The 88,367-nt window shown below is 72.8% G+C and carries 78 protein-coding genes and 1 pseudogene; 50 read left to right on the plus strand and 29 right to left on the minus strand.

The window, feature by feature from the left end; genetic code table 11:
- Positions 1-746: 746 nt before the first annotated feature.
- Both KBY19_RS14485 and KBY19_RS14490 read left to right on the plus strand, forming a co-directional pair.
- On the plus strand, positions 747-4,226 hold the full coding sequence (locus KBY19_RS14485) for a DNA polymerase III subunit alpha (RefSeq protein ID WP_210965913.1): 3,480 nt from the start codon (positions 747-749) through the stop codon (positions 4,224-4,226).
- The gene (locus KBY19_RS14490; protein ID WP_180289585.1) at positions 4,223-5,227 is read left to right on the plus strand and encodes a helix-hairpin-helix domain-containing protein; all 1,005 of its coding nucleotides are present in this window, start codon (positions 4,223-4,225) and stop codon (positions 5,225-5,227) included. The genes KBY19_RS14485 and KBY19_RS14490 overlap by 4 nt, the downstream gene beginning before the upstream one ends.
- A 222-nt stretch (positions 5,228-5,449) precedes the next feature.
- On the opposite strand, the pseudogene KBY19_RS14495 reads toward KBY19_RS14490, so the two are convergent.
- Positions 5,450-7,664 (minus strand): annotated as a pseudogene (locus KBY19_RS14495) (heavy metal translocating P-type ATPase); the annotation flags it as partial.
- A 353-nt stretch (positions 7,665-8,017) separates the two neighbouring features.
- On the opposite strand from KBY19_RS14495, the gene KBY19_RS14500 reads away from it, so the two are divergent.
- Positions 8,018-8,923: a triacylglycerol lipase gene (locus tag KBY19_RS14500; RefSeq protein WP_180289584.1), complete on the plus strand. Its 906-nt coding sequence runs from the start codon at positions 8,018-8,020 to the stop codon at positions 8,921-8,923.
- Between the two features lie 22 nt (positions 8,924-8,945).
- Here the strand turns inward: KBY19_RS14500 and KBY19_RS14505 are convergent, their stop codons facing one another.
- Together KBY19_RS14505 and KBY19_RS14510 are read right to left on the minus strand one after the other, a co-directional pair.
- Positions 8,946-9,593: a pyridoxamine 5'-phosphate oxidase family protein gene (locus tag KBY19_RS14505; RefSeq protein ID WP_099879199.1), complete on the minus strand. Its 648-nt coding sequence runs from the start codon at positions 9,591-9,593 to the stop codon at positions 8,946-8,948.
- 93 nt (positions 9,594-9,686) lie between these two features.
- Positions 9,687-10,691, minus strand: a complete 1,005-nt coding sequence (locus KBY19_RS14510; RefSeq protein ID WP_210965914.1) for a lytic polysaccharide monooxygenase — start codon at positions 10,689-10,691, stop codon at positions 9,687-9,689.
- 416 nt (positions 10,692-11,107) lie between these two features.
- Here KBY19_RS14510 and KBY19_RS14515 point away from each other — a divergent pair, with 416 nt between their 5' ends.
- Complete coding sequence (locus KBY19_RS14515) at positions 11,108-12,304, plus strand: MarP family serine protease (protein WP_099886364.1); 1,197 nt, start codon at positions 11,108-11,110, stop codon at positions 12,302-12,304.
- Between the two features lie 39 nt (positions 12,305-12,343).
- On the opposite strand, the gene KBY19_RS14520 is transcribed toward KBY19_RS14515, so the two are convergent.
- On the minus strand, positions 12,344-13,276 hold the full coding sequence (locus KBY19_RS14520) for a GNAT family N-acetyltransferase (protein WP_099879195.1): 933 nt from the start codon (positions 13,274-13,276) through the stop codon (positions 12,344-12,346).
- 94 nt (positions 13,277-13,370) lie between these two features.
- Here KBY19_RS14520 and KBY19_RS14525 point away from each other — a divergent pair, with 94 nt between their 5' ends.
- Positions 13,371-13,763 carry a GntR family transcriptional regulator gene (locus KBY19_RS14525; protein WP_307842596.1) on the plus strand — a complete coding sequence of 131 codons (393 nt, stop codon included), beginning with the start codon at positions 13,371-13,373 and terminating at the stop codon, positions 13,761-13,763.
- A gap of 91 nt (positions 13,764-13,854) precedes the next feature.
- On the opposite strand, the gene KBY19_RS14530 is transcribed toward KBY19_RS14525, so the two are convergent.
- A complete protein-coding gene (locus KBY19_RS14530; protein WP_210965915.1) occupies positions 13,855-14,481 on the minus strand; it encodes a hypothetical protein in 627 nt (208 codons plus the stop codon).
- A 173-nt stretch (positions 14,482-14,654) separates the two neighbouring features.
- The gene (locus tag KBY19_RS14535) at positions 14,655-15,869 is read right to left on the minus strand and encodes a DUF5925 domain-containing protein (RefSeq protein ID WP_099879191.1); all 1,215 of its coding nucleotides are present in this window, start codon (positions 15,867-15,869) and stop codon (positions 14,655-14,657) included.
- 296 nt (positions 15,870-16,165) lie between these two features.
- Here KBY19_RS14535 and KBY19_RS14540 point away from each other — a divergent pair, with 296 nt between their 5' ends.
- A complete protein-coding gene (locus KBY19_RS14540) occupies positions 16,166-16,432 on the plus strand; it encodes a hypothetical protein (protein ID WP_099879189.1) in 267 nt (88 codons plus the stop codon).
- Between the two features lie 183 nt (positions 16,433-16,615).
- Here the strand turns inward: KBY19_RS14540 and KBY19_RS14545 are convergent, their stop codons facing one another.
- Both KBY19_RS14545 and hmgA read right to left on the minus strand, forming a co-directional pair.
- Positions 16,616-17,377, minus strand: coding sequence for a GntR family transcriptional regulator (locus tag KBY19_RS14545; RefSeq protein WP_099879187.1), 762 nt, complete (start codon positions 17,375-17,377; stop codon positions 16,616-16,618).
- A 90-nt stretch (positions 17,378-17,467) separates the two neighbouring features.
- Positions 17,468-18,865 (minus strand): homogentisate 1,2-dioxygenase, encoded by a 1,398-nt coding sequence (gene hmgA, locus KBY19_RS14550; protein WP_210965938.1) that lies wholly within the window; start codon positions 18,863-18,865, stop codon positions 17,468-17,470.
- Between the two features lie 233 nt (positions 18,866-19,098).
- Between hmgA and KBY19_RS14555 the strand changes: the two genes are divergently transcribed.
- The 3 genes from KBY19_RS14555 to KBY19_RS14565 all read left to right on the plus strand — a co-directional run bounded on the left by KBY19_RS14555 (position 19,099) and on the right by KBY19_RS14565 (position 22,454).
- Positions 19,099-20,568, plus strand: a complete 1,470-nt coding sequence (locus tag KBY19_RS14555) for an aldehyde dehydrogenase family protein (RefSeq protein WP_099879185.1) — start codon at positions 19,099-19,101, stop codon at positions 20,566-20,568.
- Between the two features lie 79 nt (positions 20,569-20,647).
- Positions 20,648-21,733: a zinc-binding dehydrogenase gene (locus tag KBY19_RS14560; RefSeq protein ID WP_099879183.1), complete on the plus strand. Its 1,086-nt coding sequence runs from the start codon at positions 20,648-20,650 to the stop codon at positions 21,731-21,733.
- Positions 21,734-21,818: 85 nt separating this feature from the next.
- Positions 21,819-22,454 (plus strand): TetR/AcrR family transcriptional regulator, encoded by a 636-nt coding sequence (locus tag KBY19_RS14565; RefSeq protein ID WP_099879181.1) that lies wholly within the window; start codon positions 21,819-21,821, stop codon positions 22,452-22,454.
- Here KBY19_RS14565 and KBY19_RS14570 read toward each other — a convergent pair.
- On the minus strand, positions 22,435-22,899 hold the full coding sequence (locus KBY19_RS14570) for a MaoC family dehydratase (RefSeq protein WP_099879179.1): 465 nt from the start codon (positions 22,897-22,899) through the stop codon (positions 22,435-22,437). The two genes, KBY19_RS14565 and KBY19_RS14570, sit on opposite strands and share 20 nt — an antisense overlap.
- Before the next feature lie 251 nt (positions 22,900-23,150).
- The gene (locus tag KBY19_RS14575; RefSeq protein ID WP_210965916.1) at positions 23,151-23,732 is read right to left on the minus strand and encodes a hypothetical protein; all 582 of its coding nucleotides are present in this window, start codon (positions 23,730-23,732) and stop codon (positions 23,151-23,153) included.
- Between the two features lie 476 nt (positions 23,733-24,208).
- Here KBY19_RS14575 and KBY19_RS14580 point away from each other — a divergent pair, with 476 nt between their 5' ends.
- The 4 genes from KBY19_RS14580 (at position 24,209) to KBY19_RS14595 (ending at position 28,660) form a co-directional block, all read left to right on the plus strand.
- Positions 24,209-25,048 (plus strand): SDR family oxidoreductase, encoded by an 840-nt coding sequence (locus tag KBY19_RS14580; protein ID WP_210965917.1) that lies wholly within the window; start codon positions 24,209-24,211, stop codon positions 25,046-25,048.
- Positions 25,045-26,703, plus strand: a complete 1,659-nt coding sequence (locus tag KBY19_RS14585) for an AMP-binding protein (RefSeq protein WP_210965918.1) — start codon at positions 25,045-25,047, stop codon at positions 26,701-26,703. The genes KBY19_RS14580 and KBY19_RS14585 overlap by 4 nt, the downstream gene beginning before the upstream one ends.
- A gap of 69 nt (positions 26,704-26,772) precedes the next feature.
- A complete protein-coding gene (locus KBY19_RS14590) occupies positions 26,773-27,423 on the plus strand; it encodes a TetR/AcrR family transcriptional regulator (protein ID WP_247690985.1) in 651 nt (216 codons plus the stop codon).
- Between the two features lie 268 nt (positions 27,424-27,691).
- Positions 27,692-28,660, plus strand: coding sequence for an NADPH:quinone oxidoreductase family protein (locus tag KBY19_RS14595; protein WP_099879171.1), 969 nt, complete (start codon positions 27,692-27,694; stop codon positions 28,658-28,660).
- A 30-nt stretch (positions 28,661-28,690) separates the two neighbouring features.
- Here the strand turns inward: KBY19_RS14595 and KBY19_RS14600 are convergent, their stop codons facing one another.
- Positions 28,691-30,385, minus strand: a complete 1,695-nt coding sequence (locus KBY19_RS14600) for an FAD-binding dehydrogenase (RefSeq protein WP_210965919.1) — start codon at positions 30,383-30,385, stop codon at positions 28,691-28,693.
- 116 nt (positions 30,386-30,501) lie between these two features.
- On the opposite strand from KBY19_RS14600, the gene KBY19_RS14605 reads away from it, so the two are divergent.
- The 4 genes from KBY19_RS14605 (at position 30,502) to KBY19_RS14620 (ending at position 32,355) form a co-directional block, all read left to right on the plus strand.
- Positions 30,502-31,026 carry an NUDIX domain-containing protein gene (locus KBY19_RS14605; RefSeq protein ID WP_099879167.1) on the plus strand — a complete coding sequence of 175 codons (525 nt, stop codon included), beginning with the start codon at positions 30,502-30,504 and terminating at the stop codon, positions 31,024-31,026.
- A 68-nt stretch (positions 31,027-31,094) separates the two neighbouring features.
- Positions 31,095-31,493: a YidH family protein gene (locus KBY19_RS14610; protein ID WP_099879165.1), complete on the plus strand. Its 399-nt coding sequence runs from the start codon at positions 31,095-31,097 to the stop codon at positions 31,491-31,493.
- Positions 31,490-31,831, plus strand: coding sequence for a DUF202 domain-containing protein (locus KBY19_RS14615; protein ID WP_099879163.1), 342 nt, complete (start codon positions 31,490-31,492; stop codon positions 31,829-31,831). The genes KBY19_RS14610 and KBY19_RS14615 overlap by 4 nt, the downstream gene beginning before the upstream one ends.
- Positions 31,832-31,869: 38 nt before the next feature.
- Positions 31,870-32,355: a gluconokinase gene (locus KBY19_RS14620; RefSeq protein WP_210965939.1), complete on the plus strand. Its 486-nt coding sequence runs from the start codon at positions 31,870-31,872 to the stop codon at positions 32,353-32,355.
- Between the two features lie 27 nt (positions 32,356-32,382).
- Here KBY19_RS14620 and KBY19_RS14625 read toward each other — a convergent pair whose 3' ends face one another.
- On the minus strand, positions 32,383-32,532 hold the full coding sequence (locus tag KBY19_RS14625) for a hypothetical protein (RefSeq protein WP_180289583.1): 150 nt from the start codon (positions 32,530-32,532) through the stop codon (positions 32,383-32,385).
- 245 nt (positions 32,533-32,777) lie between these two features.
- On the opposite strand from KBY19_RS14625, the gene KBY19_RS14630 reads away from it, so the two are divergent.
- Both KBY19_RS14630 and KBY19_RS14635 read left to right on the plus strand, forming a co-directional pair.
- Entirely contained in the window at positions 32,778-33,800 is a 1,023-nt protein-coding gene (locus KBY19_RS14630; RefSeq protein WP_185016434.1) for a phosphotransferase family protein, read from the plus strand.
- A gap of 7 nt (positions 33,801-33,807) precedes the next feature.
- Positions 33,808-35,079, plus strand: a complete 1,272-nt coding sequence (locus KBY19_RS14635; protein WP_210965920.1) for an acyl-CoA dehydrogenase family protein — start codon at positions 33,808-33,810, stop codon at positions 35,077-35,079.
- Between the two features lie 91 nt (positions 35,080-35,170).
- On the opposite strand, the gene KBY19_RS14640 is transcribed toward KBY19_RS14635, so the two are convergent.
- The 4 genes from KBY19_RS14640 to KBY19_RS14655 all read right to left on the minus strand — a co-directional run bounded on the left by KBY19_RS14640 (position 35,171) and on the right by KBY19_RS14655 (position 41,661).
- Complete coding sequence (locus tag KBY19_RS14640; protein ID WP_185016432.1) at positions 35,171-37,540, minus strand: glycoside hydrolase family 65 protein; 2,370 nt, start codon at positions 37,538-37,540, stop codon at positions 35,171-35,173.
- Complete coding sequence (locus KBY19_RS14645) at positions 37,537-38,343, minus strand: HAD family phosphatase (protein ID WP_210965921.1); 807 nt, start codon at positions 38,341-38,343, stop codon at positions 37,537-37,539. The genes KBY19_RS14640 and KBY19_RS14645 overlap by 4 nt, the downstream gene beginning before the upstream one ends.
- A 75-nt stretch (positions 38,344-38,418) precedes the next feature.
- Positions 38,419-40,227 (minus strand): GAF domain-containing sensor histidine kinase, encoded by a 1,809-nt coding sequence (locus KBY19_RS14650; protein ID WP_180289582.1) that lies wholly within the window; start codon positions 40,225-40,227, stop codon positions 38,419-38,421.
- 57 nt (positions 40,228-40,284) lie between these two features.
- A complete protein-coding gene (locus tag KBY19_RS14655) occupies positions 40,285-41,661 on the minus strand; it encodes an MFS transporter (RefSeq protein WP_210965922.1) in 1,377 nt (458 codons plus the stop codon).
- 97 nt (positions 41,662-41,758) lie between these two features.
- On the opposite strand from KBY19_RS14655, the gene KBY19_RS14660 reads away from it, so the two are divergent.
- Entirely contained in the window at positions 41,759-42,469 is a 711-nt protein-coding gene (locus tag KBY19_RS14660; RefSeq protein ID WP_099879152.1) for a response regulator transcription factor, read from the plus strand.
- A gap of 44 nt (positions 42,470-42,513) precedes the next feature.
- Here the strand turns inward: KBY19_RS14660 and KBY19_RS14665 are convergent, their stop codons facing one another.
- A complete protein-coding gene (locus KBY19_RS14665; protein ID WP_185016430.1) occupies positions 42,514-42,891 on the minus strand; it encodes an RNA-binding S4 domain-containing protein in 378 nt (125 codons plus the stop codon).
- A 104-nt stretch (positions 42,892-42,995) separates the two neighbouring features.
- Between KBY19_RS14665 and KBY19_RS14670 the strand changes: the two genes are divergently transcribed.
- Positions 42,996-44,831, plus strand: a complete 1,836-nt coding sequence (locus KBY19_RS14670; protein WP_210965923.1) for a PP2C family protein-serine/threonine phosphatase — start codon at positions 42,996-42,998, stop codon at positions 44,829-44,831.
- Between the two features lie 47 nt (positions 44,832-44,878).
- Here the strand turns inward: KBY19_RS14670 and gvpO are convergent, their stop codons facing one another.
- Both gvpO and KBY19_RS14680 read right to left on the minus strand, forming a co-directional pair.
- A complete protein-coding gene (gvpO, locus tag KBY19_RS14675; RefSeq protein ID WP_099879148.1) occupies positions 44,879-45,172 on the minus strand; it encodes a gas vesicle protein GvpO in 294 nt (97 codons plus the stop codon).
- Between the two features lie 122 nt (positions 45,173-45,294).
- Entirely contained in the window at positions 45,295-45,465 is a 171-nt protein-coding gene (locus tag KBY19_RS14680; protein WP_180289580.1) for a hypothetical protein, read from the minus strand.
- 111 nt (positions 45,466-45,576) lie between these two features.
- Between KBY19_RS14680 and KBY19_RS14685 the strand changes: the two genes are divergently transcribed.
- The 12 genes from KBY19_RS14685 to KBY19_RS14740 all read left to right on the plus strand — a co-directional run bounded on the left by KBY19_RS14685 (position 45,577) and on the right by KBY19_RS14740 (position 52,552).
- A complete protein-coding gene (locus tag KBY19_RS14685; protein WP_185016428.1) occupies positions 45,577-46,032 on the plus strand; it encodes a hemerythrin domain-containing protein in 456 nt (151 codons plus the stop codon).
- Between the two features lie 260 nt (positions 46,033-46,292).
- Positions 46,293-46,703: a gas vesicle structural protein GvpA gene (locus KBY19_RS14690; RefSeq protein WP_099879143.1), complete on the plus strand. Its 411-nt coding sequence runs from the start codon at positions 46,293-46,295 to the stop codon at positions 46,701-46,703.
- A complete protein-coding gene (locus tag KBY19_RS14695; RefSeq protein ID WP_210965924.1) occupies positions 46,700-47,473 on the plus strand; it encodes a GvpL/GvpF family gas vesicle protein in 774 nt (257 codons plus the stop codon). The genes KBY19_RS14690 and KBY19_RS14695 overlap by 4 nt, the downstream gene beginning before the upstream one ends.
- Positions 47,474-47,499: 26 nt before the next feature.
- On the plus strand, positions 47,500-47,736 hold the full coding sequence (locus KBY19_RS14700) for a gas vesicle protein GvpG (protein WP_099879139.1): 237 nt from the start codon (positions 47,500-47,502) through the stop codon (positions 47,734-47,736).
- On the plus strand, positions 47,733-48,428 hold the full coding sequence (locus KBY19_RS14705) for a DNA primase (RefSeq protein ID WP_210965925.1): 696 nt from the start codon (positions 47,733-47,735) through the stop codon (positions 48,426-48,428). Before KBY19_RS14700 ends, KBY19_RS14705 begins: the two co-directional genes overlap by 4 nt.
- Positions 48,421-49,482 carry an SRPBCC family protein gene (locus KBY19_RS14710; RefSeq protein ID WP_210965926.1) on the plus strand — a complete coding sequence of 354 codons (1,062 nt, stop codon included), beginning with the start codon at positions 48,421-48,423 and terminating at the stop codon, positions 49,480-49,482. The genes KBY19_RS14705 and KBY19_RS14710 overlap by 8 nt, the downstream gene beginning before the upstream one ends.
- 8 nt (positions 49,483-49,490) lie before the next feature.
- Positions 49,491-49,832, plus strand: coding sequence for a gas vesicle protein (locus KBY19_RS14715; protein WP_099886358.1), 342 nt, complete (start codon positions 49,491-49,493; stop codon positions 49,830-49,832).
- Entirely contained in the window at positions 49,822-50,616 is a 795-nt protein-coding gene (locus KBY19_RS14720; RefSeq protein WP_185016425.1) for a GvpL/GvpF family gas vesicle protein, read from the plus strand. Before KBY19_RS14715 ends, KBY19_RS14720 begins: the two co-directional genes overlap by 11 nt.
- A 25-nt stretch (positions 50,617-50,641) precedes the next feature.
- Positions 50,642-50,851 carry a gas vesicle protein gene (locus tag KBY19_RS14725; protein ID WP_209213400.1) on the plus strand — a complete coding sequence of 70 codons (210 nt, stop codon included), beginning with the start codon at positions 50,642-50,644 and terminating at the stop codon, positions 50,849-50,851.
- Positions 50,848-51,225: a gas vesicle protein K gene (locus tag KBY19_RS14730; RefSeq protein ID WP_307843514.1), complete on the plus strand. Its 378-nt coding sequence runs from the start codon at positions 50,848-50,850 to the stop codon at positions 51,223-51,225. Before KBY19_RS14725 ends, KBY19_RS14730 begins: the two co-directional genes overlap by 4 nt.
- Positions 51,226-51,253: 28 nt before the next feature.
- Complete coding sequence (locus tag KBY19_RS14735) at positions 51,254-51,973, plus strand: MgtC/SapB family protein (RefSeq protein ID WP_099879129.1); 720 nt, start codon at positions 51,254-51,256, stop codon at positions 51,971-51,973.
- A 204-nt stretch (positions 51,974-52,177) separates the two neighbouring features.
- Positions 52,178-52,552, plus strand: coding sequence for a DUF6479 family protein (locus KBY19_RS14740; protein WP_099879127.1), 375 nt, complete (start codon positions 52,178-52,180; stop codon positions 52,550-52,552).
- Positions 52,553-52,687: 135 nt separating this feature from the next.
- Here the strand turns inward: KBY19_RS14740 and KBY19_RS14745 are convergent, their stop codons facing one another.
- Positions 52,688-53,248: a TetR/AcrR family transcriptional regulator gene (locus KBY19_RS14745; RefSeq protein ID WP_210965927.1), complete on the minus strand. Its 561-nt coding sequence runs from the start codon at positions 53,246-53,248 to the stop codon at positions 52,688-52,690.
- A 168-nt stretch (positions 53,249-53,416) separates the two neighbouring features.
- On the opposite strand from KBY19_RS14745, the gene KBY19_RS14750 reads away from it, so the two are divergent.
- Positions 53,417-54,997: an MFS transporter gene (locus KBY19_RS14750; protein WP_099879122.1), complete on the plus strand. Its 1,581-nt coding sequence runs from the start codon at positions 53,417-53,419 to the stop codon at positions 54,995-54,997.
- 127 nt (positions 54,998-55,124) lie between these two features.
- Positions 55,125-56,237: a M23 family metallopeptidase gene (locus KBY19_RS14755; RefSeq protein ID WP_221505936.1), complete on the plus strand. Its 1,113-nt coding sequence runs from the start codon at positions 55,125-55,127 to the stop codon at positions 56,235-56,237.
- Between the two features lie 135 nt (positions 56,238-56,372).
- On the opposite strand, the gene KBY19_RS14760 is transcribed toward KBY19_RS14755, so the two are convergent.
- Positions 56,373-57,398 (minus strand): LacI family DNA-binding transcriptional regulator, encoded by a 1,026-nt coding sequence (locus tag KBY19_RS14760; protein ID WP_099879120.1) that lies wholly within the window; start codon positions 57,396-57,398, stop codon positions 56,373-56,375.
- A gap of 213 nt (positions 57,399-57,611) precedes the next feature.
- Here KBY19_RS14760 and KBY19_RS14765 point away from each other — a divergent pair, with 213 nt between their 5' ends.
- Positions 57,612-60,257, plus strand: coding sequence for a PA14 domain-containing protein (locus KBY19_RS14765; protein WP_210965928.1), 2,646 nt, complete (start codon positions 57,612-57,614; stop codon positions 60,255-60,257).
- 243 nt (positions 60,258-60,500) lie between these two features.
- Here the strand turns inward: KBY19_RS14765 and KBY19_RS14770 are convergent, their stop codons facing one another.
- Complete coding sequence (locus tag KBY19_RS14770) at positions 60,501-61,145, minus strand: lytic transglycosylase domain-containing protein (RefSeq protein ID WP_180289579.1); 645 nt, start codon at positions 61,143-61,145, stop codon at positions 60,501-60,503.
- Between the two features lie 180 nt (positions 61,146-61,325).
- Here KBY19_RS14770 and KBY19_RS14775 point away from each other — a divergent pair, with 180 nt between their 5' ends.
- The 6 genes from KBY19_RS14775 to KBY19_RS14800 all read left to right on the plus strand — a co-directional run bounded on the left by KBY19_RS14775 (position 61,326) and on the right by KBY19_RS14800 (position 72,739).
- Positions 61,326-63,653 carry a TOMM precursor leader peptide-binding protein gene (locus KBY19_RS14775; RefSeq protein WP_210965929.1) on the plus strand — a complete coding sequence of 776 codons (2,328 nt, stop codon included), beginning with the start codon at positions 61,326-61,328 and terminating at the stop codon, positions 63,651-63,653.
- Positions 63,650-65,641 carry a TOMM precursor leader peptide-binding protein gene (locus tag KBY19_RS14780; protein WP_210965930.1) on the plus strand — a complete coding sequence of 664 codons (1,992 nt, stop codon included), beginning with the start codon at positions 63,650-63,652 and terminating at the stop codon, positions 65,639-65,641. The genes KBY19_RS14775 and KBY19_RS14780 overlap by 4 nt, the downstream gene beginning before the upstream one ends.
- A gap of 71 nt (positions 65,642-65,712) precedes the next feature.
- Positions 65,713-67,434 (plus strand): SagB family peptide dehydrogenase, encoded by a 1,722-nt coding sequence (locus KBY19_RS14785; protein WP_307843515.1) that lies wholly within the window; start codon positions 65,713-65,715, stop codon positions 67,432-67,434.
- The gene (locus KBY19_RS14790; protein ID WP_210965931.1) at positions 67,431-70,211 is read left to right on the plus strand and encodes a lantibiotic dehydratase; all 2,781 of its coding nucleotides are present in this window, start codon (positions 67,431-67,433) and stop codon (positions 70,209-70,211) included. The genes KBY19_RS14785 and KBY19_RS14790 overlap by 4 nt, the downstream gene beginning before the upstream one ends.
- Positions 70,208-71,335 carry a lantibiotic dehydratase C-terminal domain-containing protein gene (locus KBY19_RS14795; RefSeq protein ID WP_180289578.1) on the plus strand — a complete coding sequence of 376 codons (1,128 nt, stop codon included), beginning with the start codon at positions 70,208-70,210 and terminating at the stop codon, positions 71,333-71,335. Before KBY19_RS14790 ends, KBY19_RS14795 begins: the two co-directional genes overlap by 4 nt.
- 357 nt (positions 71,336-71,692) lie before the next feature.
- Positions 71,693-72,739: a methyltransferase gene (locus tag KBY19_RS14800; RefSeq protein WP_210965932.1), complete on the plus strand. Its 1,047-nt coding sequence runs from the start codon at positions 71,693-71,695 to the stop codon at positions 72,737-72,739.
- Positions 72,740-72,767: 28 nt separating this feature from the next.
- Here the strand turns inward: KBY19_RS14800 and KBY19_RS14805 are convergent, their stop codons facing one another.
- The 7 genes from KBY19_RS14805 to KBY19_RS14835 all read right to left on the minus strand — a co-directional run bounded on the left by KBY19_RS14805 (position 72,768) and on the right by KBY19_RS14835 (position 79,648).
- Complete coding sequence (locus KBY19_RS14805) at positions 72,768-73,550, minus strand: SDR family NAD(P)-dependent oxidoreductase (protein WP_099879112.1); 783 nt, start codon at positions 73,548-73,550, stop codon at positions 72,768-72,770.
- On the minus strand, positions 73,547-75,151 hold the full coding sequence (locus KBY19_RS14810; protein WP_210965933.1) for a SulP family inorganic anion transporter: 1,605 nt from the start codon (positions 75,149-75,151) through the stop codon (positions 73,547-73,549). The genes KBY19_RS14805 and KBY19_RS14810 overlap by 4 nt, the downstream gene beginning before the upstream one ends.
- An 11-nt stretch (positions 75,152-75,162) precedes the next feature.
- Positions 75,163-75,783 (minus strand): carbonic anhydrase, encoded by a 621-nt coding sequence (locus tag KBY19_RS14815; RefSeq protein WP_099879108.1) that lies wholly within the window; start codon positions 75,781-75,783, stop codon positions 75,163-75,165.
- 133 nt (positions 75,784-75,916) lie between these two features.
- Positions 75,917-76,294: a hypothetical protein gene (locus KBY19_RS14820; RefSeq protein ID WP_099879106.1), complete on the minus strand. Its 378-nt coding sequence runs from the start codon at positions 76,292-76,294 to the stop codon at positions 75,917-75,919.
- A gap of 222 nt (positions 76,295-76,516) precedes the next feature.
- Positions 76,517-77,344 (minus strand): carbohydrate ABC transporter permease, encoded by an 828-nt coding sequence (locus tag KBY19_RS14825; RefSeq protein ID WP_210965934.1) that lies wholly within the window; start codon positions 77,342-77,344, stop codon positions 76,517-76,519.
- A gap of 31 nt (positions 77,345-77,375) precedes the next feature.
- Positions 77,376-78,314, minus strand: coding sequence for a carbohydrate ABC transporter permease (locus KBY19_RS14830; protein WP_210965935.1), 939 nt, complete (start codon positions 78,312-78,314; stop codon positions 77,376-77,378).
- The gene (locus KBY19_RS14835) at positions 78,311-79,648 is read right to left on the minus strand and encodes an ABC transporter substrate-binding protein (RefSeq protein ID WP_210965936.1); all 1,338 of its coding nucleotides are present in this window, start codon (positions 79,646-79,648) and stop codon (positions 78,311-78,313) included. Before KBY19_RS14835 ends, KBY19_RS14830 begins: the two co-directional genes overlap by 4 nt.
- Before the next feature lie 236 nt (positions 79,649-79,884).
- Here KBY19_RS14835 and KBY19_RS14840 point away from each other — a divergent pair, with 236 nt between their 5' ends.
- The 8 genes from KBY19_RS14840 to KBY19_RS14875 form a co-directional block, all read left to right on the plus strand.
- Entirely contained in the window at positions 79,885-80,244 is a 360-nt protein-coding gene (locus tag KBY19_RS14840; RefSeq protein WP_185019326.1) for a PRC-barrel domain-containing protein, read from the plus strand.
- 15 nt (positions 80,245-80,259) lie between these two features.
- A complete protein-coding gene (locus KBY19_RS14845; RefSeq protein WP_180289576.1) occupies positions 80,260-80,430 on the plus strand; it encodes a hypothetical protein in 171 nt (56 codons plus the stop codon).
- A gap of 155 nt (positions 80,431-80,585) precedes the next feature.
- On the plus strand, positions 80,586-81,983 hold the full coding sequence (locus KBY19_RS14850) for an extracellular solute-binding protein (RefSeq protein WP_185016415.1): 1,398 nt from the start codon (positions 80,586-80,588) through the stop codon (positions 81,981-81,983).
- Positions 81,958-82,980, plus strand: a complete 1,023-nt coding sequence (locus KBY19_RS14855) for a carbohydrate ABC transporter permease (RefSeq protein ID WP_210956616.1) — start codon at positions 81,958-81,960, stop codon at positions 82,978-82,980. The genes KBY19_RS14850 and KBY19_RS14855 overlap by 26 nt, the downstream gene beginning before the upstream one ends.
- The gene (locus KBY19_RS14860) at positions 82,977-83,813 is read left to right on the plus strand and encodes a carbohydrate ABC transporter permease (RefSeq protein WP_099879096.1); all 837 of its coding nucleotides are present in this window, start codon (positions 82,977-82,979) and stop codon (positions 83,811-83,813) included. The genes KBY19_RS14855 and KBY19_RS14860 overlap by 4 nt, the downstream gene beginning before the upstream one ends.
- On the plus strand, positions 83,813-84,985 hold the full coding sequence (locus KBY19_RS14865) for an ABC transporter ATP-binding protein (RefSeq protein ID WP_210965937.1): 1,173 nt from the start codon (positions 83,813-83,815) through the stop codon (positions 84,983-84,985). Before KBY19_RS14860 ends, KBY19_RS14865 begins: the two co-directional genes overlap by 1 nt.
- A complete protein-coding gene (locus tag KBY19_RS14870; protein ID WP_307842600.1) occupies positions 84,982-86,199 on the plus strand; it encodes a CehA/McbA family metallohydrolase in 1,218 nt (405 codons plus the stop codon). The genes KBY19_RS14865 and KBY19_RS14870 overlap by 4 nt, the downstream gene beginning before the upstream one ends.
- Positions 86,200-86,313: 114 nt before the next feature.
- Positions 86,314-88,367, plus strand: a 2,054-nt coding sequence (locus KBY19_RS14875) for an alpha-mannosidase (RefSeq protein WP_247690986.1), incomplete at its 3' end; no start/stop codon positions are given.

The raw sequence follows: 88,367 nt of genomic DNA on the forward strand, positions 1-88,367 counted from the left end.
TGGTGTTGGGGGCTCTGCCCCCAAACCCCCGGTCCTCGCCGGACAGGCGTAGGGCGGGCTCCGCCCCCCTACACCCCCCGCTAGGTGGGCTCCGCCCCCCTAGGACCCCCCTGCCGCACCTTTCCACTCCACTGACGTACGTGAAGTCCCCCATCGACTTGAGGTCCATGGACCCGCCGGTGGCGACCCTGCGGGAGCGTCGCTGGTGCGACTCCTCCCGCGAAGGAGACACCGGCAACGCAATTGCGGCTCCCTCCCGCCCGGTGTTGCCGGTAACGCCGGTGCGGGCGGAGTGGCACCAACACTCGACCCGCAGGGTCGTCACCGGCCGGATTGGGGGCAGCAACAGGCAAGCGGATTCCATGTATGTCGATGGCTTGCCTGGTTGCGGCAGGGGGGTTCTAGGGGGGCGAAGCCCACCTGGCGGGGGGCGTTGGGGGGCGGAGCCCCCCGACACGACCCCTCGGCGGCAGCCGAAAACGCAAGGGGGCGTGCCCCCACAACGCAGGGGCGGCGCACCCCGCGGAGCGAGGGCGTGCCCCCACAAGCGGCGGCGCACCCCGCGGAGCGAGGGCGTGCCCCCACAACGCAGGGGCGGCGACAGGTGGAGGGGGTCAGGGGGGTGCCCCGTGAGGGGGCACTCTGGTGGGGGCAGTATTCGAATAAAGTTTCGAGGGCTGGTTTATTGTGGTGGCTCAGCATGGAGAGGGGGGACCGAAGCAGAAGGTGAGGTGGCGGTAAGGGCGATGCCAGACTTCACACATCTGCACGTGGCCTCGGGCTTCTCCATGAGATACGGCGCCTCCCACCCCGAAACCCTCGCCGAGCGCGCCGCCGCGCGAGGCCTGGCGGCGGTCTCCCTCACCGACCGGGACACCCTCGCGGGTGCCGTCCGTTTCACGAAGGCGTGTGCCCGCAACGGAGTGCGCCCGGTGTACGGGGTCGAGCTCGCGGTCGAACAGTCGGCGGAGCGGAGTGGCGCGCGGGCCGGAGGGCGACGTCGCACACCGGTCAGAGGCGGGAGCTTTGTCGATGAATCGGCCCAGAGAGCCGTCTTCCTCGCCCGGGACGGCGCCCATGGCTGGGCGGAGCTGTGCCGGATGATCACCGCGGCGCACGCCGATGTGCAGGGCACCCATGGCAAGCCCCTCCTTCCCTGGGCGGCGCTGCGCGGTGAAGCCGTGACCGTGTTGCTGGGCGCCGACTCCGATGTCGGCCGGGCCCTTGCCGCGGGGCGCCCCGACCGTGCCGCGGCCCTCCTCGCCGGGTGGCGGGAGATCTACGGTGACGCGCTCCGGCTCGCCGTCACCGCCTCCGGGCCGCTGCGGGAGGCGGCCAGGGCGCTGGGGCTGGCGGCAGAGGAAGGGGTCAAGCCGGTGCTGACCAACGCCGTGCGCTACGCCGATCCGGCCGCACCCGGCGACGAGGTGAACGTCGCCGATGTACTGGATGCCGCCCGCCGCCTCGTCCCCGTCGACCCGCGCAAGGGTCTCGACAGCGGTGAGCGCTGGCTGAAGGGGCCGGGGGAGATGGCGGAGGCGGCGGAGCGGATCGCCGAGGCCGCCGGATACCGGCACAACACCGCACACCGTCTGCTCGCCCTCACCGAGGAGACCGCGTGGGCCTGCCGGGTCGATCCGGAGGAGGACCTGGGGCTGGGACGGGTGCACTTTCCCGAGTCCCGGCTGGCCGGGACCGGCGACCGTACGGCGGTGCGCGCCCTGCGCTCGCGCTGCGCCACCGCGATGGTCACCAAGCGCTACGACAAGGAGTCGCGGCGCTGGCGGCGGCTGGACGACGAGCTGGCCGTCATCGAGGGACTCGGTTACTCCTCGTATTTCCTGACCGTGGCGCGGATCGTCGAGGACGTGCGGGAGAGGGGGATCCGGGTCACCGCGCGGGGGTCGGGCGCCGGGTCCTTCGTCAATCATCTGCTGGATATCGCACATGCCGATCCGGTCGAGCACGGGCTGCTGATGGAGCGGTTCCTCTCGCCGCGCCGGACCGAGCTGCCGGATATCGACATCGACGTGGAGTCGGCCCGCCGGCTGGAGGTCTACCGCGCCATTTTCGAACGCTTCGGCGAGGAGCGGGTGGCCACCGTCGCCATGCCCGAGACCTATCGGGTACGGCACGCCATTCGCGATGTGGGTGCTGCCCTGGCGCTGGACCCGGCCGAGACCGACCGGCTCGCCAAGGCGTTCCCGCACATCAGGGCGCGGGACGCGCGCGCAGCGCTGGCCGAGTTGCCGGAGTTGGAGAAGCTGCGGCAGGAGGGGGCGCCGGCGGAGCACGGGGAGCGGTTCTGGGAGCTGGTCGAGGCGCTGGACGGGCTGCCGCGCGGGGTGGCCATGCACCCGTGCGGGGTGCTGCTCTCGGACTCGTCGCTGCGGACCCGTACGCCCGTCGTACCCACCAGCGGTGAGGGCTTCGCGATGGCGCAGTTCGACAAGGACGACGTGGAGGACCTCGGGCTGCTCAAGCTGGATGTGCTGGGCGTACGGCTCCAGTCGGCGATGGCGCACGCGGTCGCCGAGGTGGAGCGGGCGACGGGGGAGCGGATCGAGCTGGATGCCGTTCCGGAGGGCGACCGGGCCACCTATGAGCTGATCCGCGCGTCCGAGACGCTGGGCTGTTTCCAGATCGAGTCGCCGGGCCAGCGCGAGCTGATCGGGCGGCTCCAGCCGGAGACCTTCCATGATCTGGTGGTCGACATCTCCCTCTTCCGGCCCGGTCCGGTCGGTGCCGACATGGTCCACCCCTTCATCGAGGCCCGGCACGGGCGGCGCCGTATCCGTCATCCGCACCCGGCGCTGGAGGAGCCGTTGGCCGAGACGTACGGGGTGGCGATCTTCCATGAGCAGGTGATCCGGATTCTCTCCCGGCTGACCGGCTGCGACCGGGGCCGGGCCGACGAGGTGCGGCGGGTGCTCAAGGACGACGAGCAGCGGCCGGGCGCGAAGCTGTGGTTCGAACGGGCGGCCGCGCGGCAGGGGTTCGCGCCGGAGGTGGTCGCACACGCCTGGGAGATCGTGGAGTCCTTCGGTTCGTACGGGTTCTGCAAGGCGCACGCGGTGGCGTTCGCCGTGCCGACCTACCAGTCGGCGTGGCTGAAGGCGCATCGGCCTGCTGCTTTCTATGCCGGGCTGCTGGAGCACGATCCGGGTATGTATCCCAAGCGGCTGCTGCTGGCGGACGCGCGGCGGCGCGGGGTGCCGGTGCTGCCGCTGGATGTGAACCGGTCCGCGGTCGCTTATCGGATCGAACTGGAGTCCGATTCCGGGATGTGGGGGCTGCGCCTCGCGCTCGCCGAGGTGCAGGGCATCAGCGAGGCCGACGCCGCCCGGATCGAGGCCGGGCAGCCCTACGACTCGCTCAGCGACTTCTGGCGCCGGGCCCGCCCCTCCCGGCCCGTGGCCGAACGCCTCGCCCAGGTCGGCGCGCTGGACGCCTTCGCGCCCGGCGGCAACCGCCGTGATCTGCTGCTGCACATCGCCGAACTGCACCGTGCCCAGCGCGCGGCCGGGGCGCGCGAGGGGCAGCTGGCGCTGGGGGAGAGCCCCGGTTCGCCGGGCGGGGCCCCGCAGCAGGCCGACCCCGCCCAGCTGCCCGACCTGGACAGCGGCGAACGCCTGAGTGCCGAACTCGAGGTCCTCGGCATGGACACCTCCCGCCACCTGATGGCCGACCATGTCGCCTTCCTGCGGGAGCTGGGCGCGCACTCGGCCCGCTCCCTGCGCTCGGCCCGGCACGGTGAGACGGTGCTGATCGCGGGTGCCAAGGCCGCCACCCAGACCCCGCCGCTCGCCTCGGGCAAGCGGGTCGTCTTCACCACCCTGGACGACGGCACCGGCCTGTCCGACCTCGCCTTCTTCGAGGACTCGCACGCGGCCTGCGCCCACACCGTCTTCCACTCCTGGCTGCTGCTGGTGCGCGGCGTCGTCCAGCGGCGCGGCCCGCGCAGCCTCACCGTCGTCGGCTCCGCCGCCTGGGATCTGGCCGAACTGGTCGAACTGCGCCGCGAGGGTGGTCTGGAGGCGGTCACCGCGCGGCTGGGGGAGGAGCCGGCGGAGGGCGGGGGAGATCCCGGACCCGGCCGCACCATCGAGGTCGCCCCCGGCTACGAGATGCACCCGTGGGCCGACCTCCGCCCCGCCGGTGAGACGGCGAGCTCCGCCAAGGCGCTCCGCAAGATGTGGCACTCCAGCATGGGGAGCGCGGGATGAACGGCGGACCGGAGCACCACGCACCGGGTGAACCGCATGTGCTCTATGTGCACTTCGGCGCGTCCGAACGCTACGACGCCCTCCTCGCCCTGCTCACCGACATCACCCCCCTCGTCCAGGCTCTCCCGCCGGACGCGGCGCTCGCCGATGTCCGGGGCGCGCTGCGGTACTTCGGGCGGGACGCCGCCGAACTGGCGCGGCTCGTGAGGCTGCGCGCCCTCGCCCTGTACGGCGCCGACTGCACCGTCGGCGTCGCCGCCAGTCCGCTGCTCGCCCGGATGGCGGCGCAGGCGGGGGAGCCGGGACAGGTACGCGAGATACGCCCCGAGGAGGCCGCCGACTTCCTCGACCGCAGACCGGTGGCCGCGCTGCACGGGGTCGGCCCGGCGACAGCGCGGACGCTGTGCGCGTACGGACTCGACAGCGTCGGCCGGCTCGCCGCCGCACCGCCCGCCACCCTCCAGCGCATCCTCGGCGCCGCGGCGGGCCGACGGCTGCACGAGCGGGCCCGGGGCATCGACCCCACCCCCGTCACTCCGACGGCACCGCCGCGCTCGGCGAGCGCGGAGCACCGCTTCGAGCGGGACGAACTGGATGCCGCACGGCGCCGCGGCGTACTGCTCACCCTCGCCGACGAGCTGGGGTTCCGGCTGCGTGCCGAGGCGCAGGTGACGCGGGCCTTGACGCTCACCGTCCGCTACGCCGACCGTTCGGCCACCACCCGTACCCGGGCGCTGGCCGAACCCACGGCGCACACTCCCGCGTTGGCCGCCGCGGCCTACGCGTTGCATGACGCGCTGGCCCTCCAGCGGGCCCGGGTACGGGGGGTCGCCCTGCGTGCGGAGGAGTTGACCGCTGCCGAGCTGGCCGCGCGGCAGCTCTCGATCGACGGGAGGGAGGAGAAGGCCCGCCGCGCCGAGGCGGCCGCCGATCGCGCCCGCCGCCGCTTCGGTGCTTACGCGGCCCGCCCGGCCGGCTCGGACCCGCCGAGGGCCGCCTGAGGGGGGTGCCCCTGCCCGTCGTCCGCGGGCTGCGGGCGCGTCGTGGCTTGTCGCGCAGTTCCCCGCGCCCCTGACGGGGCGCGGGGAACTGCGCTGCGAAGCTTGGGCAGTCTGCTCCCCCAAGCTCTTCGAGCAGGGGGCACCCCCAGGGGCACCTCCCGGCCGGAGGCTGGGGGAGCAGGGTGGGCAAGCGCAGCCCCCGCGCCGCGGAGTAATTGCGTCCGCGGCGCGGAACCGCCGCAGCCGCAGGCTGTTGCCGACGACGAACACCGAGGAGAACGCCATGGCCGCACCCGCGATCATCGGGTTGAGCAGGCCCGCCGCGGCGAGCGGCAGCGCGGCGACGTTGTAGGCGAAGGCCCAGAAGAGGTTGCTCCTGATGGTGCCCAGGGTCCGGCGGGAGAGCCGGATCGCGTCGGCGGCCGACCGCAGATCCCCCCGTACCAGGGTGAGGTCGCCGGCCTCGATGGCCGCATCGGTGCCGGTGCCCATCGCCAGGCCCAGATCGGCCTGGGCGAGCGCGGCCGCGTCGTTGACACCGTCACCGACCATGGCGACCGAACGACCCTCGTCCTGCAGCCGCTTGACCACGCCGACCTTCTCCTCGGGCAGCACCTCGGCGATCACGTCCTGGGCGGGGATGCCGACCTCGGCGGCCACCGACTCGGCGACGGCACGGTTGTCGCCGGTGAGCAGCATCGGCGTCAGGCCCAGCCCGCGCAGCCGCCGGATGGCCTCGGCGCTGCTGGGCTTGACCGCGTCGGCGACCTCGAGGACGGCGCGGGCCGCACCGTCCCAGGCGACCGCGATGGCCGTACGTCCGGCCCGCTCGGCCTCCTCCTTGGCGGCTGCCAGCGGTTCGGGCAGCTCCAGCGCCCAGTCCATGAGCAGCTTCTCGCGCCCGACCAGCACCGCGTGGCCCTCGACGACGCCCTGGACGCCGAGCCCGGGGACGTTGGCGAAGTCCTCGGGGACGGGCAGTGTGCCGTACTCCCGCTCGGCTCCCTTGGCCACGGCCTGCGCGATGGGGTGCTCGGAGGCGTTCTCCAGGGCGCCCGCCAGCCGCAGGGCCTCCTGCTGGGTGGTCCCCTCCGCCACATGCGTGGCCAGCAGTGTCATCTCGCCGGTGGTCACGGTGCCGGTCTTGTCCAGGACGACGGTGTCGGCCCTGCGGGTGGTCTCCAGCACCTCCGGGCCCTTGATCAGGATGCCGAGCTGGGCGCCGCGTCCGGTGCCGACCATCAGCGCGGTCGGGGTGGCCAGGCCCAGGGCGCAGGGGCAGGCGATGATCAGGACGGCGACGGCGGCGGTGAAGGCCGCCGTCATTCCGGCGCCGCTGACGAGCCAGAAACCGAGGGTGGCCAGCGCGAGGACGAGCACCACCGGGACGAAGACGGCCGAGATGCGGTCCGCGAGCCGCTGCGCTGCCGCCTTGCCGTTCTGTGCGTCCTCGACCAGCTTGGCCATCCGCGCCAGCTGGGTGTCGGAGCCGACCCGGGTCGCCTCGACCACCAGCCGGCCGCCCGCGTTGAGCGTGGCGCCGGTGACGCTGTCGCCGGCGGCGACCTCGACGGGCACGGACTCGCCGGTGAGCATCGAGGCGTCCACGGCGGAGCTGCCCTCGACCACGGTGCCGTCCGTCGCGATCTTCTCGCCGGGGCGGACGACGAAGCGGTCACCGACGGCCAGCTCCTCGGTGCGGATCAGCACCTCGCGCCCGTCCCGCAGGACGGTCACCTCCTTGGCACCCAGCTCCAGCCCTGAGCGCCGCGCCCGCCTTCCGCTTGGAGCGGGCCTCGAAGTACCGCCCGGCGAGGATGAAGGCGGTGACGCCGGCGGCGGCCTCCAGATAGATGTTCCCCGCGCCGTCGCTCCGCTCGATCGACAGCTCGAAGGGGTGCGTCATCCCGGGCATGCCCGCGGTGCCGAAGAACAGCGCCCACAGGGACCAGAGCATCGCGGCCGAGGTGCCGAGCGAGATGAGGGTGTCCATGGTGGCCGCGCCGTGCCGTGCGTTCGTCCACGCGGCGCGGTGGAAGGGCCAGGCGCCCCAGACCACGACGGGCGCGGCGAGGGTGAGGGACAGCCACTGCCAGTACTCGAACTGAAGGGCTGGGATCATCGCCATCGCGATGACCGGCACCGCGAGGATCACGGAGCCGATCAGCCGCTCACGCAGGGTGCGCAGCTCGTCGCCCCTGTCGCTGTCGTCGGTGGCGCCCGGCCCGCCTTCTCCCGGCTCCGGTCCGGTGCGCCGGGGCTCGGGCGGGGTGGCCGTGTAGCCGGTGGCCTCGACGGTGGCGATCAGGTCGGCGACCTGGACGCCCTCGTCCATGTTGACCTTGGCCTTCTCCGTCGCGTAATTGACGCTGGCTGTGACACCGGCCATCCGGTTGAGCTTCTTCTCGACGCGGGCGGCGCAGGAGGCGCAGGTCATGCCGCCGATCGCCAGCTCGACCTCGGTGCCGGGGGCCGGGCGTGCGGTGTCCGTCGTGCTCTCGGTGCTCTCGTGCGTCGCGGTCATCGTCTCTCCTCGGCGGTGCCCGGTGGAGTTCCGGGTCACAAGTGTCTCCGCACTACTGTGTCATACCCGCCAGGGGTATCGGTAGCGCCGAGGTCATGTATACCCCCTCGGGGTATCTGATGCAAGGCTTCCGGCGATGGGTCGACCGCCTGGAGGTCCTGGAATTTGTTGTGCGCGACCACTGGTCAGCGACCTTACTCGCGCGTAAGTTGACGGCGATTCAACAGCTCCGCTCCCCCCATCCCTCACCCCACGAGGAGCCGGACATGAAGCTGAAGCCGTCAGCGCTGGCACCGCGACGCCTACGCAGATCAGCGGCCACGACCGCGGCCATGGCGGTCGCGGTGGTGGCACTGCCCGCCGCCACCGTCACCGCTCCCGCCGACGCCGCCTCCCCGGACACGGCGGCGACCAGCCGGACGACCGGTGGCTGGAACGACTACTCCTGCAAGCCCTCGGCCGCGCACCCCCGCCCCGTCGTCCTGGTCCACGGCACCTTCGGCAATTCCGTGGACAACTGGCTGGGGCTCGCCCCCTACCTGGTCGAACGCGGCTACTGCGTCTTCTCCCTGGACTACGGGCAGCTGCCGGGCAAGCCCTTCTTCCACGGCCTGGGCCCGATCGAGGACTCCGCGAAGCAGCTGGCCGCCTACGTCGACAAGGTGCTCGCCGCCACCGGCACCGGGAAGGTCGACATCGTCGGCCACTCGCAGGGCGGCATGATGCCCCGCCAGTACCTCAAGTTCCTGGGCGGCGCCCCCAAGGTGAACGCGCTCATCGGCATCGCCCCCAGCAACCACGGCACCACGCTCAGTGGTCTGGCGCGGCTCGCCGACCAGTTCCCGCCCATCGGCGACGTGGTCGACGAGATAGGCCCGGCGCTGCTCCAGCAGAAGGAGGGCTCGGACTTCCTCGAGAAACTCAACGCGGGCGGCGACACGGTGCCCGGCGTCGAGTACACCGTGATCGCCACCAGGTACGACCAGGTCGTCACGCCCTACAAGACGCAGTTCCTCGACGGCCCGAACGTGAAGAACGTGACGCTCCAGGACCTGTGCCCGCTCAACATCTCCGAGCACCTGGCCGTCGCGCTCGCCGACCGGATGGCGTGGCACGAGACGGCGAACGCGCTCGATCCGGCCCACGCCACCCCCACCACCTGCCTGTCCTGAGGCAGGGCCGGCCGCCGGGGTCTCAGCCCTCGGTGTAGATCTTCTCGCCGTACTTCGGTCCGTAGTACTCCTCCAGGAACTCCAGGGAGTCCCCGGGCCGGTCGAGGGCCTTGGCCAGCCGGGCGCGGTTCGGCAGCGCGTCCGGCTGCCAGGTCTCCGGCTGCCAGGTGCCCGAGCGCAAGAACGCCTTGGAGCAGTGGTGGAAGACCTCGTCGATCTCCACCACCAGCGCCAGCTTCGGGCGGTTGCGCCGCGCCACCATCTCGTCGAGGAACGGCGCCTCCCGCACGATCCGGGCCCGCCCGTTGATCCGGAGGGTGTCGCCGCGGCCAGGCAGGAAGAAGATGAGGCCGACATGCGGGTTGGACAGGATGTTGCGCAGCCCGTCGATGCGCTTGTTGCCCGGCCGGTCGGGAAGCGCGATCGTGCGCTCGTCCAGCACCTTGGTGAACCCGGGCGGATCACCCTTGGGGGAGACGTCGCAGCTTCCGTCGGCCGCCGAGGTGGCGACGAGGCAGAACGGTGAGTGCGCCAGCCAGTCCCGGTCCAGCTGGTGCAGTGCGGTGCGGGTCTTGGTCACCGCGTGGGAGACCGGCTCCCCGATCAGGGCGCGCAGCTCCTCCTCGCTGGTGACCTCCACCATCGCTTCTGTCGTCCGCTGTCCCGTCATGAACGCTCCGCCCCTCGGTCGCTGTGCCGGCAACGAGCGTACGGCGCCGTTCTCCCCGTCGCGACGGGGAGAACGGCGCCGGCCCTGCACCCGTCAGCCGCGGGACCTGGCGGCCCGGCGGCGGGCGGTGGCGAAGAGCACCCCGGCACCGGCCGCGAGGACGGCGGCGCCGCCGATGGCGAGCGGGGCCGTGCTGTCGTCGCCGCCGGTCTCGGCGAGGTCCGCCTTCTCGGCCCCGCCGTTGGGCTCGGGCGCGTTGGGCTCCGAGCTCGTGGCCGGGTCGTCTCCCTCGGCGGCGTCGTGCGTCGTGGTGCCGTGGCCCGCGTGGTTCCCCGCGCCGTGCTGGTCGCCGCCGTGGCCGCCGTGGTCCACGGTCGACTTGTCCATGCCCGCCTCGATCTGCTTCTCGTCGGGGGTCTTGGGCTCGCTCGCGGCCGCCGGGCTGCCCTTGCCGCCGAAGGTCACGTCCGAGCAGGTGTAGAACGCCTCCGGGCTGTCCGAGCGCTGCCAGATGCTGTAGATCAGATGGCGCCCCGACTTCTTCGGCACGGTGCCGTCGATGACGTAGCTGCCGTCCCTCAGCGTCGGGTCGGTCGCCTTGGCGAACGGCTCGGACTCCAGGTCGGACCACTTGAGCGGCTTGGCCGGGTCGTAGCCGTCCTTGGTGATGTACAGCTCGAAGGTGCCCTTGTGCGGTGCCGTGGCCTTGTACTCGAAGGTGTGCTCGCCCGGCTTCATCGCCGTGGCCGGCCAGTCGGCGCGGGGCAGGTCCAGCCCCTTGTACTTGTCGCGGCCCGCGCTGCACAGCTTCCCGTCCGGGATGATCTGCCGGTGCTTGCCCGCCGCGTCGGGAATGTTGACCTCGTTCCAGTCGTAGAACGCCTGCGTCCCACTGGCGGCGACCGCGGCCTTGCACGCCGCCGACTTCGGGCTCTCGGGTCCCTCGGCGAAACAGGTGGAGACCCGGCTGACGGGGTCCTCCATGGAACCGTGCGCGGCGGCGGGGGCGGCCGTCGCCAGGGTGAGCGCGAGCGGGACGACGCCCAGTGCGACGAATCCTGCGGCCTGGCGTCCTGCGGCCGGCAGGCGAACGGTCATATGAATCGGCTCCTTGTCACGGGGACGTGGTGCCACGCGCACGTGGCAGGTGGGGGGTCCGGGACGGGAGCGGGCGGCACCGCCTCCCCGCGGCCCACCGGCGAACCCGCCCCGGCGACCAGCACGTTAGCCACGCCGAGGGCCGAAAGACGCGCGTCACCGCCTTCTCCGGCGATCTTTAGGACTCGCTTAAGGCGCCTCTAAGCACCCGAACAGACACGGCGGGCCGGAACCCCGCCCCGCCGGGCCTTCCGGCAGCGCGGGTCGTAGCGACGGTGCGGGTGCGATCCCGCACAGGGGGAACCGCGAGCTGGAGTTGTGCGTTTTCCTCCCTGAACGCCCCGCCTGGCCGTGGCCGCGCGCAGCGGAGAAGGCGACGGACGCGGCGGCGATGAGCACGAAGGGAGGGAGTGGCCGTGAATCTGCTGGATCTGCTCCTGATCTTCGCAGCGCTCGCCTACGCCGGCTCGGGATTCCGCAGGGGACTGGTCGCGGGGCTCATCTCGCTGGCCGGTTTCGTCGGGGGCGCGATCCTCGGCGTCTGGCTGCTGCCCTTCGTCCTCGACCTCTCCGAGCGGGGGACGACCACCGCCACCGTCCTGGCCCTGCTGACCGTGCTGGCGCCCGCGCTCGCCGGGCACGCGCTGGCCTCGCAGTTCGCCTGGCGGATACGCCACGCGCTCAGCCGCACCCCCGCCCGCTGGGTGGACGGAGTGGGCGGCGCCCTCGTCAACGTCGTCGCCGTGCTCGTCGTCGGCTGGGTGGCGGGCAGCGCGCTTGCCGCCTCCCCCTCGCCGGCGCTCAACCAGGCCATAAGGGGCTCCTCCCTGTTGGAGGGCGTGCACGAGCGGATGCCCAGCAGCGCGGCGACCTGGTTCAACCGGGCCACGGGCGCGCTGACCACGGCGGGCTTCCCACCGGTCTTCAACCCGTTCGAGCAGGAGCCCGGCGCCTCGGTGCCCCAGCCGTCCGGCGACGCCGTCACCAGGGCGGCGACGGCCGCTGCCCAGCGCAGCACCGTCAAGGTCGAGGGCGTCGCCGACGTGGACGGCGGCCGGCAGGGGCAGGAGGGCAGCGGCTTCGTCTACGCCCGCGGCCATGTGATGACCAACGCGCACGTCGTCGCCGGGGTCGAGGCGCCGACCGTCCGCGTCGGCGGCGTCGGGCGGCCGTACGAGGCGCAGGTCGTCCTCTTCGACGCCGAGAAGGACATCGCCGTCCTCAATGTGCCGGACCTCGACGCGCCCGCGCTCCGCTTCGCCGGCGACGCCACCCGCGGCGACCAGGCCGTGGTCGCCGGTTACCCGGAGAACGGCGGCCTCGACCTGCGGGCGGCAGCCGTGGCCGCCCGCACCCCGGCGCGCGGCCAGGACATCTACGGGGGCGCGCTGACCACCCGCGACATCTACGCGATACGTTCCCAGGTGCGGCCGGGCAACTCCGGCGGCCCCCTGTTGACGCCCGGCGGGCGGGTGTACGGGGTCGTCTTCGCCCGCTCCACCACGGACGCCGGAACCGGCTACGCGCTCACCGCCGACCAGGTGCGGGATGCCGCGCGGCAGGCCGCGGACTCCACCACAGCGGTCGACACCGGGGACCGCTCGGCCCTGTGAGACCGGGCAGCCGCCGCCCGCCCGACGGTTTGCGGCCCCTCACAGCGGTTTGACGCAGCGCCACTCCGTGGCGACCTCCGTGTAGCCCAGGCGCTGGTTGACGGCCAGCATGGGCGCGTTGGCCGCGTCGTTGCCGGTGAAGGCGTGGGCGTATCCCGCGGCGCGGGCCCGGCGCAGGGCGGCCAGTTTGGCCAGCCGGGCCAGCCCCCGGCCGCGGAAGGCGCGCCGGGTGCCCGTCATCCCCGACCAGTAGCGGTCCACCCCGTCGGTCTGCGCCACGCTGTACGCCGCGACCTGCCCGTCCACCAGGGCCACGCTGCTCAGTTCGGCGTCCCAGTCGGGCCGTCGCCAGTTGTGCCGCAGCCACACCTCGTACGGGGTGCGGCCCACCCACAGGTCGCCCGGCTCGTCGGCGGCGCACTCGGTGTCCGCCTCGTGCAGCGGCCGCAGCGCGTCGCCGAACTCGGCGACCCTGCGCAGGGTGACGCCCCTGGGCAGCGGATCGGGCAGCTCGGGCAGGGCGGCGCGGCGCAGATCGAGTCCGAGGAAGCGGGCTCGCCGGGAGCGGGTGTAGCCGTGACGCGCGGCGAAGCGTGCGGCGCGCCCCTCGTCGGCCACCCAGCTGTGCACCCGCCGCACCCCGAGTGCCGCCAGATACGCCTCACCAGCGGCCACCAGCGCCGATCCCACGCCCCGGCCGGCCGCGCCCGGCACCACGGCCGTGTGCAGAAAGCCCTGCGGCGGCTCGGTGCCCCCGGCGACCAGTCCCGTGTCGGCGCAGCCCGCGACCGTGCCGTCCGGCCGCTCCGCGACCAGCCGGCGCAGCCGTTGGCCGGCGGACGCGTGCGCCACCTCCCAGCAGAGGGTCCCCGCGGTGCAGACGAGATAGGGAATCGTCGCGCGGCGGACCCCGGCGACGGACTCGGCGTCCCGCGGATCGTCGGTGCGGAAGGCGCGGACCGTGAGCGTCATGCCCCGGAGGCTATGCCGTGACCCGGCGTGCCGCCTCCCGTTTCCCCGTGGTGGGGGAGAATCGGCCCGTAACCCCTCGCTCTTCGGAGGATTCGTGCCGCGGAACCCATCGAACGCCCTGCGCATCACCCTCGACGCCGAGGCGCCGGAGGCGCCCTACGAGCAGGTGCGGGCGCGTATCGCCGCGCTGGCCCGTGGCGGCGAGCTGCCCACGGGCTACAAACTCCCGACCGTGCGGGGCCTGGCGGAGGAGCTGGGGCTGGCGGCGAACACGGTCGCCAAGGCGTACCGCGCGCTGGAGGCCGACGGCGTCATCGAGACCCGGGGCCGCAACGGGACCTTCGTCGCCGCGACGGGCGGTGTCACCGAGCGTGAACTGGCCGAGGCCGCCCAGAACTTCGCGGCCCGTGCCCGGCGGCTCGGCGCCGACCAGGACGCGGCGCTGGCCGCCGCCCGGGAGGCGCTACGCGCGCAGTACGGCGCGTAGCGCCTCCCGGGCCGGGCCGTCGGGGCCGCGCGGGCGGTTGCGGGCGCCGGTCCGGGCGGACGGGGCTTCCATGAGCCGGCGGGCGGTCGTCTCAGAGGCGGGCCGCCGCCTTGGTGGTCGTGGTGCGGAAGGCCGCGACCGGGGCGTGCTCCAGTGTGCCCATCTCCGCCCAGCGGACCACGGTGACCTTGGCTCCCTTGCGGATCACCGCGAACATGTTCACCCCGTGCTCCGACTCGGGCGGCGCGGTGTGGACTCCGTAGATGTGGGCGCTGTCCCCCACGTCGACCGTGCCGTAGTCGTCCCACGACGCCGAGCTTCCGGGGTGGTCCCGCAGCCAGTCGGCCGCGCAGTTCGCCACGCGCTGCTCCAGCTCGGCCGCGAGCTCGCCGGCCGCCTTCGCCGACGCCGCCTTGACGCCGACCTGTGAGGCGTGGGTGTCGTAGTCGGTGCCGAAGAGCCGGTGGTAGGTGCCGGCGGTGTTCGGGACGGCTCCGTCCACGCAGAAGGGCTCCGGGTCCGGCAGGCCCTTGGTGACCGGGCCCTCGTACCACGGTGAGCTCGCGTGCGGGGGCAGGTCGTCGGCGGTCAGGAAGCCCGGCGCCGTGGTGCGGGGCGACGCCGGGGCCGCGGTGGCGGTGGACGCCGCGGCCATGAGCAGCGCGGTGGCCGCGACGGCGGTGGTGGTGGCCGCGCCGACGATGGAACGAGTGCGCATGGGTGGGTCCTCCCCCTGGACGAGGTGTTGTGGGGGGAGACCGTCGAGCGCACACGATGGTTGTCCGGAACGGGTCCTGCCGGTTGCCGCCGCCACCGGGCAGGACCCGCCGCCTCGTCACGGACCCGCTGCCCGTCACGGAGCCCAGGCCCGCCGCGGGGGCTCGGCGCCGGTCACAGATACAGGCCCGAGCCCTCTCGTTCCTGGTGGGGGACGCCTGTCGGGCGCTTGCCCTTCTTGAGGGCGTACAGCTCGGCCAGCGTGGCGCCGTCCCGGCCGATGCCCTCGTCGGTGCCGAGCCAGCCGACCGCCTCCTCGCGGCTGAGCGAACCCACCTCGATCCTGGCCAGGCACCGCCCCGGCCGGACCACCGCCGGGTGCAGCCGCTCCAGATCCTCGTTCGTGGTGACGCCCACCAGCACGTTGCGACCCTGGCCGAGCAGCCCGTCGGTGAGGTTCAGCAGCCGGGAGAGCGCCTGGCCCGCCGCGTACTTGGCCTCGCCGCGGATCAGTTCGTCGCAGTCCTCCAGGAGCAGCAGCCGCCAGCGTCCGGCCTCCGGATCGGAGTCGTCCGAGCCGATGGCGATGTCCATCAGATAGCCGATGTTGTTGAACAGGTGCTCGGGGTCGAGGACGCAGTCGACCTGGCACCAGTCGCTCCACGAGCGGGCGAGCGTGCGCAGCGCCGAGGTCTTGCCGGTGCCCGGCGGGCCGTGCAGCAGCAGGAGGCGGCCGGAGATCTCGTCCGGGGTGACCTTCATCAGGTCGTCCATGGCGGTGGCCACCCGCGCCGTGTAGTTCTGCCGCACATCGGCCCACGACCCGGCGCTGATGGTGCGGGAGGTGCGGCGCGGGCCGCGCATGGGGGAGTGGTACCAGAACCCCATGGACACCTGGTCGTCCTGGGGCTCGGGTTCGTCCTCCGCGCCGTCCACGGCCTGCTTCAGCCGCGCTTCGGCCAGCTCGTCGGTGACCGCCGTGACCGTCACCTCGGCGCCGCGGTTCCAGCGGGAGACCCGTACCGTCCAGCCTTCTCCCTCGGCCAGGACCGAGCCGGAGTTGTCGTCCTTGGCCTCGCGCAGCACCTGCGCGCCCGGCGGCAGCAGGGTGCGACCCTTCTTGACGCGGTCGACGGTGTGGCTGCGCGAGTACGGCTGTTCCCCCAGGGTGAAACGGCCCAGGAAGAGGGCGTCGATGATGTCGCTGGTGGAGTCGCTGTCGTCGATCTGCAGCCGGGAGACCAGTGCCTGCTCGGGTGCGGTCGGAGCCTGGGAGGCGGCCGGCGCCTCGCTCCGGGCGGGGCTCGGGGCAGGGGTGGTCGGGGGCGTCGTCGAGGTCTCGGAAGCCAGGGCCGCACTCCTGTCGTCGGGTCGGCGGTCGGTACACATGACCGCCATGTTCCGGCATGATGGCCACACTCGCACGCGGGTTTCGCGGCGCGCCACCCGCGCACCGAAAGGTGACGTCCGCCCCCTGTGTGCGCCGGTCGGCTTCCGAACTCCGACTGATGTGTCCGTATTTATGGGGTTTCCCGGGGTGCCCAGCAGGTGCCGGGACGGCGTACCGTGTTCCTCAACAGCCTTGTGGGGCAGGTGAATGCTGTGGCCGGGATACACGCATGTCGTAGTCGGGAGATAGGGTTACTCTGCCCGGGCCGGGTGCCCTCGTACGGGTGGGGAGTGACATGGAACAGATAACAGTCGGCAGCAGGGCGCGCGTGCCCGCGATCAAATGCGGTACCGGCGCGACGAGTTCGCGCCTCGACCGGCACCTCTCCGTGCTCGCAGGTCCCGCCGTCCCACAGGGCGAGACGGAGGACGCGACGACGCTGATGCGTGAGATCACGCAGCGCGACGCGGTGCGGAGCCGGGCGAGCAACCGCGGTGCGCGGGTCTCGCTCTTCGCCCCGCTGCGCAAGCTGCGCCGGACGCTCTTCGGCGGGCGCGGCTGAAGGCGGCCGCCGGACTGTTCCTTCGCGGAATCCCCGCGGAATCTGCGGATCTCCGCGGACGGTCCCGGCGGCCGTTCTCCCTCCCGCTCCGCCGTCCCCGCTCCACCGTCCGCGGCCCGCACCCGTCGCGGACCTCGCGTCTCGTCCTCCCTGTGGCCGCCCCGGCTCCCGGCCCGGTTCAGCTCAGTCCGTCACGTTCTCCAGCGTGACGGAGAAGGCGAAGCGATCGCCCCGGTAGTGGATGCGCACCACGTCCACCACCCGCCCCTCCCCGTCGTAGGTCACCCCCGTGTAGTGCAGGATCGGGCTCAGCAGCGGCACCTCAAGCAGGCGGGCCGTCTCCGGATCGGCCAGCCGGGCCTCCACCGTGTCCGTGATCCTGCTGATGCGCACCCCCACCCCGTCGCGCAGCACCTTCGTCATGGGCCAGCCGCGGCGCAGGTCCGCCGGGTCGATGTGTTCGGCCACGTCCTGGCGGATGAGGTTGAGTGCCCAGTTGGTCGGCTCGCCGCTCTCCCGTTCGCAGCGCAGCCTGCGGTAGGCCATCGCCTCGGACTGGCCCGGGAAGTGCTCGGCCAGATCGGCGGGGACCGGCTCCGGGCCGTGCCCCAGCAGTGTGGTGGGCTCCCCGGACTGCTGGGCCACGATCGTGTCCACCGAGCCCAGCAGCCGCACCGGCCGGGAGCGGCGTACGTCCGGCTCGATGAAGGTGCCGCGCCGCCGGTGGCGGCTGATCAGCCCCTCCGTCTCCAGCTCCTTGAGGGCCTGGCGCATGGTCAGCACGCTGACCCCGTAGTGCCCGGCCAACTGGTCCTCGGGTGGCAGCCGGTCCGGCGCCTGTGGCGGGCGGCCCAGTATGGAGGCGCGGAGCGACTGCGAGACCTGGTACCAGAGCGGCAGTTTCCGGTTCAGCTCGACGGAATCCGGGGTGAACAGCGGCGACATGAGGGGTGCCTCCACGGGTGCGGTCGGCCCCTTGGCGGCCGGTCCCGGCCGGGCGGGCCCGGGTCCGGACCGCCGGGGGACGTCAGGACGTCAGGTGGCCGGGAAGTGGCGCTCAAGACCCTGCCACACCGCGTCGTAGTCCGGTTGCAGCTGGCCGGCACCGGCCGCCTGCGCGGTGAGCGAGACGGGCCAGCGGGTCTCGAACATGAAGGCCAGCCCGTCGTCGATCTTCTGCGGCTTCAGCTCGGCGGCCGAGGCCCGCTCGAAGGTCTCCCGGTCCGGGCCGTGCGCCGACATCATGTTGTGCAGCGAGCCGCCGCCGGGAACGAAGCCCTCCGCCTTGGCGTCGTAGGCGCCCTCGACGAGCCCCATGTACTCGCTCATCACGTTCCGGTGGAAGTACGGCGGGCGGAAGGTGTCCTCGCCCACCAGCCAGCGGGGCGCGAAGACCACGAAGTCGACGCCGGCCAGGCCGGGGGTGTCCGACGGCGAGGTCAGCACGGTGAAGATCGAGGGGTCGGGGTGGTCGTAGCTGATGCTGCCCAGCACATTGAAGCGCCGCAGGTCGTAGACGTACGGCAGATGGTTGCCGTGCCAGGCGACGACATCCAGCGGCGAGTGGTCGTAGACGGCCGCCCACAGGTTGCCGCAGAACTTGTTGACCACCTCGACCGGGCCCTCCACGTCCTCGTAGGCGGCCGTGGGCGCCAGGAAGTCCCGGGCGTTGGCCAGCCCGTTGGCTCCGATCGGACCGAGGTCGGGCAGGGTGAAGGGGCGGCCGTAGTTCTCGCAGACGTAGCCGCGCGCGCTCTCATCGAGCAGCTCGACGCGGAAGCGCACCCCGCGCGGAATCAATGCCACATGGCCCGGCTCGGCGCGCAGCAGGCCGAACTCGGTACGCAGCAGCAGCCCGCCGTGCTCGGGGACGATCAGCAGTTCACCGTCGGCGTCGCTGAAGACCCGCTCGGTCATCGAGGCGTTGGCGGCGTACAGGTGCACCGCCATACCGCTGCGCTGCCGTGCGTCTCCGTTGCCGCCCAGCGTCCACAGGCCCGCCAGGAAGTCGGTGCCCTGGGGGTGCCCCCTGCTCGAAGAGCTCGGGGGAGGGACGGGCAGTGGGCCCCAGCGCAGCCGGTTCGGGTCGGGGACCGTCTCGTCGAAGGGCGCGCTGCGCAGCGCACCGTTGTCGGTGCGGGTGAAGCGGGGGTGAGCTGCCGAGGGGCGGATGCGGTAGAGCCACGAGCGGCGGTTGTGCGCCCGGGGCTCGGTGAACGCGCTGCCGCTCAGCTGCTCCGCGTACAGCCCCAGCGGGGCGCGCTGGGGCGAGTTGCGACCGAGGGGGAGTGCGCCCGGTTCGGCCTCGCTGCTGTGCTCGTTGCCGAATCCGGACAGGTACGTCAGGCGCGCGGCCGTCTTGCGTGTCTGCTCCGGTGTCCGGCCGGTGGACGTGCTGGTCGTGCTGGTGGTGCTGTCGGTGCCCTGGCCCATCGCCAACTCCCGCCGCATCATGGATTCCTGTGTATGACCATAGGAATAACGGGGGGCTCCGTCAACGCACCACGCTCCGGGGCGGGTGCGCCGCGCATCGCTCCGGGGCGGAGTGCGCCGCGCATCCGGGGCCCCATGCGTCACACGCGCTGCACCGCGGTCGGCCGTGCGGTGATCCAGGGCACTCCGACGCCGTGCTGACACCTAGCTGACTCGACAGTAGGTTTGCTCCCATGAAGGCACACGACGGCATGTACATCGACGGCTCCTGGCGCCCCGCCGCGGGTACCGGGACGATCGAGGTCACCAACCCCGCCGACGGAACCCTGCTGGCCACCGTCCCCGCGGGCGGGCCCGAGGACATCGACGCGGCCGTGCGCGCCGCCCGCGCCGCGCTGCCCGGCTGGGCCGCCACCCCGCCCGCCGAACGCGCCGCGCGCCTCGGCGCACTCCAGCAGATCCTGGTGGACCGGCGCGAGGAGATCGCCGAGACCGTCACCGCCGAGCTCGGCTCGCCGCTCACCTTCTCGCGGAAGGTGCACGCCGCCGTACCGATCGCGGTCTGCGCGAGCTACGCCGAGCTCGCGGCCGAGTACGCCTTCGAGGAGAAGACGGGCAACTCGCGGGTGCTGCGGGAGCCGGTCGGCGTCGTCGGTGCCATCACGCCGTGGAACTACCCGCTGCACCAGATCGTCGCCAAGGCCGCACCGGCCCTGGCCGCCGGCTGCACCATGGTGCTCAAACCGGCCGAGGACACCCCGCTGGTGGGCCAGCTGTTCGCGGAGGCCGTGCACGAGGCGGGTGTACCCGCCGGTGTCTTCAACCTCGTCACCGGCCTCGGCCCGGTCGCCGGGCAGGCGCTGGCCGAACACGACGGGGTCGACCTGCTCTCCTTCACCGGCTCCACCGCCGTCGGCCGCCGCATCGGCGCGCTCGCGGTCTCCGGTGTCAAGCGCGTCGCGCTCGAACTCGGCGGCAAGTCGGCCAACGTCATCCTGCCCGGCGCCGACCTGAAGAAGGCCGTCAAGGTCGGTGTCGCCAACGTGATGGCCAACTCCGGCCAGACGTGCAGCGCCTGGACCCGGATGCTGGTGGATGCCGAGCGCTACGAGGAGGCCGTACGGCTCGCCGCCGAGGCCGCCGCCAAGTACGTCGCCGGGGTCCCGGCCTCCGGCCGGGAGGTGCCCCCGGACGAGTCCGCCCGCGTCATCGGCCCCGTCGTCAACGCCAAGCAGCGCGAGCGCGTCACCGGCTACATCAGGCGCGGCCAGGAGGAGGGTGCCCGGCTCGTGGTGGGCGGCGCGGAGCCTCCCTCGGGCTCTTCGGGCGGCGGGGAACCCCAGGGCCCGGAGCGCGGCCACTATGTGCAGCCCACCGTCTTCGCCGACGTCACCCCGGAGATGACGATTGCGCAGGAGGAGATCTTCGGACCCGTGCTGTGCATCCTCAAGTACGAGGACACCGAGGACGCGCTGCGCATCGCCAACGACACCGACTACGGCCTCGCGGGCGCCGTGTGGTCCGAGAACGAGGAGGAGGCCGTCGCCTTCGCCCGCCGTATGGAGACCGGGCAGGTCGACATCAACGGCGGCCGGTTCAACCCCCTCGCGCCCTTCGGCGGCTACAAGCAGTCGGGCATCGGACGGGAGTTGGGGGTCCACGGCCTGGAGGAGTATCTGCAGACCAAGTCCCTCCAGTTCTGACCGCCCCGCCGTCCACCCCGTCCCCACATCCCCTGCCGCCCGAGGCCGTCCCCGCCCCGCACCGTCCCTTGGAGCTCCCATGGTTCGCGCCGCTGTACTGCCCGCTGTCTCGGCACCGCTTCAGGTCACCTCGATAGCGCTGCCGGACCCCGGCCCCGGGCAGGTGCGGGTGCGGCTCGCCGCCGCCGGGGTCTGCCACTCCGACCTCTCCCTCGCCAACGGCACCCTGCGCCAGCCCGTGCCGGCCGTCCTCGGGCACGAGGGCGCGGGCACCGTCGTCGCGGTGGGGGACGATGTGCTGGATGTCGCACCGGGCGACCGCGTGGTGCTCAACTGGGCGCCGAGCTGCGGCGAGTGTCACTTCTGCGCCCAGCTGTCCGAGCCGTGGCTGTGCGTCCGCGCCAACGAGGCCACCACCACCCCGTACGCGAGCACCCGCAGCGGTGACGGCCTCTACCCCGGGCTGAGCGTCGCCGCCTTCGCCGAGGAGACGGTCGTCCCCCGGCGCGCGGTCCTGCCGCTGCCCCACGGGGTGCCGCTGGAGGACGCGGCGTTGCTGGGCTGCGCCATGCTCACCGGATACGGCGCGGTGCACCACAGCGCCCGGGTGCGGGTGGGGGAGTCGGTCGCGGTGTACGGCGTGGGCGGGGTCGGCCTGGCCACCCTGCAGTCGGCGCGGCTGGCGGGTGCCGGACAGATCATCGCGGTGGATGTCTCCACGGAGAAGGAGGAGATGGCGCGGGCCGCCGGGGCGACGGACTTCGTCGTCGCCGGTGAGAAGACCGCCAAGGCCGTACGGGGGCTGACGGAGGGCGGTTTCGGCGTGGACGTGGCCATCGAGTGCGTGGGCCGCGCGGCGACCGTCCGGGCGGCCTGGGACTCCACCCGGCGCGGTGGGCGCACCACCGTCGTCGGTATCGGCGGCAAGGACGAACAGGTCTCGTTCTCCGCGTTGGAGATCTTCCACTTCGCCCGGGAACTGCGGGGGTGCGTCTACGGGGACTCCGACCCCGCCCGGGATGTTCCGGTGCTGGCCCAGCATGTGCGGGACGGGCGGCTGGAACTCGGGTCGCTGGTGACCGAGCGGGTGGGGCTGGAGGGCGTCGGCGCCGCCTTCGACGCCATGCGGGCCGGGCGCGGTGGCCGCACCCTGGTGGTGTTCTAGGCCCTCGGCGGCGGAGCGGCGCCCCGGCGCGAACGGGGGCGGGGCGGAGGCTAAGCAGCCGCTCAGCGCACAGTAGGCTGGCCGGATGACGACGGGTGAGATCGACGAATCGTTTGGCGGCGTCACCCCGGACGCCGCCCGCCGCCTTCTCCTGGGCGCCGTCCAGGCATTCGCCCAGCGGGGTTTCCACGCCACCACCACCCGCGACATCGCCGGTCGTGCGGGGATGAGCCCGGCGGCGCTCTACATCCACTACAAGACCAAGGAAGAGCTGCTCTTCCACATCAGCAGGGTCGGCCACGAGCGCTCCGTCGCGGTGCTGGAGGAGGCCGTCGAGGGCGCGGCCGACAGCGCGGAGCGCCTCGCCCACGCCGTCCGCGCTTTCGTACGCTGGCACGCGGAGCACCACACGACCGCGCGCGTCGTCCAGTACGAGCTCGCCGCGCTGGGGGAGGAGCACCACGCGCAGATCGTGGTGCTGCGCCGCCGCAGCGAGGAGATCCTGCGCCAGGTCCTCGAAGACGGCGTGCGAGCAGGCGAGTTCGACATCCCGGACATCCGTGGTACGGCACTGGCGGTGATGTCGCTGTGTATCGACGTCGCCCGCTGGTTCAGCCCGCAGGGCCGCAGGACGCCGGACGAGATCGGCGAGCTGTACGCCGATCTCGCCCTGCGGATGGCCGGCCACCGGGCCGCCGGGGTCACCAGTAGTAGCGGCTGAGGCTCTCCGCCACGCACACCGGCTTGTCGCCGCCCTCGCGTTCCACGGTCACCTGCGCGGCGACCTGCATCCCGCCGTCGGGGGTCTCGCTGACGTCGGTCAGGGTCGCCCGGCCCCGCAGCCGGGAGCCGACGGGCACGGGAGCGGGAAAGCGCACCTTGTTGGTGCCGTAGTTGACGCCCATCTTCACGCCCTCGACCCGCATGATCTGCGGGACCAGTGCGGGCAGCAGCGAGAGCGTCAGATAGCCGTGCGCGATGGTGCTGCCGAAGGGCCCCTCGGCGGCGCGCTCCGCGTCCACATGGATCCACTGGTGGTCGTCCGTGGCATCGGCGAACAGGTCGATCCGCTTCTGGTCCACCTCCAGCCAGTCGCTGGTGCCCAGCTCCTGACCGACCGCGTCCCGCAGTTCGTCGGCCGAGGTGAAGACCCGGGGTTCCGCCATGGAAACAACCTCCCACGCAGCTGTGTCACGGAGCAGATGCCGCAGATACCGAAAGACGAGCACCGAATAAGCGGTTGCTCAGCATCTGTCACGTCAGCATGCCAGCCGCGCCGGGCAGGGCGCCACCCCGAGCCGTACCCGCACTGGCACCTGAGCCGCACCCGGCACCCCGCATCTCACGCCGGTCCCGCCTGCCTCCCGGCCCTGCGCCGGAGTTCTGGCGGCCCGGTGTCAGCCCTGGGGCGGCGGTGTCAGCCCTGGGAGGGCAGCGGGCTGCTGAATCCCAGCCGGGAGCCGGTGGTCTGGCGGTGCGGGCTGCGACTCTCGCGGCGACCGGCGCCGTCGGTACGGATCTCCGTCCGAACGCCCCGGTCGATCCGCAGGCCACGGCGTTGCGAAGGCGTGTCGAACAGGTCGTCCGTCATGGCGATCATGCGGCGCAGCACCTCGGCCAGCCGGGGGGTCGGCGGCTGGGTGGGATCGCACCGCATCAGCGATCGGCCGCCCCACGTTCTGCGGTGCCACTCGTCGAGCGCGGTGGGCTGTCTGATGCCCTTGCGCTTCTCCTGCTTGCGGCGGGCCGCGACTTCGGACTCGTAGGCGAGCCAGACCGCGCGGGCCTCCTCCAACTCCTCCAGCGCCGCGACGAGCAGTGCGGGGTCCGGTTCCCGGTCGTCGGGATGGAACCCGGCGTTCGCGCACAGGTGTTGCCAGGTGGCGCGGTGGCCGTAGGGGGCGAACCGCTCCAGGCACTTGCGCAGCGCCTGCCGCCGCTGGGACGGGTCTCTGTCTGGATCACGGACTTGTCGGGCGAGCGCTCTGAAACCGGCCAATCATCCCACCTCCGGCGGAGAGGACCCGTGTCGTCGGGGATGTGACGTACGACCCCGCTCTTCGGATCCGTCTCCGGCGATGCTTTTTCGCGCGGAGAGCGCGCACTTGCTTCGGCGTGGCGGATTACCCCGGATGTGGCCCTCTATTCCTGTAAGGGTCGGTTTCTCGCCTCAGCGGGCGCAGCCGCTTCCGGGACTGTCCACCTGTCACGCATACGCGACGCCGCGCGCCGCACACAGCAGGAGAACGAGCCTCGCCCCGTCGGCGTTCCCGCACCCGCGCCGGGAGGGGTTCCCAAGGCCCCGGGGTCGCCCCCGGGATCCTTCGGGCACCCCTTCCGTAACGACATACCGACTGGTTAGTCTGCTCGACGGGTGCGGGACCCGGCGCGGCCCTTCCGCCGCTTTGCCGGGCCACCGCCCGCACCCCGACGGGGCCGCAGGAGCACAAGCCCGGAGAGTGGGAGGCGCAGCCGATGGAGTCCTTGCGCGACAGTGCCGTCGTCGTCACCGGAGCCGGTGGTGGCATAGGAGCGGCCCTCGCCCGCAGATTCGCCGCCGAGGGCGCGCGGGTCGTCGTCAACGACCTGGACCCCGGCCGGGCCCGCGCGGTCGCGGACGAGATCGGAGGCATCGCCGTCCCCGGTGACGCCGCCACCGCCGTGGCGCCCGCCCGGGAGGCGCTGGGCGGCACCGTCGACACGTTCTGCGCCAACGCGGGACTCGGCACCGAGGGCGGCCCCGAGACACCGGACGCCCGGTGGAACGCGGCCTGGGACCTCAACGTCATGGCACACGTACGCGCCGCACGTGAACTGCTGCCCGACTGGCTGGAACGCGGCAGGGGCCGCTTCGTGTCCACCGTTTCGGCGGCCGGGCTGCTGACCATGGTCGGCTCGGCGCCCTACAGCGTCACCAAGCACGCGGCACTCGCCTTCGCCGAGTGGCTGTCGGTCACCTACCGGCACCGCGGGGTGGACGTCCACGCCATCTGCCCCGAGGGGGTGCGCACCGACATGCTGGAGGCCACCGGCACGGCAGGCGATGTCGTCCTGCGGCCGGGCGCCATCGCGCCCGAAGCCGTCGCGGACGCGCTGTTCGCCGCGCTCGCCGAGGGGCGTTTCCTCGTGCTGCCGCACGTCACCACCCAGGGCCACTACACCGCACGCGCCACCGGCACCGACAACTGGCTGAGCGCCATGAATCACCTCCAGCAGAAGATCGAACGCCGCGCGGGCGACGGGCAAGCGGGCGACGGGGCACAGCACGGCACGCGGAAGGACCCGGCCGACGCGCGGGAGGGGGAGCCGGCATGACCCCGGCGGCTGCCACCCGGTACGAGGACAAGCCCTGGCTCGCCCAGCTCACCGAGGCCCAACGCGCCCCCGTCACGCCCCCCGAGACGGTGCTGCACGCCTTTCGCGCCGCCGCCCGTGAGGTGCCGGACCGCACCGCGCTCGGCTACTTCGACGGCAGGCTCAGCTACGCCGAGACCGACGTGCTCTCCGACGCCGTCGCGGCGCACCTCGCCGAGCGAGGCCTGCGCAAGGGGGACCGGCTCGCCCTCATGCTGCAGAACAGCCCGCACTACGTGCTCGCGCTGCTCGGTGCGTGGAAGGCCGGCGCCACCGTCGTGCCCGTCAACCCGATGTACAAGGAGCGCGAGGTCGCGCACGTGCTCCAGGACGCGGAAGTCGCCGCGCTGGTGTGCGCCGACCGCGCCTGGCACCGGCTGCGCGCCACCGCGGACGACAGCGGCGTGCACACCGTACTGACGGCGTGTGAGCTCGATCTGCAGACCCGCGACGACGCCCGCGTGTTCGACTTCGGGCGGTGTGCGCCCACAGCCGGGGCGCAGGACCTGCTCGCCGTGGCGCGCAGCGGCGCGCCGGCGCCCGCCGGGCGCGAACCGGCCGGTGACGACATCGCCCTCATCAGCTACACCTCCGGTACCAGCGGCGCCCCCAAGGGCGCCATGAACACCCACGCCAACCTCGCCTACAACGCGGAGCGGCAGCGTGTCGGCCACGACCTTCCGGAGGGCTCCTGCATCTTCGCGCTGGCGCCGCTCTTCCACATCACCGGGATGGTCGTGCAGCTGTGCGGCTGCATCGTCAACAAGGGCACTCTCGCGCTGGCCTACCGCTTCGAGGCCGGAGTGGTGCTCGACGCCTTTGCGGAGCACCGGCCCGCCTACACCGTCGGCCCCTCCACCGCGTTCATGGCGCTGGCCGCCCACCCGCACGTCACCCGCGAGCACTTCGCCTCCTTCCAGCACATCTCCTCCGGCGGCGCACCGCTGCCGCCCGCGCTGGTGGAGAAGTTCCGCGCCGCTTTCGGCCCCTACATCGGCAACGGCTACGGGCTCACCGAGTGCTCGGCCCCGTGCGCCTCGGTACCACCCGGGAAACAGGCGCCGGTCGACCCGGAGTCCGGCACCCTCGCGGTGGGCGTGCCCGGTCCCGAGACGGTCGTGCGCGTCCTGGACGAGGCGGGGGAACCGGTGCCCTTCGGACAGCACGGCGAGATCGCCGTACGCGGCCCGCAGGTCGTCCCCGGCTACTGGCGGCGGCCCGCGGAGACGGCCGCGGGCATGCCCGGCGGTGAACTGCGCACCGGCGACGTCGGGTTCATGGACGAGGACGGCTGGCTGTACGTCGTCGACCGCAAGAAGGACATGATCAACGCCTCCGGGTTCAAGGTCTGGCCCCGCGAGGTCGAGGACGTGCTCTACGCGCACCCCGCCGTCCGCGAGGCGGCCGTGGTCGGGGTCCCGCACGAGTACCGGGGCGAGACCGTCAAGGCGTACGTCAGCCTCCGCGACGGCGCCGAGACCGCCCCCGAGGAGCTGAGCGCCTACTGCAAGGAGCGGCTGGCCGCCTACAAATACCCCCGTGAGGTGGAGATCCTGCGCGAGCTGCCCAAGACCACCAGTGGGAAGATCCTGCGGCGGGAACTGCGTTCCCGGTAGACGAGCGAGGACCGAGCCGGCCGCGGGGGCACCGGTCGGTGAACGATGAGCGAGAGGCAGGTGGCGGCCATGGCGACCAGGGCCGGTGCGGGACGTCAGGCGCGTGGGGGCGAGGCGGGGGCGGCGGGTCCCGACGGCCGCGACGACGGCCCCGCCCCCGTACCGCGGCGGCTGCTGGCGGCGGCCACCCGCCTGTTCGCCGAACAGGGCTACGACCGCACCTCCGTGCAGGAGATCGTGGAGGCGGCAGGCGTCACCAAGGGCGCTCTCTACCACTACTTCGGCTCCAAGGACGATCTGCTGCACGAGATCTACGGCCGTCTGCTGCGGCTGCAGCAAGAACGCCTCGACCTGCTCGCCGAGCGCGAGGCACCGGTCGAGGAGCGGCTGCGGCAGGCCGCAGCGGACGTCGTCGTCACCACCATCGAGAACCTCGACGACGCCATGATCTTCTTCCGCTCCATGCACCAGCTCTCGCCCGAGAAGCAGAAGCAGGTGCGCGCGGAGCGGCGCCGCTACCACGAGAGGTTCCGCGCCCTGATCGAGGAGGGGCGGCGTGCGGGGGTGTTCAGCGATGCCACGCCCGCCGATCTCGTCGTGGACTACCACTTCGGCTCCGTGCACCACCTCAGCAGCTGGTACCGTCCCGGCGGCCGGCTCAGCCCCCAGCAGGTCGCCGACCATCTGGCCGACCTGCTGCTGCGAGCGCTCAGGCCGTGAGGCCGCCCGATTCTGGGACGGTGCCGCTGCCGGTCCTTCGCAGGCTGCGGGTGCGCGGTGGACGCTCGCGCAGTTCCCCGCGCCCTTTACGGGTCGCGTGCCCCCTTGCGCCATACCGCGGGCGGCGCGGGGGCGGAGCCCGGCACCCTTCCCGCCGCGACTGGGGGTACCTCCCGGCCGAAGGCTGGGGGAGAGCAACGACAACAGCGAGAGTCCGGCGGAAAGAACGACAAGCTCAACCACGACGTTCGGCAGAAAGGACACCCCCGTGCAGGCATGGCGCGTCCACACCAACGGCGAACCGCGTGACGTGATGCGGCTGGAGGAGATACCCGAGCCCGAGCCCGGCCCCGGCCAGCTGCTGGTACGGGTACGGGCCGGCAACGTCAACTACCCGGACGCCCTGCTGTGCCGGGGCGAGTACCAGGTCCGTCCTCCGCTGCCGTTCACCCCCGGTGTGGAACTGTGCGGGGAGATCGTCGGCGGCCCCCGGGCGGGGGAGCGGGTGCTGGGACAGCCCGTCCTGCCCTGCGGCGCGTTCGGCGAGTCGGCCGTCATCAGCGAGGAGAGCGCCCGGCCGGCCCCCGAGGCGCTGGACGACGCGGAGGCCGCCGCGCTGCACATCGGCTACCAGACCGGATGGTTCGGCCTCCACCGGCGCGCCCGCCTGCAGAAGGACGAGACGCTGCTGGTGCACGCCGCGGCGGGCGGCGTCGGAAGCGCCGCCGTCCAGCTGGGCAAGGCCGCCGGGGCGCGGGTGCTGGGCGTCGTCGGCGGGGAGGCGAAGGCCGAGGCCGCCCGCGAGCTGGGCTGCGATGTCGTCATCGACCGGCGGAAGGACGATGTCGTCGCCGCCGTGAAGGAGGCCACCGGAGGCAAGGGCGCCGACGTGGTGTACGACCCGGTGGGCGGTGACGCCTACGCCGCGTCGGCCAAGTGCGTCGCCTTCGAGGGGCGCATCGTGGTGGTGGGCTTCGCCAGCGGCGCGGTGCCCACGCCCGGGCTCAACCACGCCCTGGTGAAGAACTACGCGATCCTCGGTCTGCACTGGGGGCTGTACGCGCAGCGGGACCCCTCCGCCGTGGACCGCTGCCACGAGGAGCTGACCCGGCTCGCCGCCGAGGGCACCGTCAAGCCGCTGGTGAGCGACCGGGTGCCCCTTGCGGGGGCCGCGGACGCCGTCCAGCGGGTCTTCGACGGAGTGACCACGGGGCGCGTGGTGGTGACGGTCGCCTGACGGGCCCGGCGCGGGTGGCCGGCCGAGGTGTCAGCCGACCGCCCGTGCGGCGGCGCGTCCCGCCGTACGCCCCGAGAAGAGGCAGCCGCCGAGGAAGGTGCCCTCCAGCGAGCGGTAGCCGTGCACGCCACCGCCCCCGAAGCCGGCTGCCTCACCCGCCGCGTAGAGACCGGGGACCGGCTCTCCCCTGCCGGAGCCGGTCCCGGAACCCGGGGAGGACTCCCCGCCGTTCGCCAGCACACGGGAGGACAGATCGGTCTCCAGACCGCCCAGCGTCTTGCGGGTGAGGATGTTGAGGCGGACGGCGATCAGCGGGCCGGCGGACGGGTCGAGCAGGCGGTGCGGGGGCGCCACCCGGATGAGCCGGTCGCCCAGATAGCGCCGGGCGCCGTGGATCGCGGTGATCTGCAGGTCCTTGGTGAAGGGGTTGCGGATCTCGCGGTCCCTGGCGGCGATCTCCCGTCGCAGTGCGTCGGCCTCGATCAGTTTCTCCCCGGTCAGTTCGTTCATCCTGCGGGCCAGCGCGGCGGGGTCGCGTTCGATCATGAAGTCGACGCCGTTTTCCATGAAGGCCTGCACCGGTCCCGGTGCGCCTGCGCGTGCCCGGCCGAGGACATCGCGGACGGAACGTCCGGTCAGATCGGGGTTCTGCTCGGATCCGGAGAGGGTGAACTCCTTCTCGATGATCTTCTGGCTCAGTACGAACCAGGTGTAGCCGTGACCGGTGCGCATGATGTGGTCGAGGGTGCCCAGGGTGTCGAAGCCGGGGAAGAGCGGGACCGGCAGCCGCTGCCCGGTGGCGTCGAGCCACAGGGAGGAGGGGCCGGGCAGGATGCGGATGCCGTGCCGGGCCCAGATGGGGTTCCAGTTCTCGATGCCCTCGGTGTAGTGCCACATCCGGTCGCGGTTGACGATGCTGCCGCCCGCCCGCTCCGTGATGCCCAGCATCAGCCCGTCCACATGCGCCGGCACCCCGGACAGCAGCTTCTCTGGCGGAGTGCCCAGCCGCTCGGGCCAGTTGGCGCGCACCAGGTCGTGGTTGCCGCCGATGCCGCCGGAGGTGACGATCACCGCCTGGGCGCGCAGTTCGAAGCTGTCGGCCACCTCCCGGCTGCTGGCCGTACCGCGCTGCGCGTCGCTGGGCACCAGCACCTCACCGGTCACGGTGTCCAGTGATCCTGCGGTACGCGACAGCCCGGTGACACGGTGTCGGAAGCGCAGTTCGACCAGGCCCCGCGCCACCCCGGCGCGTACCCGGCGCTCGAACGGTTCGACGAGCCCGGGACCGGTGCCCCAGGTGATGTGGAAGCGGGGCACCGAGTTGCCGTGGCCGCCCGCGTCGTAGCCGCCGCGCTCGGCCCAGCCGACGACCGGGAAGAGCTTCAGTCCCATGGAGCGCAGCCAGGCCCGCTTCTCACCGGCGGCGAAGTCCACGTACGCCTCGGCCCAGCGGCGCGGCCAGTGGTCCTCCGGCCGGTCGAATCCGGCCGTGCCGAGCCAGTCCTGCCAGGCCAGCTCGCGGCTGTCCTTGATGCGCAGCCGGCGCTGCTCGGGGGAGTCGACGAAGAAGAGGCCGCCGAAGGACCAGTGGGCCTGGCCGCCGAGGGACTGTTCGGGCTCCTGGTCGAGGAGGATGACGCGGCGCCCGGCGTCGGCGAGTTCGGCCGTCGCGGCGAGGCCCGCGAGCCCGGCTCCGACCACGATCACATCGGCGTCGTACGCCATGCTCCCACCCTTTCGTACACCTGCACCGAGGTCTGGTGACCGGAGAGTAACCTTCGGCCCCGCCGACGGACACCCCCTGGAGCGGTCCGGCCCGGCCGTGCTGCTTGGATGGGTGTATGACGCAGCAGGGACGCTCGGCCGACGAGCTGCTGGACATCGTGGACGACCAGGACCGCGTCGTGGGGCAGCGGCTGCGCGGCGAGGTCTACGCGGAGCGGCTGCGGCACCGCAGCACCTCCATCCGGGTACGGGACGCGGCGGGCCGGATCTTCGTGCACCGCCGTACCCCCACCAAGCTGATCTTCCCCGGGATGTACGACGTGGTGGTGGGCGGTGTCGTGGGTGCGGGCGAGGACTACGACACCGCGGCGCTGCGGGAGGCCGAGGAGGAGCTGGGGGTCAGCGGACTGCCGCAGCCCGAGCGGCGGCTGAAGTTCCTCTTCGAGACGCCCGAGTTCTCATGGTTCCTCCAGGTGTACGAGGTGGTGTGCACACTGCCCGTCAAGCCGCAGCCCGAAGAGGTCGAGTGGTGGGACTTCCTGCCCGAGGACGAGCTGGAGCGGCGGCTGGCCGGCTGGGCGGCGGCGGGTCACGTCGTTCCGGACGGACTGGAGTGCCACCGCCGTCTCACGGCGCTGTAACGGGCCGGTGCGGCCGGTGCCGATGTCCCCGGGGGGAAGAGCCGCAGGTCACCACGTACGGTTGACTCATGCTTGACCGGATCCGGGTGACTGTTCGGCTGTGGTTCGCCCCCCAGCGGCTCAGGGAGGAGGGCACCACGCCCGACTACCGCTTCTCGCTCGCCAACGAGCGCACCTTCCTCGCCTGGATCCGCACCGCGCTGGCCCTGGTCGCCGGCGGGATCGCGGTCGACCAGTTCCTCACCGACCTGCGCTGGGGCGTGCGGACGGGTATCGCCATCGTGCTGCTGGCCGGCGCGGTGCTGTGCGCCTTCCGCGCCGTCAACCACTGGGTGCGCTGCGAACGCGCCATGCGGCGCGGTGAGGATCTGCCCGCCTCGCGCTTCCCGGTGGTGCTGGCGAGCGGCACGGCGTTCGCGGCGCTGCTGGTGATCGCCGTCGTGGTGCTCGGCCTGGCGGGCCGGTGACCGGCGGGCCGACGCCGGGCGCGCCGAGCGCGGCCGAACCGCCCCGCGATCCGGGCGCACAGCCGGAGCGGACCTGGTTGGCCTGGCGCCGTACGACGCTCACCTGCGCCGTCTCCGTGGCGCTGACGGCGCGGGTGGCGCTGGAGGACCCGTCGAGCATCGCCGTCGTGGCCGCCTGCCTCGGCGCGCTGGCCTGGGTGGCTCTGCTGCTGACCGCCCATCGGCGGATCGGCGGGCTGGCCCGGTCCCGGCCCGGGACGATGGGGGCGGCCGAGACCATGGGAACCCTGGTCTGCGTACTGGTTCTCGTCGGTGTGGGAGGGATGATGCTGCTGTGAACAGCCAGGAGGGTGTGCGGGCGCCGCTCGTCGTCGTGATGGGGGTGTCCGGGTCCGGCAAGAGCACCGTCGGCGAGTGGCTGGCCCAGGTGCTCGACCTGCCGTTCGCCGACGCCGACGACTTCCATCCCGAGCGGAACATCGAGAAGATGTCGGCCGGGATCCCGCTGGACGACGCGGACCGGGCGCCGTGGCTGGAGGCGATGGCCGACTGGCTGGGCAGCCGGACCGGCAGCGGGGCCGTACTGGTCTGCTCGGCGCTCAAGCGCCGCTACCGCGACCAGCTCCGGCAGGCGTCCGAGCGGCTGTTCTTCGTCCATCTGGACGGCTCCTACGAGCTGATCGCCGAACGGCTGGCCGGGCGCAGCGGCCACTTCATGCCGCCGAGCCTGCTGCGTTCGCAGTTCGAGGCGCTGGAGCCGCTGGGCCGGGACGAGGGAGGGGTCACCGTCTCGGTCGCGGGCTCGCCGGACGAGACCCGCGCCGCGGTGCGCAGCGCGCTGACGCGCGCGGGGGTGTGCTGAGAGGGAGCCGAAGCCGCACCGGCCGGGTCAGGCGAGCGCGACGGCGGTCAGGATCAGTACGCCGACCGCGAGGACGACGATCAGGGCGAGGCCGGAGGGGTTGCGGTGGTTGAGGACGTAGCCGTTCCTGGAACGCTCGTCGCGTACGAACAGCGGCTCGTTGTCACCCATGGGCATGCCCCGAGGCTAGGGCGCGACCCGTGTGCCTGTCATGGGACTTCGGGCGGAAAGCGGTGCATCGCACACCGAGCCGGATGCCAACGGGTCAATACCGGACCGAGGGTGCGGCGGGCGAAACAGGCGGCGAAAGGGAAGCGCGGCCGTCGGCGCGGCGAAAGCCGGGGGCGGCGGAAACTGGGGGTGGACTCCATACCGACTAGTCGGCATGATCGGTTGTGACCGATGCCGAAGGAGCGCCCACGATGAGCGAACAGAACCCGCCCGGTCTCGATCTCGCCCGGCTTGCCGCGCATCTGGAGCGGGAGTGTCCGGGACTGATACGAGGGCCGCTGAGCGGTGAAGTCGTCCAGGGCGGCCGCTCGAACCTGACGTACCGGGTCACGGACGGGACCGGCCGGTGGGTGGTGCGGCGCCCCCCGCTGGGGCACGTACTGGCCACCGCGCACGACATGTCCCGCGAGCACCGCGTCGTCAGCGCCCTGCGCAGCACCGCCGTACCGGTGCCGAAGACCCTGCTGCTGTGCGAGGACCCGGAGGTGATCGGGGCGCCGTTCTATGTGATGGAGCACGTCGACGGCACCCCGTACCGCACCGCCGACCAGCTGGCACCGCTCGGCGCCGAGCGCACCCGCGAGGTCGTACTGGCACTGCCCGAGACGCTGGTGGCGCTGCACGCCGTCGACCCGGAGGCGGTGGGGCTGACCGGCTTCGGACGCCCCGAGGGTTTCCTGGAGCGCCAGTTGCGGCGCTGGAACAAGCAGCTGGAGGCCTCCCGCAGCCGCGAGCTGCCCGGCATCGACGAGCTGCGCACGGCGCTCGGCGGGACGCTGCCCGACTCACCGCGGCCCACCGTCGTGCACGGTGACTTCCGCCTCGACAACGTGCTGGTGGACGCCGACGACAAGGTGGCCGCGGTGCTCGACTGGGAGATGTCCACCCTCGGCGACCCGCTGACCGACCTGGGGCTGCTGGCGATGTACAGCGAGCGCCAGGACGTGCCCGACTCGCCGGTCAGCACCACCAGCGGGGCGCCCGGCCACCCCGAGGCGGCCGAACTGATCGAGCGCTATGCCGCGCTGTCCGGCCGCGATGTGTCCCGGATCAACTGGTACACGGCGTTCGCCTACTTCAAGCTCGCCGTGATCCTGGAGGGCATCCACTACCGCTTCACGCTCGGCCAGACCGTCGGCGCGGGCTTCGACCGGATCGGCGAGCTCGTACCGGTCTTCATCGACAACGGACTCACCACTTTGCGGAAGGGCTGAGCAGCAGATGGACTTCGCATACGACGCGCGCACCGAGGAACTGCGCGAGCGGCTGCTCGCGTTCATGGACGAGCATGTGTACCCGGCCGAGCAGATCGCCGAGGAGCAGCGCGCGGCCCAGGACTCGCCCTGGGCCACGGTGCCGGTGCAGGAGGAACTCAAGGCCACGGCGCGGAAGCTGGGGCTGTGGAACCTCTTCTTCGTGGATCAGCACAGCTTCGTGGATCAGCACAGCTTCGTGGATCAGCACGGCCTGTCAGGCGAGGAGTACGGCGCCGGGCTGACCAATCTGCAGTACGCACCGCTGGCGGAGATCACCGGGCGCAGCCCGCAGCTCGCGCCGACCGCGCTCAACTGCGCGGCCCCCGACACCGGGAACATGGAGCTGCTGGCCCAGTTCGGCTCGTCCGAACAGCGCGAGCGGTGGCTGCGGCCCCTGCTGGCGGGCGAGATCCGCTCGGCCTTCGCGATGACCGAGCCGGATGTGGCCTCTTCGGACGCCACCAACATCGGCACCCGCATCCGGCGGGACGGCGACTCCTACGTCATCACCGGCCGCAAGTGGTACATCTCCGGCGCCATGCATCCGGACTGCTCGGTCTTCATCGTGATGGGCAAGACCGACCCGGACGGCGAGGACGTGCGCCGTCAGCAGTCCATGGTGCTGGTCCCGCGCGACACCCCCGGCGTCGAGGTGCGCCGCGCGATGTCCGTCTACGGCTACGAGGACCACTACCACGGCGGCCACGCCGAGGTCGTCTTCCACGAGGTGCGCGTACCGGTCACCAACCTGGTCGGCAAGGAGGGCGGCGGATTCGCCATCGCCCAGGCCCGGCTCGGCCCGGGCCGTATCCACCACTGCATGCGGCTGATCGGGATGGCCGAGCGGGCCATCGAGCTGATGTGCCGCCGGGCGCTGGACCGTACGGCCTTCGGAAAGCCGCTGGCCCGGCAGGGCGTGGTGCACGAGTGGATCGCCGACGCACGGGTCCAGGTCGAGCAGTTGCGGCTGCTGGTGCTCAAGACGGCGTGGCTGATGGACACCGTCGGCAACCGGGGCGCGCACACCGAGATCCAGGCCATCAAGATCGCGACCCCGCGCGCGGTGGTGCGGATCATCGACGACGCCGTGCAATTGCACGGCGCCGGAGGGGTCTCGCAGGACTTCCCCCTCGCCCATCTGTGGGCGTCGGCGCGGACGCTGCGGCTGGCCGACGGGCCCGACGAGGTGCACCAGCGCTCCCTGGCCCGCCGCGAGTTGAAGCGGTACAGCGGGTAGCGGGCCGGGCGTCCAGGGGCGCGGGCACGACGCGATCGGCCGCGACGCAGCCCGCAGCCCGCGGCCGGTGGTCAGGGGCAGGGCCGGGGCGCTACTCCGGCGTTCCGAGACTGCCCCGCCGCCGGGCCGGGCGGCGGCCCGGCGGCGGGGACGGTTCGGGCCGGGGCGGCGGGCGGCGTACCGGACGGCTCTGCGGCGCCCCGGCCGTGAGCGTGAACGGCGCCCCGCAGTGGCACAGTTCCAGCGGCTCGCCCTCCAACAGCGTGTAGGTGGCCGTCGTCCTGCCGATCTCCACCCGCAGCCGCCGCCCCAGGGTCTGCACCGTGAAGGCCAGCCGGCTCAGCTGTTCGGGCAGCAGGGGCGAGAAGTCCAGCCCGCCGTGGCGCAGCCGCATCCCGCCGAACCCGGCGACCAGCGCGATCCAGGCGCCCGCCAGCGAGGCGATGTGCAGCCCGTCCCGGGTGTTGCTCTCCAGGTCCGCCAGGTCCATCAGCGCGGCCTCGCCCACATAGTCGTAGGCGAGCCGCAGATGACCCACCTCGGCGGCCATCACGGCCTGACAGCAGGCGGACAGCGATGAGTCGCGGACGGTCATCTGCTCGTAGTAGTCGAAGGCGCGCGCCTTCTGCTCGGCGTCGAAGGCGTCGCCGCGCTTGTACAGGGCCAGCGCCAGGTCCGCCTGCTTGATGACCTGCTTGCGGTACAGGTCGAAGTAGGGGAAGTGCAGCATCAGCGGGTACTGGTCGGGTTCCGTGGCGGCGAAGTCCCACATCTGGTGCCCGGTGAAGCCGGCCGACTGCTCGTGGACCTGCAGCGTCTCGTTGAAGGGTACGGCCACCGCGTCCGCCGCGTCGCGCCAGCCGGCCGCCTCCTCGTCGTCCACCCCCAGCGCGGTCGCCTCCTCGGGGTACTGCTCCACGGCCTCGGCGGCGGCCCGCAGGTTCTGCTGGGCCATCAGATTGGTGTAGAGGTTGTCGTCCGCGACGGCGCTGTACTCGTCCGGCCCGGTGACCCCGTCGAAGTGGAAGGTGCCGTGGTGGTCGTGGTGGCCCAGCGAGTGCCACAGCCGGGCCGTCTCGACCAGGATCTCCACCGCCGTCTCCCGTTCGAACTCCAGATCGCCGGTGGCCGCGACATACCGGGTCACGGCGTCCGCGATGTCCGCGTTGACGTGGAAGGCGGCGGTACCGGCCGGCCAGTAGGCGGAACACTCCGAGCCGTCGATCGTCCGCCAGGGGAAGGTCGCCCCCCGCAGCCCGAGCTGGCGGGCCCTGGCGCGCGCGGCGGGCAGCGTCTCCTGCCGCCAGCGCAGCGCCTCGGCGACCGAGTCGGGTGAGGTGTAGGTCAGCACCGGCAGCACGAACTGCTCGCTGTCCCAGAAGGAGTGCCCGTCGTAACCGGAACCGGTCAGGCCCTTGGAGGGGATGGCGCGCTTCTCGGCCCGCGCGCCCGCCTGCAGGACGTGGAAGAGCGCGAAGCGCACCGCCTGCTGGATCTCCGCGTCGCCGTCCACCTCCACATCGGCGCGCGACCAGAAGTGGTCCAGATACTCCCGCTGCTGCTCCACCAGCCCTTGCCAGCCCTTGCTGCGGGCACCGGCCAGGGCGGCGTCGACCTGGTCGCGTACGGCGGGCAGCGAGCGGACGCCGGACCAGCCGTAGGAGACCAGCTTCTCCACCCGCAGCGGTTCGCCGGGCCGCAGCTCGGCGGTGACGGTCAGCCGGGCGACGTTCTCCCCGCTCTCGCAGGCGGTGCTGGTCGAGGCCGGACCGTGCACGGTGTGGTCGGCCGCAGCGCCGACCCGCAGCCCGCTGCGATCGGTGCAGTGCACCAGGCGCAGCCGCATGTCCTGGGCGAAGTTCTCCTCCGGCAGCAGTACGTCCTGGAGCGCGGCGGCGACCCGCGGGTCCTGGCCGCCCTTCTGCGGCAGCTGTTCGTTGGCGACCAGCTCCGACTGCACGACGACCCGGACGTCGGAGTCGAGCGGTTCCACCTCGTAGGCGACGGCGGCGATGGCGCGCTGGCTGAAGGAGACCAGCCGGGTGGAGGTCACCCGTACGGTGCAGCCGGCCGGGGAACTCCACTCGCAGACCCGGCGCAGCAGCCCGGTGCGCAGATCCAGCACCCGTTCGTGGGAGCGCAGCTTGCCGTAGCGGACGTCGAACGGCTCGTCGTCCACCAGCAGCCGCATGATCTTGCCGTTGGTGACGTTGATGACGGTCTGGCCGGACTCGGGGTAGCCGTAGCCCGCCTCCGCGTACGGCAGGGGGTGCAGCTCGTGCACCCCGTTGAGATAGGTGCCGGGCAGCCCGTGCGGCTCCCCTTCGTCGAGGTTGCCGCGCCAGCCGATGTGCCCGTTGGAGAGGGCGAAGACGGACTCGCTCTGCGGCAGCACATCGAGGTTGAGCGCGCTCTCCCGCAGCGACCAGGGCTGGACGGCGTAGGACGAGTTGCTGATCACGGGCGTTCCTTCCCCGGTCGGCGCCGGCGGGTGGGGTCCTGATCCTGCTGCGGCCGGTGCGGGTCCTGCGGGCCCTGCAGCTCCCGCAGGTCCCGCACGACGGTGTCGGCGCCGTGTGCGCGCAGGGCGTCGGCCTGTCCGGTGCGGTCGACCCCCACGACGTAGCGGAAGTCGCCGGCGCGGCCGGCCTCCATCCCGGCCAGTGCGTCCTCGAAGACGGCCGACTCGCCCGCGGTCACGCCCAGATCCTCGGCGGCGGCGAGAAAGGTGTCGGGGCGCGGCTTGCCGGGCAGTCGGCGCTCCTTGGCCACGACGCCGTCGATCCGGACGTCGAAGAGGTCCTCGATGCCGACCGAGACCAGGATGTCGCGGCAGTTGGCACTGGAGGAGACCACGGCCGTCCGCAGTCCCCCGGCCCGTACCGCGTGCAGATACCGCAGCGAGCCGTCGTACGCCTCGACGCCGTCCTTGCGGATCTTCTCCAGCAGCAGCTCGTTCTTGCGGTTGCCCAGTCCGTTGACCGTCTCCCGGCCGGGCGGGTCCTCGGCGGTGCCCTCCGGCAGCTGGATACCGCGTGCGGCGAGGAAGGTGCGCACTCCGTCGGCGCGCGGGCGCCCGTCCACATACGCGTCGTACTCCGCCACCGGGTCGAAGGGGCGGAAGCCGGGGCCGTCCCGCTCGCGCAGATAGGCGTCGAACATCTCCTTCCAGGCGGCGGCGTGCACGACGGCCGTCTTGGTGAGCACACCGTCGAGATCGAACAGACATGCGCGGATGCTGCCCGGCAGACCGAGGTTCGTCATGCGTGCCGGGTCCCCTCGCCGTCCGGTCGGCATGCCTGCCGGGGAGCTTTGCCGCCCGGCTGGACGCCTGCCGGCTCAGTCGCCCTCGCGGCGGAGCGGAACCCTCCAGGCGATACGGGTGCCCGGGCCCGCCCCTGACCCCGGGTCGGTGCCGGGCCCCTGGGCCACGGTCAGCGTTCCGCCGAGCTGCTCGGCCCGGGAGCGCATATTGGCGAGCCCCCCGGTGTGTGTGCTCCCGGCGCGGTCCCCGACGCCCACGCCGTCGTCGGTGACGGTCAGGGCGATGACCGCGCCGACCTGCAGATCCACATCCACCCGGTGGGCCCGCGCGTGCCGCACGACGTTGCTCAGCGCCTCCGCCAGCACCGCGCTCACCTGCTCGGCCGCCTCCGGCGGCACATCCGTGTCGACGGGCCCCTCCATCCGCAGGGAAGGCAGGAAGCCGAGCCGGTCGGCCGCGTCGCTGACGGCCTTGGCCACCGTCCGGCGCAGGCTGGTGCCCGGCTCGGCACCCTCACCGGAGGTGCGCAGCGCGAAGATGGTGGAACGGATGATCTTGATGGTCTCGTCGAGGTCGTCCACCGCGCGGTTCACCCGCTCCGCGGCCTCGGGCCGGTCGATGAGCCGTCCCGCGCTCTGCAGCGTCATCCCGGTGGCGAACAGCCGCTGGATGGCCAGATCGTGCAGGTCGCGGGCGATACGGTCGCGCTCGTGCAGCAGGGTGAGCTGCTCCGACTCGGCGCGGTGCTGCGCCATCTCCAGCGCCAGGGCGGCCTGCGCGGCGAAGTCCTTGAGCAGCTCCACCTCCGTCTCGTCGAACGGTGGACGCCCCTTGAGCCGGCTCAGCCGCAGCGCGCCGGGTGCGTCCTGCTGCGCCAGCAGCGGTACGGCGACGACGGGACCGTGCTCGACCTCCCCGTCCGGAAAGGCGTGCGTACGCGGATCGTTGCCGATGTCCGCCGTCACCGCCGACTCCCCGGTGCGGGCCGCCAGCCCGGACAGGGTGTCGTCGTAGGGCACGACCACGCCCGTCTGCTCCTCGGCGAGGTCGCCGACCGCCACCACGACCCGCAGGGCGTCCGCGACGCCCTCGGTGTCCGGCAGCAGCACGCACGAGGTGTCCGACTGCGCCACCTCCAGCGCCCGCTGTGCGATCAGCCGCAGCACCTCGTTCGAGGTCGCGCCGCTCAGCAGCAGCCGGCTGATCTCGCCCAGCGCCTCCAGCCACTGCTCGCGGCGCCGGCTCTCCGCGTACAGCCTGGCGTTGTCGACTGCGATCCCGGCGGCGACGGCGAGGGTGGTGACGACCGCCTCGTCGTCGGCGTCGAAGTCGGCGCCACCGCGCTTCTGTGCCAGATAGAGGTTGCCGAAGACCTCGTCCCGCACCCGCACGGGCACGCCCAGGAAGGTGCGCATCGGCGGATGGTGCGCGGGGAAGCCGTGGCTGGCCGGGTGCGCGCTCAGATCCGTGAGCCGTAACGGCCGCGGGTCGCGGATCAGTTCGCCGAGCACCCCGTGCCCCGAGGGCAGCGGGCCGATGCGTGCGGCCTGCTCCGGCGAGACGCCCACCGGCAGGAAGGTCGACAGCCGCTGCCCTTCCCCGATGACACCCAGCGCGCCGTACTCCGCGTTGGTCAGCGCCAGCGCCGCCTCCACGATGCGGCGCAGCACCTGGGACAGGTCCAGTTCGCGCCCGACGCTGAGCACGGCTTCCAGAAGGCTGTGCATCCGGTCCTGGGTGAGCCGTGCGGCATCCAGCCGCGTCTGAAGCTCGTCCAGCAGCTCGTCCAGCCGGAAGTGGGGCAGCTCCTCGCGGTACTCCACCCGGTCGTTGCCCCGCCCCCGCTCCGGACGGTGCTGCCCCGCTCTGGCAGCCTCCGACATGCGCACCTCCGTACGCCGTACGACAGCCGGGCCCCCGCGCGAACCCGGAACGGCAGTCTACGGCCGAACGGACGCCAGGTCGCCGGTCGATTCCGGCTCGACCTCGCCGTTCGTGCCGCCTGGTGCGGTGTTCGTACGCCCCTCGCCCGGTGGGGCGTGCCCGCCGGGCGGAGTGTGCCCGCCCGGGTGCCGGGGCGCCTTCCGCCGGTCCATCTCACGCCACTCCGGTCGCAGCCCGGTCAGGTTCGTGGTGAGGAAGTACGCGGCACCGCCGGCCAGCAGCACGGGCACCAGCCCGAACGCGGCGACCCCCGCACCGGCGAGGAGCCCGCCGAGGGGGATGCCGGACCAGGCCAGCGAGTCCCCGAGCGCGTTGACCCTGCCCCGCAACTCGCCGGGCACGCGCTCGAAGTTGAGGGCGCCCAGTATCGGGTTGAGGAAGCCCGCTCCGAAACCGCCGAGCGCGAAGACGCCCAGCACCGCCCACAGCGGTACGTCCACGGCCAGGATCAAGAACCGGGGTGCGCCCGCCAGCAGGAACCCGGCGAAGAAGACGGGGCGGCGGCGCATCCGGTGCCCGATCGCGGCGGCCACCAGGCTCCCGGCGACCGCCGCGATCCCCAGCGCGCTGTTCGCCAGCCCGATCGCTCCGGGGCCGTTGCCGGACTCCCGTGCCCAGACGGGCAGCAGCAGGGTGGCGAAGGCGGCATCCAGCAGATTGGTGACGGCGACCATGGCGATCACCGTCAACAGCAGCGGGTCACCGCGCAGGAAGCGGAAGCCCGCGCCGAGCCGGCGCCAGTAGCCCTCGGACGCGGGACGGGCGCTGCCGTCCGGGTCGTCCCGGATGCTGCCGCGGCGGCGCGGCAGCAGAACCACGATCACGGCCGAACCCGAGGCGAAGCAGCACGCGATGGCGAACAGCGCGGTCTGCGCGCCGAGCAGCGCCACCACCGCGCCACCGGCCGCAGGGCCGACGGTCGAGGCGAGCCGCTCGGTCACCCCCGCCAGCCCGGCGGCCCGCTCCAGCGGCACCCGGGCGCGCTCCGCGGCCTCCGGGACCATGATCTCTTTCGACAGGTCGCCGGGTCCCCGGGCCGCCCCGATCACCGCGACGAGCAGGAGCAGCAGCCAGAACGAGAGCACGTCCACGAGGTGCAGCAGGCCCACGGCGGTCACCGCGAGGGCACTGAGCACATCGGTGATCCATGAGACGGTACGCGGACCGACCCGGTCGACCAGCGGACCGGTGAACGCCTTGACCAGTACGTACGGCGCCATCTCGCACAGCGCCACCAGCCCGGTCCTGGCGGTGCTGCCGGTGGTGACCAGGACGAACCAGGGGAGCGCGATGGCCGAGATGCGGGTGCCGGTCAACGACACGGCCATCGCCGCGAGCACACCCGCCAGCGGCCGTCGGCTCCGCTCGGTCATACCGGAACCCTAGACCGCGCGGGTTCGGGCGGGACGAACGGCCCCTACTCATCCAGCCGCCCATGCCCCAGGCTTGAGGGCGTCCCGAGGAGGTCCAGTGCCGGGTTCCGACAGCCCGGGCGGCACAGCCGCCCACCCCGCCGCGCCTGTGCGCGTCTTCCTGCTCGACGATCACGAGGTGGTACGCAGAGGGCTGCGCGACCTGCTGGAAGCCGAATCCGATCTGGAGGTCGTCGGGGAGGCGGGCGACGCGGAGGAGGCGCTCACCCGCGTGCCCGCGGTACGCCCCCATGTCGCGGTGCTGGATGTACGGCTGGGCGGCGCCGAGCAGCACAGTGACCACGCGGGCATCGAGGTCTGCCGCGAACTGCGGGCCATGATGCCTGAACTGGTGTGTTTGATCCTCACGTCCTTCGACGACGACGAGGCGCTGATGGACGCGGTCATGGCGGGCGCGGCGGGCTATGTGCTCAAGCAGATCAAGGGCGCCGATCTGGTCAGCGCCATCCGGACGGTGGCGGCCGGCACCTCGCTGCTCGACCCCGGGGCGAGCGCGCGCGTCATGGCGCGCGTCCGGGCCCGGGAGCACCGTACGGCCCCGCCGGAGCTGGCCCGGCTCACCCCGCGCGAGCGGGAGGTGCTCGCGCTGATCGGGGAGGGGCTGACCAACCGGCAGATCGGTGAGCGGCTGTTCCTGGCGGAGAAGACCGTGAAGAACCGGATCTCCACCATCCTCGCCAAGCTCGGCGTGGGCCGCCGCGTCCAGGCCGCCGTCATCGCCGAGCGGCTGCGCGAGAGCGGCGGCTGAGCGGGCCGGGCGCCGTCGGGGGGGCGCCGTCGGGTGGGGGTCGTTCAGCGCTCTCCGCGGAGGCGCTCCAGTTCGCGGCGGTCCCGTTTGGTGGGGCGTCCGGCCCCCCGCTCACGGCGCGCGACGACGGGGACCTCCACCGGGGACGGCGGCGGCGGACTGTTGTCCTGGTAACACTCGACGGCGACCGGAGCGCCCACCCGCTTCTTGATCAGCCGCTTGACGATCACGATGCGCTCGCGCCCCGCCTGCCGCACCCGCACCTCATCCCCCACCCGGAGGGCGTGCGCCGCCTTCACCCGCTCGCCGTTGACCTTGACGTGCCCACCGCGGGCCGCGGTCGCCGCCTGGGAGCGGGTCTTCGCCAGCCGTACGGACCAGATCCAGCTGTCGACCCGTACCGACCCCTCGTCTGCCGTCATGCTTCCGAGCCTAGGGGAGCGCGGCCCGGCCGGGGACCCGCTCGGTGCCACGAGCGGCCCCGTCGCCCGGCGAAGAAGCCCCACGGGGCGGACAATGCCGACATATGGATGCCTCGCCTGTGGACCCCGCGGACGGCGCCGCCACACGCGCATCTCAGAGCGCGCTGCAAGAGCTCAACCGGGTGGCGCTGCGCACCATCGCGTGCGCCCGGCACCGTGCGCGCGTCCGGATCGCCGAGGCGGGCCCCGCCCACCCCGGCTGCTCCCCGCGCTCCGGGCACCGGCCGGACCCGGCCGACCGGCCGACGTCCGGGCCGTTCGCCTACGACGGCGCCGAAGCCCCGCCGCCCAGCGACGTGGCGGTACTGCCCGGCCTGCCGTCCTGGCTGCCCGCCGTGCTGGGTGTGCTGCGGGGCAGCTCGACGGTGCTGCGCCCGCTGTACGCCGCGGACGGCACCGTCCAGGACTTCATCGTCGTCGGGGCCAACCACTTCGAGCTGAGCGGTGTGGAGCGCGGCTCCTACGACTTCCTCGGCAAGCCGCTGTCCGAGACCCGGCCGGGGATCCGCACCAGCGGGATGTACGACGTCTACCGCGCCGCGCTGGATTGCGGCACGCCCGTCTCCAGCGACACCATCGACTACGTCGACGTCATCGACGGCGTCCTCCAGCGTGCCCGGCTGCGCGGCACCGTCGCGCTGCTGCCGGACGAGGGGCTGCTGCTGACGAACTGGGAACCGGTCGGCGAGGCCAGGCTCACCCGCCGCATCCAGGAGGGCGGCCGGCTCGGCTGGGCGGAGTGGGACCTGGTCAGCGGCAGGATGCGCTGGTCGCAGGGGCTGCGCGAACTGCTGGGCCTCACGGCACCGCCACCCGAGCAGGTGACACCGGAGGGGTACTCCGAGCTGGAGCGCACGGCCCGGTCGGTGACCTCGGCCAGGGACGTCGCCGCCGACCTGTTCACCGTGGGGCGGAAGATCGAGCCGGCCGAGGTGCCGGCGTTCGTCGCCGATCTGCGCACCCTGCTGGCCGGCGGCGATGTGCCCGAACACGAGCTGACCGTCCATGTCGACGGCCGGCGGCGGCGGATCCGCTGGTTCGGCGAGGCGCAGCCGGAGGGCGCCGAGGTACCGGAGTCCCTGCTGTTCGCCGCGCGGGACATCACCGGGCAGGAGGAGCAGCTGGGGCGGGCGCTGTCCGAGGCCGAGCGGCTGCGCCAGGAGGCGGCGGCCGAGCGCCGCGTCTCCGAGACCTTCCGCAGGGCGCTCACCCCGCCGCTGGGCGTGCTCACCCCCTCGTGGCTGTCCGTGAGCGCCGCCTATGTCCCTTCCGACTCGGGCGTCGGCGGTGACTGGTACAAGTGCCGCGAGCTGCCCGACGGACGGGTGCTGCTGGCGGTCGGCGACGCCTCGGGGCACGGGGTGGACGCGGCCAGCCGGGCGGTGCAGCAGCGCTCCGCGCTGGCCGGGCTCGCCTACACCGACGAGAACGCGGCCGAGCTGACGACGGCGCTGGGCGAGGTCGTCTACTACGGCGGCCTGGAGACCACCGCGACCTGCGTGGTGGGGCACCTGCACACCGACACCCGGGTCTTCCACTGGGCCAGCGCGGGGCACCCGGCGCCGGTCCTGGTGCGGGACGGCGTGGCGCGACTGGTGGAGGCCGAGCACGGACTGATGCTGGGCGTCACCCCGGAGGCGGCCTATCCGATCAACCACACCCAGCTGCAGGCGGGTGATCTGCTCCTGTGCTACACGGACGGGGTCATCGAACGCCGTGGTATGGACCTCGACGAGGGGGTCGCCGCTCTGCTGGCAGCCGTGCGGGAGTGCGCGGGGCGCAACGACACGGCCCAGGCGGCCACCGAGTGCCTGGTCTCCACGCTGCTGGGCCACGAGGCGGAGGACGATGCCACGCTCCTCACGCTGTATGTGACCTGACCTGACCTGACTGTGCCTCTTCGGCGGTGGAGCTTCTTCGACGGTGCTCAGCGGGGGTCCGCCCTGCCGCGTTCGTAGCGGCGGAGCCTGCGATAGCCGGTCAGCTCGCCGTCCGCGTCCAGCGTCATCTCGTACGAGCCGAGCATGCTGACGCTGTCCGGGATCCTGCGCAGCTCGACGACTTCGACGTGCAGCGTCCAGCTTCCGTCGTCACCTCTGACGACGGAGGAGACCGTCTCGGCCTCCAGGCCGGTCAGCTCCTCGATGGCCTCGCGTGCCGAGCGCAGGACCTGTGCGGTGCCGGGGCCCTTGGCTTCCACGTCCGACTGCTTGTCACTCATGCGCGGTCCTCCTCCCTCCCCGTCCGTGCCGGGGGAGCGTCGGTGGACCGGGCGGGTGCCCGCTGTGCGGCGGAGTGAACCGGACGGAGCCGGGTACGGGTGGGGGACCGGCGCCCGGCCGGTCAGTCCTCGCCGCGGAAGATGTGCGACTCCGGGTCCCGGTCGCCGGCCGGAGCATGCGGCCCGTAGCCCATCGGACCGTCCGGGCGGAGCACCGTCCGGGGAGTGTTGGCCGCCGGGCGGCCGGAGTCCCCGGCGCTCTCGTCACGGGTGCTGGTCTTGTTCTGCTGCACGTGGGATCACCTCCGTAGTCACCTACGGAGGCGAGTCCCCACACTCCCAGGGGCGAAACGGTGACCGGGGCGTAGCGGTCACCGTGTCCGAAACCGGACCAAGGAGGGGCGATGGCACACCGCCCGGACGTACTCGAACTGCTCGCGGACGATCACGCCGAGGCCGAGCGTCTCGTCGCGGCCTACGAGGCGACCCGCGACCCGGAGCGCCGCGCCGCCCTCGCCGAGCAGCTGCTGGCCGGGCTGGAGCGGCACGCCCTCGCGGAAGGCCACACACTGCACCCCGTCGTCCGCCGGCTGCTGCCCGACGGGGAGCAGCGCGTCGCCGCGGCCCGGCAGCGCTGGGAGGCGGCGGCGGTGACCGTCCGGGAGCTCAGGGCCGCCGAGCCGGGCTCACCCGCCGTCGAGCACCGGATGAGCGTGCTGCTCGACCAGGTGCGCGAGCACGCCGCGAGCCAGGAGGGCGAGGTCTTCGCACCGCTGCGGGAACGGCTGAGCAACCGGGAGCTGCGCGAGCTCGGTGCCGCCGCCTCCCGCTGGCTGCTGGGCGGCTCCGGGGGCGAGTAGCCCGCCGGGATCGTTCTTTCTTCTTCTGCCGCCTTTTCTGCTTCCCTTTTGTCGCATATGCCCGACAAGTTGCTCTTCCGGGTCGGCGGGAAGCGGAGCGCGGGGTTTGACCCTTGGCCCAAGGGCTACCCGTCCGGCGCCGCGGTACGACCGCGGGAACGAGGCGCCCCCGTTCCGCGAACTCTCCGTGCAAGCACGGGAGTTGCCCGTGAAATCCAAGCCTGAGAACGGCGCCAGAGAAGCGAAGGAGGCTCTGCCTCATGACTGTCGCTCCGGCACAACAGCAAGGCGGCGGAACCGGCAATCTCTACGACGTACTGGAACTCGTCCTCGACCGCGGACTGGTGATCGACGCGTTCGTGCGGGTGTCCCTCGTCGGTATCGAGATTCTCAAGATCGACGTCCGGGTCGTGGTCGCCAGTGTGGACACGTATCTGAAGTTCGCCGAGGCCTGCAACCGCCTCGACCTGGAGTCGGGCCGCAACAAGAGCCCCGGCCTGCCCGACGTGGTGGGGCAGGTCACCGAGTCCGGGGCCCAGGGAAAGACCAAGGGTGCGCTCAGCGGCGCGGCGCAGACCGTCTCGGACGCGTTCCAGCAGGCGCGCGACGAGTCCCAGGAGGGCGGCACGCGGCGGCGCACCACCACCCGCAAGAAGGAGGAGCGGGAGTGAGCACCTACGTCTACGGCATCACCCGGTCCCCGGCCCCGCACCTGCGCGAAGGACTGACCGGCGTGGGCGACCCGCCCCGCCCGGTGCGGATCCTCCAGCGGGACGGCCTGGTGGCACTGGTCAGCGACGCGCCCGAGGACCTGCGGCCCAAGCGCCGGGAGCTCCTCGCCCACCAGCAGGTCCTCGCGGAGGTGAACGCCGAGCGGGTGGTACTGCCCATGCGCTTCGGCAGCCTCTCGGAGGACGACGGCACGGTCGGCGAGGTGCTCGTGGAGCGGGCCGAACACTTCCTCGAACGCCTCGACACGCTCGAAGGCAAGGTCGAGTACAACATCAAGGCCAGCCACGACCAGGAGGCCGTGCTGCACGTCGTGATGGCACAGCAGCCCGAACTGCGGGCGGAGAGCGAGGCCAACCGCGCCGCGGGCGGCGGCAGCTACGAACAGAAGCTGGCGCTTGGCGAGAAGGTCGCCCGCGCCGTGCAGGCCCGGGAGCCCGTCGACGCGGCACTGCTGCGCCACGCGGTGGAGCCGCTGGCCGCCGAGGTGAGCGAGGGCCCGCAGAGCGCGGGCTGGCTGACGAACCTCTCCGTCCTCGTCGCCCGGGAAGCGGCCGACGAGCTGCTCTCCGCCGTCGAGGAGCTGGGGACCTCCGCACCGCAGCTGGATCTGAAGGTGAATGGTCCGCTGCCGCCCTACAGCTTCGTCGAGAAGACCGACGCGTCGGCCGACGCGACGGCCGGCGCCCGGGCCGCACCGGCGGCCGGCTGACGGGCCGGTGGAGCCGGGAGGCCGACATGGGGCTGATCAGCGAACTACTGCTGCTGCCCGCTGCCCCGGTGCGCGGCACCGCCTGGGTGCTGCGGCAGGTGCAGGCCGAGGCGGAGCGGCAGTACCGCGACCCCGCCACCGTCCAGCGCGAGCTCGCGGAGGCGGAGCGGCAGTTGCTCGCCGGCGAGATCGACGAAGACGAGTTCGACCGCCGCGAGGACGAGCTCCTCGCGCGGTTGGAGGACAGGAACCCATGGACATGAACAGCAGACTGACGATGGCACTGGCCGCCGGCGGGGGATATCTCCTCGGCCGGACGAAGAAGGCGAAGTTCGCCCTTGGCGTCGCCACGGTGGTGATGGGCAAGAAGATGCCACTGAGCCCACGAGCCGTCGCGCGTACGGCCACGGAACAGCTTGCCAGGAATCCGCAGTTCAAGGAGTTGGGCGAGCAGCTGCGCTCCGACTTGCGGGGTGCGGGCAGGGCAGCGACCGGCGCCCTGGTCAACCGCCAGGTCAACGCGCTGGCCGACCGGCTGCACGAGCGCACCTTGGACGTACGCGACCGGCTCGACGGCGTCGGCGCATCCGTCGAGGACACGGCGCGCGGCGCCGCTTCCACCGCGAAGGACACCACCGAGAGCGTGGCCGAGACGGCGGACGACCAGGACGAGTCCGGTGAGCAGGGTTCCCGCGCCTCCGGCGGTGCGCAGCGTGGCTCCCGCCCCGCGCGTCGGGCCAACGACGCCGCGAAGAAGCCGGCAGCCAAGCGCCCTGCCAAGAAGCAGCAGGCGGGCCGGGCGCCGGCGAAGAAGACCGCGTCGTCCTCGGCCAGGGCCTCAGGGGCCCCGGACCGCTCCCGGACGGCCAAGCGGACCGGCACCAAGTCCACCGCGAAGTCCTCCGCCACGGGTGCGAAGGGCAGTGGTGCGAAGGGAGGTCGGACCCGTGGCTGACACGCGGACGCAGAACGGCGGTGGCAAGCCGCTGGGCGGTCTCGACCCCGAGGCCACGGACCGGCTCAAGTCGGCGGCCCAGGAGTTCGCCCTGGCCGAGGGCGAGAAGCTGCTCGCCGGAGTGGGCCGCAAGCTCGGGCAGGCCACGAGCAGGCTCAACGACGTGGCCGAGGGGAAAAGCCCCGGCTTCGGCAGGTTGGCGCTGGACAGCGGCCGGAAGATCGTCGAGGGCAAGGGCCCCGTGCGCACCGCCGTGGAGGTCGGCGCCGGACGTCTGAAGGAGAAGGCGGGCGAGGGCATCAAGGGGCTGCTGGGCGCTGGAGACGGCAAACGCAAGGGGAGCGGCGGCCAGAAGCCGGTCGTCATCCTGGAGTACGTGGATGTGGGCGTGCCCGTCAGAACCGCCTACGACCAGTGGACACAGTTGCAGGACTTCAGCTCCTTCACCAAGGGCGTGCGGGATGTCACGGTGGCCGACGACACCACCTCCGACTGGAAGGCGAAGATCTTCTGGTCCGATCGGAGCTGGCAGGCGACCACCACCGAGCAGATCCCCGACCAGCGCATAGCCTGGACGTCCGAGGGGGCCAAGGGCAGTACCAAGGGCGTGGTGACGTTCCATGAGCTCACCGGGAACCTCACCCGCGTCGTGCTGCTGATCGAGTACTACCCCAAGGGCCTGTTCGAGAAGACCGGCAACGTCTGGCGCGCCCAGGGCCGCAGGGCCCGGCTCGACCTCAAGCACTACGCCCGGCACATCTCCATGAAGGGCGAGGCGGACGAGGGCTGGCGCGGCGAGATACGCGACGGCGAGGTCGTCGTCACCCACGAGGACGCGGTCGCCGAAGAGGAGCGCCGCGCCGAGGACGCGTACGAGGACGAGGACCGGACCGGGACCGAGGCGGACGTCGGGGAAGCCGATGACGCCGATGACGCCGAGGAACCAGAACAGTTCGAGGACTCCGAACAGGACGCTTACGAGGAGCCCGCCGACCGGGACGAGGCGGAGGAGGAGTTCGAGGAGGAGGACGCCTCGGCGGGTGAGCGCCGGTGAGTACGCCGATGCCCAGCGGCGGCAGGCTGCCCGAGCGCTACGACGGCGGCAGCAGCGCCAACCTCGCCGACATCCTCGAACGGGTTCTCGACAAGGGCGTGGTGATCGCGGGCGACATCCGCATCAACCTGCTCGACATCGAGCTGCTGACCATCAAGCTCCGGTTGATCGTCGCCTCCGTCGACAAGGCCAAGGAGATGGGCATCGACTGGTGGGAGACCGATCCCGCGCTCAGCTCCAACGCCCGGCGGACCGAACTGTCCGAGGAGAACGAGCGGCTGCGCCAACGCGTCGCCGAACTGGAGCAGCGGAATCCGGAACGCCTGGAGGGAGAGCGCCATGAACGGTGAACTGCGGTACGTCTACGCGGTGACCGCGCCCCTCGAGGCCCCGTTGCCCGACGACGTACGGGGCGTGAACGGCTCCGTCCCGTACGTCGTCGACCAGGCGGGACTGCAGGCGGTGGTCAGCAAGGTCCCCGAGGAGGAGTTCGCGCAGGAGCCGCTGCACGCCCGGCTGGAGGACCTCGGTTGGCTGGAGCAGACGGCCCGCGCCCACCAGGCGGTGGTCGACGCGCTCACCGCGCTCACCTGCCCGCTTCCGCTGCGCCTGGCGACCGTCTACCGGGACGACGACGGGGTCCGGCGTGCCCTGGCGGAGGGCAGCCAGGAGTTCCTGGCCACCCTCGACAGGCTGGCGGGCCGCGTCGAGTGGGGCGTGAAGGTCTACGCGCAGCGGGCGCCCGAACCGGCCCCGGCAGCGGCACCGGCCCCGACCAGCGGGCGGGAGTTCCTGCGCCGGCGCAGGCAGGAGGTCACCTCGCGGGAGAACGCGCTGCGGGAGGCCGAGGAACTGGGCCGTGCGCTGCACGCGGCGCTCACGGCGCAGGCCGAGGACGTACGGGTGTATCCCGCGCAGAATCCGCAGCTGTCCCAGGTGGCCGGGCAGAACCTGCTCAACGCGGCCTATCTGGTGCCCCGCGAGCGGGCGGAGGAGTTCGTGGGCCGTGTGGAGCAGCTGGGCGCACACGACCCGGCCGTCCGGGTCGAGCTGACCGGCCCGTGGGCGCCGTACTCGTTCGCCGCGTCGGACGCGCCCGACCAGCGGGAGGGTGTCCATGACAGCGCCGTCTGATGGGCCGCACGCTCCGCGCGGGCCGGTGGCTGTCGACTCCGAGCAGCCGCTGGCCCGGCGGCAGGTCGCCCTGGTCGACCTGCTGGACCGGCTGCTGGGCACCGGGGCGGTCCTCACCGGGTCGCTCACCTTGGGGATCGCCGACGTGGACCTGGTGCGGATCGACCTGCGGGCCCTGATCAGCTCGGTCAACGCACGCGTCCCCTCGCCCTGGGAGGGAGGGCAGCCACTGTGACCCGAGTATCCGAGACCGCACCCGGGGCCCGAGCGTCCGACCCGGGGGCGCCCGACGCAGGGGCGTCCGAGACAGAGACGCGCGGGGCACGGGCCTCCGCGACCCGGCGGCTCGACTTCGACCCCGACACCGTGGAGCGCGATCTGGCCGCACTGGTGCTCACCATCGTCGAGCTGCTGCGGCAACTGGTGGAGCGACAGGCCCTGCGCCGGGTGGAGGTGGGGGACCTGGACGAGGACCAGGAGGAGCGGATCGGAATGACGCTCATGCTGCTGGAGGACCGGATGGAGCTGTTGCGGGAACGGTTCGGGCTGACGCCCGAGGAGCTGAACCTGGATCTCGGCCCGCTGGGTCCCCTGCTGCCTACCGACTGATGACACCCGAAGCTGTTAGACCTCGACTATGAACGACGCGTTCTACTCTTCCCTCGGCCAGGGCTGGCCGCAGGTGGCCAACCTCGCGCTGGCCTTCATCCTGACCTCGCTGATCGGCCTGGAGCGGCGGGCCAAGAACAAGAGCGCGGGTCTGCGCACCCACGCGCTGGTGGGGCTGGGCGCCGCGCTCTTCATGCTGGTCAGCAAGTACGGCTTCGCCGATCTGATGGGCATGGAGGACATCTCCATCGATCCGTCCCGGGTCGCGGCGCAGGTCGTCTCCGGCGTCGGGTTCCTCGGCGGTGGCGTCATCTTCCTGCGCCGTGACGTGGTGCGCGGGCTGACGACGGCGGCGATCGTATGGGTCTCGGCCGCGGTCGGGATGGCCTGCGGTGCGGGGCTGCCGCTGCTGGCCGTCGCGACGGTGGCCATGCACTTCCTCACCGTGTGGGGCTTCACCAAGGTCAGCGACCGGCTGCCGGGAGCGGTGCCGGGCCATCTGCGGCTCACCTACGAGGAGGGGCGGGGTGTGTTGCGCAACGCGCTGTCGCTGTGCACGGAGCGCGGTTTCGTGGTGACCGAGACCAACGTCGAGCAGGTGGGGGAGCCGCGGCCGGAGCTGACCAAGCTCACCCTCGCGGTGTCCGGCTCCGGCTCGGTGCCGGAGCTGGTGGGCGAGCTGATGGAGGTGCCCGGGGTGCTGGCGGTCAACGGGCGCGCCGTCTCCGGATCGCACGACGCGGACTGAACAGGACGCCGACTGAACAGGACGCGGACTGAACAGGACGCGGACTGAACAGGACGCGGACTGAACAGGACGTGGGCCGAGTACGGGGCGGGGACCGGGCATTCCGTATCGCTCAGATGTTCGCTTCCGGGGTCCGGCCAGGTTTCCTTCGGCCCGCCACGGAAACCCCGAGGGTGACACCGCGAGCCGAAGGGGGCTGAGCACATGAACGCGGACGTCATCGGGACGGCCATGGACGTCGCCGCCCGTGACCATCTGGTGGGTCTGGTTCCCGGGATCATCGGGCTGTTGATCGTGGCCGCGCTGATCGGCGCCGTCTGGCTCGGCATCCGGATCAAGAACCGTGAGCCCGAACCGCCCGAGCCCGACGAGCAGCCGCACCTGCCCGACGGCGGCCCGGTCCAGGAGGTCACGGAGAACCGCGAGCCGGACGAGATGCCCCGCGACGGGGTCCGTCGGCTGCCGCACAGCGGTGTGCACGACCAGGGCGACCGCGAGCACCACCCCGGCGAGCCGCCGACGCGCAAGAAGTGGGAGCCGGGCAAGAGCGGATCCTTCGGCAGCGGCGGCCCCGGCTGACCCCGGATCGAGTGCCGACGCCGATGGCTGCCCGCTCCGGGAGAAGGCGGACGGCCAGGGCGCCTGGAAGCAGATCCTGAGCGCACAGCGCCCCGCGCTCACCCTTGAGAGGGTGGAGCGCGGGGCGCTGTGCGCTCAGTCGTCGGGGGTGAGCAGCGCCGCGAGCGGCCCGGTGATGTCCGAACGGGTCGGTGGGGTGGCCGCGGCGAGGGAGTGCAGCAGCAGGCCGTCGAGGACGCGGGAGAGTGCCCGGGCCGTGCGCTCGTCGGTGTGTGCGCCCAGTACCTGACGCTCGGTCTCGGCGTACAGCAGTGCCGAGTCGCGCAGTTCGGGTCTGCGCATGGCGGCGGCCGACAGTTCGAAGGAGAGGACCAGCGCGCCGCGGTCGTCCCGCAGCAGCGTCTCCACCAGGTCGGCCAGCGCCTCCACCAGTCCGGCACGGGAGATCTCGCCCAGTTCCGCCCCCCAGGTGCGCAGCCGGCGTGCGTAGCGCTCGCTGAGCCTGCGGGTGGCCGCGTCGAGCAGGTCGTCGAGGGTGGCGAAGTAGTAGGTCGTGGAGCCGAGCGGGACGTCCGCCTCGCGGGCGACCGCGCGGTGGCTGAGCCCCGCGATGCCGTGCTCCAGCAGGATCCGCTCGGTGGCCGCCATGATCCGCTCCCGGCGCCCGGGGTCGGCCGGCCCTCGCTTGGCTCCCATCGGCACTGCCCGTCTTTCTCCGTTCCGGCGGTTTTTGTGTACCCTAGTACACAGATTTATGTACGTCCGTACACAAAATGCCCGGCGCCGCGGCCGCCGGGGCCGGACCGTCCCGCCGCACCACGTACGAGCGACGCCGCACGAACGCAAGAACGGAGAAACCGAGCCATGGCGCAGGACATGACCGTGAGGGCCGGCCCCCGGGAGTGGGCCGGCCTGCTGATCCTCACCCTGCCCGTGCTGCTGATCGCGATAGACCTCACGGTCCTCGGCTTCGCCGTTCCCGCGCTCAGCGAGGACCTCGCCCCCTCCAGCACCCAACTGCTGTGGCTCGTGGACATCTACTCCTTCGTCCTCGCCGGGCTGCTGGTGACCATGGGGACCCTCGGCGACCGAATAGGCAGGCGCAAGCTGCTGATGATCGGCTGCGCCGGGTTCGGCGTCGCCTCCGCGCTCGCCGCCTACGCCCCCAGCGCGGGCACGCTCATCGCGGCCCGCGTCCTGCTCGGCGTGGCGGGCGCGACGCTGATGCCCTCCACCCTCTCGCTGCTGCGCAACATGTTCCGCGACGAGCGCCAGCGGATGGTCGCCGTCGCCGCCTGGGGCTCGGCCTTCAGCGCCGGTTCGGCACTCGGCCCCGTCGTCGGCGGGCTGCTGCTGGAGCACTTCTGGTGGGGCTCGGTCTTCCTGATCAACCTTCCGCTGGTACTGCTCGCCCTGGCCGGGCTGCCGCTGCTGGTGCCCGAGACCAAGGACCCCAGGCCGGGCCGCTTCGACCTGCTCAGCGCGGCCCTCACCCTGCTGACGGTGCTGCCGGCCGTCTACGCCGTCAAGACGTTCGCACACGGCGACCAACTGAGGGCCGTGCCGTTCCTCGCCGTGGGGCTGGCCTTCGGCGCCGTGTTCGTACGGCGCCAGCGCACCCTCGCCGACCCGCTGATCGACATCTCGCTCTTCCGTATCCGGCACTTCTCCGCCGCGATCGTCACCAATGTGCTCGTGATCTTCGTGATGGCCGGATCGCTCTTCTTCATCCCGCAGTTCCTGCAACTGTCCGAGGGCCTCTCACCGCTGCGTGGCGGAGTGATGCTGCTGCCCGGCGCCGCCCTCTCGGTCGCCTCCGGATTCTTCGCCGCCGCCGCGGCCCGGCGCACCGGCATACGGCAGCTGATCACCGCCGGGCTGGCGACCGCGGCGCTCGGCTTCGCGGCACTGACCGCGCTGCCGCTGGGGCACGGGGTGGCCGTCGTCGTCCTCGCCTTCTGCCTGGTGAGTCTGGGCGTGGGCACAGTGATGACGCTGACCAACAGCATGGTGCTGGCCACCGTTCCGCCCGAGCGGGCGGGCGCCGCCTCGGCCGTCTCGGAGACCGGTATAGAGCTGGGCGGCGCGCTCGGCGTCGCCGTGCTGGGCAGCGTGCTCTCCTCCGCGTACCGGATGGGCCTCGACCCGGTGGACGGGGTGCCGGCGCGTGTGCTGGACGCCGCCCGCGAGACGCTCGGCAACGCGCTGGCCGCCGCCACGCGGCTGGGCGGCGGCCCCGGCGAGGCACTGGTCGCCGAGGCCAGGTCCGCCTTCTCGCGCGGTGTCCAGATCACCGGGCTGGCCGGTGCGGCACTGCTCGCGGTCGCCGCCGTGCTGGCCTGGGTGCTGCTGCGCCCCCGGCCCGGGAAGGACGGCGGCGAGGCCGTGGTCCCCGACCGTTCCGGGCGCCCGGAGCGGGAGGCGGCCACCTCCCCGCACGGCTGAGGCCCTCTCGCGCCGCCCGGAAAAGCACCCGTCCTGGGGACGGGGCGCTGCGACGAACGGCCCAAGCCGCCCGCGTGCCGCGCCCGTGCGACGCCTCTGACGCCGCGCACGGGCGCACGATCGTGCCATGACTCAGGTCGTACGAAAGAGACGGGCAGCCGTGCCGCTGGCTGCGCTGGTGTGTGCGGCGGTGCTCGCCGCCGGTGCGCCACAGGCCGCGGGCACCGCTCCCGCCCAGGGCGCTGCCGAGGCCGCGCAGCCACTGCCCGCCCGGATCGCCTCGCTCTACCGGGAGGCCGCAGCTGCCTCGGCGCGCTACGAGGCCGCCCACCGCAGGACAGCAGTGCAACGGGCGGCGGTCGCCCGGGCCGCACGGGCCGTCAGCAGAGGGGAGGAGCGGCTGCGGCGGCTGCACCGGCAGCTCGGCGCGGTGGCCCGTCGGCAGTACCAGCAGGGCGGCTGGGCCCCGGCCACCCGGCTGCTGATGACCAGCACCCCGGACACCCTGCTGGACAAGCTCCGCACGCAGCGCCAGGGCGACCTCGCCTTCCGGCGGCTGCTGCACACCACGAAGACCACCCAGCACGACCTGGTGCGGGACCGGGAGCGCCGGCGGACCCAGCTGGGCGAACTGAAGGCCGAAACCGAGCGGCAGCGGCGCGCCAAGCGCCTCGTCGAACGGCGGCTGGCGCAGGCCAGGGAGCGGATGCAGGAGGCACGGGAGGAACGCGCGGCACGGGCCGCCGGGCCGATCTCGCGCGCGGCACTGCGGGCCGAGCCGGCCTCCGGGGGCTGCGCCTACAGCCCGCCGGGCGAGCGCCGGGCGGCCGGCAGCGGGAAGTGGGTGGCGCCGGTCAAGGGCTACACGCTCTCGGCGGGCTTCGCCTCCTCGGGCAAGCGCTGGTCGAACAGCCATACGGGCCAGGACTTCGCGGTGGAGGTCGGCACCCCGGTGAGGGCCGTCGGCGCGGGCACCGTCGTCAAGACGAACTGCGGCGGCCCCTTCGGCAACCACCTCGTCATCAGGCACCCCAACGGCTACTACACGCAGTACGCGCATCTGTCGAGCATCCAGGTCAAGCCGGGCGATCATGTACGGGCGGGGGAGCAGATCGGCCTCTCCGGCAACACCGGCAACTCCACGGGCCCGCACCTGCACTTCGAGGTCCGGGTCACCCCCGAGGTCGGCTCGGGTATCGACCCGGTGCCGTGGCTGCGCAGCCGCGGGGTGGATGTCTGAGCTGCCCGCGACGGCGTTTCGCGCGCGGGGGCTCCTTCGGTTTTCCATCGTTGGAAAACCGCGCTCGTCGAAGGACATGGCGACAGGCCCCCGCCCGCGACCGCTTTCCCGGTCCCGGCCCCCGCCCCCGGCCCCTCACCCGTCGGGGCGGCCCAGCGTGCTCTCCCGCTCCAGGAGCCGGAAGCCCGGCCGCAGTTGCCGGGGGCCCTCGGGAGCGCCGGCCCCGCCACCGATGCGGAGCACCACCGACTCCACGGCCAGCCGGGCTATCGCCCGCTTGTCCGGCGCCACCGTCGTGAGCGACACCATGCCGTACCGGCCCTCCGTCAGATCGTCGAACCCCACCACCGCCACGTCCTGCGGCACCCGCAACCCGCGCTCGGCCAACAGCCGCATCGCCCCGATGGCCACGAGGTCGTTGTAGGCGAAGACCGCGTCCGGTCGCTGCCCGGAGTCCAGCAGCGCCGCCATCGCCGCGGCCCCGTCCGCGCGGTCCCACCCCTCCACCCGTCCCACCAGTGCGTCGTCCGCGGCGAGGCCGGACGCCGCCAGCTCCGTCTGCCAGCCCAGCAGCCGCAGATGCGCGGGCCTGCTGGGCCGGTCGCGGCGGGCGCCGACGAAGGCGATGCGGCGCCGACCGATGTCCAGCAGGTGCCGCACGGCGGTGCGGGCCGCCGCCACGTTGTCGATCGCGATGTGGTCGTAGGGCAGGTCGTAGCGTCGCTCGCCGATCAGCACGAGAGGCACCTCGTCGGTGCGCGCCGCCAGGTCCTCGGCCTCCAGTTCCAGCGGGTTGAGGATCAGACCGTCGATGACCCGGGTGCGGAAGCCCTGGGCGACCAGGAGTTCGCGGTCGCGGCGGCCCTGGGTGTGATCGAGCAGCACCGTGTAGTCGTGCTCGGCGGCGGCGTCGACCACGGCTCCGGCCAGTTCGGCGAAGTAGGGGTTGCCCAGTTCGGGCACGGCGAGGGCGAGGATGCCCGTACGGCCTTTGCGCAGATGGCGGGCTGTGGGGTTGGGCCGGTAGCCGAGCGCGTCGATGGCCTGCTGCACCTTGTGCCGGGTGGCGGGCGTGACGTGCTGGTAGTTGTTCACCACGTTCGAGACGGTCTTGACCGAGACGCCCGCGTGCTCGGCCACGTCCTTGAGGCTCACCCTCACCCGTGCCCAACTCCCCCCGCTCGCTGCCCGCTCCGTGCCCGGTTCGGCTGCCGCCGTCGCGTACCTGGACAGGGTCCGGCATGCGTGCTGTCATGCCAACTGTCCCCGTTTCCAACGTTGTACAAGCCGACGGGGCACCCACAAGGACCGCACGGAGAAGTACCACAGGGCACAGTCCGCACCCACACGTGGCACACCTCACCCGGAGGTACCGTGAGACGCGCACAACCCTGGTCAGCGGCCGTCATCGCCGCCTCAGCCCTTCTCGCCCTCCTCGCCGTGCTCGGCGCCCCACCGGGATCCGCCGCCACGGCCTCGGCCGCGGCACCCGCCGCCCAGCCGCCCGAGGCGCACGGCCTCAAGGGCGAGTACTGGACCCAGTCGGCGCCCGGCGCCTACGACTTCGGCACCCTCAAGGCCACCGCCTTCGACCCGGGCCTCGACTTCGACGACCTCGAACCGCGGCTGAAGGAACGTACCGGCAGCGCCGATCACGCCAGCGTCCGCTGGACCGGCCGGCTCACCCCGGAGCGGACGGGCAGCCACACCTTCCACATCACCGGGGACAACGGCTTCCGTATGTGGCTCGACGGCCGGCTCGTCATCGACCACTGGGTCCCCGACTGGGACAAGGAGCAGAACTCCGAGCCCGTCGAGCTGACGGCGGGCAAGTCCTACGACCTCAAGGTCGAGTACTTCGAGGAGTGGGGCGGCTCCAACCTCCATGTGCGCTGGACCCCGCCCGGCGGTACGAAGACGGCCGTCCCCCGGTCGGCCTTCACCCTCCCGGAGGGCTTCGACTACGACGGCCCCACCGAGGTGCAGGTGCGCGAGTCCGGTCGCACGCTGGAACTCGGCTTCGCCCAGGAGCTCGCAGCGCCACCCGCCCGGCTGCGCGACCACCTCAAGGCCGTCATCGGTGGCGCCACCTGGCCGCTGGGCGAGATACGCCGCGCCCCCGACGACCCGCGTACGCTGCTGGTCGCGCTGCCCGAACCGGTCGTGGGCCAGGGCGGCACGGCCGACGTCCGCTACGACGGAGAGGGCGGGCTGACCGGCACCGACGACCGGCCGGTCGGTGCGTTCTGGACGTCCGGCGACAACAGGTCGCAGTACCAGCTCAAGACCGAGTGGGCCGAGGAGGTCCGCCCCGGCAACGCGCTGCCCGAGTACCCGCGCCCGCAGCTCAAGCGCGACCGGTGGCGCAACCTCAACGGCACCTGGCAGTTCGCCGCGGCCGAGAAGGGCGAGCGGCCGCCGCTGGGCCGGCACAAGAGGCTGGCCGAGAAGATCCTGGTCCCCTACCCCGTCGAGTCGCAGCTGTCCGGAGTGGAGCGCCACGAGGAGCGGATGTGGTACAAGCGGTCGTTCACCGTGCCGAGGAGCTGGAAGGTGGGCGCACACGGCTCCGGCGAGCGACTGAAGCTGCACTTCGACGCCGTCGACTGGCAGGCCACCGTCTACGTCAACGGGAAGCGCGTCGCCGCGCACAAGGGCGGCTACGACCGCTTCACCGTCGATGTCACCGACGCTCTGCGCCCCGGACGGCACCAGGAACTGGTCGTCGGCGTCCACGACCCGACCGACTCCCCGGACGGCCCCAACCCGCCCGTCGGCAAACAGCGGCTCGACCCCGAGGGCATCTGGTACACGCCGTCGTCGGGGATCTGGCAGACGGTGTGGATGGAACCGGTGGCGGCCGACCACGTCGCCGACGTCAAGACCACACCCGACCTGGACGGCGAGCAGGTCGCGGTCACGGCGCGCGGCGTGCGGGACGGGGTGCCCGTCACAGCGGTCGCCTACGACGGTGAGCGCGAGGTCGGCCGGGCCACCGGCAGCGGGAGCGAGCCGTTCCGGGTCCCGGTGCCCGATCCGCACCTGTGGTCGCCCGACGACCCGCACCTGTACACCCTTGAGGTGAAGGTGGGCAAGGGGCGGTCGGCGGACGTCGTCGAGAGCTACTTCGGTATGCGGGAGATCTCTGTCGAGACCGTCGACGGCAAGCGGCGCATGGTGCTCAACGGCAAACCCGTCTTCTCGATGGCAACCCTCGACCAGGGCTTCTGGCCCGACGGGCTGCACACGGCACCGACGGACGAAGCTCTCGCCTCCGATCTGCGCCGCCACAAGGAAATGGGGTTCAACTCGGTCCGCAAGCACATCAAGGTCGAGCCCGACCGCTGGTTCCACCACGCGGACCGACTGGGCCTGCTGGTGTGGCAGGACATGCCGTCCATGCGCTCCGACCGGAGGCCGGACAGCGCGGCGCGGACCCAGTACGAGCACGAGCTGAAGCAGCTGATCCAGCAGCACGACAGCCATCCCTCGGTGATCATGTGGGTCACCTTCAACGAGGGCTGGGGCCAGTACGACCAGGCGCGGATCGCCGACTACGCGAAGGAACTCGACCCCTCGCGGCTCGTGAACAACATGAGCGGGCACAACTGCTGCGGCGCCGTCGACGGCGGCAACGGCGACGTGTCCGACGCGCACGGCTACCCCGGTGCCCAACTGCCCTCGCCGGACGGCAAGCGGGCGCTGGTGAGCGGCGAATACGGCGGGCTCGGACTCGCCGTACCCGGCCATGCCTGGCCCGTGCGGCACACCTATGTGGGCGTCGAGAAGGAGAAGTTCACCGACGAATACCTGGCCGAACTGGAGGATGTCGAGCGCTTCGCCGCCTGCGACGGCAGCAGCGGCGCCGTCTACACCCAGATCGCCGACGTGGAGGGCGAACTGAACGGGCTGCTGACCTACGACAGAAAGGTCGTCAAGCCGGATGTGGAGCGGATCGAGGCCGCGCACCGGAAACTGATCGAGGGCGCCGCCGACGGCACCCTCGCCTGCGACCGCTGAACCGATGCCGAGAGGGGCGCGCCCCGGTCGAGGGCGCGCCCCGAAGCGGCGCCGGCGACCGCGCCCGCACCCGCACCGGCCTCGGGCCGTCCCCACCGGCCCGGCAGCGGACCAGGATCCCGGAGCTGAGCCGGGTCTGAGCCGGCTCCCGAGCAGGCTCCGCGGCAGGATCGGCGGCCCGTGGGTACGCCGCCGGACAGGGGACCGGCGGGCCCTGACGGCGACGCGGAGCGCGCGGCGGACTCAGGAGCGGACGGCTTCGTGCGCCCTGCTCCAGTTGGCCCGGAGCCTGCGCAGATAGGAGCGGGCCGTGCGGCCCGGCCGCACCCCGCGTGCGAAGGCGAGCATGTTGCCCGCGCCCGCGTTGTATCCGAGGGCCAGCAGCTCGTCGCGGGACAGACCGCCGCCCGCGCTGCCCCCGGTACCGAGCCGCGCGGCGAGGTCGTGCAGATGCCAGGCGGCGGCGCGCAGCGCGAGATCGCGGTCGTCGGGCAGCTCCTCCCAGCGGCGGGAGGCGAAGTCGCGGCCCTGCTTGGTGGCGTCGAAGGCCGCCCGGTGCATGTTGGCGACGCCGAACGAGGAGCCCGTCTTGAGCCGCTGCCAGCAGCGCTCCAGCGCGGGGACGTGCGGTTTGTACGCCTCGTTGCACAGGATCGCCATCAGCAGCTGCGGGTTGATGCCCGCCTGCTTCGCGTGCTCGCGCACCTGGGCGGCGTACCGGGCCGGGTCGTACCGGACGCCTCGCCCCGCGGGGATCCGGGACGCCGCGCCCTTGCCGACCCGCGCCGTGCCCCACAGGAGGAGCACCACAAGTGGCGGCACCCACCGCCGCCACGGCTTGCCGCCCTCGGCCCCGCTCATCCGCACCTCCACCACACTGCCGTCCACAGCGACACCGCTCCCGGTCTCCCGTGGTCGCGGACCGGGCCGCTTCTCGTTCTTCTTCCGATCTTCGCTGACACCGCACCGGATGACCGGGTACCGTCCCTGCTCACCATCCGTACGATCAACGTGCGCGCGCGGGGGCGGTGGTGCCCGGTGTGCGCGCAGTACGCGGGAGGCCGCCACGTGGACCCCACCCACGACGTACGCCCCAGGCTGCGGGCGGACGCGCTGTTCACGGCGACCGACGACGGTGTCCTCCTCCAGTACCCAGAAGGGCGGTTCGTACTCAAAGGGCGTACCGCTTACCGGTGGATGTGCCGCCTCGCACCGCATCTGACCGGCGCCCACACGCTGGCCGAACTGTGCCACGGGCTGCCCGAGGAGCGCCGCGCCACCGTCACCGCGATGGTGCGTACCCTGCTGGCGCGCGGGGTGGTACGTGACGTACGGCCCGACGGCTCCCCGCCCGGACAGGCGAGTTCGCCTCTCCTTCCCGAGGCCGTCCGCGACCGCTTCGCCGACCAGCTCGCCTACCTCGACCACCAACTCGGTCCGGGTGCGGCCACCGCCTTCGCCCGCTTTCGCGCCACCCGGGTGCTGATTGCGGGTCACGGCGCGACGGCCGAGAGCTGCGCCGTGACCCTGCTGCGCAACGGACTGCGGACCGTCTCACTCACCGGCCCGTACCAACAGCCGCCCCGCCAACTCCTGCTGGAGCGCGACGCGTTGCGCGCCGCGGGGTGTGACGTGGAGGTGGAGATGCTCGCGGCGGGGGAGAACAGCGGTGGGCCCAGGGAGACGGAAGGCGCCGCGGAACTCGTCGTCGCCTGCGGTACGGGACACGGCGAACTCGCCCGCCGCAACCGCATGGCGCTCGACGGCGGCCCCGCACTGCTGCCACTGACGGTGCTGGACGGCGCGGCCCTGCTCGGGCCGCTGGTGCACGGGCGCGGCGACAGCGACGGTGGTGGCGACCACGACGACGGTGACGGCGGTGACGACGGCGGGGGAACCGGCGGCGGTGGGCAGGCCGCGGGCTGCTGGCAGTGCGCCGTGCTGCGGCTCGCCGCGAACCTGGAGCCGATGGACTCCGCGGCGCTGCTGCGGGCCGTGCACACGGAGCGGTCAGCCGCCGGTCCGGCCACTCAGCTCGACCGTATGCTCGGCACGACGCTCGCCTTCGAGGTCTTCCGGTACCGCACGGGCGCACTGCCGGCGGAGTGCGCCGGCGCCCTCGTCCTCCAGGACCGCACGACCCTGGCGACCTCGCGGGAGACCTTGCTCGCCCACCCGGACTGCGCGGCGTGCGGCCGGATACCGAGTACGGCGCGGGCCGGGACGAGCGGACAGGCCGGCCCAGGGGCCGGGGACCGGGCCGGCCCGGCGGGGGCGGCGGAGCTGTTCGGCACGTACGCGGGGGTCTTCCGGCGCTACGCCGACGACGCGCTGCCGCAGTCACCGGTACGCGCCGCCCGGATCGAGGTCGCGGCGCCCGGGCCGTCCGCCGTACCTTTCCGCTCCGTCACCGCATTCGCCCTCGACACCCAGGCGGACGCCACAACCGCGGCCCGGTACCGGGCCGCGCTGGTCTACGTGAGGCTGCTGCACGCGCACGGCCTGCCACGCAGCTCCGCGCAGTACCTCGCGGACGGGACGGTGGAGCGGGTGCCCGGCGCCGAGCTGAGCAACTGGAGCGGCCTGGGCGGCATCGGCGGCACGGTGGAGCCGGTCGGGCCCGACGAGCACGCTGCCGAAGAGCCGTGGCTGACGGCGTGGGAGTGGGAGCCGGGACAGGGCACGTTCGATGGGCACGGCCGGACCGTCGCCGTCCCGGCGGCTGCCGTGCACCCCGGCGGGGCGGTCGATCGGGACGGCCGCTTCGAACCGGGCGGCGCCGGTGCCGGAGCGGGTGCCACCCTCGACGCGGCCGCCAGGAGAGGCTTGTTGGCCGCGCTCGCCCACCAGGGCGTCGTTGCGGCGCTGCGCGCAGAAGCCGCGCCCCGGATGCTTCCGCGGCAGCCCGTGGACGCGGCTGCCGCAGAGGACTGCGGATTCCTCCTCCGCGCCGCCGCGCGCTTCGACCGGCGCGTCACGCTGGTCGAACTCCCCGGCGCCGCACCCGCGCACGCCGTCGTCGCGCTCGCCGAAAACGGCCCCGCCGCCCACATCGCCGAGGCGTTCGGCTACGGCACCACCCGCGCCGAGGCCGTCGCCCATGCCCTCCGCGATCTGGTCGGCACCTTGCAACTGGCGGCGCACGGCCACCAGGCGGACCTGGGCGACCCCCTGGTGCCCGGTGTCGACGCACAGGCCCTGGTCGCGATGGCCGGACCCGGTGCGGGGCTGGAGTCCACCGAGGAGCCGGGCGCAGGAGAGCGCGCGGCGGCACGGGCGCCGGACGGGCGGGGGAAGGCAGCGCTGGTCGTGGTGACGACCCCTCCCGATCTGCGCGCGGGCGGTGTGGAGACCGTACGCGTACTGCTGCGCCGGCCGCGGGAGGCAGCGCAGTGACGACCGCCACCGACAGTCTGCCGGAGGCCGACCGGCTGCGCGTCGAGCGCGCGCTGACCTCCCGTCTGCAGGACTCCCCGGGGCAGCCGGTGTCCGTCCAGGTACGGCTGCTGGGGACGCGCGACGCCTACACGGAGCCGGACCGGCTGCCGGATCCCGCACCCGGTACGACACTTGTCCCCGTCCAACTGCACGGCGGATACGCCCTGCTGGGTCCGCTCGGTCCGCCGCAGCCATCGCAGGGCCGTCCGTGCTTCCACTGCCTGGCGACCCGCTGGCAGGCTCTGCGCCCCGCCGTCGAGCGCGATGCGCTGGAGCTCCGGCCGGATGTCCGCGTCCATGCGGCGGCCCCGAACCCGTATCTGACCCCCTTCGCCCTCGACATGCTCGCCCACTTGGCGGGGGCCGCACTTGGGACCGCGAGCCGGGAGGAGCCGACCGTGCCCGGCACCGGAACCGGCACCGGCACCGGCACCGGAACCGTGTACCGGCTCGCGCTCGACACCCTCCGGGTGGAGCGTGTCCGGCTGCTCGCCGACCCCGCGTGTCCCCGGTGCGGGGCAGGGGAGGGGGTCGAGGAGGGGGCGGCCCGGGGCCCGGCGCGGAGCGCCGTCCGGCTGCGGCCCGGTCTCGTCCCGCGCCCCGGCACGTCACGGCTGCTCAGCGCCGCCGAGGCCGTGCCGAAGCGGGTCGCCGAAGCGCTCGCCAACCCCGTCTGCGGTGCGCTCGGCACGGGGGTACGACCGGACCGGGAGGCGGCCAACACCGCGCCGGCCGGCGGTCGCTTCGCGGTGCGCGGCACACCCCGCCTCATGGACGTCCACTGGAGCGGGCACGCCGACACCTACCGGGCCAGCGCGGCTCTCGCACTGTGCGAGGGGCTGGAGCGGCTGGCGGGGCTGCGCGACGGCGGCCCCGGGCGCATCCGGGCCGCTCGTTCGGCGCTGCGCCACCCGTCCGTGGACCCGCGCGAGTGCGGACTTCCCCCGGCGGCGTTCTTCGACGGCGCGCCGCCGCACTTCGCACCGTACGACGAGGACCTGGTGCTGCCGTGGCTGTGGGGCTGGTCGCTGCGGGACGAGCGGCCGGTGCTGGTTCCCGAGCAGTTGGTGCACTACCGGCTGGCCGGTCCCGGCCCGTTCTTCGCAGCCGAGACCTCCAACGGCTGCGCGGGCGGCTCGTGCGTGGAGGAGGCCGTGCTGCACGGGCTGCTGGAGGTCGTGGAGCGGGACGCGTTCCTGGCCGCCTGGCTCGGGCGGGCCCGGCTGCCGCAGATCGCGGTGGACGGCCGCCGGTCCGCCACGACACTGCACCTCGCCGACCGGATGCGGCGCGGCGGCTATCGGCTCCGGCTCCTGGACAACCGCATCGATCTGCCGGTTCCCGTCGTGACCGCCGTCGCGACCCGCGAGGACGGCGGACCGGGGGCGCTGTGCCTGTCGTCCGCCGCCGCGCTCGACCCGGAGCGCGCCGCCGAGTCGGCCGTACGCGAGGTCGCCAGCTATCTGTCGGGCTTCCCCGAGCGCACGCTGCGGAATCTGGACCGGCTGCGCGCCATGGCGCAGGACTTCTCCCTGGTGCGTGAGCTTTCCGAGCACGCCGCGCTGTACGGTCTGCCGGAGATGGAACGGCACGCCGCGTTCCTCCTCGGGCCGGACGAGCGGTCGCGACCCTCGGCAGCGGCCTTCGGGGGCCCAGCCGCGCCGCCCGCCGGCGATCTGTCCGCCGCCGTGCGGCACTGCCGTGACCTGCTGGCCGCACGGGGCTTCGACACGGTCGTCGTCGACCAGACGGGGCCCGAGCAGCGGGCGGTCGGGACGCGTGTGGTGCGGGTGCTGGTACCCGGGCTGCTCCCGCTCGACTTCGGGGCCCGGCGGCACCGGGCCCCCGGTATGGCCAGGGCCCGCACCGCGCTGCGCAGCGCCGGGCTGCGTGCCGACGATCTGACGGCGGCGGAGCTCAACCCGGCTCCGCACCCGTTCATGTGAGGGGGGAAGAGGTGCCCGACAGCCGACGGCCGGGGCCGGGGCCGGGAGGAGCCGACCACCGTACCCTCCCGGTGATCCGCTACCTGGACGCGGTGCTGCGGCGGGCCTCGGTGCCGATGGAGGCCGAGCCGTTCGAGCCGGACTGGGGGGACCAGCCGCGGAGCCACAAGATCTACCGCCAGGTGCCCGGCTTCCCGCTTCCCGACCAGGTGCCGCACCCTGCGGCACCACTGGGGGAGGCCCTGCCGGCGCGGCCCCAGGGGCCGGGGGAGGGCTTCACCGTGCCGCTGCTCGCCGGGATGCTCCGCCACTCCTACGGTTGGCTCTCCCGCCGGCTCCAGATCACCGCCGACCCCGGCCAGGGCGGCCGGGAGGCCTACGCGCACTCCGCATGGGCGCGCGGCAGCGCGGCGGGCGGCGGCCTGTACCCGTGCGAGATCTACTGGGTGTGCGGTCCGGGTGCGGGTCCGCTGCCCGGCGTCTACCACTACGACCAGCCCGCGCACGCCCTGCGCCGCCTGGCCGCCGGTGACGTCTCGCCCCGCGTACGCGAGGCGCTGGGCAGCGCGCCGACCGCTGGTCGCCAGTTCCTCCTCGTCACCGTCCGCTTCTGGCAGAACGCCTTCAAGTACGGGGAGTTCAGCTACCACTGCGTCACCATGGACCTCGGGTGCCTGCTGCGGACCTGGCAGATCTGGGCCGCGGCCTGCGGCATCGGGCTGCGCCCCCGCCTGTGGTACGACGAGCCGGCGCTGGACCGCCTGCTGGGACTCGATCCGGCCACCGAGAGCGTGCTGGCGGCTGTGCCGCTGCCCTGGCGGGGCGCCACCGCGGCGGAGAGCGACGGGCCCGGCACCTCCCGGACTCCCGCGCCGCGTGTGGCCGCGCCCCTGCCCGAACGGTCCCGTACCGTCCTGCGGTTCCCCGCAGCCGAGGCGGCTCATCTCGCGGCGGCGTACGACTCGGGGCCGCCCCCGGGCCCCAGGGCGCTCGCCGAGGCCGCCGCCGCTGCGGAGCCGGACCCACCGGCCGATGGGCAGCCGGACGCGTCCGGGTACCCTCCCGTCCCGCTGCCCGCCCCCGCCACGCTCGGCGCGGGCGTCACCGAAGCGCTCACCGCCAGGCGCAGCAGCTTCGGCCGGTTCTCCGCGCACCGGCCGCTGGCGGCCGACGAGTTGGCCGCGCTCCTGCGGGCAGCCGCCGCCGGGCGCCACCTGTTCCCGGACGAGGACGGCGGCGAACCGTCCTCGCACTCCGCTCCCGCGCTCACCCGGCTCGCCGTCTTCGTGCAGCATGTGGCCGGGACACCGGCGGGGCGCCACCTGTACGACTCCGCCGCGCACGCGCTGAGCCCCCTGTCCGGCCCGGCCCCGCCCCCCTTCCTCCAGCGGATCTACACGCTCGACAACTACAACCTCGAACAGGCCGCCGCCGTCCTGTTCGTACTGGCCCGCCCGCACGCCGTCCTGGCCGCCGCGGGGCCGCGCGGCCACAGGCTGCTCAACGCCGAGGTGGGCGCCGTCGCGCAGGCCACCTACCTGGCTGCCGCGGCCCTCGGGACGGGATGCGGTGCCGCGCTCGGTTTCGACTACGAAGCCGTCCATACGGCTCTCGCTCCGGCCGTCGGCCCGGACACCTGGCCGCTGCTTGTGCTGATGACCGGCCATGAGCGCCCCGACCGCCCCCGTTTCGACGCACCCCTGGTTCCGAACCACCCCGGCCCCCGCCACGACCTTCGCCCCAGTTCCAGCCCCAGCCCCAGCCCTCGCACGGACCGGACCGGCCGCCGATGACCGACACCCCTTCCCACCCGCTCCCCGCTCCCTCACCCGCACCGTTCGCCGTCGCCCCCGACTTCGTGCTGCGCGTCGCCGGGCTTCCCACCCAGGCCCTCGCACCGCTGCGCGCGCCCGGCACCGCCGCCTGGGCGCGGACGGCGCTGGAGCTGGAGGACAGGCTGGCCGCGCTGGCACCGGCGGCCGAGGACGCCCTTGCCGAGGCCGTCTCCCGCACCGCGCGGCCCGCCGATCGCCGTGCCCTGCTCGCCCTGCGCCGCGACATCCACAACGCCCGCACGCCCACCCGCGCAACGCTGCGGGCCGCCGAGACGCTGCTGCCCGCGGCCGCCGCCGACTGGCTCGCGCTGCGGCATCGCCACGAGGAACAGCTGGCCCTCGGCGAGCGCACCCGGGCCGACGAACTGCGCGCCGCTCGCCGCCAGTTGCACCTCCTGGCCGGTGACCCGGTGCTGCGTGCCGGACTCCAGGCGGCCTCTCCCTCCCTGGACGCCGCCCTTCCGGCGTATCTGGCGGCCGGTGACGAGCCGCCGAGCAGCAAGCGGAACCGGAAGGCGGAACGCGCGCTGGTGTCGTACGTCTACCGGACGGCACTCAAGACGAGCCCCTTCAGCACCCTCACCACCCTGGCGCGCGGCCGCTTCCAGGAGTCCGGTCCGCCGCTGGGCCTCGCCCTCGCGGACGACGCTCTCCCGCGGCCGCTGTCGCGTGCCCGCCCCAATATGACCGCGCTCCACGAGATCGCCGTCGCGGCGCTCGGCGATCCGGCCACCCGCGCGGCCCTCCCGTTCCACGCGGTCGGCGGGTGGCGCCGCACGGGCGGCCGCATCCACTATGTGCGCCGCCGGTACCGGCCCGTCGATCCCGGCCTCGCCCTCGCCACGCCGGGTGTGCTGGAGGAGGAGCCGTTCCAACTGCCCGCAGGGCCCGTTCTCGACGAGGCACTGCGGATTCTCGACGCGGCAGGGGACGACGGTGCGACACTGCCCCAGCTCGCCGAGGCGCTGCACCGCTCCGACCCGGACGGCCGCCCCCGAGAGCGCTTGGAGGGCTATCTCGCCAAGCTGGTGGAGCTGGGCCTGCTCACCACGCCCGCCTTCGCCCTCGACATCCACCACCCCGACCCGGTCGCGGAGCTGACCGGCCGGCTGCGTACGCTCGGCGCGCTGCCGCCCACCGGCAGCGGGCCCTCCCTGGCCGACCGGCTCGACCGGATACGGGAGCACGCCGACGGCTTCCCCCTCGCGCCGCTGCACGAGCGCGCCCGCCGTACCGCCGCGCTCCGTACCGAGGTGGCCGAGGCGCAGCGGGCGCTGGGCCGGGAGGCGCCGGTCGTGCCCAGGACGGCCGTCTACGAGGACGCCGTGCTGGCCGTGCCCGCCACCGCCTCCCGCCGGGCCTGGGAGGAGGGACCGCTGTCCGCGCTCGGCGACTTCGCCCGGCTGCTGCCCGCCTTCGACCTGCTGCTGCTGGACAGGCTGTTGGTCCACGCCCACTTCCGCTCCCGGTACGGTCCCGGCGGGGTCTGCGACGACGTGCCCGGTTTCGCGCACGAGCTGTACCGGGACTGCGGCAAGTGGCTCTCGGGGACCGGCACCCGCCTCGGCACGCTGGCCGCGGACGGTACATATCTGCCGCGCGCCAACCCCTACGACGACCCGCGGGTCGCGGCGTTGAGCGCCGCCCACGAGGAGTTCGCCCGCGCGCTGCGCGCCGCGCTCGACGCCGGGAGCCCCGCCGCACCGCGGCAGCCGTCCGACGCGTTGGAGGTCGTCCTGGAGGCGGCGGCGCTGCACCGGGCCGCCGCAAAGCTGCCGGCCGACGGCCCCGGCCTGCCGCGCAGCTTCTCCTGCTACCTCCAGTGGGCCGGGCCCCGCCGTCCGGGTGGCCGGCCGCTCGCCGTACTCAACTGGGCCTACTCGGGCCTCGGCCAGCCCCTCGCCCGGTTCGCCGGATCCTTCGGGTCACAGGCCGAACAGGAGCTGACGGACGGCATCCGCGCCCGGTACGCCCGGCTGCTGCCGCCCGACGCCGTCGGCGCGGAGCTGAGCGGCGGCTACGACACCTCCAATCTGGCGCTGCGGCCCGCACCGGCCCCCTACCGGCTGATCGGGCCCGCCGAGGCCCCGCACGGGCCCGCCGAGCGCCGACTCGCGATCGACGACCTGCGGCTGGTCGACGACGAGGACAGCGGCGAACTGCGGCTGGTGTCCCGGCGGCTGGACAAGCGCGTCGTCCCGCTGTGGCTCGGCGGCCTGGTCCCCATGGCGCTGCCCCGTGTGCAGCGCACCCTGCTGGCGCTCTCCCCGGCCGCCATGCCGCTCGTCGCGGACCTGTGGGGCTGCCTGGAGGGGGGCGGGCCCGCCCACCGTCCCCGGGTGCGGCACGGCTCGCTGGTCCTGGCCCGCCGCGCCTGGCGGTTCACCGGGCCCGAACTGCCCGGCCCGCAGCCATCCGCCGAGACCGCGCACGGCTTCCTCGCCCGCCGCCGGTGGTGGCGTGCCGCGGGGCTGCCGGACCGGGTGATGGCGCGTACGGACACCGACCGCAAGCCGCAACCCGTGGACGCCGACAGTCCGCTGTCCCTCTCGCTCCTCGACCACCGGCTGCGCGGCGCGGGGGAGGCCGTCTTCACCGAGCTGCTGCCCGACGTCACCGAACCGGCCCTGGGAGCGGGCGGCTCCACGTACGTGTCGGAGGTGTGCGTGGAGCTGGACGCACCGCCACCTGCCGCCTGCCGCACACCGCACACCGGAAGGACGGACCCACAGTGACCGAAGCGACCGGCACCGACCAGGCGCGGCCCCCGGCACGGCAGCGCCGGCCCGGACCCGCCGCACCCCTGAACGCCGACGACCGCCCACCGGCCGAGCTGAGCCCCGGCGAGTGGCTGTCGGCGCACGTCTACTACGCCGGGGACCGTGACCCGCTGCTGGGCGAGTGCGTCGGCCCGCTGTTCGAGCGGCTGCGTGCCGAAGGGCTCGCCGACTGCTGCTTCTTCCTGCGCCACTGGCTGGAGGGCCCGCATGTGCGGCTGCGGGCGCGGCCGACCGGCACCGACGCGATCCCGGCGCTGACCGCTGCGATCGAGGACGCCGTCGGCGACTTCCTGCGGCGCCGCCCCTCCGTCTACGATCCCGCCGTCGATCTGACCGACGAGCAGTACCGGGAGCGGTTCCGGCTGGAGTTCTCCGACGCGCAGTGGGACGCCCGCTACGGCCCGGACACGGTGCGGATGCCGCGCCGCCCCAACGACTCACTCGCCTACCTCGGCTACCAGCCGGAGCTGGAGCGGTACGGCGGCCCGGCAGGAGTGGCGCTCTCCGAGTGGCACGCCGACCGCTCCAGCAGCCTCGTCGCGAGTCTGCTGGCCTCCGCCAACACGCAGGTCGGCAGCGTACGGCTGGGGCTGGCCGCCCAGCTGACGGCCACCCTCGCGCTGACGGTGCTGGGCGACACCGAGCGCACCGTGTCCTTCTTCGAGCGGCGCATGGCCGACTGGGAGCCCCTGTTCCAGGAGCGCTACGGCACCTACGCCGCCGCCTACCGACGGATGGCGGGCCCGGTGGGCGACAAGGTGGAGGCCCTGCACGCGGGAGTCCTCGGCGGCCGGCCCGACCGGCTCACCGGGTTCCTGCGCCGATGGGCCGAGCACGGTGCCGAACTGCGCGCACGCATCGACGAGGAGGCTCGGCGCGGGGGACTGGTCTTCCCCGCGGGGGACGGGACGGGCTCACCGGTGCCGGTGGACGCCGAGACCGCGCGGGCCGCGCTGCTCGCCGGGTTCGTGCACATGGGATGCAACCGGCTCGGGGTGACCGTCGGTAACGAGGACTATCTCGCCTATCTGCTGCGCCGGGCGCTCCGGGAGCGGGTCGGGCAACTGCCCGCGGATTGACCACGACCGGCCCCGGCCGGCTATTGACCATGGCGAAAACTGATCACCACAATGGCGGGTGTCCGCGTAACTCGCGTATCTGACAAGGGAGTTGACACATGCTCGTAGACGAGCTCGAGGCGCTGGAAGCCGAGACCTTCGAGATCGAGGAGATCGAGGAGCCGCCGCAGGTCATCGCCAGCACGACGGCCTCGGGGCCGGCCTGCCACTGAGCCGTGCGGCAGCCGCCGCCGGGCACCGTCCGTCCGCCGCACGGCTCGGACGGTGCCCGGCGGCGAGCAGCCGACAGGCGAGAAGAAGGCGAACCGTCCCAGCCACCCGCCGGGCGTTCGCACCCCACCCACGACCGGGAAGACGGTGACCCACACGGTGACCCAGGAGAACAAGCCGCCGCGCGGCACGAGCGACATCTGGGAGGTTGCCGACCTGGTCACCCCCATGGCCGTACGCGTCGCGGCCACGCTGCGCCTCGCCGACCACATCGGGGAGGGCACCGCCCCCCTCGACCGGCTCGCCGAGCGCTCCGGCACCCCCGCACACCTGCTGGAGCGGCTGCTCCACCACCTGGTCAACGCGCGGGTGTTCACCGAGCCCGAGCCGCACGTCTACGGCCTCACCGAGCTCGGCGCACAGCTGCGCGCCGACCACCCCGGCGCTCCTCGCGACTGGCTCGACACCGGCAGCGCCTTCGGCCGCGGTGACCTCGCGCTGGTCCACCTGCTGGAGAGCATCCGCACCGGCCGGCCCGGCTACGACACAGCCTACGGCCGCTCGTTCTGGGCCGACCTGGACGCCGACGCGGAGCTTTCCGGCTCCTTCGACTCCTTGCTCGCCTCGCTGCTCGTCCCCGGCGAGACGAAGGCCGCCGCCGAGGGCTACGACTGGGGCTCGCTCGGCCACCTCGTCGACGTCGGCGGCGGTGACGCGACGCTCCTGTGCGCGCTGCTGACCGCACATCCCGAACTCGGCGCCACCCTGGTGGAGTTGCCCGGACCGGCCGCGGCGGCCCGCGCCAAGCTCGACGGGCAGGGGCTGGCGGGGCGGTGCACCGTCCTGGAGTCCAGCTTCCTGGACCCGCTGCCCGAGGCGGCCGCCGGCGCGGGTGGCTATCTGCTCTCCGTCGTACTGCACGACTGGGACGACGCGCACGCGCTGGCCATTCTGGAACACTGCGCCCGTGCCGCCCGTCCCGGCAGCCGGGTGCTGCTGATCGAGGGGTTGCGCGACGACCCGCAGGGTGCGCGGGTCCGCTCCGAGATGGACCTGCGGATGCTCACCTACTTCTCCGGCCAGGAGCGCACCCGCGACCAGCTCGCGGCGCTCGGCGACCGCGCCGGGTTCGACCTCGGCACGGTGTGCAAGCTCAGCTACTACCGATCCCTGGTGGAGCTCATCGCCCGCTGATCCTCCGGGAGGGCGGCGGCTCGCGCGCTCACGGCTGCGCCATCGTGCGGTTCATGGCCAGATTGGAGACCAGCAGCCCGCCGTCCACCGGGAGCCGGACACCGGTGATCCACGCGGCGTCGGCGGAGGCCAGGAAGGCCACGGCGGCGGCGATGTCGGCCGGCTCGCCGACCCGGCCGAGCGGGTAGTGGGCGCTGACGCGCTCCAGCATCCGGGCCCGGTCCCGCCACACGTCGGTACGCACGGTGCCCGGCTCCACGAGGTTGACCCGCACCCCGCGCGGCGCCGACTCGACGGCCAGCGTTCGGGTGAGGGAGGCCAGACCCGCCTTCGCGGCGCTGTAGGCGTGTTCGCCGAAGTGCTGCTCGGCGTTGACCGAGCCGACACTCACGATGGCGCCCCGCCCTCCGGCCGCGGCCAGCAGGGGCAGCGCAGCGCGGGCGCAGCGCGCCGCCCCGTGCAGGGTGACCTCGAAGTCCTCGTACCAGGGGGCCTCTTCCCACTCCTCGAAACGGGCCGGGTCGCGGTGGCAGGCGTAGGCGTTGTTGACCAGCACGTCGAGGCCGCCGAACGCCTCGGCGGCGCGGTCGACCGCGGACCGCACCGCCGCGGCGTCCGTCACATCGCAGGGGTGGGAGTGCGCCAGACCGCCGTCGGCGCGGATGTCGTCGGCCACGCGCCGGGCGCGCTCCGGGTCCCGGTCCGTGACCAGGACCCGTGCGCCCTCCTCGGCGAGACGGCGTGCGACGGCCGCTCCGATGCCTTGCCCCGCGCCGGTCACCAGCGCCCCGTACCCGTCGAATCGTGTCATCCGATCATGGTAGAAGTCCCCTCCGAGTGGCGCTCGGCGGCCGGGGGTTGTGCGGTGGCGCCCTCGTCCTCGCGCGGCGGGGTACCGGCCGCCGCGCCCGTGCGCTCGGCCGTCCTGTTGTGCTGCTCCTCCCAGGTGGAGAGGGCGAGCCCGCAGGCGTGGTCCATGTGCCGGAGCTTCTCCAGGCGCAGTTCGACCCGGCGGTCGGTGGGTAGCTCGTCCAACTGGTCCTGGAGCTTGGGCAGTCGCAGGAACGTGGCGTTACCCAGCACCGTGACCCGCAGCGGCTGTCCCGCGCCCGGGTCCTCCGTCTCCACATGGATGTGCGAGGTCTCCCAGGCGGTCTTGACCACCGCCATCAGCAGCCCCAGCAGCACCCCTTCGAACATGTTGGTGAGGACGATCGCGAGCGCGGTGACGGCCAGCACCACCGCCTCGGCCCGGTGCTGCCGCCACATCGGGCCCAGCTCGCGCAGCGGGATCAGCTTCCAGCCCGCGTGGACCAGGATGCCCGCCAGCGCGGAGAGCGGGATCATGCCCAGCGCGCCGGGGATCGCGGCGGCGAACAGCAGCAGCCATACGCCGTGCAGCACCCGGGAGGCCTTCGTCCTGGCGCCGGCCGACACATTGGCCGAGCTGCGCACGATGACGGCCGTCATCGGCAGCGCGCCCAGCACCCCGCACACCGTGTTCCCGGCGCCCTGGGCCATCAGCTCCTTGTTGTAGTCGGTACGGGGTCCGTCGTGCAGCCGGTCGACGGCGGCCGCGCTGAACAGCGACTCGGCCGAGGCGATCAGGGTGAAGGCGAGCACCGTGCTGAGCATGCCGATCGAGGCCAGACCGCCGAAGTCGCCGAGCCCGGGCGGCTGGACGGCGTCCAGCAGGCCCTTGACCTCGATACGTGCGATGGGCAGGTCGAAGACCCCCGTCGCGGTCGTGGCCAGCAGGACGGCGGCCAGCGGCGCCGGCAGTACTCGCGCTCCGGCCCGCCACTTCGGCCACACCAGCAGCACCAGGATCGTTCCGGCGCCGACCGCGAGGGCGGTCAGCGCGGTGCTGTCGCCCACCGTGTCCACCACCAGGTCCCCCAGGCCCAGCAGCTTGTCGGGACCGCTGCTGGGGGCCTTGGTGTCGGTGAGCGCGTACAGCTGGCCGGCTATCAGCACCAGACCGATACCGGCGAGCATGCCCTGGACGACGGAGACGGAGATCGCGCGGAACCAGCGGCCCAGCCGCAGCACGCCCATCAGCAGCTGCAGCAGTCCGGCGGCCAGCACCAGGACGCCGAGTCCGCTCAGACCGTGGGTCTGCACGGCCTCGTAGACCAGTACGGTCAGCCCGGCGGCCGGGCCGCTGACCTGGAGGCTGCTGCCCGGCAGGAAGCCGGTGACCAGACCGCCCACGATGCCGGTGACCAGGCCGAGTTCGGCCGGTACGCCGGAGGCCACCGCGATGCCCACGCACAGCGGCACGGCGACGAGGAAGACGACGAGCGAGGCCGTGAAGTCGGCCCGCAGAGTGCCACGGCTGCGGAGCGGGTTGCTCAGTACGCCGCGGAGCGGATTCTTCTGCTTGGTCGGAGTGTTCTCCGGGTGCGACATGACGCCACCTCTCACAGTGGGAGGAACGCGTCGTAACGCGTGTCCAGTTGCAGGACATGGCCGGTGTCGATGGTGTAGAACCAGCCGCGCAGCGTCAGTTCGCCGGCGGCTTCCCGTTCCGCGACGCACGGGTATTCCCGCAGCCGGGTGAGTTGTGCCCGTACGTGGCGCTGCACGGCGGCGGCCACATCGGGCTGCTCCCGTGCGTCGTCGTCGGGTGCCAGTTCGGTGGGGGGCGGCAGCTGGGTGGTCAGCCAGCTGTGTACGGCGGGCACGGCCGCCAGGTCCTCGTTCCGCACCCGGGCGCCGACCGCGCCGCAGTGCGAGTGCCCGCACACCACGATCTCGGGTACTTCCAGCACCCGGACCGCGTACTCGATGGTGGCGGACTCGCCGCTGGGCCGGCCCGGTGCGTCGTAGGGCGGCACCGCGTTGCCCGCGGTGCGCAGTTCGAACAGCTGCCCGGGGCGGGCACCGGTGAAGACGGCGGGCTGGACCCGCGAGTCGGAGCAGGTGATGAAGAGCGCCTCGGGCGACTGGCCCTGGGCCAGCCTGCCGTAGCTCTCGCGTTCGTCGGTGCGGTCGCTTATCCGCGCGGAAAAGGCGCGTGCGTGAGGTATGAGAGAGCGCATGTGATTACCTTGCGTTCAGGTGCGTACGCAGTCTGCGTACGGAAGTCGGCGAGAAGTCGGATACGCGGTCAGCGTGGGCCGGTTCCGGCTGGTCACGGACAGGCGCGCCGATACGCGGCTGCCGTCGCCGGTATCAGTGCCTCAGCACCTGGTGGAGTACGGGAATGCCGACGGATCTGCGCCACGGCATGCCGGCAATGCCGTTCTGGGTCAGCGGGGCGCAGCGTCCGGCGGCGAGGGAGCAGTCCTGGCGGCAGTCGGGATGCAGCGGGCGCTCGCCGGGGGCCGGCGGGTTGATCTGGTGGCGTACGGTGCGGCGCGGATGGCAGCTGTCGTTGCCGTGTTCGACCTCGCCGACCACCCGTGGCGAGAGGTTCTCCGCGGTGGCGGCGGTCGCGGGTGCGCCGACCGGTGCCGGAGGAATGCCGGCGCTGTCGACGGCCAGCAGCACGGCCAGGAGAAGGACGAAGGCGGAGACGCACGCCCGGATGGGGGTTACGCAGCGTCGCATCGTCCTCCTCTCGTTCATGGCTCCGAGCTGGGCCGATTCCATCGTCACCCACAGGGTGTGACGAACGCGAACGGGGAAGGTGAACGGGGGGTGAACTCACCAGGGAGATGCCGGGAGTTTGGCTCACACCCTTGTGTTTTCAGCCGCAACGGCCAGAAATGATCGCTGAACAAGGTCGCTCGTATGGCCGATATCCGAACTCCAGACCCCCTGAGCAGGATGTCAGTCCTTGAAAGCTCCCTGCAACAAGCCTGAAACAAAGCTCCGTTGGAACAGCAGGTACACGATTGTGATCGGCAACATGACGAGGATGGTTCCGGCGGCCAACATCGGCACATCTGTGTTGTTCTGTCCCACGAAGAATCCGAGCCCCGCCGGCGCTGTCCGCTTGGCCGCGTCCTGCATCAGCACCAGTACCAACAGGAACTGATTCCACGACCACATGAACACCAGCACCCCGAGGGTGGTCAGCGACGGCCGTGCCAGTGGCAGCAGCACTTTGACCAGGATCGTCCACGACGAGGCGCCGTCGATCCGCGCCGCCTCCACCAGCGAGGCCGGCGTGGTGCGGAAGTGGGTGCGCATCCAGAACACGCCGAACGGCATGAACAGCGCGATCTCCACCAGGATGACGCCCAGGTACGAGTCCGTCAGTCCGAACCCGCGCAGATCGAAGTAGAGCGGCACCACGATCAGTTCGACCGGGATCGTCAGCCCCGCGACGAACAGCGCCGCCACCCCGTCCCCGCCCGGCAGCCGCATCGTGCCCAGCGCGTACCCCGCCGCCCCGGCCAGCAGCAGCGTCGCCGGCACCACCCCGGCGGCGATCAGCAGGCTGGAGCGCATCAAATCGGAGAAGCCCGCGACCGTCCAGGCCTGCCGGTAGTTGTCCAGGCTCCACCGCTCGGGCCACGCCATGCCCACCACCGGCTCGCCCGAGGGCTGCATGGAGGCGAGGAAGACGCTGAGGAACGGGACGACGACCGCGATCGCCAGTACGGCCAACAGCGCCTGCCCCGACCAGCGTTCCGTCCGCGACGCCGTGCTCATGACCGCGCCCTTCCCCTGCGGGCCGGCCGGCTCACAGCTCGGACCTCTCCGGCCTCGACAGTCGGTTGACGACATAGACGATCACCAGGATCAGCAGGCTCAGCAGCACACCGAGCGCCGAGGCCAGCCCCACCTTCCCGGCGGAGAACGCCAGCCGGTAGACCAGCAGCCCCGGGACGGTCGTCTCCTCGCCCGGCCCGCCGCCGGTGGTGACGTAGACGATGTCGAAGCTGGCCAGCGCGGCCACCGTGGTCACCGTCAGCGCGACCGCGAGCTCGCCGCGCAGCTGGGGGAGGGTGACCGAGACGAACTCCCGCACCGGTCCCGCACCGTCCAGCTGCGCCGCCTCGTACAGCTGCGGGTCGATCTTCTGCACCCCGCTCAGGAACAGCATCATGCACAGTCCGCTGAGCACCCATGTGCCCACCAGGCCGACGGCGACCAGCGCCCAGTCGAAGTCCCCCAGCCACGCCCGCGCCCAGCCGCCGAGCCCGACACCGCCCAGCGTCTCGTTGATCAGCCCGTCCTCCCCGTACAGCCAGCGCCAGGTCACACCCACCGCGACCAGCGGCACCACCTGCGGCAGCATGAACAGCAGCCGGTAGACGCTCATCCCGCGACGGCGGGCCTGCCCCGCCCCCGGCCGGGTCCGGGTCAGGGTCAGCAGTCCCGTCATCACCAGCCCCGCCAGGATCGGCAGGAAGGAGAAGAAGACGACGAGGACCAGCGCGTTGACCACCGAGCCGCGCAGCGCCGGATCGGCGAAGACATCCTGGTAGTTGGCCGGCCCCACCCAACTGCCCAGCGTCACCCCGTCCCACTCGAACAGCGAAAGATAGGCGGTGTGCAGCGCGGGCAGCACCGCGAAGGCCAGATAGACGGCGAACGCGGGCAGCACGTACAGATAGCCCCGGTAGTCGCGCCATGTGTGTGAGCGGCGGCGGGCCGCGCGGGAGGCCGGACGCTTCACGGCGCGCCTCCGTAGCGGTCCTCCCACACGTCCTGGAGCGTGTCGAGGTACGCCTCGGGCGTGGTGCGCCCCGCGATCAGCTTCTGCACTCCGGCGCGGAGCGGATCGAGCATGTCGGGCGCAGCGAAGTCCGGGAAGTGGTTCATGCCGTCGTCCGCTGTCACCCGGCGGTGTGCCCGCGCCACCTCGCCCAGCACCCCCTCGGGCACCGGCACGGCGCTCCCGTCGGGCGGCAGGAAGCCGTTGTCGCTTACGATCTTCGCGGCGTGCCGGGAGCCGAGGAAGTCGAGGAACGCCCCGGCGGCCTGCGGATGCCTCGTACGGGAGGAGATCGCGTACGAGACGCTGAACCCGGAGGAGACGGCACGGGCGCCGGGGCGCTCGCCCGGGAGCAGGAAGAAGCCCGCCTTCTTCCCCATCGCCTCGGACAGCTGCCCGGCCGCCCAGTTGCCGTTGATGAGGAAGACGCTCTCGCCCCGGGTGAAGCGGGCCGTGCTGTCGGTCTGGGTGGTGCCGTTGGCCGACTCGTCGAAGTACCCCTTGCGACTCCACTCCACCAACTTCCGGGTGGCCGCCAGCGTCCGCCGCGTCTCGATGGTGGCTCCCGGGGCTCCCTTGACCCAGTCCCGGTAGTGCTTCGGCGGCATCGCGTTGTTGACCAGTGCCGCCCACAGATGGAGTCCGCCGGAGTCGAGCGCGCCGACACCCAGCGGCGTCATCCCGGCCTTCTTGACGGCGGCCAGCTGCCGGTCGAACTCGGCCCGGGTGCGCGGCGGCCGGGTGATGCCCGCCTTCCGGGCCAGCTCTTTGTTGTAGTAGATGCCCGTCATCGACAGCCCGGCGGGCACTCCGTACAGCCGGCGCCCCGAGGCGGCCTGCCGGCCGGAGCCGGTGAGCTGGTCGAGGGCGGTGGCGGGGAACTTCTTCCGCCAGCCGTACGCGTCCCGGTACGGCGCCAGGTCCAGGATGTCGCCGCGCGCGGCGATGTCGTCCATACCGACCGCGAATTGCGCGAGGTCGGGCGCGGTGTCCGAGGCCATGGTGAGCTTGATGCTCTTCACATAGTCGGCGAACTGCGTGTACCGCGGCTCGATGGTGATGTCGGGGTACTTCTTGTGGAACGCGGCGATGAGGGCGTCCACCATCGCGGGGGCGTCGGCGAAGGTGAGCCGGAGGGTGACCTTCCGGTCGGGGACGGCCGTGGTGGACGGCACCGCCCTGGGCCGGTCCGGATCCGCCGCGCTCCCCGGGGTCAGCGCGCCGCACGCGGTGACCAGCAGGGCGAGCAGGGCGAGCAGCACGGTGCCCGGCAGGGTGGTGCGGCGCCACGCCATGCGTACCCCCTCTCGCGCTCTCGGAGCACTCATTTCCCTCGGGGAGGTGCGGCCAACCGCGGGCGGCGCCGTTGTGTGTGGCGGCGCGTGTGCGGGCGCACATGCGCGGTGGTCGCGCTCGCGGGGTAACGCGCCCTTTCGGGGCCGGGCCGCGTCGGGTGCCGCGCGGCGCGCTGCCGAGGCGGGAGGGGGTTGCGGTGCCACCATGGAAGAAGGCCCCCGACGTGGAGGAAAAGATGTTCGAGCCGGACGACATCCGGGAGTGGCGCGGGCGCGACGTGGTGGACGAGGGCGGCAGCAAGATCGGCTCGCTGGAGTCGGTGTATGTCGACACCCGGACCGACCAGCCCTCGTTCGCCACCGTGACCGTCGGCATGCCGGGCCGTCGCCGCCGGCTCGTCTTCGTCCCGCTGGCGGGAGCCGCCGTGGGGCCGGGATATCTGAAGGTCCGGTACCCCAAGAACCTGGTGAAGGACGCCCCGTCCATCGGGACCGACGATGTACTGCCGGCCGGCGACGAGCCGTCCGTCTTCGCCCACTACGAGATCGAGTACATCCCGGGCGCGGGTGGCGAGCGCCGCCTCGCGCGCCGCTGAGACGGGGAGGCCGTGATGGTGCTTTTCCTGTTCCTGGTCCTGGTGGCGATCCTGCTGGGGATCTTCGGCTCCGTCGTCGAGGGGCTGTTCCATCTCCTGATCATCGGCATCGTCGTCGCGCTGATCGCCTTTCTGTACGCGGCCTACCGCATCACGGCCCGCACCACCCGGCGCCGCCCACGCTGAACGGCCCCGCCCGGGCCGACGCCCGGGGGAGGGGGTGGGGCACGGGAGCGCATCGGGTTGTGGCCGTGCTGTGAATGTAAGGACAACAGCTCTTTTCGTCCTCCGGGCGCCGTGCCAACCTTCCGGCACGATCTCTGGCGCAAGGAGGGGCCCGGATGGGAGTCATCGCGCGGAGAACCGCGCTGACCGCCGCCGTCCTGGGGGCGGGCTCGGCGGCGCTCGCAGGCTGCGGGAGCCCGCTCGATCCGCGCGGGGGCGGGGGCGGCGAGATAGCGCTCACCGTCGCCACCAACGCCATCTCAGGCGGCAAGAACGCCGACGAGGCGGAGTGGATCGAGCGGTGGGTCATTCCCCGCTTCGTCGCGCGCCAGCGTGAGCAGGGCGTGGACGTCCGGGTGGACTTCCTGCCCAGCGGCGTCGACGACGAGCAGTACAAGACCAAGCTCGCACTCGACCTCAAGGCCCACGCGGGCCCCGACATCATGTCGCTGGACGGGATCTGGGTCGGGGAGTTCGCGCAGGCCGAGTACATCAAGCCGCTGCGCGAGGTCGCCGGGCCGGACGTCGCCGACTGGGCGGGCTGGCGGCAGATCAGCGCCAAGGTGCGCGCGCTCGCCCGCTTCGAGGGCAGGCTCTACGGCATCCCGGCGGGCACCGACGCACGCGTCCTCTACTTCCACAAGCCGCTCTTCCGCAGGGCCGGACTCCCCGTCGACTGGCAGCCCGGCAGCTGGCAGGACATCCTGGACGCCGCCCGCAAGCTCAAGCGCCTCCAGGGCGTCATCCCACTGCAGATCAACGCGGGCACCGCCATGGGCGAGGCGACCACCATGCAGGGCGTGCTGCCGCTGCTCTCCGGCGCGGGCGGCCGGCTGGCCGAGGGGGATCGCTGGTACGGCGACACCCCTGAGCTCCGCGCCGTGCTCGGCTTCTACCGCGACGTCTACCGGAGCGGCCTGGGCGACCCGAAGCTGCAGCAGGAGGCCAAGGGCCGGGACAAGTCGTTCGAGCGGTTCGCGGAGGGCAGCCTCGGCATCCTCGCCGAGGGGGACTACTTCTGGCGGGACGTGATCTCCCCCGAGACCGGCACCGCCCCCATGAAGCGGCGTGACAACGATGTCGGATATGCGCTCATTCCTGCCCGCGCCCGCCATGAGGCGACCGGCGGCCGGGACCACGTCAGCCTCTCCGGGGGTGCCGTTCATGTGCTCAACCCGCACACCCGCCACCCCCGGCAGGCCTTCGAACTGCTCACCGCGCTGCACTCGGCGCCCGCGCTGAAGGCCCGGCTCGGCGACGCGGCGATGATCACCGAGCGGGACGACGTCAACGACGCGGTCCTCGACAAGGACCCCATGCTCCGCTTCTGCGCCGACAAGGCGCTGCCCGTCACCACATTCCGGCCACCGCTGGCCGCCTACACCGCCGTCTCCCTCGCACTCCAGGAGGCGACGGCCCAGGTGGTGGCGGGCAAAAGCCCCGAAAGCGCCGCACAGGCCTACCGCAAGGAGCTGGAGGAGGTGCTCGGTGGCAGCGACCACATCATCGGCTGACCCCTCCCCGGCGGGACCCCAGGGACAGGAGACGGCCGAGGAAGGCAAGCGGCGGCCGGTACGTGAGGAACCGGAGCGCGACGCGGCGGGGCTGGGCCGGCGAAGAGCCGCCGCCTTCCTCGCCCCCGCACTGCTCCTGGTCGCCCTCTTCCTCGTGTTGCCCGCCCTCTGGACGCTCTACCTGGGCGCCACCGACTACCGGCTGACCGGCATCCCCGCCATCGACCCCGCCTTCGTCGGCTTCGACAACCTCACCAAGGCCCTCGGTGACGACGGCTTCTGGCGCTCCCTGCGCCTCACCCTGGTCTTCGTGCTCGGCTCCGCCGTCATCGGCCAGGCAGGACTCGGCTTCGCGCTCGCCTGGTGGATGCGGGAGCGCACCGGCCGGCTCAGGACCATCCTCGAAGTGCTGGTCATGCTCGCGTGGATCCTGCCCAGCTCGGTCGTCGCCTTCTTGTGGATCGCCTTCCTCGACCGGGACGGCGGCACCCTCAACGAACTGCTCCGTACGCCGGGCGCGGCCTGGCTGCTGGACCACCCGATGCTGTCGATCGTCGTCTACAACATCTGGCGCGGCAGCGCCTTCTCGATGATGCTCTACAGCGCGGCCCTCGGAAACGTGCCCGCCTCCCATCTGGAGACCGCGCGGCTGGCCGGGGCCGGCGGCCTGCAGCAGCTGCGGGACGTGGTCCTCCCGCGTATCCGCGGCCACATCCTGACCAATCTGCTGCTGATCAGCCTGTGGACGTTCAACGACTTCACGCCGTTCCTCATCACCGCGGGCGGACCCGACGGAGCGACCGAGACGCTGCCCGTCCACATCTACAAGACGGCGCTGGGAAGCGGGGAGTTGGGCTACGGCGCCGCCATCTCCTTCCTGATGCTGCTGATCAACCTTGTCGTCGCGGTGATCTACCTACGGCTGCTGGGGCAGAAGAACAAGTCCGGCACAGCACGGCGGAAGGCACGCGGCGGCGGTCAGAAGGAGGCGGCGTGAGAACCGGAACCAATCCCGTGCCGGCGCTGCTGCGCGGCATCGGCGCCTACGTCCTGGTCGCGCTCGCCCTGGCGTTCTTCGCGCTGCCCATGCTGTGGCTGGCCGCCGCGCCCTTCGACGCGCACCCGGGCGTCACCGCCTCGCTGCCCGACTTCACCCTCGCCAATTTCAAGCGGCTGTGGAACAACCCCAACGCCGTCGACTCGCTGGCCAGTTCACTGATCCTGGCCGTGGGCAGTGCGGTACTCGTCGTCGGCCTCTCCGCGCTCGCCGCCTACGCCCTCAGCCGGGTCCGCATCCGGGGCCGGGACGGGCTGCTGTACGCGCTGCTGCTGCTGTCCTCCATCGTCACCGGCACGGCCGCGATGGTGCCGATCTTCCTGCTGGCGGCCGAACTGAACCTGGTCGACTCCTACCTCGGCGTCATCCTGGTCCTCACCGGTGGGCTTCTGCCGGCGGCCATCTTCATCCTCAAGGACTTCATGGACACCACGCCGCGCTCCTACGAGGAGTCGGCACGCGTCTTCGGCGCCTCCCCGCTGCGGATCATGTGGGACGTCGTCGTCCCCGTCGTACGGCCCGGCCTGGCCACCGTCGGCGTCTGGACGATCGCCCAGGTGTGGGGCAACTTCCTCATTCCGTTCCTGCTGCTGCGCTCGCCCGACAAGTCGCCCGCCGCAGTGGTCATGTACACCTTCTACACCGAAGGTGGCCAGCCCGACCTGGCGCTCATCTCCACCTTCTCGCTGCTGTACTCCCTGCCGGTCGTGCTGATGTTCCTCTTCGTCAGCCGCCGCTACGGCTTCCGCTTCCACGGAGGGATCAAGGCCTGATGGCAGACATCACCCTGAACCGGCTCGCCAAGGTCTACCCCGGCGGCGTACGGGCCCTGCACGACCTGGACCTGACCGTCCGCGACGGCGAGTTCTTCGCCCTCCTGGGCCCCTCCGGCTGCGGCAAGTCCACCCTGCTGCGCACCATCGCCGGCCTGGAGGCCGCCAGCGGCGGCAGCGTCCACATCGGCGACCGCGACGTCACGGCCCTGCAGCCCGGCGAGCGCGACATCGCCATGGTCTTCCAGGACTACGCCCTCTTCCCGCACATGACCGTCGAGGAGAACATCGCCTACCCCCTGAAGGTCAAGAAGGTGGGCAGGGCGGAGCGCGCGGCCAAGGCCCGCCGGACCGCCGAGGAACTCGGTCTCGGCCCTCTGGTCGAGCGCAGGCCGGGCCAACTGTCCGGCGGACAGCAGCAGCGCGCCGCGCTGGCCCGCGCCATGGCGTGCCGTCCACGGGTCTTCCTGTTCGACGAGCCGCTGTCCAATCTGGACGCGCGGATGCGGCTGGAGGCCCGTACCTTCCTCAAGAAGCTGCAGCGGGAACTGGGCGTCACCACCGTCTTCGTCACCCACGACCAGGCCGAGGCGCTGGCCATGGCCGACCGGCTGGCCGTCATGGAGAGCGGAGAACTGCGGCAGGTCGGCACCCCGACCGAGGTCTTCCGCCGCCCGGCCAGCACCTTCGTCGCCTCGTTCATCGGGTCGACGCCGATGAACCTGGTGGACGGCGAGGTGACGGCACACGGTGCGGTACGGGTGACCGGCGGCGAGCTGCCGCTGCCCGACGTCGCGGCGTCCCTGACCGAGGCGGGGGAGAAGGTCGTCTACGGAATCCGCCCCGAGTATCTGAGGTGGTCCGACGTCCCGGCCGAAGGCGCCGTGGCGGGCACCGTCTCCGTCGTCGAGAACCTGGGCAGCGCCCAGTTGGTCACCCTGGAGTGCGGCGGCGGGGTGAGTGTGCGGGTCGTCGTCTCCGAGGACCACGAGCCGGAGCCAGGCAACCGCGGATGGGCCGTACCGCGCCACGACCGGGCGCTGCTGTACCGGGACGGAGACCTCGTCGCGGAGCACGGCACCACGGACGCCACGGCGAACGGCCCGGCGGACGGTCCGGGCAGCGGCGTGAGCGACGGTCCGGCAGACGACGCGGAGCCGGTGCCCTCGTGACGGCGCGCGAACACACGCACCGCGGCACCTGGACGATGGAGCACCGCGCCGACGGCATACTGCGTGCGCTCCCCGTGGACGTACCCGCCGGCACGGCCGCGCTCACCCTCACGCTCAGCTACCCGCGGCACGCCGGTGTGCTGGATCTGGGGCTCCTGGGACCCGAGGGGGAGTTCCGCGGCTGGTCGGGCGGCGCCCGCGACACCGTCACCGTGGCGGAGGAGCGGGCCACCCCCGGCTACCTTCCGGGCCCGCTCGTCCCCGGCACCTGGCGGGTCCTCCTGCGGCTGCACCGCATACCGCCGGAGGGGATGCCGTACGAGGTACGGGCGCGGTGCGCCACGCAGGCGCCCGCCGCGCCGTCGGCCGCCACCCCGCCACCGCTCGCCCCGGCGGACCGGCGCGCCCGGCGCACGGTGCCCTCCCACGACGGCGCGCGATGGCTGGCCGGTGACCTGCACGCCCATACCGAGCACAGCGACGGAACCCTCACCGTCGACGAACTGGCCCGCGCTGCGGCAGCCGAGGGCCTGGACTTCCTCGCCGTCACCGACCACAACACCGTCAGCCACCACCCCGCCCTGGCGGCGGCCGGCCGCCGCCAGGGCATCAGTCTGCTGCCCGGCCAGGAGGTCACCACCGACCTCGGCCACGCCAACGTCTTCGGTGACACCGGATGGATCGACTTCCGCCGCCCGGCCGCGGACTGGCTGACCCGGGCCGAGGCCGCGGGCGGCCTGCTGTCCGTCAACCACCCGCTGGCAGACGACTGCGCCTGGGAACTCCCCTTCGCCGGACGGCGGCCCAGGCACGCCGAGCTGTGGCACCACTCCTGGGCGGACCGGCGGCACGGGGCTCCCCTCGCCTGGGCGCGGGCCTGGCGGGACGACGTCGTCCCGCTGGGCGGCAGCGACTTCCACCGGCCCGAACAGGGCCGTCCCCTCGGCGCCCCCACCACCTGGGTGCTGTGCGCGGACGGCGACGTACTGGGCGGTCTGGACGCGGGCCGCACCGCCGTCTCGGCCGGACCGGACGCCGCCGTGCTGCTGCGCTACGGAGACGAACTCCTCGCCCTGGACGCCGACGGCACCGTCCTGGTGCGGCCGGACGGCACCCGCACGGTCGTACGGGGCAACGCCGTCAGCCTCCCGGCGGGGCAGGGCCTGCACCGACTCGAGACCCACACCTGCGAGGTGGTCGCCCTGTGCGGCTGACCCCGCAGGCCGGGGCCGCGCGCGGCCCCGGCGAGGGCCCGCACACCGAGCGGCGCGCCGGCGCGGTGTGCGGGCCCGCCACCAGCACCCCCGTGACGGAGAGGCAGCATCCGGATGAGCGACATGGACGTCACCCAGCCGCACACGGACGAACTCGTCATCGTGCCGCACACCCACTGGGACCGGGAGTGGTATCTGCCCTTCCAGCAGTTCCGTCTGCAGCTCATCGGGCTGCTGGACGAGGTGCTGGAGCGGATGGACGACGATCCGCGCCAACGCTTCACCCTCGACGGGCAGGCCGTCGCGGTGGACGACTATCTGGAGGTGCGCCCCGAGCAGCGTGAGCGGCTGACCGCGCTGGTGAAGGCCGGCCGGCTCGCCGTGGGACCCTGGCAGATCCTGCTGGACGAGTTCCTGTGCTCGGGCGAGAACATCGTCCGCAACCTTGGGACCGGGCTGCGCCGCAGCCAGGAGATGGGCGGTGCGCTGCCCGTCGGCTATCTGCCCGACATGTTCGGGCACTGCGCGCAGCTGCCGCAGATCCTGCGCGGCGCCGGACTCGAACACGCCTGCGTGTGGCGTGGGGTGCCGGCCGCCGTGGACAGCCACGTCTTCGCCTGGACCGCACCCGACGGCACTGCCATCCGCACCGAGTATCTGGCCGCGGGCGGGTACGGCAGCGCCGCCGGACTGTTCGACGACCCCGAGAAGGTCGCCGAACGGGCGCGCGCCGTCGCGGCGAAACTCCGTCCGTGGCGCCCGGACGGCTCCCCGATGCTGGCGATGTACGGCTCGGACCACACCGCGCCCGCCGCCGACCTCGCCGATCTGCTGGAGCACCACAACAGCCGGCACGCCGCGCAGGGCGGGGTGCGGCTGCGGCTGGCGACCATGGCCGAGTACTTCGCCGCCCAGCCCACCGATGTCGCGGGCCTGCGCACGGTCCACGGTGAACTGCGCAGCCATGCGCGGGCCAACATCCTGCCCGGCGTCTTGTCGGTACGCGCCCCGCTCAAGCAGGCCATGGCCCGCGCCGAACGCGCCGTGGAACGGTACGCGGAGCCGCTGGCCGCGCTCTGGTTCGACGGCTCGGCGCAGCGCTTCCTGGAGATGGCCTGGCAGCGCCTCATCGAGGTCTCCTGCCACGACTCGGTTACCGGATGCGGCTGCGACGAGACGGCGCAGCAGGTCGCCGCGCGCATCGCCGAAGCCGAGCAACTGGGCCTGGCCGTCCGCGACATGGTCGGCGGACAGCTGGCCTCGCACGTTCCGCACGACGCGCATCTGCTGCTCAACCCGACGCCCGCGCCGCGCACCGAGCTGGTGGAGCTGGATGTCGCCGGGGAAGGCCCGGTCCACCTCCTCGCGGCCGACGGCAGCGTCTTCCCGGCGCAGCCCGTCGCCACCGCCCCCCGGCTGCTGGCCGACGACACCGTCCCCGCCCGCCGACTGCCCACGGTGCTGGCCCGCGTCCACGGCAGCGAGCTGTACGGCCAGGAGATCACCGGCTGGCGTGTCGATCCCGCCCGGCGGCTGCTGCACTTCACCGTCGCCCGCAAGAGCGAACTGCCCTTCGACATCGCCGAGGTCGAGGCCGCGCTGGCCGCGGCCCGGTCCGGGGAGGGGCACGGCGGCGAAGGGCAGACCGCCGGGGGCACCGGAGGTGACTGGCGGGTGGTCATCGAGGCGGAGCCGCGGCAGCGGGTCGCCGCGCTGGTCTCCGTACCGGCGCTGGGCCGCACCGCCGTGCGCGCGGTCCCCGGCCTCCGGCCGTCAGCTGCCCCCGCGACGCCCGGCCCCGCGTACCCCGTCAGCGCAGCGGACGGCGTACTGACCAACGGCCTGCTCACCGTGGAGCTCGCCGAGGACGGCACCTTCGCCGTACGGACCGCGGAGGGGGTGGAACTGGCCGGCGCCGGCCGGGTGGTGGACGGCGGCGACCTGGGCGACACCTACAACTACGCCCCGCCCGCTCATGACGTCCTGGTGGACCGGCCGGAGTCGGTCACCGTCCGCCGGGTCGCCGAGGGGCCGCTGACCGGCGCGTACGAGGTCGAACGGCGCTACGACTGGCCGATGGCCGGCGACTTCGCCGGTGACGGCCGCACCGTCGGCACCGAGCGGACGACGGTGACCACGCGCGTCGAACTGCGGGCCGGGGAGCGGTT

This window comes from Streptomyces sp. B15, from assembly GCF_018070605.1.
Taxonomy (GTDB): domain Bacteria; phylum Actinomycetota; class Actinomycetes; order Streptomycetales; family Streptomycetaceae; genus Streptomyces; species Streptomyces smyrnaeus.

What these genes read in the sequence shown, in the direction of transcription:
- KBY19_RS14635 (WP_210965920.1), top strand. Translation starts at nt 33,808, where the DNA reads ATGGACTTCGCATACGACGCGCGCACCGAGGAACTGCGCGAGCGGCTG.
- KBY19_RS14805 (WP_099879112.1), bottom strand. Translation starts at nt 73,550, where the DNA reads ATGACACGATTCGACGGGTACGGGGCGCTGGTGACCGGCGCGGGGCAA.
- KBY19_RS14790 (WP_210965931.1), top strand. Translation starts at nt 67,431, where the DNA reads ATGACCGACACCCCTTCCCACCCGCTCCCCGCTCCCTCACCCGCACCG.
- KBY19_RS14630 (WP_185016434.1), top strand. Translation starts at nt 32,778, where the DNA reads ATGAGCGAACAGAACCCGCCCGGTCTCGATCTCGCCCGGCTTGCCGCG.
- KBY19_RS14535 (WP_099879191.1), bottom strand. Translation starts at nt 15,869, where the DNA reads ATGTGTACCGACCGCCGACCCGACGACAGGAGTGCGGCCCTGGCTTCC.
- KBY19_RS14865 (WP_210965937.1), top strand. Translation starts at nt 83,813, where the DNA reads ATGGCAGACATCACCCTGAACCGGCTCGCCAAGGTCTACCCCGGCGGC.
- KBY19_RS14620 (WP_210965939.1), top strand. Translation starts at nt 31,870, where the DNA reads ATGGGGGTGTCCGGGTCCGGCAAGAGCACCGTCGGCGAGTGGCTGGCC.
- KBY19_RS14560 (WP_099879183.1), top strand. Translation starts at nt 20,648, where the DNA reads ATGGTTCGCGCCGCTGTACTGCCCGCTGTCTCGGCACCGCTTCAGGTC.
- KBY19_RS14820 (WP_099879106.1), bottom strand. Translation starts at nt 76,294, where the DNA reads ATGCGACGCTGCGTAACCCCCATCCGGGCGTGCGTCTCCGCCTTCGTC.
- KBY19_RS14655 (WP_210965922.1), bottom strand. Translation starts at nt 41,661, where the DNA reads ATGACCGAGCGGAGCCGACGGCCGCTGGCGGGTGTGCTCGCGGCGATG.
- KBY19_RS14610 (WP_099879165.1), top strand. Translation starts at nt 31,095, where the DNA reads ATGCTTGACCGGATCCGGGTGACTGTTCGGCTGTGGTTCGCCCCCCAG.
- KBY19_RS14590 (WP_247690985.1), top strand. Translation starts at nt 26,773, where the DNA reads ATGGCGACCAGGGCCGGTGCGGGACGTCAGGCGCGTGGGGGCGAGGCG.
- KBY19_RS14570 (WP_099879179.1), bottom strand. Translation starts at nt 22,899, where the DNA reads ATGGCGGAACCCCGGGTCTTCACCTCGGCCGACGAACTGCGGGACGCG.
- KBY19_RS14500 (WP_180289584.1), top strand. Translation starts at nt 8,018, where the DNA reads ATGAAGCTGAAGCCGTCAGCGCTGGCACCGCGACGCCTACGCAGATCA.
- KBY19_RS14565 (WP_099879181.1), top strand. Translation starts at nt 21,819, where the DNA reads ATGACGACGGGTGAGATCGACGAATCGTTTGGCGGCGTCACCCCGGAC.
- KBY19_RS14490 (WP_180289585.1), top strand. Translation starts at nt 4,223, where the DNA reads ATGAACGGCGGACCGGAGCACCACGCACCGGGTGAACCGCATGTGCTC.
- KBY19_RS14545 (WP_099879187.1), bottom strand. Translation starts at nt 17,377, where the DNA reads ATGTCGCCGCTGTTCACCCCGGATTCCGTCGAGCTGAACCGGAAACTG.
- KBY19_RS14580 (WP_210965917.1), top strand. Translation starts at nt 24,209, where the DNA reads ATGGAGTCCTTGCGCGACAGTGCCGTCGTCGTCACCGGAGCCGGTGGT.
- KBY19_RS14665 (WP_185016430.1), bottom strand. Translation starts at nt 42,891, where the DNA reads ATGACGGCAGACGAGGGGTCGGTACGGGTCGACAGCTGGATCTGGTCC.
- KBY19_RS14585 (WP_210965918.1), top strand. Translation starts at nt 25,045, where the DNA reads ATGACCCCGGCGGCTGCCACCCGGTACGAGGACAAGCCCTGGCTCGCC.
- KBY19_RS14705 (WP_210965925.1), top strand. Translation starts at nt 47,733, where the DNA reads ATGAACAGCAGACTGACGATGGCACTGGCCGCCGGCGGGGGATATCTC.
- KBY19_RS14650 (WP_180289582.1), bottom strand. Translation starts at nt 40,227, where the DNA reads ATGTCGGAGGCTGCCAGAGCGGGGCAGCACCGTCCGGAGCGGGGGCGG.
- KBY19_RS14530 (WP_210965915.1), bottom strand. Translation starts at nt 14,481, where the DNA reads ATGCGCACTCGTTCCATCGTCGGCGCGGCCACCACCACCGCCGTCGCG.
- KBY19_RS14555 (WP_099879185.1), top strand. Translation starts at nt 19,099, where the DNA reads ATGAAGGCACACGACGGCATGTACATCGACGGCTCCTGGCGCCCCGCC.
- KBY19_RS14745 (WP_210965927.1), bottom strand. Translation starts at nt 53,248, where the DNA reads ATGGGAGCCAAGCGAGGGCCGGCCGACCCCGGGCGCCGGGAGCGGATC.
- KBY19_RS14845 (WP_180289576.1), top strand. Translation starts at nt 80,260, where the DNA reads ATGGTGCTTTTCCTGTTCCTGGTCCTGGTGGCGATCCTGCTGGGGATC.
- KBY19_RS14670 (WP_210965923.1), top strand. Translation starts at nt 42,996, where the DNA reads ATGGATGCCTCGCCTGTGGACCCCGCGGACGGCGCCGCCACACGCGCA.
- hmgA (WP_210965938.1), bottom strand. Translation starts at nt 18,865, where the DNA reads ATGGGCCAGGGCACCGACAGCACCACCAGCACGACCAGCACGTCCACC.
- KBY19_RS14835 (WP_210965936.1), bottom strand. Translation starts at nt 79,648, where the DNA reads ATGGCGTGGCGCCGCACCACCCTGCCGGGCACCGTGCTGCTCGCCCTG.
- KBY19_RS14810 (WP_210965933.1), bottom strand. Translation starts at nt 75,151, where the DNA reads ATGTCGCACCCGGAGAACACTCCGACCAAGCAGAAGAATCCGCTCCGC.
- KBY19_RS14520 (WP_099879195.1), bottom strand. Translation starts at nt 13,276, where the DNA reads ATGACGCTCACGGTCCGCGCCTTCCGCACCGACGATCCGCGGGACGCC.
- KBY19_RS14485 (WP_210965913.1), top strand. Translation starts at nt 747, where the DNA reads ATGCCAGACTTCACACATCTGCACGTGGCCTCGGGCTTCTCCATGAGA.
- KBY19_RS14625 (WP_180289583.1), bottom strand. Translation starts at nt 32,532, where the DNA reads ATGCCCATGGGTGACAACGAGCCGCTGTTCGTACGCGACGAGCGTTCC.
- KBY19_RS14540 (WP_099879189.1), top strand. Translation starts at nt 16,166, where the DNA reads ATGGAACAGATAACAGTCGGCAGCAGGGCGCGCGTGCCCGCGATCAAA.
- KBY19_RS14720 (WP_185016425.1), top strand. Translation starts at nt 49,822, where the DNA reads ATGAACGGTGAACTGCGGTACGTCTACGCGGTGACCGCGCCCCTCGAG.
- KBY19_RS14690 (WP_099879143.1), top strand. Translation starts at nt 46,293, where the DNA reads ATGACTGTCGCTCCGGCACAACAGCAAGGCGGCGGAACCGGCAATCTC.
- KBY19_RS14825 (WP_210965934.1), bottom strand. Translation starts at nt 77,344, where the DNA reads ATGAGCACGGCGTCGCGGACGGAACGCTGGTCGGGGCAGGCGCTGTTG.
- KBY19_RS14815 (WP_099879108.1), bottom strand. Translation starts at nt 75,783, where the DNA reads ATGCGCTCTCTCATACCTCACGCACGCGCCTTTTCCGCGCGGATAAGC.
- gvpO (WP_099879148.1), bottom strand. Translation starts at nt 45,172, where the DNA reads ATGAGTGACAAGCAGTCGGACGTGGAAGCCAAGGGCCCCGGCACCGCA.
- KBY19_RS14505 (WP_099879199.1), bottom strand. Translation starts at nt 9,593, where the DNA reads ATGACGGGACAGCGGACGACAGAAGCGATGGTGGAGGTCACCAGCGAG.
- KBY19_RS14645 (WP_210965921.1), bottom strand. Translation starts at nt 38,343, where the DNA reads ATGACGAACCTCGGTCTGCCGGGCAGCATCCGCGCATGTCTGTTCGAT.
- KBY19_RS14840 (WP_185019326.1), top strand. Translation starts at nt 79,885, where the DNA reads ATGTTCGAGCCGGACGACATCCGGGAGTGGCGCGGGCGCGACGTGGTG.
- KBY19_RS14735 (WP_099879129.1), top strand. Translation starts at nt 51,254, where the DNA reads ATGAACGACGCGTTCTACTCTTCCCTCGGCCAGGGCTGGCCGCAGGTG.
- KBY19_RS14740 (WP_099879127.1), top strand. Translation starts at nt 52,178, where the DNA reads ATGAACGCGGACGTCATCGGGACGGCCATGGACGTCGCCGCCCGTGAC.
- KBY19_RS14510 (WP_210965914.1), bottom strand. Translation starts at nt 10,691, where the DNA reads ATGACCGTTCGCCTGCCGGCCGCAGGACGCCAGGCCGCAGGATTCGTC.
- KBY19_RS14750 (WP_099879122.1), top strand. Translation starts at nt 53,417, where the DNA reads ATGGCGCAGGACATGACCGTGAGGGCCGGCCCCCGGGAGTGGGCCGGC.
- KBY19_RS14605 (WP_099879167.1), top strand. Translation starts at nt 30,502, where the DNA reads ATGACGCAGCAGGGACGCTCGGCCGACGAGCTGCTGGACATCGTGGAC.
- KBY19_RS14715 (WP_099886358.1), top strand. Translation starts at nt 49,491, where the DNA reads ATGCCCAGCGGCGGCAGGCTGCCCGAGCGCTACGACGGCGGCAGCAGC.
- KBY19_RS14600 (WP_210965919.1), bottom strand. Translation starts at nt 30,385, where the DNA reads ATGGCGTACGACGCCGATGTGATCGTGGTCGGAGCCGGGCTCGCGGGC.
- KBY19_RS14685 (WP_185016428.1), top strand. Translation starts at nt 45,577, where the DNA reads ATGGCACACCGCCCGGACGTACTCGAACTGCTCGCGGACGATCACGCC.
- KBY19_RS14850 (WP_185016415.1), top strand. Translation starts at nt 80,586, where the DNA reads ATGGGAGTCATCGCGCGGAGAACCGCGCTGACCGCCGCCGTCCTGGGG.
- KBY19_RS14755 (WP_221505936.1), top strand. Translation starts at nt 55,125, where the DNA reads ATGACTCAGGTCGTACGAAAGAGACGGGCAGCCGTGCCGCTGGCTGCG.
- KBY19_RS14700 (WP_099879139.1), top strand. Translation starts at nt 47,500, where the DNA reads ATGGGGCTGATCAGCGAACTACTGCTGCTGCCCGCTGCCCCGGTGCGC.